Below are 107,533 nucleotides of genomic sequence, written 5' to 3'. Positions count from 1 at the left end.
GTTCAGGATGATTCTATTACCAAAATAATCCCATTACGCCTCAAATCCGTGCGTGAATCAATAGATGTTGCAACAAAGGATATGGCAAAAAACCCTCCAACTGCAGAATTGATTGAGGAGCGCTCAAGTTTTAAGATAAATCAAAACATTCTAGTGGTCTCTTTGATTGCTCTTGCAATTGTTGGTACCAGCTATTATTGGTTAGATGACCGGGTAGATGTCTTTAATCCAATGTGGCTATTAGGTTCTGCCATCTGGTACGTAACAATTATTGCAGCAATAATTTTTGTTAGAAACAAAACCCGGCTAGGCTATTTCATAGCAGGCGTTTTGTCTTGGGTTACGTTGGCGTTTTGGTTGTTTGATAACTATTATGTTGTCTTTCAAATGTCGTTAATAGCTCAACAGCCAAATGAGATGATGACCATTAGAAACTTTATTGGAATCGCAATTGCTTCACTGACAGTTGTTGCATCGCATAATCTATTCCATAAAGTAATTCGACATCAGTATCGTGGAAAACCAATCTGATGCCTATTTTTTCAATTTTATGTATGTAATCCAATTACACACATCTAGATATTATTTAAAAATTGTAATTTAATTCATTGACGAGCGTCATACTAATTGATGATGAACCTACCATCACTGAAACATGGGAACAATTATTTCGTGCAAAAGGTTTTGATGTTTTGGGTCATGCACGAAATGGGGATGAAGCTTTTTGTCTCTATAAAAAATCCATGCCTGATTTTGTAATTATGGATATCATGATGCCTAAGTTTGATGGCGGATACGGAATTGAAAAAATTAAAACTTATGATCCAAATGCAAAAATAATTGTAGTTACTGCCCATCATGAAATGCAACTCGCAGAAAAAATCCGTCGTTATGAACCCGTCGCTGTAATCTTCAAGCCAAACGAGATGGATTTTCTTTTTGAAATAATCAAAAAATCAAAATATGGTAAAGCAATGTTACAAGACAGAATTTATTATTAATTTTTAGCACTAGATTGTTTTCATATAATGCATAAATATGAAAATGGCAGCTGTTAGATAATGGCACAAAAAATAGACAAAATGATTGAAGATGACGTAAACATTGGACTTCAAGAAAACGACCGTGAAGCAGTGATATCAATGCTGACAAAACTTCTAGCTGATGAATATGTTTTAGTTACAAAGACTAGAAACTATCACTGGAATGTTATCAGTCCGCACTTTAATGACTATCACAAATTCTTTGAGGGTCAGTATGATCAGCTTGCAGTATTCATAGATGACGTGGCAGAACGAATCAGACAACTCGGTGGAAAAGCAATTGGAACATTAGAGGAGATGAAATCTCATTCCAGATTGCAAGAACAGCCAGGTGTTTATCCTTCTGATACTCAGATGGTAAAGAATCTGATTGCAGACCACGAGTCAATCATTCAATCTTTAAGAAAAGACCTTGCAAGGTGTGACGAAGAGTTCAACGACATGGGAACAAGTGACTTTCTGACGGGTCTTATGGAAAACCATGAAAAGATGGCTTGGATGCTTCGAGCAACCATTCCATAATCATTTTTTATTTTACGATAAGGTGTAGTCCGTATCCTACAATATATGCAACAAATGCCGCACTTCCACCTATTAACAAAGTAAATAGTCCTGAACTCCAGATTGATTTTTTGACTATCTTTCCTTTGATCATGCCAACTAGAAAAAATGCTGCCCCTGTGGATACTACTGAGCACAAAAATGCCAACCCATCAACTTGCCAATCTAAAATTAAAAAGAAGACAAATGGCAACAAGGGAATCAATCCTATAACATTAAAGCCAAAGAATGTACTCAGTGCTGAATCTAGGGGCTTTTTTTCATCATCAACAAGGCCCAGCTCTTCTCGCATCATGGTGTCAACCCAAACCTTTCTTCGAGATGTGATCATTCTAACGATTTCTTCTAAAAGCTCATCCTTGAATCCCTTTTTAGAGTAAATATCTCTGATTTCCTGCCTCTCTTGTTCCTCCAAGTTGTCAATTGACCACTCTTCTTTTTTTCTCATCATTGCAATGTACTCTTTGTGAGCCTTTGATGCTTGATAATTTGATACAGCCATCGAAAAGCCATCTCCAAACAAATTTGCAAATCCTAGAATTAGTATGATGTTTGGTGATAATGATGCTCCTACTACTCCTGCAACAATTGCAAATGTTGTTACTGCGCCATCAATTGAGCCATAAATAAAATCCTGAAAATGCCATCTCATGATTAACTCTCATTACAAGCCTGCACTATCTTTTGACCCATCTGATCAATATTGATGTCTTCTTCAAGTGATAGGAACAATACGTGTTTCTTAAAAGGAAGAGTCATTGTCACAACGTTTTTTCTTCGTGCAGCAGCATATGATACTGGGCCCAAGTTCTCATCAAAGTCTTGTCTAGTTCTGACCCTTAGAACTGCCTCGATAAACATCTTTTTGCGCTCAGCATCATCCTTTAGTGGTTCCACATCACTTCTGAATCCTCCTGCAACAAGATTTCCCATGTAATCTAGAAAGCCTGCAAATCTGATACTTCTACTCTTTAGCAGTTTGTCACAGACTATTTGTAAATTTTCTTTTGATTCTTCCATACTATTCAGATTTCCTTTTTAGATAAATATACACTTACAATTTCCAATAATGATAATATAATAATTTCAGAATGGTATTGAGATCTTCTAATATAGTTTGATTGAATTAGCTCGTTTATTGTGTAACCAATCCGCCATAAATAATCTAAAAAAATCAAAAGAGTGATTGTCCATTACTGATTCAAATGTTCTAATAATAGAGCACAGCATTCCTGTAAACTTACTACTCACACAGTATCTGAAAAGAATGGGTTTTTCTAAAATTCTTGTATGCGAAAACGCCGAATCGGGAATAAAGACATTTGAAGGATTGGCATTAGAAAAACGAGACCCTATTGTCTTTCTTGGGTATCATTTACCTGATAATACTGCTGCTGGATTAATCTCAAAACTATTTGCTATAGCACCTGACGTCAAAATTATAATCGAAACTTCGTTGGATAGAAAGGACCCAAAGATTAGACAATTATTCTCAATGGGCGTATTTCATTATCTGCAAAAGCCACTTCGCTTATCAAGTGTGAATCACGTTTTAGAAACCATCCAAAAAGAGGTTGACGAATTTAACAACATTGGAATTGATGGAAGACGAGTCTTAGAAATACTACGTTCGTTAAAAAAGACAAGCGTGGTTAGACTTGCAGAATACTGTAACTATGACCCAAAATCTTTACTACCATTTTTAAGAAGACAACAAGAAAAATCTGTCATTTACGAAGTAAGCAAGATTAGAGAAATTGGATGTCGTGATTGCAATTCTGTAAATAATATCTCAATTTTTTCATGTGATTCATGTGGTGGACAAAATTTCAGGAGGGATACATTGATTGAGCACTATGACTGCGGAAACATCAGCACTCATGATACATACGATAACGAACAATGCCCAAAGTGTAATAAAAGAATCAAAATTATTGGTGGCGATTATCGAGTAATGAATGACTTTTACATCTGCAATGAATGTGATCAACGATTCCAAACTCCACATCAGAATTTTATATGTAGTAAATGCGGCTCAAAATTTAGCCTTGATGAAGCAAATTGGATAGAATCCAAAGTATTTTGCTTTACTAACAATCAGAACGAAACAAAACCATTTGAAGAGCAATCAGAATTTAGCGAGATTGATACATCAGAAGATCTGACAATTATTCAAAAGTGATATCTTAATCAATAAACGCTAGTGCCTTGATAATGTCTGTTTTACTTAGCATTCCGATCAATGAACCGTTTTTTGACAGTACCCCGACACCATGAATTTTGTTTTCATTTAAAACAGAACACGCCTTTGCAAGGTCATCATCATAGTTTACAGTGGTGATTTCATCCTTCATTATCTCTCTTGCATTTGTAGTTCCACCAAATCCTGATTCAGATAGGAATCCCTTTCTTGCAAAGACTACAGATATTGCAGGATCTGCATTATCCAGTACATCTTTTTCTTGTCCTGCTAGCAACGCAGTTCTAAACAGGTCCCTAAATGACAGTATTCCAATAGGGATTTCATTATGATCCCGAAGAATTACTCTTGAAATCTTCTCATCGATCATCTTTTTTACAATTATGTATAGGGGAGTGTCATCATATGCCCACGCATAATACGGTGACATATACTCGCCAACAATTTTTCTCTGGGAATAAGTTTCTTGAAAGTATCTTGCAAGGTCTGTTTTTGTTATAATTCCAATGATTTTTGTTCCATCTGAAACTCCAATTGAGCCAAACTGATTTTCAAGCATAAATTGAGCACATTCATTAACGCTGGCAGATTTTTGAATTGATTTTAGTGGTTTTATTATCTCCTTGAGGGGTATTTGCTCAAGATTCCTATCGGTTGTATCTTTTAGAAGAAATAACCCAATGTCCTTTTGTGTAACAATCCCTATGATGTTATCTTCATTCTCAACTAGTAGCCTGCTGATTTTTTTATCAAGTAAAGCCCTGATTGCGTCATAGCAGTTTGCATTTTTTTTAATTGTGATGGGAGGTTTCATTAGATCATTAATTGTGGACAAGATGAACTGACATTTTTTTTACATTATAAAAAACACCAGCTGATTACCAGCAGTGAAATTTGCTGTCATCTTAATAATTAGGAATATTTGCATCATGGCATGGTAAACCAATTTAAAAAAATTTTAGTTCCTTTGGATGGCTCGCGTCAATCATTAAAGGCACTTGATAATGCACTAAACCTTGCAAGTCTAACTGATGGAGTAATTACTGGATTGCATGTAATACCACATGTGCCTGCAGGTGGACCCAGAACAAAGGCATATGATAAGCAGCTTTTACAGGAAGGAAAAACTATCACACAAAATGCAAAAAAGATTGCAGACAAGAAAAGAGTCAAATTTAATTCCAGAGTTGTAAGGGGTTGGCCTGGTCTAGAAACAGTAAAGATTGCAAAGAGTGGAAAATATGATCATATAGTTATGAGTACTACTGGAACAGGTTCTGCAAAAAGTAACATGCTGGGAAGTGTCTCAAATTATGTTTTGCACAAATCCCATATACCTGTGTACCTCATTAAATAACCTGCATTGAGTACTGATTCCAAGTCCAATACAGTTCCTGTTAAGGAATTCATGATAAAGGAGATCGTCACGGTTCAATCATATGACTCCATTAAAGACGTCTGCAAAAAAATGTACGCAAAAAATATCAGCTCTGCAATAATAATCAAAGATGACAAACCCTTTGGAATAGTAACATACACTGATATCGCGATTGCAGTAACAAATTTTGCAAAATCCCCAAACTTGCAAATCTCAGAGATAATGTCCTCAAAACTAGTCTCTGTTGGTCCTGAAGAATCAATTCTTATCGTCGCTGAAAAAATGACTAAAACTAATACACATCACATGCTTGTGCTGGAAAACGACAGTATCCTGGGAGTTATCTCCTCTGCAGACCTTGTAGTTATCCTATCAATGTTAGATGGGGACTATCTATTTGAGAAGCTAAAACCATATTTTCATTCTCAAGGTTAAATTCTGATTTAATCAAAGGTTATAATTTCACCCGATATCTGCCATTTGACCAAAAATATGTCACAAATACAAAGACGAAAAAAACCAGCCTTGATAGCAGCTAGCATTAGTGTCATAGCTGCACTTGCAATTGGCCTCTATGCGGTTCCTGCATTAAGCACAGAAACCTCAGAGCTAGTTGTAACGGCAAACAAAGACGAAGAAAAAGCAATTGAGATTGCCCAAAAATTTGTGCGCTCTAGTCCAACATACTCTTTTGACGGGATTGATGGAACACTGGATCTTATTTCAGTTGATGCAATGGAGTCACTTCCAGTTCAGTACAACATCAAAGTTGCATTTGAATCCTCACAGGGTGGGTTTGGAAACAGAGACGGACAGATGTTAACACAAGTGATTACACCACATGTGATGAGCATCATAGTGACTGAGGGACAAGTAATTTCTGCAGTTACGGATGAAACATGGGATGAGCTCAACCACCAATACATACTCAAAAAACTTCCATCAAGTAATGAACCTGTTCAATATTTTGATGGCACAGTTAATGACTATGTGACATTTCTTGAAGCAATTAACTCACGAGGTTTAGCTTTTGAGTTAATCGAGACAGCTAATGACTCTTCATTTTCTGTCCCAATGAAAACACTCTCAATTAGTGGTATTGAAACACATGTCTATGAGTTTGAAACAGATCAAGATGCACAAATGGCAAGCAAAACGGTTTCTTCTGATGGAACCCAAATAGGCAATAATGTAATTCGCTGGATGGATACTCCGCACTTTTACACACAAGGCAAGCTAATCGTCCTCTACGTAGGACAGAATCCAGAGATCACGAGTCTGCTTGATTCATTACTTGGCAATCAATTTGCCGGAATGTAAATCAGCAAAACTCTATTTTTTTATTTTATGAATTATTTTGAAGACTGTTTTTCCTATCTTGATCTGTTTTACAATCTTCAATGTTATCTTTAGAAACTTGAATCCAACAAATATTGGCATTAATACAAGCATGAGAATCTCCAACCAGTATTTTCTTAGAAATTCTTTAGAATTTCGCACTTTGAAATAACTGATGAACAACTCTGCACTAAACAGACCCACAATTGCCCAAAAAATCGCATCTAAAATGAGAACGTAATTGTCTGTAATTGCCAAAAAGGGATGCTCTAAACCAATTGCCTTGTGTTCTAGGTTTATCAGTCCTACAAGGTAAATTATTACAAGAACAAAGGCTGAATAACTAACAAAATTTTTCACAGAATTTGGAATTTTCCTTCTTTCTTTATCTTCCATTCTGAGTGTTTTCATGCAATGTCATATCTTTGTGTTGATCAAAAGGCTTGGTCAGCTAGAAAGCTTACTGATTTCTGAATTCGAAAATCAATATCCAATTTATTAATGCGTATTTCATATCTTCACCATGTACAAAACAATTCTAGTTCCACATGCCGGAACAGTAGCAGGAGATGAAGCATTAAAACACGCAATTCATGCTGCAAAAGGAACTTCTGCAAAAATCATTCTACTCCACGTGGTAGAGGAGATGCAGCACCCAATGACATTTGGTTTGGCTGAATCTGAAAGAAATCAACTTCTATCTGGCATACGTGATGCAAATGAATCTATCCGAAAAGAGATGGGAAAAGAGATGGAAAAAAGAATCGCAAAAATCAAAGAAAGTAAAGTCACTTGTGAAGTAAGAGTTCAGATTGGTGATGCAGCAGAAAAGATTCTTGATGCTGTGGCAAATGATAATGTCGATCTAATTGTTATGGCAAAGAGAAGAAAACTCAAAGGAATGAAAAAACTCTTTTCATTAGGTAGTGTTTCAAGAAAAATCGTTGAAAATGTAAAATGCCCTGTCACTTTGATTGATATAGAAAATTTATAATCACAATCCTAGTTTTGTTTTAATTCTGAATGAAGATCTTTTACCATTGATACTAGGAGCTCAACTTCATGCTTTTCTAATTTCTCGATATTGTTAATTTTTTTTATGATGAGAGATTTAGCTGATCTCTCAAGGGTTTCATGTTTTTTCAGCCTGGAACCAATTAGAAGTGCCCCTAAGGCCGATATGAATACTCCAATTATTGATATGCCAACAAACATCAAAGCAATACCGATTACTCTTCCTACCTCTGTTACTGGAACCACATCTCCATATCCTACAGTTGTTACGGTAGCTGAAGCCCACCAAAACGCATCAATAAGATTTGTAATTTGTGCATCTTCATGAGGTGATTCTATTAGGTAAATCCCAATTCCACTGGTACCTACTATTGCTGAAGAAATTACAAACAGGTAAACAAGAATCTTCAACAATTTGCCTTGTTTCTCAAGTACTAAAAAACAAAAGCTGATTTTCAGCATCGATAATGATATCCATTTTATTTATGCTGTGATAATTCATCACCTTTGTGAGTCTAAAATCATTTGAATACCCCCATCCATACATTATAACATTAATCAAAACAAAACTTTGGGCACAAGTTCTCTTTGCCTTGTTTTTAGGACTTGTATTTGGAGTCTTTATAGGCCCTGAATTTGGATATGTCGAAGAAGATACAGCCAACACAATTACAGAGTGGCTTTCAATTCCTGCACATCTTTTCTTAAAAATTATTCAGATGATCATAGTTCCTTTAATTTTTGCATCCATTATTCGTGGACTAACATCAAGTGGAAGCATGAAGCAACTGCAATCCCTTGGTCTTGGGGTTGCAATCTATTTTGTAATAACTACTGCAATTGCATTATCGATTGGCATTATTGTTGTAACAACAATAGTTCCTGGAAATTTTATTGATAGTGAACTTATACGAGAAAGCTTTGGACTCGAAGATGCCACCCCTGAACAAAAGCCAGAATTAGGTTTACAGGATATTCCTCAAAGTATTGTAAGCATTGTCCCAAGTAATCCTCTCTCATCGTTTATGGCAGGCGAGATGCTAAGCATTATTGTATTTGCACTAATCGTTGGTGTTTCGATGATAACACTTCCAGAAAAAAGCTCAAAGCCAATCTTAGATCTTTTAGAATCAATTCAAAAGATTACTCTCAAGGTTGTCTCTTGGGCAATGCGTCTTGCACCATTTGCAGCATTTGGCCTTATGGCAAGCATTACATCAAAACTTGGGTTAACTGCATTATCTGGACTTGGGGCTTACATGATGACTGTCGTAATTGGTTTATTTATCATGTTGATTGTTTATATTATAATAATCAAATTTTTTGCTAAAAGACCTCTGTTACCTACTCTTAGGATGATAAGGGATCCCCAACTTCTTGCATTCTCTACCTCAAGCTCAGCTGCAGTAATGCCTCTGTCAATAAAGACAGCAGAGGAAAAACTCAAGGTTGAGCCAAAAGTTTCACAGTTTGTAATTCCATTGGGTGCCACAATCAACATGGATGGAACTGCAATGTATCAAATAATTGCAACATTCTTCTTGGCTCAACTGTTCAGTATTGAGCTTGGTTTTACAACGATAATTCTTATTTCATTGACTGCACTTGCCGCATCCATTGGTGCACCCTCTGCCCCTGGTACTGGGATAGTAATTTTGTCCACAATTCTAATTGCTGCAGGAATTCCACCTGTTGGAATCATACTACTTTTGGGTGTTGATAGAATACTGGATATGACAAGAACTATGGTAAATGTTACTGGGGATCTCACAGCATGCATGTTCTTTGATAGGAGAGCAAGAAAGAAGAATCTTGAAGAAAAATCAATCGCTTCTGAGGGTTAATGGATTAATTCTTGATTATTACCGCTCTGAGACTCGGGTCCTTCCTTTAATTGAAAAATAAACCAAATGATTCTGAATCTATTTTTATTACTATGTGATAAAAAATCGATCTTCTGGATTTAAGAGTAATATGCTTTGAATCCCTTCTCTGTTGCATACAATTCTATCTTTGGCCTAAACATTCCTTGTTTTTGCTCGACTCTAAGCATCCCATCATTTTCCAAATCTTGCAGAATAGAATCTAACTCTTTATTTCCAAGGCCAGTGTTTTTTTGAATTTTTTCAAATGTTTTTGAGCCTCGATTAATCTCTCCTAGAACTAGTCTGTTCTTTGTGTCTTCCTTTGTAAATTGCTCTTGAGTATTTCTAACGTACTTGCTACTAGTTGGAGGTTGTATTGGAAATTCTTGACTGCTATCTACTCTTGATTTCCTTTTTGACAAAACACGCGGAATTATTCTTGCCAAAGGAATTGCAAGAAATATCAACAAGTAGATCCACGTAAAATTTGGCTCCAATTACTTTGTATCACAATTGATCTCATAAATTTGTTAATCTTGAAAAAATCTGGTGCCTAATTTGAAATTTGGATTAGCTTGGTATAATAGTGTTGAATGCCTAAGATGTGTAATTGTCAAAATATCAATCCCCTAACGTTAATGTAAACATGGGTACTGTAAAATTAGTTCTAATTGGAATAATCGTTTTAATCCTAGTCGGCGTTGTAATCTCTGCATCAGTCAAGATAGTTGATGCAGGACATAGAGGCGTTCTTTTACACTGGAATGCAGTTGATCTTACAAATCCTCCGCTTGATGAAGGACTGCATTTTGTAGTACCATTCCAAGACGAGGTAGTAGATGTTGAGGTTCGTACACTGAAATATTCAAATGATGCCAGAAGTGCATCAAAGGATCTTCAAACAGTAGAAACAACTGTCACTGTCAACTATCATCCTGACAAAGAAGCAGTGCACAGACTCTACAAGAATCTGGGTCTTGATTACGAAAATAGGGTAATACAACCAGCAATTGAGGAGACTGTAAAACAAGTTACTGCAAACTATAATGCTGAAGAACTGATCACTAAAAGGCCTCTTGTAAAAGCAGACATAGAATCATCTATAGCTGCAAGATTAGCCCAATTTGAAGTTGTAACTGAAGTCATTTCTATTACTGATTTTGAATTCTCTCCATTATTTGCCCAAGCTATTGAATCAAAAGTAGAAGCAGAGCAAAAGGCACTAAAAGCAGAAAATGACTTGCGCAGAATCGAAGTAGAAGCCAGACAAAATGAGGCTCAGGCAATTGGAAAGGCAAATGCAAACATTGCCGAAGCAAAAGGTGAGGCAGAAGCAATTGCTATTATCAACAAGGCTTTAGCTGAGAATCCAAATTATCTAGAGTGGTTAAAGACACAAGCATGGGATGGAAAACTACCGCTAGTAGTGGGTGAAGGCGGAACACCATTCATACAAATCCCTGTTGCACCATAATCAAATTAGCTCTTCGTGTTTTCTCTTATCGAATCATACATTGCAAGAAACTGTTCAGGTTCATTTTGTCGATATCTTTTTTCCATATCTTGAATTTCTTGGTGTGAAATTTGTTCACCCTTGTTGTGGTAGTACTCTTTGATTATCTCTGAAGGTGTTTTTTTAATATTGTATTTTCGCAGTGTTTGATTTACTGATCTTTTGCAAATCAAATCGTATAGGGCAAGTCTGTATATCAGATATCCTGACAATCCTATGATTGCCACCACGATGATGGGAATAACCAGTACTGAGGCCATAACTAACCTATGTAGTTCTTCTTTAATTTACTTTGCAAGAACTTCTTATGATGTAAAACATTTCTTCTATATAGTATATAGAAAATACATAATCTATGCCTAGCATTTGTAAATAACTCATAAAGAGACTTGAATTAATGAAAACAAAGACATCATTGCTTATCCTAACGACTATCTTAGCTTCAGTTTTGTTGCCACAAGCATATGCAGCAACACAGCCTGATGCTCCTGACCCATCAAAGCAATTTCAAATCAATGCTGCAGGTGCAACATTTCCGTTTCCACTAATTGATCTATGGAGGGTAGAAATTAACAAAGAATTTCCAAATGTAAACCTCAATTATCAGTCAATTGGTAGTGGTGGAGGTGTTAAACAGCACATCGAAAAAACTGTAAATTTTGCAGCCTCTGATGCGCCACTAAAAAAATCAGAGAGTGAACTGGCTCCTGGAACCTTGCATATTCCAGAAGCAATTGGAGGTGTTGTTGTAGCATACAATATCCCAGAAGTTCCTAACAAAGGACTAAAGCTTACTGGTGATGAAATCGCAGACATTTACCTTGGCAAGATTACAAAATGGAATGATCCAAGAATTGCAGCACATAATTCTGGCCTAAACCTTCCTAATGCTGAAATAATTGTAGCAAAGCGTTCTGATGGCTCTGGTACAACATTTGTGTTTACTGACTATCTGACAAAAGTTAGCTCAGAATTTGATGAAAAGGTTGGTAGCGGTAAAAGCGTTCCGTGGCCTGTAGGTGTTGGCGCTGCTGGAAACGAAGGAGTTGCAGGAATTGTTAGAAGTACTCCATATTCAATTGGCTACATAGAGCTCGCATACGCATTTCAAACTGGAATGTCATATGCATTTGTTCAAAACGGAGACAAGAATGCATTCATAGAGCCAACATTGGATACCATATCTGCTGCATCCTCTGGTGTTGCAAAGAATTTACCGTCTCCTGCTGGAGATTGGAGTAAAGTAACTCTAGTTAACGCACCTGGTAAAGACTCGTATCCAATTGCAAGCTTTACGTATCTGCTAGTCTATGATGATATTTCAAAGACTACAAAATCTCTTGAAGAGGCAAAAGCTGTAATTCATATGATATACTGGATGATTACAGATGGGCAAAACTTCTCACCCTCATTACTGTATGTTCCATTGTCTGACTCTGTTGTAGAATTAGGAAAGCAAGGACTAGCTATGGTAAAATACAAAGATACTAAACTCTTTGATTATCAATCTGCAAAAGCAAAAAGCTCACTTGAAATTCCTGAATGGATTAAGAACGTAGCAAAGCTATGGGCTGATGGCCAAATATCTAATGAAGAATATGTTGCAAGTATTCAGTATTTGGTCTCACAAGGAATTATCAAAATTTAACTTTCATTTTATTTTTTTATTTTTTAATTAATTTTTCCAGCTTCTTGTTTTCAGTATATAGAACTATGAAATAATGTAACACTTTGTTCTTTACAAAAAAAATGATCACACAAGTTATTATGAAAAATCTTTTAGCAAACTCAATGACTTCAATAAAAACAAAAGCAATGACTCTTAGTGTTGCAGCAATTTTTTCTGTAACTATGATTGCAGGATTTCAATTAAATGAAATTGTAGCAGAAAAAGGAGAAGACAAAGGATACACATTTGCTGAAGAAACCCAACTTTTAGCTGTTTTTACATACAAAAATGGTATTGAAGAACAGGTTCCTTTTGAGGCAATAAATCAAATACAATCTTTTGATAACACAAAACCTCCAATCTTTAAGCTAGAAAAAATTGTGAGTGATAACTCTCCTTATCTATACAAACACGCCGATGAATTTCACAATCTTGTAGGCCAAAGTAATACTAGATCAGAAGAATCAAACAAGATGGATATTGACGTATTATTCATAAAACATGATGATGTTGTACGTTCATTTTCTTATCAAACCTGTAAAATTACTGACTACAAGATAGAGACTCTATATGATAAAGAGGAAGGTTGGAATTCTGACAAAGGGTTTGCCCACCTGGAACAATTTGAGTTTTCATGCTATGACTATTCTCCAGTAAATCCTGTCTATGAGATAATCACAAATGGTCATCCTGTAGCCAAGACAAAGAGTAGTGTAGAGTATCAAAAGGAACAAACCCTTAGAGAACAACTATACAATCAATAATTTTTTTTCTTTTTTTATTTTGATATTACACTATTGATATTCTCATCAATAACAACTTCGACAATATCTCTTGTGTATTCTGCAATTCTTCTAATGTCTTCTAAAATCAATTTTGTAATGGCATTATTTGGGTCAGAATCACTTAGATTTTTCATAATCTTTTTTTCTTTTTCAATGATATTTTGAATGTTTGATGCAATGTTTTCTGCCTTTTCATAATCTCTTTTAATTAGAGTTTGAATGGATTCTTCAAAAACTTTAACTGACTCTTCACTTGCTTCTGAAATCTCTTTTAATGTTTTAGTATTTAATGGGCCATCAAGAAATTTTATCTTTTTTGCAATCAATGCAGCATGATCTGCGATTCTTTCTACACACTTTACTACAGTTCTATGTCCCAAGCATTCTGCAGGATTTTCTAATCCAGAATCATATAACACTTGAACATCTTGTAAAGCTAAATTCAGATTTCGTCTCATGTACAAGCTAAATCTATCTACCTCATCATCCATTTTAATAATCTCTTGAGCATATTCTAAATCCTGATTTTTTAATGCCTCCATTACTTCACGATGCATATTTGATGTAGTATCATACATTCTGTTTAACGCTATGCCAAACGATAACTGTGATAGCCTAGTTAATACTTGGAGTGTAATCTTTTCAGAACTTGATTCAATTATCTCAGTACCGATTAGTGTATTTCTTACTAATTCTGTAATTACTTTTGAATGCTTGATTGGAATTTTTATTCCTCTTGTCTTTATTTGAATAATATTATATCCTGAAAGATACATCGCAATTATCTTTCTTCTGATTGATTCTACAGAGTCGTCTTTACCAATAAAAACTACTGGATTACTATCTTCCTTGTTTATTGAATCTTCTTGGTAAATTGTAATGGAATTATTTGGATTCTTTACAAGAGAGACTACGCTGTTTGGTTTTAACTTCATTTCTGTAATCCAATTTTTTGGAAGTGATACGACGTATGTTGAACCTCCAACAATCTGCAAACGACGTGTCTGTTTTCCATCATTTGTTTTTTGCAATTAATTTATGATGATTTATTTAGATTATACTGTTTTAGAACATATTCTATATAGAACTATATTCTACACATATTCTATGTAATTTATGGACGTTTTTTAGATAACTCATGTATTGGCGCCCTAAGTTGTGGTTAAGGCAGTAAGTACTACCCAAAAAAGGAGACTAAATACAGACAAAATATTCAAAATTGGGGCAACCATAGCAGGCGTCTATGTTTTAGTAATTATTGCATTGATGATCTTCCAACTTACTGCTGAATCATATCCTATTTGGGAGGAAGAAGGATTTTCATTTGTTACTGGCACTGATTGGAATGCCGTAGAGGGAAGAGAATCATTTGGAGCGTTGCCATATATTTTAGGAACGCTAGTTACCGCAGCACTTGCAATGGCAATAGGTGTTCCACTTAGTATTGGCATTGCAATGTTTATTTCAGATGCTCCTGCAAAAATTGGAAATCCTTTGGGTTTTGTTGTAGAATTACTTGCAGCAGTGCCCAGTGTAATTTACGGATTGTGGGGACTTTTTGTATTTAGAGAATATTTTCGTGATTTTATTGAAAAACCATTACATGCTGCATTTGGCGACACTGTTTGGTTTTTTTCAGGCGCTCCATTTGGTTTGGACATCTTTACCGCAAGTATAATTTTAGCAATAATGATCATCCCTACTGTATCTGCAGTATCTAGGGAAATAATGAAGGCAGTACCTCAACAACAAAAGGAAGCTGCATACATGCTTGGTGCAACAAAATGGGAGATGTTCAAACTTGCTGTATTCCCATATGCAAAAACAGGATTAATTGGTGCATCCATTTTGGGTCTTGGAAGAGCAGTCGGTGAGACAATGGCAGTAACAATGTTGATTGGTAATGCTACTGGATTGAGCGCAATTCCATCATCATTATTCAAACCAAGTCAGACCATGTCAAGTATAATTGCCAATGAATTTGTAGAAGCCTCACCTGCATCATTACACCTTCCCGCATTAATTGGAGTTGCGCTTGTTCTTTTGGGAATTGCAATTTGTATCAATGTTGTGGCACATGTTCTTGTATCACGAATGTTAAAAATCAAAGAAGGAGCTATCAACAATTGACTAGTATACAACGAAGACAAGAGTATAGAACTCTCTTTAAACAAAATGTTGAACGCAGATTAATTGTTGATAAAATTGTAAGGTTGATAGTTATTGCATGTGTTATCACTGCTATAGTCCCACTTGGTAGCATACTGCTTGAGGTTTTCAAAAATGGTGCAGCAGCTATCAGCATAGAATTTCTCACTCAGGTTCCAGGTTCGATAGGTACTGGGGATGGAGGAATTGGACCTGCAATTCAGGGTACTTTGATAATTATTGGCATGGCAAGCCTTATTGGTGTACCAATAGGTGTTCTTTCAGGCGTATTTCTCTCTGAATTTGGAGATAATCGCTTGGCAAAATCTGTTCGATTTTTTAATGATGTGTTTATGGAATTTCCGTCCATTGTTCTAGGAATTTTTGCTTTTCTGGTTATAGTGTTGGTCCTAGGCCACTTTTCAGTATGGGCCGGTGCATTTGCATTATCACTTATCATGTTTCCAATAGTGGCTAGAACTACTGAGGAATCACTCAAAATGGTTCCAGTCACATATCGTGAAGCTGGAATGGCATTAGGACTGAAAAGGTGGGTTGTCATCATGAGAATTGTCTTATCAGCTGCAAAAAGTGGATTGGTAACAGGTGTGTTGTTATCAGTTTCACGAATCGGAGGAGAAACGGCTCCATTAATAATGACAATTCTTGGAAGCAGTCAATTCTTCAGTGACTTTGATACTCCTATGGATGCACTACCTCTAAGAATATGGCGTCTTTCTTTACTCCCGTATGATAGTGCACAACTACAGGGTTGGGGAGCGGCACTGGTTTTGATATTGATTATTCTTGCAGTAAATGTGGGTGTTCGTTACTTTGTTCTAAATAAACAAGGTGTAGGTCTAGTTGGACGATTAATCAAACAGAATAGGAGTGTAAAACAATGAGCACCTTGACTACGAAACAAACTAATTCAGAAGCAAAAGAATTCACTTCAAAACGTATTGATGAATCAAATGAAAAATTCAAAATGATTGCTGAAAATGTTACGATCAGTTATGGTGGAATCGCTGCAGTAAAAAACATTACAATGAAGTTTAAAGAAAAGTCTGTAACTGCGTTGATTGGACCCTCTGGATGTGGAAAGACTACATTTCTGAGATGCTTAAACAGAATGCATGACATGACAAAAAATGCCAAAGTTGCAGGCAAAGTAATGATTGATGGAATAGATCTATATTCAAAGAGTATTGACCCAATTTATCATAGGCGAAAAGTTGGCATGGTTTTTCAAAAACCTAATCCATTTCCTACAATGTCGATTTATGATAATGTCACAGCAGGCCTTCGATTAAATGGCGTAAAAGACAAAAAAATTCTAGAAGAAATTGTAGAGGATTCTCTAAAAATGGCATATCTTTGGGATGAGGTCAAAGATAATCTCAAAAAGCCCGCGATAGAGCTCTCCGGAGGACAGCAACAAAGATTATGCATTGCTAGAGCACTAGCCATACAGCCCGAAGTACTTTTGATGGATGAGCCTGCATCTGCCCTTGACCCAATCGCAACTCAGAAAATTGAAGAAACTATTACTGAATTAAAGAAGGAATTTACGATAATTATCGTTACCCATAACATGCAACAAGCTGTCCGCGTTTCTGATTATACTGGTTTCATGTATCTTGGTGATTTGATAGAATTTAGAGAAACAAAGAAGCTTTTCACTGATCCAAAAAATGAATTAACAGCAAAATATGTTCAGGGGCAGTTTGGTTAATGCCGCGTCTGATTGATCCTTCGCTTGAAAAATTATCTCTGATAATGTCTGAGATGGGAGATATGGCAATTGAATGCATATCTCTTGCAGTAGATTCGTATCTTGAGGGAAAAAATACTACAGATAAGGTTAGAGCCTTGTCAGATTCAATTCGCAACAAATACTTTGAAGTTGAAGACTTGATCTTTGATATGTTACTCAAATATCAGCCCGTAGCTGATGATTTTAGGTTGATTCGTTCCTCTACTGAGATCTCTTATGCGTTTTCAAGATTTGGAAGATACGCATATGATATTACACAAGTTCGGGATTTGTTTGGTGATATCTCTGAATGCACAAACGCATCACTATTTGAGATTACAAAAAAGGTAAAACACATGATAAAAGAAGCCGTCTTGTCATTTGCAGAACTTGATGTAAGAAAAGCAGTAAAGATTCAGGAAGACGAAGCTTTCATAGATAAAATCTACAAAGAGAGACTACCAAAATTAATTGAATCAGAAAATACAAAATGTGCTTTAGCTGAAGCTCTTCTATTGCGATACCTAGAGCGAATAGGTGATCATGCTGTGTTTATGAGTGATGCAATAAATTATATCGTTACTGGTAAGCACAAGCCTAGCGAGCAGCGAATTGCTGATCACACAAAAGATTTCCAATCTACACCGTGATGAAATTTCTTGAACATCAATAATCTATAGGATTATTGATAATATTATCACTGCAAGTACTGAAATTCCGTAAATTCCATAGTATGCCTTTCTGTGACGTGGTAGTGTTTGTTTTAGTTTTTGTTTAATCTGATACATCATTACCCCTCCTAAGAAAGTCATGCGAGAACATTGTGAATGCCAATTCGTCATTCCTGTCTGGTCTGGGAAAAAGCTGTTCTCGCATTTTATTATCTATGTGATTCTAGATCATATACTGTGGTCAGCTATCCAGCTTACCAAAATCTATCTAACTCCTTTGTGTAGTGTTTGTATGAACACACAAAACACATGGAACAAAATGGTACATGCCCCATTCAAAAAGGTAGTAAAGTTTGACCTCATCTGCATGGCATTAGGTGCAGTTATGGGGATGGGTGCAGGAGCATATTTTGTTGCTAGCGGTTTATTTGGCTAGCAACAATATTTTTTTAAAATAGTCAGTGCCCTTTTACACAACTGCAATCACAATCAAACATTCCTGCCTTGCCCATGCATTGATCATGGTGTTCGTGATAGCATTTATCGCAAGTTACCAACTAATTCTCAAAATCCTTATTTTGCATATTACCCTGAAATCTCAGATGAACACTTTGATGAACATACGGGGGAATCAAACATACTTTGATATTCTCTTCCACAATGAACACATTTCCTAAAATTCACTATTCTATTACGCCCTCATACTACTTAAGTCCAAGAAAATTAGTGGGTATGATTTTTCTCAAAATCACTTCTAGAATCATTAATACATGAAGTCAGGTCTTTAATTGCATGATTCACAAAATTCGCTACTTTGAATCAAAGGAGTTATCTCAAGGAGTATATCTGCAGGATGTCGTAAATGATTTTCTGGCTGAAAAGGGAGATAATGTCATTGCCGTATTGCCTGTGATGGACAACACTCTACTTGTTCATTATAAGGAGTAATCCCTCTTTTTTATTGAGATGGTGCAAAACCCCTCCAACTTATATTACAATAAAAACTATCCTCATTGTGGTACAACTACAAATTTCAAACGAAACGATGAAGCGTATGGAAAAGATTGCTGGTATCAGCCATGCTAGAGATGGCGACTTTCTTGTCAACGAACTTATCGATGTTTTAGAAAAAAAGATTCGAGAAAAATACTAGACAATTCTACCAAAAGGCATGAATGATCAGGAGTTTTTAGAATACATAAAGTATGATCTAAAAAGAATTGATAGTGATCTTAAAGGATTCTTGGAAGTTTATTATCCTATGTTGAGAACTTCATGGAATCCAGAAAACGAGTCATCATTTATCACCGGATGGATTCTTGGAAGCAAAGAAAGTGAATACTCTGAAGGATATCGTAAAAAATACGGACAAAATTGGGGTCAGGAGTTTCTTTTTCTAGTGCATCAAGAGATTAGAAGCAAAAAAGGGATATTAGAAAAAGAGATTGCTAGATACCTGGAAGAAAAATCATCAAAGTAGTTTTTTCTTTTTAAAATAAACAACCATGGAAATCCCGATTCCAATCATTACTCCTAGAACAATTGGATATCCTAAAGGCGATGAAAGCTCTGGCATAAACTCAAAATTCATTCCATAAACTCCAGCCAAAAATGTCACCGGAATGAATATTGTTGCAATTAATGCTAGTATCTTCATTGCCTCATTTGTTTTATGATTCAGAACTGACAGGTAAAGATTGTTCATTGTTGATAGCTTGTTGTTTGTAGCATCTATGGTATCTGTAATCTGTACAATGTGGTCACTAAGATCTCTAAAGAATATTGCACTGGATGTTGAAATAAGTGGAGTTTTAAGATGCTCAAGTGTTGGAATAAATTTCCGTAGTGGTAAAACAGACTTTTGGATTACTAGCATCTCATCTTGAAGCTTATGCAGTCTATTGAGGAGAGATGGTTTGGGACTTTGAACTATCTTTTTTTCCAAGTCTTCTATTTTTTCTCCAATATTTTCAAGCACAATGAAATAATTGTCAACAATTGCATCAAGAAGAGCATACATCAAATAGTCTGACTTGCTTTCCCTCATTGTTTTTCTTCCTTCCCTTATCCTGACACATACTGGTTCAAAGACATCGTCTATTGATTCCATAAATGAAAGAATGTAATTTTTACCACAAACTATGCTAAGGTGTTCCATTTCAAGCTCGTTATTGATATTTTCAAATCTAAACATCTTTAGTGCTACAAAAATAAACTCATCATAATCTTCCACCTTTGGGTGCTGATCAGTATTTGCAATATCTTCTAAGACAAGTGGGTGTACCCCAAGACGCATTCCTATTTTTTCAATAGACTTGACATCATGTAATCCGACAATATTTACCCATGTGATGGTTGGATTATCAAAAAACGGGAAGCAATCTTCAATATTTTTAACTTCTTTTTCAAGTAATTCCCTTTTGTCAAAATCTACTATCTGAATTTTTGAAACATTTGTTTTTTTTCCGATGTGCGTAATTGTTCCTGGTGCACTTCCTGGTTTTCTACCTGATTTTTTGAAAAGCTTTACCATGATTTGACTGATTATCTTGATTGATAATTAAGGTAACTTTCAATGCATGCTTTATCAATTACTTGCAAAGTTGAAAAAAACCTACTAAAATTAGGCATGCCACAATTTCTGAGTTATCCACTAATAATTTATCTACAATAACTTGTTCATGTATGAAAATAAAATAAAGGCAGAACATTCTGTACGAAAATCATGGGGCAAGCTAGAAGGAATCCCAATAGAAGAGATTGAGAATTTTGATAATTTCATGACTGACTATCGAAATATACGAAAAAACAAGTAACAAGACAAAGTGATACCCTAAATGAAAAAAATTATCTTGACCTCAACAGCAATGATTCTGGCACTGTCTTTGGTTTTTCCCACGCTTAATGCTTGGGCCTATCTAATTACGCCGGATGGTTTTCTTGTAATGAAAAAAAGCAAAGGAGTAACCACTCATGATTTTGGCAAGAAAACTTACCATAAGGTTTGTGGTAATGATATCTGCAAAGAGGATGCTGTTAGTCAAACTGACAAGGAAATAAAAAACGAAAAAATAAAAAATATAAAAAAGATTATTGCAAATGACAAGGCAGCTGAATTCATGAAGGTGTATTACAGATTAAAGTAAAACTTTGTACATCTACTTTTTTATCTTTTATATGCCACAACTGAATCAAGTGGATGGAAATGGAAACAGATGAGATATGTGAGTTTTGTACAAAACCAAGAGTAGATCATAATTCAGAAGAAAAACAAAACTGTTCACGAAATCTTATTGAAATGGGAATAATGAGATACTGTGGTCTTTGCGGTGTAACAAAACCAGCAAAAGGTTCACATGACAGATGCGGAAAATGTGGTGAAAAATACTCTTTCATTAATCATTAATTTTTCAAAAAACTACAACTATCCAAAATCAATTATTCTTTTTTTGGTTGTTTTACTATCATTACTAGGCAATTCGCTTTTGTTATGATTCCAGATGCTATGCTTCCTAGAACCAGTTTTTTAAAGCCTGATCTTCCATGTGAGCCCATTACAATCAAATCTACATTGTTTGATTCAGCAAAGGAGAGTATTCCTTCTATTGATGATGAATGATGTATGATCTTTACTGAAATATCGATGTCTTCAATTTTCTTTGAATCCTTCATCTTGTTTAGATCCTCTTTTGCCTTTGATTCTGCCTCATCATGGGCTTCTTGTGCTCTGGAAAATGACATTCCAGATGTGTCCGTATCGCTTCCAAGAACAGTAAGCAGCGTTAATTTTGAATCAAATTTTTTTGCAATCTCTATTGCTTTCTCAAATGCCAAATCTGCAAAATTTGTAAAATCATAGGGAACCAAAATGTGTGATATCATACATTAACCAATTTAAATTCAAATATTAAGATTGATTAAAAAATCACGAGTGATAATCTGAGTTTTTGTCATTTCGTAGAAACTTCAGGCAAAATATGAAAATATTATTTGTGTATTTTAAACACCTATTTTTTTATCTGCCAAAAATTCAAAAATTTACTTAAATGAAGTTTAAGGAGGGATTTTTTAGAATTTTGATAGTAGATGATAGTCTTTCAATGCGGCAACTACTTCACAAATTAATAGATATGAACGATATTACTCCCTATGTTTTTGATGCAAAAAATGGTAAGGAAGCATTAGCCAAATTCCAGAAAATTCAACCTGATCTAGTTCTACTTGATTTACAAATGCCTGAGATGGATGGAATCACCACATTAAGACTAATGAAAAAAATGGATCCATCCGTTAAAGTAATGATGATGAGTCTGTCTGGTTCAAAAAATGATACACAGGATGCGATAAAATACGGCGCATGTGATTTTCTTCTAAAGCCATTTGATAGAAACGAATTTGCATTCAAAGTAATAAAAAATCTAAGAGAAAAGGCAAACGAGGACAAAATAACTGAATTACAAAATACCACCGAAATGTTAAATGAAAAATTTTCCAAAATGTCTAAAAGTATAAAAAAATAAAAAAATGATTTTTTAATTCAAACCATTGTTTACCTTGTTTTCAGCCGTGCCTGTCTTTTGGGATAAAACTAGATAGACTGTTTAAACGAGTGATACTGCTACCATTCTTCTCAATATGTCTAAATACATGGTATCAATCTTGGACATCGATTAGACATACATGGAAGCAAGTACCGCTCCAACGAGTTTATGGATTATCTTCATTGCCATAGTCAGCGTAACTCTTTCGATAGATCTTTTTTCAGACCACTTTCACAGATTCTTTAAAAGAAAAAAACAGCAAGACGGTAAAACATCACAGCCATTTTTAACTGACTCCATATGGACAATCATCTGGATTGGACTTGGCGGCATATTTGCAGTTTTGATTTATTTTGTAATGGGTTCTCAAAAAGCAATAGAGTATGCAACAGGCTATGCCCTGGAAAAATCACTCAGTGTTGATAATATGCTTGTCTTTGTTTTGATATTTACATCCCTGGGAATTTCCCACATTCATCAACATCGTGTTTTGATGTGGGGTATAATTGGGGCAATTGTGATGAGAATTGGTTTTATTCTTGCCGGTGTATCTTTACTAGAATCTTTTCATTGGATGGTGTATGTGCTTGGAGCAGTTCTAATTTTTACTAGCATTAGAATGATTACTAAAAAAGAAAAGGAAAAGTTAGAGATTGAAAAAAGCATTGTAGTAAGAATTTTAAATAAATTTACATCCGTTGATTCCACATCAAATGATCACAGATTCTTCAAGAGAGTTAATGGAAAGTTTGTCGTCACTCCTCTGTTAGTTGCTTTATTGTCAGTAGAGATGACCGACCTTGTATTTGCACTGGATTCGATTCCTGCAGTTCTTTCAATTACACGGGACTCTTTTATCATAATTTCCTCTAATGTCTTTGCTATACTCGGTCTTCGAAGTCTGTACTTTGTTGTTGGCTCTGGCATAGAAAAACTGTATTATCTAAAGTATGGCTTGACAATCATACTTGGATTTATTGGAGTAAAAATGCTCCTTTCTGAATTTATTCATATTGAGGTCATACATTCATTGATTGTGGTATTTTCACTTTTGGGCGTTACCTTTGCTGCATCAATTATCCGAGCAAGAAAACAAAAAAATGAGAAACAAGAAAAATTAACTTAACCTATTATTCAGAAATTCTGGAATGGTTTTTTGATGTTTTCCTAACTAAAGATACTGGGCGTTAAATCTCCAGATAAATCAGGTTTAGGTACAACTATCCAATATTCTAAAATCTGAATCAATTAAGTATAATAGACGAATTTTGATAGATTCCAATAACGTTAATCATTTATGAATAATTTCAAGTCCATACATTTGGATAAATCCAAAGCATTTGAAGAGGCACGAAAAATTGCCTGGGGCTCAATATGGGTTCTGGCAGGCATAGGCGTTGCAGAAATTCTTATCTCTACATTTACTGGCAGTTTGACACTTTTTGCAGATGGACTTGATTCTATTGCAGATGGAATAGTCTCCTTTATCGTCTGGTTTGGAATTAGAATGATTCACAGACCTCGTTCTGATAGTTTTCATTTTGGATATGCAAAAATCGAGAGTCTTGCTGCACTCATTGCTGCAATAGCTATTCTGATTTTAGGTGCTTTCATTGTGTACCATGCATATGAGAGAATCATTCATCCATCTGAAACCATCAATCCCGAAATTACAATGGTTACTCTTTTGGCTGCAGGAAGCATTTCCCTATATCGCGCATTTCAAGTTAGAAGAGTGGCAAAAAAATTCAATCTTGTCTCATTAACCCTTGATGCAAAAAACTCAATAAAAGATGGCAGTGCTTCATTTATCGGCTTTGGAAGTGTTTTGCTTGGATACTTTGGAATTCAATACATGGATGCAATTGGAGGAATCATCATAGCCGGATACATCTTTTTCATGGCATATACTGCCATCAGAGAATCATCTCTAGTGCTCCTTGATGCTGTCAAAGACCCTGACTTGCATGATGAAATCAAAGAACACATTACAACAAGTTTCAATGTTGATGTACAAGATGTCCAAATTCGACCACTGGGTCATGGTTCATATGCTCAAATACATGTGATTTTAGATCAAAAAATGACTTTGGATAATGTCTATGAAATTGTAGAGAAGATAAAATTATCAGTTGCTGAAAAATTCAACATTGATGAAATTGTTATAGAACCCACTCCAAATAACGGCTCTTAAAATCAAAATTTTTCTTGACACATTTCTAAATTGTACAAATAATCATTTGTCTAACTTGTCTGTGTTGCTTGAGTTTTCTACTAGCTAAACCACTGCTCTAGCGTCTGACTCTTCTTCTCTATTGCTTTTTTGAGTCTATTTAGTGAAGAGTTTACTCTGTCTACTGAAAAGTCTCGTTCTTCTGAAAGATACTTTACAATTCCCTCGTAATCTATCTCTCCAAAATCCACCTTTGATATCTCAGATACCTTTGGCTCCAAAAAGATTTTCCTAATCTGTTCATAGGGGACACTTTCTAATTCCTCCTGAATCTTTGGAATGTCTTCCAACCTTGAATGATCCTTTATCATCTTTAGTGCAGTCTTTGGACCAATTCTTTCAAAACCATCCGGATTAAAGTCCGTTCCAATCAGTATTCCTACATCTACAATCTGTTCCTTTGTTAGTCCTAATGCTTCTAGTGTCTTTTGAGTTTCAATGATTTCCGGCTCTATCTCCATGTATGAATTTCTATTTGGAATCTTTCTTCTTCCGCTGTTTGTAAAGTTTCTAATCAGTCGTTTTGCTCCAAACAGAATTGAATCAAAGTCTTGACTAGCTGATGCATATGCTACTCCAGTTTGCGTCATATGGGCTGCAGTTGCTTCCCCCTCTGATGGCGCATCAATGTATGGTACCCCAAATAATGAGAGAATTTTTTTAGAGTCTTCTACCATTCCATCCCTCATTGCAGTTGTCTGTTGTGCAAACTTTCTTGCATCTTCCAAGTTTCCATCTGCAATTGCCCTTTCATATTTTACAGTGGCATCTTTTTTGATCTGACGCCTTCTTTCAATCTCTGCTGATTTTAATGACGGAGGTTTACCATCAAAGACATAGACTGGCTTTATTCCAAGTGAAAGAAAATTGATGTTTCTATAGAACAGACCTGATATGTGACTTGTAACTCTTCCTTGGGAATCTGATAACTGCATTCCATCTGGACCGCGAATTATTGCAAGAAACTGGTAAATTGCATTGTATGCATCAATTGCTACTACTTTGGTCTGAAATGACTCCAGCTTTGTCTTTTCTCTAACTACTAATTGCTTTAGATCTAATCCCATTTGTTATTCTGTATTGGTACCTGTTTTTTGTCTTTTCTAAATTACAGTTATCATATTAAGGAGAAATTTCAATCAAATTTTGTCAGGTTAGCCAAGTGGTAAGGCGGCCGTCTCGAAAACGGCTACGCGCAAGCGTGCAGGGGTTCGAATCCCTTACCTGGCGCTAAACTTTATGGTTAAACCCCTTCAGGTTGAATAATATCTAATATTTCCAAGTAACTGTGTTTTAGAATCTAAATTGATACAAACTTTGAATCTACAAAAAACTAAGGGAAATCTTAGTCTGAAATAAAAAAAGAAATGTGATTATTCACATTTACAATCACAATCTTCGCTGTTACAAGAACAGTTACAACTACATGTACAACTGCATTTTTCTGTCATCTTATCACCTCCAATTATCTTTTCATAGTTGCTATAGAAAGTTAAGTTAATAACTTGGTAAGTGTTGAAAACTATAGTAGGTTAGGTTTTGTTAAGTTGCCAAGAATGATAGATTTTCTACCAGAAGAATGTAGGGGAGATCCCATTGATAACACGTTTAGAATAATTGGAAAAAAATTCACCATTCATATTTTACGAAACATGATTGTGCTAAATCAGCATAGGTTCAATGAATTTTTGAATTCAATTGAAGGAATTAATCCAAACACACTATCATCTAGGCTACGAGAAATGGAAAAAAGCAATCTTATTGAGAAAAAAATCTATAATGAAACACCAATTCGCATTGAATACGAACTAACCAAAAAAGGAAAAGCACTGCGCACAATATTAGAGGAGATGGCAAAATTTTCTATGAAATTTTGTTGTGATGATGTATTCTGCGATAACAAACCAAGAACTTTTCGACAGGTCTATGGAAAAAATCTTCCAATTATTCAATGAGCTTCATTTTCATCACCAATAGTAAAAGAGCTGATTCTAAAACTATGGCCTTGCTATGTAATAGTAATTGATTGGATCATGTGGAAGCTCTTTAATCTCGACTATAGAAAACCCTGCCTCTTTTAGCATCTGACTAGCAAGTTCTTTTCCCCACATAGCCCCGAGACCTTTTCCGTTCTGTGCTAATGACACTGTCATGCAATGAAGACATGATACTGCAAAAAGATATGGTGCTAACGAATGATGCATATTGTTTTCAAGCTTTGAAGATGCTTTAATATCCTGCATCAAAAACACTCCTTCCGGTTTTAGAGATTTTCTAATATTTTCCAACACTTTTTCCGGATCCGCCTGATCATGTATTGCATCAAATGCCGTTATAAGATCATAGTGTTGCTCTTTTGAAATTTTTGATACGTCTTGTTTTTCAAATACTGTGTTTGTCAATCCAAGTCTTTTTGATTCGCGTTTTGCAATACGTATTGTCTCATCGGAAATATCAAAACCATGACATTGTGATTTTGAAAATGTCTTTGCCAACAGATTGATTGCCTTTCCACTTCCACATCCAACATCCAAAACGATAATTCCTGAACTGAGTTTCTCACGCAATCCTGGTATGATTGGAATTATCTTATCTACAAGTGCAGAGAGAACTGTTTGCTGACTTTCTTCTGCCATCACATCGTGAAACCTGTTAAACGATTCGTATGGGACTCCGCCTCCGTTTTCAAAACATTCGACAATTTGATCCTCAACGTATGCCAGAACTGGAATAAACTGCATTGATGATGCAAAATTGTACGTACCATTCCTTGTCAAAAACTTGGCTTTTTGCTTTGAAAGGGAGTATTTTGTTGTTGCCACATTATAATCGATTATTCTTGCTGTGACCATTGAACCAAGCCACTCGCGTACATATCTCTCATTTAGCCCAGACGCTGATGCTATTTCTGTACTTGTAGATGGAGGAAGCTCAGATATTTTGTCAAGCAACTTTGTTCTATGCCCCACAGACAGCATTAATGCCAAAGAGGCATCATTCATGACCTCTAGCATTCTATTCTCAAAATTTTCCTCACTCATTTTCTCACCGGTTTTTCAAGTGAAGTAATCAGAACTATTGGATTTGGTGTTGTTTGTGCTATTGGCAATACATTTTTCGCAAGATCGATTAATTCTGCAAGAATTTTTGCATCTTTACTTTGAGAATATTTAATTGAATAAAATGCCAATTTCCATTCTGCTATTTTTCTTTCCAGTCTGGTATTCATGTAAATGGTACCATGGTACCATAATATAAGCATTAGTAAAATGGTACCGTGGTACCATAAATTATTATATCAGAATTTTTGAATAATCATGTGGGAAAAGATCTTCATATCCGAGAGATTGATGAAAAGGAACACGCCTCACTAACAAAAATTGCAGATTCTATGGGCGTATCTATTAATTCTATTGTGAAAGACGCGATCGACAAATGGCTTTTACAAAAATCACAAATTCCAAAAAAGCATATTATGCTAATATATGATGACGAGAAGGCCGTAGTCAATCTGCTAAAATCAATTGACAAGATTGCGCAGGAACAGGGATGGTTTAGAGCGTTTTGTGCTTCTCCAAAGCATATTTCCAAAAAAGACTTGTCTAAATTAGGTTGGTTTGATGGTTCTGTTTTACCCTACAAACCTGAAAACGTAAAATATTTTTCCAAAATTGAAAAAAAAATTCTCGAGGCATCGAAGCAAAAACCCCTTTTTGTAATGGACTTTGCATTATCAGATCTTGCGTCATCATCAATTGCTAACGCTATAAAAATAGAAAGAGATTACGACAAAGATCCCCATCCTGGGATATTTTTTTGTCCATACAAAATAGAGGATGTAACCTCTTCATCAGTGAATGAATGCATGGAGCTGTTTTTAATGCATGACCCGTTTTACATTCTAAAGGATAATGAGCTATACAAATTTCACATTACAAAGGAGAGTCCTCACAAACTCTTCCTAGACTAAAATCTTGACTTGTGCCATTTGATCTGAAAACAAAAACACCATGTGATTCAAATCGATAGTCGAAGTTTAATTTAACTCCGTAAAAAACCTGTGATTTTATAATTATATCATTTTCAAAGGTAAATTGTTCCATAACAGAAACTGTTGAGGTTCCATCTAGGTTTGCCAAATATTGTAAGATACAGGTTTTGTCATCTGGTTGAAAATGTGTCAAATATGTAAAATGCAAATTTGGGTATTTTTCCAAACCTTTTTTCCAATATTTTTCCAGAGTTTTCTTGTCTGTAATTTTTTGAACAGATAATTCTGGAATTATGTCTCTTATCTTAGGACTTTCAAAATCAATATTCTCTGAATACATTTTGAGTATGGTCTGTAAATCATGCTTATTCCATGCGTTAATCCAGTTTTGTACGTGATCTTTAGAATCCAAAACCCTTCTCACTTGGCATATGTGGGCAAAATACCTGTAATCAACATTATTTTTTTAATCAGCATCGTTGCCCTATTGGCTTAAGTTATCTGGCGTAGAGTACTATACCTAATCTCTTACAAACTTTAAGAAATATCTTTCAAATTTTATTTATAAAAATTGTTTATGACAAACTAGTAATTTTTTATAAATTACTTTGAGACAATTTTTGAAATATTTTGTAGACAAATTTTTTGAGAATGACACTTACCTGGCGCATTTTACACATATCTAATTAATGAATCAACAAAAACTGTTTGCAAAAACTGATCACTCAACAATTGAAATCAAGAAATTCATACAATCATACATGGCAAAATTCATTGCAAGAGAGCAAAAAATGGATGATGATCCATTCTCGGCAACTGAACGAACTCTCAAATTTAGCAGAGAGCCAAATAATGTGTATTCAACTGAGTTTGACGGACTAGATGAGGAAAATGCAAAATTAGATTCCAAAGACCCTTCATCTGATGATTCAGATACAAAACCTGAGATTCCAGATAAACAGGATTTTACCAAAACAAAAGATTATTCTCTTAACACCTTTACAAATCCAATAAAGCATAGGAAAAAAATCAATTCTATTAAAAGAAATATTGAAAAAGAAAAGTCTGAATGCAGAGACATACATTCTAAAATCAATATCCAAACAAAAAGAGTAGAAGAAGCAAGACGAAGCTTACACGAATCACAAAAAGAATTACAGAGTATAATTGAAGAGCAATCCCAAGACTATGAAATAGTTGAGAGGTTTTCACACTTGGGGGAGATCTCAGCTAAGATGGCACATGACATTAGAAATCCACTAACTGTTCTCAAGGCACATGTTGACTTGATGCGACTTCGATATTCAAAAAATGAAGATTTGATCATGCTAAAATCTCTTGAGAGTATGGAAAAAGCTGTTCAAAGCATTGTTGGCCAAGTAAATGATGTATTGGGATTTCTAAAGGATAACCCTCCAGAAATTTCAAAGCATGATGTACTTGAATTAATTAAAAAGGCAATTGCAGATTTGGTAATTCAACCAACTATAACGATTGAATTGTCAAAGAATACATGCACGGTACAATGTGATGAAACAAAAACCATCTCAATCTTTTCAAATATTATCCTAAATGCTATCCAAGCTATTGGAGAAGAAGGTGAAATTAAAATTTTTGTTACAGAAGTTGATAAACAATGCTTCGTTGATATTCAGGACTCTGGCCCTGGCATACCTGAATCTGATCTGGAGAATATCTTTGAGGCCTTATACACTACAAAAGAAAACGGGACTGGTCTTGGACTCTCAAGATGTAAACAGGTTCTCAATAATCAAGGCGGTTCTATATCTGTAAAAAATAACCCTACTACCTTTTCAATTGGTTTTAAAATAGCGGATTTTAATAAAAATAAAATTTCTTTAAATTCATAGAACTAAACTGTGTCTTGATTAATGACCACAATCTGCCTTGGTTAATTCTAATGATTTAATTCAGATTCTTTCCGTGCAAACTTTTTTGTGCTTTCTTAGATTGTCTTCAGAATGAAATTCCTCGCCACACGCTCTGCATTTTTCCTTTTTCTTATTATGGGCAATTTCATCGTGTTTTTGCAATCTTTTCTCATACTTGAAGCGTGAACCGCATTTTTTACATTTGAATTTCCTTATACTATCTTCTGATGACATGCTTAGTTTAGTGGGATCTAGTACTAAAACTAGATACTCTCTCAAAAATCCTCATGAATTCAAAAACCTATGTAATATCTGCATCGTCCCAAGACAGATAAATTGTATCTCCTTGGCGCCCAAGATTGAGCACTCCGCCTTTCTTGAACGTAATCTTTTGAAGATTATTTTCCTTATCTACCACTTCGATTACTGCATTATCTACTCCTGATTCATACATTCTTGGATCTTTTGAAATCATTCCCCATTCATTATCTGCCATTGTGATGTCTTCATTGGTAGCTATCTCTCCCATGTTTTTCAAGTAGAGTAATCACATAAAACAATTTTTTTTTCAAGAATTTCTTTTCTAGTGGTCTAGTGCTCAAAATTGTTGGCACTAGCAAAAAAAACCCCTGCTGGTTATATTGAATGAATACGTAAGTATAGTGAGGAGAAAAAAAATGCAAGAATCAATACAAAAAGAAAAGAAAGCACCAGCAATTCCAGTAATTGCATTGATTGCAGCTGGATTAACAGTGGTACTTGTTCTTACACTAACGCCTTGGAACATAATTCCAACACAAGTTACAGAAGACGTGACAGTTCTGGCAGTAACAGAATATGGCTGTGTTGGCGAATCTGCTTTGGGCATTAGTGTAGTTGTTTCAGAATGTAGCGCCCAAGTTGGTGACGTAGTATCAGCCACGTTTAATGTTCCTGCAATGGAGATTAACGGATACTATGACAGCGTAAAAGCTAAATTAGCAATGGTTGAGCCTTAAACTCAGCCATCTATTTTTATTTTGCAAAAAATTGTAAAAGAGATTTTATAGATTCAAGATTAACACTATGTAATGTCAGAAAAAAAGAAAAAATTCAGCAACACTCAAGATGACTATGATAAGGCTATAACATCTGAAGATCCAACAAAAGATTCAGGCGCTGATCTTGAAAAATTAGCAAAAGAAGCAATGAAGAAATTCAAATCACTTTAGAATCCTTTAATCACATTAAGAGTAAGACTGCAGTGTATATCAGATAGCCTGCAAGCAATGCAATTCCTTCTAATTTACTAATCTTAAAGCCAGTCCTCATTATAGGTAAAAGAACCAGCGCAAAAATTATCATAATGTAATAATCACTCCACATTGAATCGTTGACTGTAATTCCTGCAATTGATGCAGAGATTCCAATTATTGCCAATATGTTAAAGATGTTACTTCCAACAATGTTGCCTACACTCAAGTCTGCATGGCCTTTTCTTGCAGCAACAACTGATGTGATTAATTCTGGTAGTGAGGTGCCAACTGCAACTAGAGTGAGGCCAATAACTCTTTCAGAGATACCAATATTTTGAGCAATTAATACTGCATTATCTACTGTCACAAAGGAGCCAATTGTAAGAAGAACTAGGCCAATTCCAATTAAGAGTATAGAGCGATATGTGGTTGTCTTTACACTAACTGTTCCGTCTGTTGATTCTACAACTTGTTCCTCTTTTTTTGCACTCTTGTAACTAAAAACAGTAAATGCTACAACTCCAATTGCCAATAAAATTCCTTCAATCATTGAGATCTGTGCATCAAGTGATACAGCTAACAAAAGAACTGAAACCCCAATCATTATGGGAACTTCTTTGCGAATGGTTTGCCTTGCAACTGCAATTGGTGTGATAATTGCTGAGATTCCAAGTATTAGTCCAATGTTTGCGATATTACTGCCAACAACGTTTCCAAGTGCAACGTCTGAAACTCCGTTTATTGCAGATGAGACACTAACTGATAACTCTGGGGTGGATGTTCCAAAGGCAACAATGGTTAAACCAATTACTAGCTGACTAATCTTGAATTTTTGTGCAATGGATACTGAGCCTTTGACCAACCATTCTGCACCAAAGTACAGCATTGCAAGTCCAACTGCAACAAGCAAGCCATTGATAAGCAATTCCATGACTTTGTCCAATCTTAGCTCGTCTATATAGGGATTGCATTTGAAAAACAAATTTTCTTAAAAACTGGTGTAGCAATTACTGCACAACATCGTTTTGATTACCTAATGCAATGAGACTCTTTTTCATGGATAGCAAAAAAAGAACATTACTCAAGACTGCAATTTATCGTGGTTCTACAACTGGAATGCTCTTTATTCTAAGTTGGCTATTCACAAACGACATCTATGAGACATCAATAATTACAATAGTCTTCAATATTCTTGCAACGGGAATATACTATTTTCATGAACGGTTTTGGTCAAGAACGAATTGGGGCACTATACACCAGTCTACAAACAAGGCAAATGTTGTCGCATAAAGTTCGATATGGAGAAATCGATGATCTAATTTATTTACCTATATTTCCATCGATTCTACAGACAATGAAGAGCGAATCTAGATATGCGTTGCTTTCAGTTTTGATTGCACTTTCATTATTAATTGGATATTCAGAGTTTGCATATGCTCAACAAATTGAGCGAATTGAAGTGGTAGAAAACAAGATGGTTACCCTACTTGGAGAGGGATTCGATGAGGATGCAGAAGACCTGACATTCAAATGGGAACAGATTGGTGGAGAGACTGTAAATCTTTCATCATATACCACTGCCAATCCAATGTTTATGGCCCCTGATGTAAAAAACGGACAAATCAAAGTTTTAACATTTCAACTAACTGTCACTGATACTCAAAACGCCAAAAGTACTGCAACCGTCGAAGTAGTTGTTAATCCAGTTAATCATGCTCCTGTAGTTGATGCTGGACGTGATCAACTAATCTCTGATACAGTAACTGTTGTAACATTTGTAAGCAGTGTGATTGACCCTGATGGTGATGATTTAAAATACAAATGGGAACAAATTTCTGGTGATCCAATTACTTTACACACTACTAATGAAAGATTTCTTACTTTAACTCCAAATGATCTTAAAACAAAAATCACAGCACCTGTAACATTTCGATTAACAGTTACAGATGGTTATGGGGGAGAAGGAAGTGATATCGTTTATCTTCGTCCATATGAAGGCATACTACGAAATGACAAAATTCAGATTGATGCAGGACCATTACAAACTGTAACTTCTGGTGAAACAGTTACTTTGCAAGGTTCTGGAACTACTGCAAACAATGCTCCTATCAGCTACACTTGGGTACAATTAACCGGTCCTGGCGTTAGACTTAGCTCAATTGGAGAAGCAAATGTTGATTTTGTTGCTCCTCACCTTTCTGATAACAGAGAAAGATTGTTGGTTTTCCAACTTACTGGATATTCCCCATCAAATGGATGGGCATCTGATTTAGCAATGGTAAAAGTCCTTCCAAAGAATGCATCACCAATTGCTGATGCAGGTGATGATATCTCTGTTAGACAACGAAGTCTAGTTGAATTATCTGGAACTGGAATGGATCCTGATAATGATAGAATAAAGTTCTCATGGACACAAAAGTCAGGAATGAAGATGGAGTATTATGAGCGCTCTCCTCAAATTATTTACTTTTTCACACCGCTGATTGATACAAAATCAATTGATGCTGTATTTGAATTCAAAGTCACTGATCAGTTTGGAAACACTGGAACAGATGATGTTGTGGTAACAATTACTCGTGCAAACAATCCTCCATACGTTGATGCAGGCTCTGACCGTAAAGTCACTGGTGAGACAAGTGTATCAATTAATGGATATGCATTTGATACCGATAATGATCCAATAACCGTAACTTGGACCCAAGTTGGAGGTGAAGCAGTAAAAATTACCTCTGATGGAACCGAGCTAAGCTTTATGGCGCCTAAAGTTGCATCAAATGAATCAAAAAGATTGGTATTCCAACTTTCTGCAGTTGACTCTGAGGGTGCAAGAACCGCTGATCAAATGATTGTATATGTATCCCCTGAAAACAGCGCACCTGTAGTCAGAGTTGGGGCAGATGTATCTACTGATGAAAATTCCCCTGTTACCCTAACATGTACTGCAACTGACATTGATGGAGATGATTTGCAAATAAACTGGTCTTCTAATGGTAACATAGCATTGGGTGATCCTAGCAAACGTGTAATTTCATTTAATGCTCCAAATGTTGTAGTGGATACAAAAATTACTTTGACATGCAGCGCATCTGATGGAAGACTATCTGGTTCTGATTCTCTAGTGCTTTCTGTCGTTAATCTAATGAATAACAACATTGTTGCAGATGCAGGTCCTGATAGAATAGTCAATGAAAAAGTAAAGGTTGTCCTTGATGGTAGTAATAGCCATGATCCAGAGGGTGAGACCTTGACATATGCATGGAAACAAATCTCTGGTGAGGAAGTAAAACTGACTTCTCCATCTTCTGCAAAGGCATCATTTACCAGCCCAACTGTAGCAAATGGTCAAACAAAGACATTGGTCTTTGAGCTTCGAGTCTTTGATGAATTTGGAAGAAAAGCAAGTGATACTGTCACTATAACAGTTGATCCAATAAACTCTCCACCAGAAGCAAAAGCAAGTGCTATACAATAATTTTATCTTAGATTTTTTCTTTGATTACTAATTAGGATCTATTGTATCTAGTATATCGTTTTTCCAAATAATGTGTGACTTGTAGAGTTTTGGATTATAATTTGGGTTATCTGCTATGCAATTCATGCTTTTCAGATTCTCCTTAATTCCAGATTTGTCTATGTTTACTTCTTCACCTATCAAGAACATGTATGCTTGCCACTCGTGACATTCCTTGACACTTTTTTTCATAGTTGCATATGCTAGGTGTAATGTTGAAAGATACAGTTTTTCATCTTCAGATAAATCACTTCCTGCATCATATTCTTTTTTTAAGCGTTCAAAATAGATCATGCCGTTTTGTGTTAAAACAAAGTCAAATAGCTCTGAGTACTGGTCAATAGGAACAGGATAATACGGATTGCTTTGAATCTTCATCATAAAATCAATGTGATTTTTCATGGTAATGTGTGAGCAAAACTATTGAAATTCTTCCTAGTCTAAAATTATCCACAACATGGGGCTAAAATTCCTATGATTGGCTAGCATTAGCCTGATATACTTTCATTTTTCACTCATGAAATGTAATTGAGGGAAAAATACAGTCGTCTCTTAAAGACACTTGGACCTGGAATTCTATTTGCAAGCACTGCAATTGGGGTGTCCCATCTAATTCAATCTACGAGGGCTGGGGCAGAATATGGTTTTTTATTGTTGGGTATTGTACTGATAGTAAATCTACTAAAGTATCCTTTCTTTGAGTATGGGTCTCGTTATGCAAATGTCACTGGCACTAGCATAATTGATGGCTACAAAAGATTAGGACAAAAAGCATTGATGCTTTATTTTTTTATTACAATCGGTTCGATGTTTTTTGTAACTGCTGCAGTAGGGTTTGTCACTGCAGGGTTTTTGGAAAATTTATTTCAAATAGAGTTTCTTGGGGCATATCCGATAATAATTTTATTTGCAGTGTGTGTGACAATTCTAAGCGTTGGTAAATATCGAACATTAGATGGTTTGATCAAGATAATTGGCTCTGTATTGGTGGTATCAACTGTTATTGCATTTATACTAGTTTTGATAAACGGACCGATAAAACCTGAGGAGGGATTTATCGCAAAGGAGATCTGGTCACAGTCTGGAATATTTTTCTTGATTGCATTGATGGGTTGGATGCCTACTGCAATTGATCTTTCCAGTTGGAATAGCTTGTGGACTTTGGAGAGAATTAAACAGACTAATTTTAAACCAACACTAAAAGAGACATTATTTGAATTTCGAATAGGTTACATCATTACAGCAGTACTAGCTGTATTTTTTGTAACTTTGGGCTCTTTCATATTTTATGGGACAACTGAAGATTTGCCAAATGATAACTCCATGTTTGCTCATAAAGTCGTGACTTTATACACTACAACAATTGGGGAATGGAGCTATATCATTATCGCAGCTTCTGCATTTAGCGTAATGTTTGGTACCATAATTGCGGTTTTAGATGGTTACTCTCGCTCCCTTCACAGAACAGTCACACTACTTTGGAATCCTTCAGGCACTAGTTTCCAAAGATACTATGTTTTTTTCATTCTAATCTTGACTGTGGGCTCTCTAGTTGTGGTATTTCAATTCCAAGATAATTTGAAACTACTAGTTGATTTTGCAACTACATTATCATTTTTGATAGCACCTGTAATTGCAATCTTTAACTTTAAGCTAGTTACTGGAAAGTACCTCTCAAAGGATTCTCAGCCGCCATTGTGGTTAAAAATTCTCAGTTATGCAGGAATAGTTTTTCTTATTGGATTTGCAGCCGTTTTTGTCATGACTCGCTTTTAGTTGGGTTTTTCAGAATCATCTTTTCCAGTTTGCTTGTCATGACCTGGACCTACCATGTCTTCTGGTTTTACATCTTGGTCCCATCTTCCTTTGACCCCCTTTATCAAAAACACAACTCCAGTAACTAAAACTCCAATCACTCCTGCTAGAAACAATCCTTTGTCCTGAGTCTTTATTCCACAATCAACTTGTACAGGTGGTTTATCTTCAAAATATTCAAAACATTCTCCAAACTCTTCTGCCTCAATTGATACAAAGAAGAATTGGTTTCCAAAGATGCTTAGTATCATAAATCCTGCAAAGATGAATCCGACTCCAATTAAAGTAAATCTGGTATCGCTCACAGGTTGATTTCTTCATAATCATATTTACAGTTTGAGTGTGTAATTGTGTTGTTCACACTAGACATACTGATACTAATAGACTCAAAATTTGGCCAAAAATTGAGTAATATGGGATTAAGAATTCTAGTTGCAGAAGATAACAAATTTACTGCAATGCAGTATCAAAAGATATTAGAAAACAATGGGCATACTGTAATAATTACTAGTGATGGTAATGAATGTGTAAAAAAATATGCTGATGCATTGACAAATTCTGAATTTGACTCTATAGACTCACACCCATTTGACCTTGTATTGTTAGATCATAACATGCCAAAAAAAAGTGGCACAAAGGCAGCCAAAGAAATTCTTTCAAAGAAACCAAATCAAAAAATATTATTTGCATCAGGATACCTTCGAAGCCTAATTGAGGATCAAACTGGTGAAAAATTACTAGGAAAACTAGACGTTATTGAAAAGCCATTTTCATTAAACATGCTATTGCGAAAGATAGACAGTATGTCTAGAAAAAAATAGCTATTCTAAAGAACTCTTTAAATTTTTTAATGAATTTTGGTAAAAACCACTTAGGAATTTTATAAAATCTGAAAATTCTTTTCTTGTCATCTTTTCACTATTAAAATACGATTGCCACGTTATTTTTTGGGAATTTTTTCCACTTTGCTCCATGGATATTGTTGCATGATAAGCACGAAGTGGCAATCCGCTTACTGCAATATATGAAAAATACTCGTTGCTTTTCCAGCCAACTATGTGCTCCTCTACGATATCTCCATTATCGAAGAAAATTTTCCTAATGGAACCGACGTCTCGTTTTTTCGTTGACAAGTAAATAGTACGTTTTTGTCCTTCAAGCCAGTCCAGTCCAACGATATTTGAAATTTTTTTCCAAACTTTGTGTTTTGATACTTTGATTGTAACTGTTTTTTTGACTGTCCCGGTGTAGTATTCCTTCATACTTTTCCTGATTCACTAGATGACCATTTAAATTTTCAATCACTCTAACACATTTATCGGACATGTGAATAATAACAAAAATGGTCTTTGGTTGGGGAAAAAAGAAGAGTGAGAATCAAGTAAAAGTTGAACCAAAACAACAACAAATTACCGTAGAACAGATTCCAAGTATCGTTGATGATATCAAAGAAATTCGAAGAAAGACTCTGATTGCTGAAATAAACAACTTTGGTGCAAAGATTAATCCTAATTTGGAGGAATTAATCAAAATTGCCAAAGAATTGGAAAAAGATGACTTGAATGTGGATGATATTGATAAGCATCTCAAGGTTCTAGTAGTTAGAGGAAAAAAACTAGTAATATCTACGATTAAAAACGAAGCCAATAAGAAATTCTCAAAAATTGACTCTTATGATGATGCAGTGACTCTTGGCAATGATGTATCTCATGCATTAAAAAAAATGGGTGATGTTTTAGGTAGGCAATCTCGTGTCATACACATATTTGCAAAAAAATATGCTGACAAACTGAAAAACATTCTATCCGTTCTAAATTCTGACAACTCTGAGATACAAACAATACTACAAAATTTTACCCAAATAGATTCCAGCAGAAACGACATCTTAGATTACATCAAAAAATTAGAAGAAGAAAAGTCTTTAATCGAAGAAAAGAAGCATCGTATTTCTGAACTCTCTGAAACTCTACTTCAAACCAAAAAATCCCATGAAGAAGTGAACAATAACATAAAACAACTCAGATCCAGTCCAGAATACAAAAAATATCTAGATATTAATGCAAAAATTGACGAATTTAAAACCACTAAGCATGATATCAAAAATGAAATCGACTTGCAATTCACAAAGATTTCTAGGCCTTTGGGAAAGTATCAGTATGTATCTTCATTGGATAAGGATAAGCGTAACCTCTTGGATAAGTTACTTCATGACCCCTTTGATGTACTTACATCTGAGAACAAGTCTGCTTTAATTGAGATTATTCAGTCTGTAAGAAAGGCAGTTATTTCTGAATCTATATCGGTTAAGGATGTACAAAAATCACTTACCTATCTTGATGAGACCACCGAGATGCTTGATGGATACATCAAGCAGATTTTTGAATACAATACAAAATTAACCGATTTGGAATCTATGCTTGATGTTTTTGATTCAAAAAAACTAAAGGAGCAAGAACATGCCTTACAAAAACATGTTGAGAATATAGAAGATCTAGAATCAAGAATTAGATCCTTGGAATCTGAAGTTAAGGAACTAAATGACTCTAGACCTAGAATTATTTCTCAAATACAGCAGAGATTAGATGGAATCTCTGCCATACGTTATTCTATTGCCTCAGAGTAGTATCAGAATATGATTTTTAAAAAATCAAATTTTGAGCGACGCGTTTCACTAAAAACCGATGTACGCGATGGAATTCTTTCTTATTGTAAAATGAAGCATCCAAATGAAGGAATTTTAATTCTTAAAGGAAAATCTAAAAATGGAAACATAATGATTGATGGCTTGGTTATTCCTCCTTTTTCACACGGGGGCCCAACATTTGCTGGATTTCCACATTCATTCTTGCCTTTTGATACTAGCTATGTTGGAACTGTACATTCGCACCCAACTGGTCCTGCAAAGCCATCAGTAACTGATTTGCATAATTTCTTTGGATTAGTATCTATGATTGTAAAATCCCCCTATGAGGATGATGATATTTTGGCATGGGATAGTAAAGGAAACTCAATTCCAATATCCATAGTCTAAGTAGACAAAAAACTGACAAAACCTTATATGGTATTTTAAAGAAATTACAATGATTTGTTCAATTATAAGACATATTTGATTTTCCTGTTTGCATCTCTAGCAGTAAGCATAGGCTTACAATTACTTCTTCCTCCTCCATATGGCTTGGTCGCTGCAATTGCAATCTTTATTGCATTTCCATTAATGCTTAGACGTCGATACATGAGCCGATTTAGAGGCTATGGTGGCTCTGGAACTGGCGCTGGAGGATTCTTTGGCATGAATTCTAATGCTGGTTCTGCTGTAAAGTATGTCTGTCTTGTTTGCAACAATCGTTACAAGGGTGGAGAATGTCCACGCTGTGGCTCCAAGATGAAGCGTGCAGATTTCTAAATTACAAAGATGACCTTAGAAGAACTACGCAAGAAAGCAATTTATCAAAATTCAATTGATACCTGGATTGTTGCATGTGAAGAAAAAGACATAGACTGGTATGAGACTGAAAATTATAAAAAATTCATTGACTATCTTACAAAGAACAAACTAAACATGAAAAAATTTCCTTTATGTATTAAAGAATCTGGTGGAATGCATGAGCGAGGAAAAGACAAGACAAAATTTGCAGAGGTTTTATCTGAATCAGAAGATCCTAATGCTGCAGCATACACTCTCAAATTAAATGATGCAACACTAGACATCATAAGAAAATTCTCTCTCTAGTTTTACTGCTTTTTTAATTTTGGATTAACTATTGCATCTAATGCATTTCCTATGAATACAAATGCAAGACCTGTAATTGCAATCATTATCCCTGGTGGCATTATCCACCACCAAAGTCCCCTTGCAGCAGCACCAAATGTGTTTGCATCATGAAGAATCTGGCCCCATGTTGGAAAACTGGGGTCTCCCAACCCCAAAAAACTCAGACCTGCTTCAGTAGTTATTGCGGCTGGAACCGAAATTGCAATACTTGCAAAGGCGTATGGTAGCAACTGAGGTAAGATGTGTTTTAGAATGATCTTTGAGTTTTTTTGCCCCATCATCTTTGCTGCCTCAACATATCCTTTTGTCTTGATTTGTAGTGCCATACTTCTAGAAACTTTGGCGACTCCTACCCATCCAAAGATCATCAAAAAACCAATCATCAAAAATATGCTGTTGCTAATCGTTACTGCCAGTATGATTAGGAATGGAAGAGCAGGAAGTGCATATATGATATCATTAAATCTCATCATTGATTCATCGACAAACTTTCCTTTGTATCCTGCATAGATTCCATATAGTAATCCCATGATGACAGAGCCTATTGCAACTACAATTCCAATGAACAATGCAAGGGGTGTTCCCCAAAGCAGGCCTATTGCCAGGTCACGTCTTAGCTCATCAGTGCCCATAATTCCAAATGCTTTTCCTCCTATGATCAAACTAGAGCTTTGAATTTTACTCTCGGAATTGGCAGAAAACATCTTTACTACAAATACGTAATCTCCCTTTAGAATTTCATGATTCATTTGGTTTGAAAATACAATATCTTCTGCAGACAATTTTGCAGATTCAAAATTGAATTTATGAGATTGCAATAGCAAATTCTTCTTTACTGCTTCATCCGTTGAAAAAATTCTTTCATTATGTATGACAGATGATTCTGAATTTGGAAGTGATGTTGAAATCAAATCTAAACTAAGGCCGTCTGGTCTCACTACTATAATATCAATTAATGGAGAACCAACATAATCTGCTGTAAACTCATAGATGAAATCATTTGGGAAATCATCAAATGAATAATTAAATTTGAACTGTTCTGTGTAAACGTACAGGTCTCCAGCAATTTGATTCTCAGATGCGGTCTCTTGTAAAATTCTATGTTCTGGAATCTTTTCAGATTGAAAATTATTCACCCATGCTGGAACTGAGGTTTTAGGATAAGTGAGCCAACTGCTAGGATTATTCCATTCTTTAAAAGTATCAAGTGGAATTGTAATTATTGCCATTACTGAAATCAAAACAAGAATTGCTAGTATTCCAATTCCAGCTATGCCCAACTTACTATGTAGTAATTCATGTCGTATCTCATTGGTAGTTACATTGCTCATGATGTTCTCACCCTTGGATCAAAGTAACCATACAGTACATCTGCAACAAATATGCTAATCAAAAAAAAGACAGTCAGAACATACGTTGCACCGATAATCACTGGTAGGTCCATAACTGTAATTGCCTCAAAGTACAGTCTTCCCATTCCCGGCCAATCAAACACAGCTTCTGTGATGATTGCTCCGCCTAGAGAGCCTGAAAGGCTTAGTGCAAGAATGGTAACTATTGGAGGTGCTGCGTTTTTTAATGCATGTCGATATATGATCTTTTTTTGATTAATCCCCATAGTTTTTTTTGCTGCAATGAAATCCTCTTGCATAATTCCTACCATAAAGTTTCTAACAAGATATGCCCAAGAACCAAACCCAATTAGTACAATTGTAATTAATGGCAAAGCCATATGGTATAGCAAAGCTGCAAAATAACCTGGGTCTGTAGGTGATATTGATGGTGTTGCCCTAGCTGGGAAGATCTGATACACAAATGCAAACAAAAAGATCATCAACATTCCTATCCACCAAACAGGAAAACTTGAACTAATAATGGCAAAACTTGATGTTAACCTGTCTATCTTTGAGCCAACTTTACTACTTGATACTGCCCCAAGAAAAATCCCTATTACTGAAATAATTATTGTTGCTGTGGTAAACAGCAGAATTGTCCGTGGAAGTTTCTCCAATATGATGTCCTTGACATCTGATGAGCCTGAATCACTTGTCAGAAAAGTGGCATGACCAAAATCTAATGTTAAGATCTTAAACATTGTCAGACCAATTCTTTGTGGAGCATACCACGGTTCATCTAATCCCAAAGTTTTGACTCTCTGTTTGATTTGGTCCTGAACAAAACTCTCAAACTCTTCTGCATTAGAAAAACTCTTTACGATTTCGGGATTTTCTGTAATTTCTGCTCTTACTTGAAACACTACTCCTTGAGTCAAAATGGTGTCCATGTTAGAGCCTACTAGTGCCACTGTTAGCAGCAGCGTTGCCATTAGGACCCCAAACATGGTGACTAGTCGTGTTGAGACGTATCGCTTTATTCCCACAAAAATCGGATAGAAACTTGACTTATATTATTACAGGTAAATTTTGTTAATTATACAAATGATTTTTCTAATTTGTAACTAGAATTTTTTTAGATTTTTGAAATTGGATCTGACTAAGAAGCCTAACCATGGCAAATGGCTTTTCTATGATCTCTTGCGTTACTCTGGATATGCCAGGGGCATCCATATTCATGTATGGTGATAAAAATAAAATTTTTTGTTCTGGATTTTTTTCCAGAATTTGATCCTCCAACCTTTTATTCTCTACAAAGATTGACTTTTCTAGTATGACACAGTCAAAATCCTCTACTTCAAATGTCTTCATGCATTCTGTTTCATCTTGTACGATAGAGGCCTGATACTGTTTTTGCTCAAAGAACTTTTGGTACATTTTTGCCACTCTTTCATTTGGTTCTAGAACAAGAAACTTCATCATCCTTCTCCTTATTACCACCATCTGATGAAATTTCTTGGCAAAAATGCTTGAATTCCTTCCTGTTTTGCAGTATCCAACAAACCTTTGTCTAAACTTACTAGAGCAGAGCCTGTGACTTTGGCAGTTGCCAAAATCAGATTATCTGGATATGCACATGTTGTATATTTTCCAGAAATTTTTTCTGATTCTGTTTTTATCTCCTCTGTTTGATCCATTGTGATTGGATGTCTGTGATACTCGTAAACCTTGTCTAAAACTTGAATTGGAGTTGTCCCGGTGATTTTATTTATCTCTCCTAATACTGATTCTGGAATCACCATTCGTGATTTGTGTTTCTTGATTCTTTTTGCAATTGGTTTTAGTGAACGTCCTTCTTGAAATTCTTTAAGAATTACATCTGAATCAATCACTACTGGTTGTCCAAAATTTGCTTGTGACATGAGAATGAGACAATTTTATCTATAAAAGCGGTTTTGAAGACTTTGTATCATGTTACAATTTGTCACAATTCGTTAAATACGCTAAGTTAAGGGGGTTTATGTGGCAAGTGGAGAGGCCAACTTAACGTTATCTGAAAGATTAGAATCTGCAATCACTAAACTAGGTTTTTGGTATAGAATTACAATTATCTTTGTAATTGTTGGACTAGTATCGCTTTCTGGAATCATCTCTGCATCTCAAATTTACTTTCATCAGGAGATAGGTCAGCATGGCCACATTGAAGAAATCTACCTTTCCGATGAGGATGTGACCCTTCTTGCATTTATCCCATATTCTGAAGAGATCTTTCCAGCCGATGGTATAGTTACACTGTATATGACCCAAATTTGGCTTATGGTTGGCAACGGTATTGTTATTGGTCTTTTGTCATTTCTTTTTCTCTGGGTTACATACAGAGGCCATTCTCACAGAAAAGAATTTGAATCAATAGAGAGGCAATTTATCCGGCAATCATATCTTGTAAATTTTGAGACATCAATTCCTGAAGGAGAAACAAGAGTTGAAAAAATTCTGAATCAATCCTCGCTAGTATTTCCTGCACTAAAAGAGCTTCAAAGAGGAGAATATGCAAATTCAATGCGTGTTCGTAAAGATGTATCTGTTGGTTCTGAACAAGTTGATGCAGTTGTTTCTACAAAGAAAGGCGATTTTATCGTAAAGTTTTACGATAAACGAGTCACTTTTGATGATTTGAATTCATTATGCTCTGCATTGGCAAAGGGACGCTCTAGAGTTTTTCGTGTACTGTGCATTGCAAAAGATTTTGATGATGATTTACAATCAAACAAATTAGTTGACCTGATGGATTCTATTCCAAAATACTTTAAGCTTGATCTTATCTTTGAAGAAGAACAAGGCTATTCTATGCTTTGGATTGACTAGGCTCTAAACTCCCTTTGGATCCTGTAATCCTAAAACAAATCTGATGTCTGGATCAAAATCTATGCATTTTCTAAATGATGATTTTCCTTTGTCAGTAATTCTGTATTCAAATTTTGCTTTTGGATTTTCACTATCTCTGACTTCGACAAATCCTTTGGCGATAAATGAATCAATGATTTTTTTTAATCTGTCTCTGTTTAGGTCTGAACCCGGCGTTCCTGTTGTAATCTGTCTTAGATTCAACCACGTTCCTATTTTATTCATGTATCCTAAGATACTCAAATTTGTATCCCCCGGTGTTTGGTTAAACCTACGTTCTACTGCCAGTGTTCTCCCCTCTCCGATTATCTTGGATTTTAAATAACTATTTTAGAATGTCTCTGATCTTGGATCAGTTTTTTTCATTTAGAAAAACTAGAAAAAATAATTCTTTCCATAATTACCATAACAATAATTACTAAATGCGTTATTAGTATCTCAAAATGAGTGCAAATACTATACGAAAAGCAAAGAAATTGGTAGAAAGTGGAGGCGTTGTAAAAATAGATGATGATCTCTATCAGATAAAGTCCTCAAGCGATCCAGAAAAATCATACGTTGTTACATCTGATTCTTGTGAATGTCCTGGCTTCAAAAATTTTTACAAATTTCACCATGGAAAAGGAATCAAGGCAAATTGCTCTCATCTTGAAGCTGTACGAATATTTCTAAAAGAAAACAGCGAGTAATTCTAGATTTTTTTGGGATCAACCTTGCCAATGTGGGCCTTGTTTTTAGTAATGATTATGGGTCTTTGAATCAATCCTGGGTATTTTATCATAAATTTGATGATTTGAGATTCAGAGTAGTTTTTCTGCTCAAAATTCAGCTCTTTGAACATCTTGTCTCTCTTTCTAATTATTTCTGAGGGTTTCTTTCCAGCTAGTTTTAGGATTTTTTTTAGTTCTGATTCTGAAAGTGGCTCTTTGAAAAAGTCTCGCTTTTGTAGGTCAACTTTCATTCTATCTAATTGTGATATGGTCTTTTTGCAAGTAATGCAGGAATCTTTGTGAAGAATCTTCATTATTGATTTGTTTTAAGACCGATAAAAAAACATTTGAACTATGCTTTGATTGCACCAGTGTTAATCAAGTATTCTATTCCAGAGATAAATTCAATATCTGAGATTTTATCATCAGACCAAAGGCATGTGTTGTTTTTTACCCAGTTTGGAATGTCTCTTTTTTCAGAATAGATTTTTACTTTGGAGTCAACATTGATGATTTCATTTTTGATCATGTACTGTAATGCGTCTAAGAATTCTGCATCTTTGATATCACTTGAACACCATAGATTGCTTACATTTTTTATCCATGAAGGAACATCTGATTGACCTAACAGGGATTTATTTGAGAACTCAAAATTAGCTTTAGCAATTTTACTTGGCAATGCATAGACTAGATTTACTTTGTAATTTCCAGGTGTAACAAGTATGCTAGTATCAATAGTTTCTGAATAGCTTGAGTTATCATCGAACTTGCCATAAATGATGTCTATGAGTTTATTTTGTTCATCATAAATTTGCATTTGATACTCTGAGCCCCAAAAATCAGCATGCACAGTACCTGATACTGTCACTGGTTCTCCTTTGCTGACTAGATTCTTGTTTAATGTAATTGGATTTTGTGTTTCAGGCTGTGCAACTATAGTATCACTTACAAACAATTTGCCTGTCATCCAGGGATGAATTTCACACAGATAGTAGTATGCCTCATTTTTTACTTCTTTTAATGGAATGATTGATTCCATCTTTGGTTTGATTACCCCTGCATCAAAAAAATATCCATAATAATCTGGAAAGTCTGGCAATCCACTGGTTATGTGATGACTAACTGAGTCATTATTTCTAATTTTGATGGTGTCTCCTTTTGCAAATGCAACTTTGTCTGGCAGAAACGCCATATCTAATACACCTTCTGATGCTCCATCTTGAATCTCAATTGTCCATTCTTCTGCAAAAATTTCCGGAAAAACAAACAATGAAAGGGCCATGATACTAACTAGAAAAAATCCTAGCAATCCATGAAATATTGGTGGAAATAGTAACATTGCCCCACTTTACGTTCCAATATGAGTTCATTTTGATTTGTCTGTGCGATTTGAACAGACATGGAAAAGAAAAAAAAGAATCTGCTGTTACGCACAACAGATGGCTTTTTTGAAGTCCTCTACATTTCTTTCAAAATTACACTCTTTACAAACATGCCAGCTTCTGTTTTTGAGAATTTTTAATGCTGGATTATATGCAACTGAGTACATCTTTCCACCACAAGAGGGACATGGAATTGGTATGTCTACTTTCATGATTCCATTTTGTAAATTTTGAATATAAGACGCGCGTAGGACTGATAAATTATACTTGAAGTGCAGCTGTAATCTTAGTTGTTGTTTAACATTGTATAATCAAGATAACAAGATTCACAGAGAGTCATGTTTGGTGCTTCAAAGAAATGATCATTTGGTGGGTCTGGCGATGGATTTCCACATGAATTACAAACTGAGATCGTTTTGAAATGAATTAGTGACTTTGATGGTTTTACGTAATCAATTAGATCTGTATTATGACTAGACCAGTTTGATTCTGATTCAAACATGTATTACAATATTCTAATCTAAAATTTAACGAATCTGTATAATTGGTGAGAAATCTATAAGTAGCTTAGATCTGCCTGAACACAACACTTACTGAATCATTTGATTCTGTTGAATGATACGTAACATCAGCAAAGTTTGCATTTAGGGAGGAAGTTATTAGATCCTTAAAGAACTGAGTCCCAATGTTTCCTAAACTGTGCTCAATTTTGAAGACATTCTTTCCTGCTCTGTCATAGAACTCAAATGTTCCTGCATTTTGGCCCTTGACAAAATTTTGAATCTTAATGCCTAATGCTTCTATGGAATAGTTTTTTTCATCTTTTATAGAAAGAATGCCCATTACGTTTTCTACAATTCTGTGAATACTATCTTTGACTGCGATGGATAGTAAAACTTCAAGGCTTTCACATTCTAGACTTTCTTCTAATTTTGCAGTAATTTTTGGTAATTCATCTATGGTTAGCTTGTCTGTCTCAAGTGATTTCAGTGACTCAAAATCAACGTCTTGATTATTTTGAGATGAATGCTTTAAACTCATTAGGCACAACTTTGAAAAATTTAGAGCCTATTATCCTGTGTATGTGTCTTGAGCACAAACAATTTTTATGAATTTACAGGCAAAGGGGCTGTTTTTTTAAACGTCTTTCTGTAGAACCATACGAGGCCTATTCCTTCTAACTGCTCTACAAATACTACAAAGATAAAATGACCTAGCCATCCATCTGTGGATTCATCCATTATTGCAAATGCAATACTCATGGCATAGTCAATGTTGTATATCCAGGAAAATTCCTGCGCAGTATTTCTTATTGGGCCATTTAGTTGCTCAATTGGAATATCTGAGATAGTTAGATTGGTTCCTTTTTCTAAAATTGCAATATAGAATATCTCCTTGTCTGATTCATAAAATGTATTTCCTCTGTCAATCAAATATAGGCTAGTTCCAAAGTAGGTTGCAAAGATTATCAAAAATACAAAGAGATACTTGCCAGTCTTTCCTGAAAGGGTCTTTCTCATCTGTTTTTCAAAAATTCTGCCAAACCATCCTAGCTGTTTTTTCTTAATCATTATAACAAAGAATAATCCAAATGCGGTTCCTAGTCCTAGACTTCCAAGCCAGTGTTCTGATACATATGATGCAAAGAGTACCCTAACTGGAAGAAAGATTCCTGTAGTGATAGCTAGTATCACTAACTTTTCTTTAAGATCACACTTGTCCATTTTATGCCCATGCCCATTTTTTGTTGTCTTAGGTGAGGTTTAACATTTTACAAATTCAGCCCTATGCGGGATTGAATTTGTTTTTCAGCTCCTTTAGGTACCTTACACTAACTCTGTATGCCCTAATTGCTGAATAGATCTCAAAGAGTTCTTTGTAAGTCGGGTCTATCTTCTTTAGTTCGTCCCGCTTTATACCAAAGTCCTCTATGGTCTCCCAAATGTTTTCAATAGGTACTCCCTGCTCATCGATTAGTATCGATGATAGGTTTTTGAGTATCCCTCTGCCCAAGCTAACCCTCGTTTCAAACATTAATTGGGCATGAACGGGCTTTTGATATATCGAGGTCGGAAATTGATCGTATCATATAGTTCCATTTTGGAAGAAAATATCTAATTTTGAGAGGAATTTGTGACTGGAATTATCTGCGTTCCATTAATTATGAACTCTATTAGTGTTCCATTGATGTTTAGGTATATTGTGGTCTGGCTAGACCCCACTTTAATTGAGGTACCATTTACAATCAAATCTACACTTGATTTTTGAGCATTTGAAAGTGTAGAGTTTGTCATAATTTCCACCGGAATGATAATCTCTTCTGTTTGCGGTGCAGTTGCATTCACTTGTTTCTTCTCTATGGTTAATCCTTCCATGACATCACGTGGCACTGTAGCTTTTACCAAGTATGCTTCACGTGCCTCCTTCATAGTTCCTCCATTTTGCAGTACTTCATTCATTGCCTTTTGGGCCTCACTGAAAACATTTAGGGTATAGTTTAACTGATTTTTGATAATTCCTTTTACTGACGGGTCTAGATTATCCACAAAGACATCTTTTTTCCATCCCGAGTATGTGCCTGCACCTGGATTCTTTTCATCAATTATTTTTTGACTAATCTCAGTTGATACCTTGCGATGCTGCTCTAGGATGTAATCTTGTTCTACGATCTTCTTTTGTATTGATTCCTGTAATACTAGCTTTCTTTGTAGCTCTTGATAATAGTTGAATAGTGTGATGCCAATAGAATCATTTTCAAAGTCACTTGCCTTTGCATTCAAGTATTTGGTGGCTTCTGGAGTTTGAAGCAATTTTGATGTCTGTGATGAAACCTGCAGCTCTCCCTTTACTTGAAACTGTGTGCTTGTTAATCCAATTTTTTCATCCTGTGATGTTCCCATAATGTTAATGATGTGTGTTCCTGGCAAGAGGTCTAATCCAGTAAACTCGTGAGAAAAGAATCCTTTTTCATCTGTTGTTGCCACTGCTGATTGTACATCTAATCTTATTTTTACATCGACATTAGACACTGGCTTTCCCGCATGATTAATCACTTGACCTGTGACCATTGGATTCTCTCCCTTGAATAATGGCTCATTTTCTACACTTGCAGAAATTAGCAAATCCCATAATGTTGATTCAGAGGATGCAATTCCTGGTATGACAAATAATGATACAATTCCAAAAAATACCACAAGTGATTTCATGAGACTCACTCAGAAATTTTCCTGTTAAGATCCGATATCTACTATTTTTTACGTGATGTGTAACATTTTGATGTAGTCTGAGGCTAGGTTCAGTGTGTGTTCAATAGCAACATACACAGTGTAATAGGATTTTGAGCCAAAAAACTATAGAAAGTCATTGCAAGCATCAGAAGAGTCCAACTTTAAACTATTGGATGAAATCTCCAAAATGACCGTTAGGGCACAAAAAGATTTGGAGCTGGCAAAACAAGAGCTAGATGAAAAGCAGATTTTACTAGAGGACTTGGCACACACATCTAGTCAAAAGATTATGGAGGCTGCAAAGACAAACCGCGACCTAAAATCAAAAGTTGACTTTCTCCAAGAGTTATCTCATAATTTAGATGATGAAAATAAACGTCTTCAACAAACAAATGCAGAATTACAATCAGAAAAAGCAAGATACAACAAACTAAATGAAAAACTAAAGCGTGATCTTGAGAGTCTCATAGTTCGAGAAAAAGAGCTCGAAATTCAGCAAAAGAGACTTTCATTTACAGTTGAACAAAAATCAAAAGAGCTTGCAAAGGCATCAAAGATGGCAACTGTTGGCACACTCGCATCAAGATTGGCCCATGATCTTAGAAATCCATTATCTGTCATAAAGGGTACAGTCGAAATACTAAAAATTCAACACACGGATCTTGACAAGTCTATACAAGAAAAACTTCGAAGAATAGAATCTGCAACTAAAAAAATATCATATCAAATCGAAGATGTACTTGATTTTGTCAGACAATCAGAATTACATCTAAAACGTGTTCCTCTATCTGAAATAATGGATTCATCAATATCTAACATCATGGTCCCACAGTCTGTCAAGATTGTTCGTGATTATAGAAATGTCGTAGTAAACTGTGACTCCAAAAAGTTAGAGGCAGTATTTACCAACTTGATTACAAATGGTATACAGGCAATGAATGAATCCGGTGAGATCTTGATTAAAATTTTAGATGATGGGGAATATGCAATGATAAAATTCACTGACTCTGGAAATGGATTGACAAAAGCAACAATGGAGAAGATGTTTGAGCCATTATACACAACAAAAGAGACAGGAACAGGTCTTGGATTATCAATTTGTAAAAACATTGTAGAGCAACACGGTGGAACAATTGATGTTACCTTATCGCCAACCACATTTACACTGCGAATTCCAAAAAGCATTCGTGGTTTTTATAAAGCAAATTAAATGAGATCAATACAGTAGAAATCTCTTTAGTTTGGTCAATTATTCTGATGATTGATGGATTTAGAAAAGTTTCGTGATGATGTTTATGAGATTACAGAAAAGTTATCCTCACAACTCAATGATGAGCAGAAACCCCGACTAAATTTTGTTCGGCAAAGATTAATTGAAATGTACCAAAAAAACTTGGTAAAGATTAATCATTCTGTTTTGGAGTTAATCTGCGCTTCAAATTTAATCTCTCATGACTATTCAGTTGATGTAGAAAAGCAAGTTTCTGATGTGCTAGTATGTGATATCTTTGCAAAAAAAGGAGATGGCACGACAATTATTGAAATCGAGACTGGGTTTACGCCACCTGAGCATGCACTAGATACTGTGGATTACTATGCTGCAAGAATAATGAGTAAAATTGCAAGATACAGCAAGTACTGCTCTAAATTTTCACTTGCAACACCTGTGATTGGAATCTTGCCTTTGGCAAAACTGTTCCTAGTCGCTCCTCAATTTCGAACTCAGGATGAAATCAACAAAGTCAAATCAATATGCGATCAATTTTACAAAAACCCACCAATAGAGTACTCTGATATTCAAAATGCTAGGCTACACTCTATCTACTTGATTCACATTGACAAGGGGTTTGCAAAGGAATTGGATCCAGCTAGATACATGGAGATGACACAAGAATTGCTTGGAAAAAGCGAGACTACCTACTAACTCTTAAATTCATTATCGGAAAAGCTTTACAAATAATCTCTAGTAATACTAGGTATGATCTGTGGAGCATGTGAAAATAGAAAACACTATGACTGCATAGACTGTATGAATGACCATAAAACATACCTATGTCACTGTGACTGTCATGATGAAAAGACCCCTCCCCACAGCGAGCAAGCTCACAATGAGTGAGAACCGATGTTCGTCCAAATGAACATCAAAAGCTAATTCTTCTAAAATTACCATATTTTGATATGTTTGCCAATCCATTGGAGATTATAGTACTAACTTCAATTATGCATGATATGGCACCGTATTTTTTTCGTTGTGATGCAGAATGTGACATGACAAATGTTTTTGCAGCAAGTATAGTGCTGCTCTTTACTTTTACCATTTTTGCAATACAAATACACCTTGCCAAAGAACATGAGACCTTGCGTACATTTACGGTTAGAAATAAACTACGAAATGATACCTACTATCTTTTGTATCAGATGAGAATGTTACAGCCAATTGCATATGAGAAACGAATCATTACTGAGCAGGAGAAGAACCAAATCACAAGCATAGTCAAAACCATCAAACAAATTGAAGACAATCTACATGAACTAAAAGACAAACTAGGACCAGAAGAAAAAAAGAAGATTACTCAAACTATTGATTCAGTAAAGCAAAGACTTCGGTATGGAATTAATGATCTAAAGCGTCACCCTCAACGATTTGATTACATGGATTTCTCTGAATCAATCAAAGACATTTCAAACACTTTGCCAATAATCTCCTAATCTGTAGTGTGAGTGTTCTCTTTTCGTAAAAGCATTATTCCAAAAACCATTATTCCCATAGCAATTATCTGATGATATTGAATCTGCTCTTGTAAGAAAATAAATGCATACACTACACCAAAGATTGATGATGTTGAAAAGATTAGAATTGTTTTGACTGCTCCGATATTTTTTATTGCATAATAAAATAGAAACATTGGTGCAGCAATTCCAATTATCCCTAACAGAATTATATTGATCCAACTTTCTTCGCTCACTGAAATTGGAATTCCAAGGAGCAATACAATTCCTACTAGTACTACCCCACCAAGTAAAGATTTTAGATGAACTATACGGGATACATCTATTGTCTTAGTTAGAATTTTACTCAAGTTATTATCTAATGCCCAGCAAAACATTGTCAAAATTATAAAGAGATTTCCAACATTTGCAAAATCTAAAACATTTGATGAAAAATCTGTATTTATTGTAACTAGAACCACCCCTGTAAAAACAAGACCTATTGAAAAGTATCCTGTCCGTCGAATCTTTTCTTTAAAGAACAGTATTGCTAAAATCACTGTAAATACAATTTCAGAATTTGATAATATTGTGGCATCTGATGCGCTAGTTGACTGTAATCCAAAAAAGTAGAAACTTGGGGCCAGTACTGCGCCCAATAAGGCAACTAATCCTAAAATTCCAAACTCTCGACGATCTAGCTTGATCCTCTTTCTTCCAGCTATGGGAGTAAATGCAGCAGCTGCTACCAATGAGACAATTCCTGCTAAAAGTAATGGCTCTACATTTGACACTGTTGGTTTTGCTAAAGTTGAGATCGAGCCAAATAATGCTGCAGAGAAAAATGCAGAGATGTACCCTAAATTGTTGGTATTCTTCCCTGATAGCAGATCTCTGGTCTTCATAAGGCCTGTGATCTGAATTGTATTATAAAACAAGCATGTTTGGGCACAAAACGAAAATCAAGATTCATAAGTAAAGAAAACTATCCTTCCAAAAATTACGGAGATACTGATGAAAAATTTTGGAACATTAGAGTACGTTTTAGATCGATACTCGCAAGCTTGGAGCTGGAAAGTTACTGGCTCTAGAGCAGTAAACATGATCTCTCGGTTGATTCCAGAATCGTGGTATGGTGATGGACCAAATGAGGCAATCATTCCAGACAGCACTGAAAATATACAGCAGATAAAATGGATTTTAGATCGTTATCCGCTAGAGGTATTATCAAAATCTGCATGGAACAGAAAGATTGTAAAATCATATCCTACGCGAGAAAAAATTGAGAAAACTGAAAAGCTAAACCGTGTAAAACCTGGCGACCTCTTCAAAGGCTCATTGCTGAATTTCCAAAAAGAGGGATTAGATTTTCTCATAAAATCTAGCGGAAACGCACTACTTGCTGATGAGATGGGACTTGGCAAAACAGTTCAGACATTGGCATATCTTGCATCTGAGACACAAGCATTTCCGGCATTAATTGTTGCGCCACTTGTAACTTTAAACAACTGGCAACGAGAGATTGGGAAATTCCTTAAACGAAAAAGCAGAAACGGAAGAATACTTGATGATCAAATTCCAACTTCAACAATTATTAGAAAAGGAAAGAGGGAGGAACTTGGGGAATTTGACTTTTACATCATTAATTACGAATTACTAGACAAACGATTTCATGATTTAGCAAAGACAAAAATTAAATCAATTGTTTGTGATGAGGTACAAAACCTTCGCTCAAAAACTACAAAAAAGTACTCTGCTGTAAAAAAACTTGCCGCACTTCCTACAATTCAGCATAGAATTGGATTATCAGGTACCCCAATTTACAATCGTGGTTCTGAAATATGGCCTATCGTTGATATTTTACGACCTGGAATGCTTGGAAGCTTTAAAGAATTCTGCGGATACTTTTGCTTCATTAATGAGAAGGGAAAAGCAATCGTTTTAGAAAACAAGCGTGAATCACTTCGCAAAGAACTGCAAAAGCATGTAATGCTTCGACGAAAAAAGACTGATGTCTTAAAGGAGCTAAAAGACAAGGTACGATACAAGGAAGTTATTGATGCTGATACTGATTACTATTTCAATGAATTAAATAAAATCTGGAAGAAGCTTGAAGAAGAGCAAAAGGATGCATCCTCTGAATTTGATAAATCTGCATCATATCAGCGTGCTATACAAAGTGAAAGACAGGTAGCAGGTGCTGCAAAACTACCTCATGTGATAAACTTTGTAAAAAATATCATGGAAATTGAGGAAAGCGTAGTTGTCTTTTGCCATCACAAGGCCATTCATCAACTATTGCACAAGAGTCTTGGTGAATTTTCTCCCGTATCTGTTATTGGTGGGCAGACAGACAAGACAAGACAGGAGCAAATTGATCTCTTCCAGGAAGGAAAATCAAAACTAATGATTGCTGGTCTGCGTGCTGGTAATGTTGGAATTAATCTTACAAGAGCAAGATACGTTATCTTTGCTGAACTCGATTGGAGTCCTGCAATTCACAGGCAAGCAGAAGACCGTCTACATAGAATTGGTCAGAAAAATACAGTATTTGCATACTATTTGATTGGAAATGGCACCCTTGATGATCATGTGGCAAACGTCCTAGTTGATAAGAGCTATGAGATTGATGCTATCATGGATGAAAAGGCAGAATCATATGAGAACAAAGAAAAGGCCCAACTAATCTTGGCACAAATTCAAGACAGACTACGTGCTAAATAATTTATTTTGATTGTTCTTTAATCTGTGTGATTTTATCTAGGATGGTATTTTTTTGCTCATCACTAATTGATAATTCCTTTATCTGTAAAATCAATTCGTCAATTAACTCATTCTTGTTTTTGTGTTGTATGTTTTTGTGAGGATTTTCTAGCTCTGCAATTCCTGCATCTAAAATTTCATACATCTTTTCTAAACCTGCATCGGTTCGTAAAGGAGACATCATGATTAGCTGTTCTTTTCGTAACCTTTCAATCTCTTCAAAAACCATCTTCTCATCCTCATTTAGATATGTGGATATCTTTTCTAATGGAAATGCTCTGATGTCTAGAATTCTTAGAATCTTTATGCGCAATGGTACTTGATGATCCCAAAAAATATTCTTTGCCGTATCTGTAATTGTAAACGTTCCATCATTATTCATTAGAATTAGATTTCTTTCCTTAAGGGATGCCAATTCATCCAATGTTCTTCCCACTCCTAGTCTTTTTAGCTCTGATTCTTCAATGTCTTTTTCATTAAACGTTCCATTCTTCTTAATTCCTAAATACAAAAATTCTAAATCCAAAGTTCCGAGATTTGACATATGGAAAATTCCTCAGAGCCGCATAAATGTGATGTCCCAAAAATATAATTAAAAACTCCGTTTGGGCTAGTCATGGTACAATACGAACTTCCTCCACTGGGATATGGGTATGATGAGCTAGAACCATACATTGATGCAAAAACAATGGAGATTCATCATACAAAGCATCACAAGGCATATGCTGACGGACTAAACTCTGTACTTGATAGCATTGGTGGGAAATTTCATCCAACATACATCTCTGCGATTTTAGCTGATTTGAATTTGGTACCTGAATCTGCTCGAAGTAAAGTGAATTTCTTTGGAGGGGGATATGAGAATCATAGATTATTTTGGGAGATGATGAGCCCAAATGGCGGAGGTTCTCCTGGTGGAAAAATTGGTGATGCCATTGATGTTTACTTTGGAAGCTTTGAGAAATTCAAAGAGGAATTTTCTGCAAAGACTGCATCCATTCAGGGAAGTGGATGGGGATGGCTTGTCTATGATGATAACTTTAAGCGATTAGAGTATCTTAGCACTCAAGACCAGACTAGTCCTTGGACAAGGAATAGAAGGCCGATTTTAGGTCTAGATGTTTGGGAGCATGCATACTATCTGAAATATCAAAACAAAAGAGCTGATTATATTGATGCATGGTGGAATGTTGTAAATTGGGACTCGATTGATTACCAATTCTCTGAAATTTCCGCATAATTTGGATAAAGTCTTTTAACTAATTTCCCAATCGTTTGCATAATGAACAAGACTATCAAGTACCTTGGATTGTTACTAATCCTTCCACTATTTACTGTGGCACTGACGACAAACTTTGCAATTGATGCAGAAGCTGCAAAAGGGCAAGGCGTTCCAACAAAATCATACGGTTCTAAAACTCAGGTATGTGGTGACAGACTTTGTTCTCAGATTCCTGGCGGAAAAGAAGCCTATGAATCTGGAAACACAAGTACACAAACTGCTGTTCCTCCAAAAGAGAAACCAGCAATGAAAGATGATCACATGAAAAGCGAGCACATGAAAGATGATCACATGAAAAGCGAGCACATGAAAGATGATCACATGAAAAGCGAGCACATGAAAGATGATCACATGAAAAGCGAGCACATGAAAGATGATCACATGAAATCCATGGACGCACACAAAGAAAGCTCTGGCTTGAAACTATCTCGAGCAAATGTTCCAGCAACGATTCCATTACATCATGGATTCTATGATGGCGGAGATGTTTACTATATCATTACTGATGCCAGTGATCCTAAGCACGCTGATGTTATTACCGAACAGCAAGGTTGGAAAGTTGAGTTAGCTCCACTTTTAGCTAATGCTCCCGAAGAGGCATTGTCTACAACATACTTCTTTACTAACGGAGTCAAAGGCGACGGTATTCATGGATATCAAGGTCAAGTCTTTACATCTACACCTGCACAACCAGAAATGTACAGCGGATTGACTTCTCACATCCATGTCACATGGATTGATGCATCAAAAGCACGTCTTTTGATGTCTGAAGAAGATATCCTAAGTGCTGAAAAAGCAGGTGAAATTGCACTATCGCCTTTACCTGTGGTAATTAACATGCCACAGATTGTTTGGCCTGATGGGCAAATGATGGTAAAAGAGGACAAGACTCTTACTGATACAACACCATACGGTGGAGGACAAGTACTAGATATTGATACTGAAGAAATGACTGTGACCTTTATTGCACATAGAGGTTGGGGACCCGACGGTAGAACCATTTACTATATTGTAACTGATGCTACTCCAAGTGGTCCTGCAGAAATGATGGGAGTAGTTTATTCACCAACATCTGCAAGTCTCTTGGGAAACTCTGCAGCAGTAGACCTATTCCAATTTATGAATGGAATTAAGGGCACTGGACCATTAGGATTCCAACCTGGAATTGCAGCAGGTGCACCTGGTGATGAAAACTATTCACCAATGTGGAGAATCTTTATGGTTGGATGGGAAGACCCTCATTCTGCAAAATTGCTAGAGACAACTGGTGATATCAATTACTACAAGCAAGCAGGAAAACTCCAAGTCAATATCGCAAAACCGATGGATTCAGATCACATAGTGAACTGTCCATTCATTGATCCCTTCCAATAGGGGCCAATCTTTTCTTTTTATTTTGAGTAGCATCCTGATTTTTATCGTAAATTGCTTTTAGGGTACGCTCCAAAACTCCGAATCGTATTTTAATATCTAACAGATATCGATATCGATGATTTACGGACTGGGAGTTCTAGTTGCCGTTTCTCTGTTATTCATTACAATTACCCCCGCTTTTGCTCAGCACCATGGTGGCTCATTAGCCCCTCCAATTGACTTTGGTGGCATGCAGGTGGCATTAAGCTCAGTCTTATCTCCAGAGGATTTTTCATTTGGAGATAGTAAAAGTGCTAACCTGTCAATACGATTTTTTGACAGTGCAAGTGATACCAATATCAAAAGCGTAACATACCGTGTGCAAATTTTCCAAGGTGATAGTCTTGTTGCTAATGAGTATTTTTACGATGAAGATGGAACTCTTGATTTAGAAATCAGACCCACTACAGGATGTACTCAAGAAGATTTATGGAAATGCACAAAATATCTCGGTGAAAAACATGCAATTGCTGGTGCATATTATGCAAGAGGAAACTCTATTCCAATAATTCAAGGTCCTGTATTTGATAAAAGTGGTGACTATAATGTCAAAGTCTCAATTGTTGGTGCAACAAATCCTAGAACAATGACTACTACTGATTTACACTTTGAAACATTTCTCTCACTTCCTTCTACACAAAACTTTTTCATTAAAACTGCAAATGCTCAAGAGTATCCAATCTCTGTAAAGTCTTTTTCCGGTGATGTATTGAACTTTAAATTTGATGATTCATCAAATAAATTTTCATATGAAATTCCATTTGATTGGAATCATTTAGAACACCATGAGGGTGCAATAAAACAAACAATATCTCTTCCAAAAAGTTTTTCAATTTTTAAACAGGGTCATGATGTAGATGTCTTTGTTGAAGGCGAAAAGATCAAACAAAGCAATATTCTATTTGATTCATCATCTGCTGATGAGAACCAAATTCGTTTAAGTATATCGCATGAAAAATTGGTCCAAATTCAAAACAAAAATTCTAATAAAAACTCCATGTTAGTGGAGATCTCTTCTGGTGAAAAGTCAGAACTGAACCACTTGGACTTTGAATTTGAAAATGGATACACAGCAAAAGTCTCATGGAACTCAAAATCAAAATCTGGTGAAAAAATACCATTTAGTTTTTCATTCTTTGACTCCAATGGCACTCCTGCAAAAAACATCTTGTTTGCATACAGCCTGCTTGATTCATCCGGAAAAGAATTCTGGTCAAACATTGGCTCTAATCAAAAGTATCTTGGAATCTTGTCATCAAGTGGAACCTTCAATGAATCAGTACTACTTGCAAAGGATGGGAAATACCAGATGAAGGTAATCTTGACTGGTCAAGGAGAACAAAACTTTGCAAAATTCTTTACATCCCAGACTGAATTTGAGATCTCATCTAAAGGAGGCTCTGCAGAAACCAGTTCTCCTGAGATTCCTTCGTGGATAAAGAACAATGCTGGTTGGTGGTCACAAGGCAGTATTGGTGATTCTGACTTTGTCTCAGGAATTCAATATCTGGTAAAAGAAAAGATAATCAAAGTATCTGCATCATCTACAGGTGAGTCCTCTGCTGAAATCCCATCATGGATTAAGAGTAATGCCGGCTGGTGGTCTGAAGGAAAAATCTCAGATAATGATTTCCTAAAAGGTGTTGAATTTCTAATCCAAAAGGGAATAATCAAAGTCAACTAATCAGATAATTTTACGAATCTTTATTTCTGATAAAAAATCTGCATTTTATCATGGACTTTATGCTAGAAGAAGAACTAATCGATCTTATGACTCACTGTCTTCAAAATCCTGAATCATCTGATGTAGAAGAAAAAAAACAAAGGATCTCTCAAATTGGTAAAGAACTGTATGATGATGGTGGTGTAGATGCAATGGAGAACTTTTTCTTTGCAATTAGAAATAGAATCCAAGAAGAGATCAAAAAAGATCCTCAACCATTTAGATCACTGTGGAATGGAATCAGTGATGAATGGAAGTACTAGTTTTACAATCTTTTGAATTCCTCAGTTTTTCCTTTTTTGATGGAAAATTCTGCTTGAATGTGAATTTCATTTGGCATGACATCTGATGCATTCTATGTCATTAAAACCATGTCCAATGAAAATTACACGTATATCATATTGGACATCCTCAAGATGACTAATGTAAAATATTAATTCGATACATTCTCCGGTAAAATCACTTGAAGATTGGAAGGCGTTGCAAAAGGTGTGATCATCACAAGTATGAGCATGAATGGAATCTTGATCCCGGTTCTTGGAGTAGGGGATTTCTGCAAATGTTCAGGGAATCATGGGGTGAATGCACCCAGTGTACATGTGGCGGATTCAAATAACTGCTTTCATACAAAGTGAACAAACTTTGTTATTTTAAAAAAGAAGAACGATGTTCTAGGCTTTGCCTATTCTGAACATCTTTGTGTTGCATGTTGGGCAAGTGCCCTTTACTGCGGGTTTTCCGTTTTTTAGGGTTGTTGGGCTTGCGCCTTTGATCTCCCTTTTACTACGGCACTTGACACAATATCCTGTAGTCATACTATTACTCAAAAAAGGTCGTATTAGCAGAATCCTGTGAAAATTATTTAACTACATGGCAAATTGGATACTGAAAAATTTCCAAAAAAAGCAATTTTTTATGCTATTTTGGACAATTTTAGGTATAAATCGTACGTCAGGTTTAAAAAATAAGGTTGGCAGCAGCTAAAATTTTCAAAATGATTCAAATGTATTGGAAATTGCAAATCTGGAATGGATAAAAAATACATTGCTAGTTTAACGGGGATTTTAATTTTGATTGCAATATTTTTTTCTATAACGTTTTACATTTATCCAAATCAAATCTATCAACAGAACAATCTAGTTCCGATTCCAATTCTTGATGTTACATTAAGCTCAAATGAAATCCAAAAGGGTGAATCATTTGTTTTAGATATTGTTTCAAAAAATACTGGTGATATTGCAGATATCCAAATTGTTTCAATTGCATTTCCTGGATTAGAGGATACTTTGGATAATGTGAAAATAAAAAATTATGATTTTACTCAATCTCCTCATTATGTAAAGATTGGAGATGAGATCGGTGCAAAATACTCTGGTGGCAAAGAAACAATCCTTGCAAAGTATCCTTCCATTGAGGCATATAGTAGACCTGTTCCAAGTGGTACAATCAATCTCATCTCAGTAGAAATTACTCCACAAGAGTCTGGCATCTTTGATATCTATGTAAAATCGATAGGAATTCCTCACTTTACTGATGAATCTCACTACCCACAAGCAGGAATTTTGGATCACCAATCAGAGTTAGTTGAGGTATACAGCGTAACTGTAAACCCATAATTATAGAAAATGACTATTCATGGTGGTAAATTGACTCTAAAACCTGCCCTCTCATTTAGACGAATCAAACTTGTTTTGTTTTTTGGTCTTGTTATGACTAGCTTTGGAATTTTGCTTGTTACGGTAGGTGGAAGCTGGGACATCACAAATCATCTTCTAAACAAACCTGAGACGTTTTTTTCTCCACCTCATGCCTTGCTATACATTGGAGTTGCAATAGCTCTGATAGGAACAATTGTTTCATTTTTTACTTGGCGGATTATATCTGATAAACAAAATTTCAAATCATCAATTTTGATCTCATTATTGGGGATGGCACTTTTAATTGGTGCAGGACCATTTGATTTTGTTTGGCATTCAAATTTTGGATTGGATGGTTTGCTGAGTCCTCCCCATCTGACACTAATATCTGGAATGCTTTTGACTGCAATCGGTTCGCTAGTTGGAATTTTTAAATTCATAAAAGAAAAAAATGATTCACGATTCAACTATCTGTCTGTACTAGCTGTTTTACCAATTTGGTTATCTGCATCAGGATTGTTTCATTCTGGTTCATTACCATTTTCAAATACTGAATTTTTTAATTTCAACCCCGATCCAACTTTTGCAGTACTCTTTGCTAGTGTTGCATTTCCATTTCTTGTATCTTTTTGTTTATTGTTGGGTTCTACCGTTTCAAAATATCAGTTTGGGGTCCTCTCAGTGACTGGTTTTTTGTTTTTACTAGTTAGCTCATTTACTGCAATTCTTCCAAACTCTGCCATACTTTTTACAATTCCCTTTTATTTTCTAAGCTTGATTCCAATTATTTCTGCAGATCTATTGTTACGATTTGCTAAGACTCACAAGCAATCTGTATTGTTTGTTGGTGGAATTTTGGGTGCTTCTTTTCTAGTGATTTATTTCCCATTAACTACTTTTACCTATAATGAAATTCTAACACAACAAACAGTTTGGCCAAGCTTAATTCCTCAAGTATACTTTCAAATGATTACGGATATTTTTTTGATTACTCTAATACCTGCAGTTGTAATGGGAATTGTTGGGATGACACTTGCAAAAAGAATCTGCAATAAAATTTTAGCTAGCTGACTGTAATCTTGATAGTCTTTCCTTCAGATAGTGCTTCTGGCTCAATAAAGCTCTTCCAGACAAAAATGTCTGCTGTATAGGTTCCAGGTAAATCTGGAGTCCAGGATCTTGCCTGGCTAAATGTTTGAGATGGCTGCAGCGTTCCTGTTGACCATCCTAGTGATACTATGATGTTATCCTCATTTCGAATCTGAACAATATACACAAAATCTTGTATCGTACCTTGCTTGTTTGTTACCTCTGAGGCAATCTGAACCTGTTGATTTACATTCACATTCTCAGAAACAGGAGAATTAAACGCATTAACCAGCCTTGGAAACTCAATTGGAACCCGCTCTAAGGGGTCTAATGCGTAGACTTGGGGAATTAGCATTATCCCAATAACACATATCATCATGGCCAGCGATCTTAGCACGTCCATTTCAAATGTTTTAGATACTAAAGCCTTTGCGTACAAATTTTTATTTAGTTATAGTCGAACTTTTCAATCCTGAATTGATTACTAGATATTCAGTCATTGGCTTTGATGTGATCTTTTTGCCTGGATTCAAAATATTATGTGGGTCAAACTCTTTTTTTAGAATTTTAAAGATGGTATAGTTTTGATTCCCATATTGTTCCCTTACAAATTCTGATCTTGCCAAGCCATCTCCATGCTCTCCTGTGATGCTTCCACTTGCATTGATGATTCTTTTGAAATAATGTTGCGCAATACTTCGAATTGTTTGCGCACTTTGATTTTTCATAATTAGTCTAACATGTAAATTTCCGTTTCCTGCATGGCCATAGATTATAGATCTGCATTTGTATTTTTTTTCTATCTGGTGTATCGTCTCTAAGATTACTCGTAGCTCCTTTACTGGAACAATTCCATCCTCGATTATGTGAAATGACTTTTCATTTTTTGATATCTTTTTGAGGCTATATGCCAAAGAAGAGTCCCTGTACTTCCACCATGTGTTGATTTCTTTGTCTTTTGTTATCTTTTTGAATACTTTACCGTGGATGTGCTGTGTTTTGAATTGATACCTGTTGTTTGAATCATACTCTAAAAATAGCATTGCACCAATATTCTTTGAAAACTTTTCTGGAATGCTTTCTATGGTGTTTTTATCTACGTATTCAAGGGCAACTGGATTGCTTTTTACAATGTAATGACAGTCATTTAATGCATCAAGTGCAGATTTGTATTCTAGCAAATACAAGATGCGTTTTTTTGGTTTATCGTAGATCTTTAATTTTGCAGAAAGAATTACCCCTAGTGTTCCTTCAGAGCCTGCAATAATCTTTGGGGTATCACCAAGATTCGTTATTCTATCTAATCTGTATCCACAGGAGTTTTTTGTAACTTTTGGAAATTTCTCTTTGTTTATCCTTTTGGCAAGGCTGAGAATTTTTTGTGTGGTTTGGCTTTTTCTTGGAAATTTGATAACTTTTCCTTCTCCATTTACTATGGTAATCTCTAAAAGATTATCAATTATTGCACCATACCTCAATGATTTGCTTCCACTGGAGTTATTTCCAATCATTCCTCCAATGGCACAGTAAGAACCAACCGAAGGATTTGGTCCAAAAATTTTTCCTTTACTTGATAGTGCTTTGTCTAAAATCCCCTTTTGTACGCCTGGCTCTAGAGTTACATAATTCTTTGAGAGTGAAAACTTGTGAAAATTTCTCATATCTAAGATGATGCCGCTTCCTAGTGCACTACCGACTAGACCTGTTCCCGCTCCTCTAGGTACTATTGGAATTTTATTTTTTACAGCAAACTTTACGACGTTAATGACATCCTTTCTGTCTTTAGGAATCACTACTACACGTGGGAAGACCTGATATGAACTAGAATCTACTGAATAAAATGCCAGTACTTCTTTTTGGGTAAAGATTTCCCCTTTGATAGTTTTTGAGAGTTTTAGCTTTAGTAATTTTGAATTCATTAATTTAGAGTTGAATCCTGTAATAGTCCCATCTTTCAGGATCAAATAATGCAACAAACTCTGCATTCTCGTGACTCTCGACACGTTTTCTAATTACATCTCGCAGTGCAAAGCTTGTTAGATACTTGAATTTTTTTGCATGAGCTTGCATTGTAAACAAGTGTCGTATCTCGCTCCCTCCTCGCAGTCCCCAATACCCCATCTTTAGTGCAATTGGCTCTAAGAATGCAGTATTGTTTAATCCGTAATTTTCATCTCTTATCTCGGGTCTGAGAGTATATCCTTCAAGTGGGCCTCCCTTTGCAAATCCGATTATTTCACCAGAACAATCTCCTTTTCGCAATGTGTTTAAAATTATTTCAGGATTTTTAATTGACTGTTCAAAGTTTTCTCGATCAAACTGCAGTGGCTTTGGAAGCTCAATGTAGATATCATAAAGGGTTTTGATAAATTCCTCATCATTTCTTGTGCTCATCTTTTCAATTACTGGCACAAGCTTTAGGTTATCATATATGTAATCGCCTTGAATTTGTATCTCTCTTTCTCTTAACTTAAAAAATGACAAAACATTATCCATAAAGTTTTTTCTCATGTGTTGAGGTAATGACTTTAGGACTCTTTGGGTAAGAATTGCTTCACCATTTAGCAGAGTTTCAAAGTATGAAACTGAACGTTGTGTGATAAGTGATGGATGCCAGCCAAGTGCATGTGCATTCTTTTTTGCCATATCCATTCCTTTTGCAAAGCCGCCAAGGGTGTATCCGCTGACTCTGTCTACAATTGATAAAAATTCTCCAAGCTGCATAAAGTGCTGTCTTGCCTGTTGATTGTTTCGTGTAATGTCCGAATTTTGAAAACATTCTTGGATTTTTTCTTCTGCATTTTTCTTAAGCTTACCCACCCAAGGAAATGTTGTTCTATGAATCAAAACTTTGATTATTTCAATATCTAATCCTGCAGAATTTAGTAACTCTCGTAATTTTCTATCAAGGCTGATAAATTTAATGACACTTTCTTCGTGTGGTTTGTCTACACTCTTTTGAGGATCAAAATCATGAAACAAAGCTGCAGCATAAAGATACTTCATATCTTCATCTTTTATCTCATTTAGTATGCTGTCCCATTTGGCAGCTAATAGTGTGACATATGTCACTTCTAATTCATGATCAATGTTATGATAACCGAAATAATCTGACCCGAGTCCTTGGGAATTAAACAAATCAATCGTATAGTCTAACATCTCAGTATAGCAATCAGAATCTAGACCGCATTCTGATGCCAAAGTTCTAATTTCATTTCTTAAAGCGTGGGGGACCGCGACCCTTTGCATCATAATCAAAACATGATTCTAGTTTTTAAAGTTGTATTAGGAGATGATTCTCTTGAGATGAATTGAAACAATGTTTCCATCAATGCTGAGAATTTTGAAAGGACACACCTGGCTTTGTTTTAAACGCAAAACGATATCCTATCAAGATTGCAATCAATTCTAGGTACTCTACAAATGCCACTGTGTAAAAGTGAAGAATCCAACCATCAAATGTGTCATTTAACACAGCAAACACTGCTGCAACCTGCGGGAATGCAAGAAATATTGCCATAAACAGGCCAATTATGCCATAAATCCATTCATGCGGCTGAATCTGCTCAGTCTGCTCAAGTAGTTCCTGTGGGTTTGAAAACTCTGCATGCTCTGTTTCTATAGAATTTTTGATATCAAGATATGTAGAATTTCCTTGTTCAATTGCAAAGATTGTCCCGCCCAATATTAGAAGAAAGAACACTGACTGTGCATAGACTAGCTTTCCCTTTTTACCATGCTGAATTTTGTCAATCTGTCTTTGAAATATCACTCCAAACTTTCCAAGTTTGTTCTTTCTGATGAGAACTATCATTATAACTGAAATAGCTGAAATGATCCCAAACGAGCCAAACCAATCATCTGAAACATATTCTACAAAAAGTAATCTAACTGGCAGTAAGACTCCCGTCATAACAGAAAATACAATTAATCCCTCTAGGAAATTCTGTTTGTCCAATAAGAAATTCTTTTTAAAAATGTGATTTGAGGTGTAGCTTTACCAGTATGAACAACAATTGTTTGTCTATTCATGACACACGAACGAACTAATTCTCTTTTGTTGATTCCTTCTTTATGAAAACAAAACAGGCTTTATCAATGAAGAAAAATACTCAAAATCTTTACAACGAGATACTATCTCTGCTTGACAAAGATGGTGTAACAAAAAAAGAGATCTTTGAGCAATTACAAGAAAAGCACAAAGTCGCCCCCTCTGAAATTCGAAATTCTATGAGACAAGTCAGAGCCGATTTTTTAAAGAAATTAAATGTCCTTCAATCAGGTGTGGTTAGAATCTAACCCTTTTTTCTTATTTTTGAGTAAGATTCAATACAATAGTTATTTTTTTTAAAAAACATGCAAGGTGAGAATATCTTGGAGTTAATCTCTGATAATGTCCCATCATTAGATTTTTCACTAAATATTGATGAGCAAAAATTCAATCTAAGGGATGTCTCTATAAAAAAATCAACAACTCCTGTCAATTCTCCTACTCTGCGAGGAGGAGTTTACTTTTCTGATAAAATAGCATACAAGATGAAAGCAACAGTTGATGATACCAGTATAGTCTCAAAATTATCAAAATTCATGCTAGGGCCTAATACTGATTATCATCCACTTGAAATCCTGACTAGCATATCTGAAGATGGTTCAAAAAAAGCAGTTTCAATCAAGGCGTATCTGACAAACTCCATGCAGAGCTCATCTCATGTTGAGCTAAATCTTATCGTTGTAAATTCCGAGTATTCCTAGCTTAGATACTTGTCGTACTGCTCTTTTTTGTCAGGATCTGATAATACCTCATAGGCCCTGTTTATCTCTGACATTTTATCTTCTGATGATTTGTCTTTTGTTTTATCAGGGTGCAATTCCTTTGCAAGCTGTCTAAACTTTGTCTTGATTTCAATTTGCGTTGCAGTCTTTGGTACCCCAAGGACCTCGTAAAAATTTGGAAGATTTGATTCTTCCAAATCCTTTCTAAAGTTGTCATCAAATTTCTTCTTTTTTGAAGTAAAGTCTTCATAGTCATCTGTCCAATCAGAATGATACTTTTCATAATCTCTATCTTTTTTAGAGTCTAGATTTTTCTTATCATACTCTAGCTTTTTTCTAAAGATAATCTCCCTTGTGATGTAGAGTATAATTCCAGTCACCACAATAATTGAAACTGAAAATAATATGATTAGCTCTGTCATGGTAAGGTCTGGCACATCATCTGTAGCGTTTGATTCCTGTGCATATGCTCCTTGAATAAACATCAAGTATGCAAATCCAACCAGTAGAAATTTCTTCATGATGGTTTACCTATGTTAATCTAAAGTCTTCTTTTACTGTATTGAGAACTACATGTGTAATTGTGTTTTCTACATTTGGAATTGATGATAAACTCTTCACAAATGAACTCAAATCACTTCTTCCCTTGAATTTTGCAATGATTAGCGTATCGGTGCTACCTGTAATATCATACACGGCACAAACATTCTCAATTCCGGATAGTTTTTCTTCTACTTGGACCAGTTTGTCTTTTTTTGCTACAACTTCAATAATTGCAGTCAGATGATATCCAAGCTGCTCATCATCTAGCCTTGCTGAATAACCTTTGATAATCTTCTGCTTTTCTAACTTCTTTATTCGAGATAATACTGTAACAGTTGACATTCCAAGCTTTAGTGATAGTTGCCTGGCTGATAATCGTGCATCTACTAACAGATTTCTGAGGATCTTCTCATCAATCTCATCCATGATGTATGTTGAGTACTCAAGTAAAAATACATTTAGTTTTTTTTAATTTTTTTGAATGAATGTAAATCAATACTGAGATTTATTCAGTAATTGTCTTTACCAGTTTTGTCAATGAGAATGGTTTTTGCAGAAATTGAACTCTGTCTTTAAAGGAATCAGAATTTTTTTCTGCTGTTAATCCATATGCTGATGCAAATACAATCTTTTGACTTGGTTTTGTCTTTAGAATCTCTTCAGCTGCCTGGGAACCCGTGACCTTTGGCATTGATTGATCTAAAATTACAACATCAAATGGATTTTTGTCTAATTGCTCAAACTCTTTTTTTCCAGCAGAACTCTTGTATGTGTCAATGCATTCCTGTCCATCTTTTGTGAGGACTACCCTATGACCATACTTTGATAGTATTCGCTCATATTGTAATGCAGTATACTGATTGTCTTCTGCAATGAGAATGTTCAGACTCATTATCATATCTCTATATCATTGGGAGTTTAACACACGTATGTTTAAAATAAACAGACAGGGATTCTCTGTATGGTTACTATTGGTGAGCTGGTCCAAAAAGGAAAATCTCACCTCCAAGATGGTGATTTTGAGAAGTCACTGGCTTTTTTTGATCAAGCTCTACTGCAAGACCAAACTAATCCTGATCTTTGGAATCTTAAAGGTGTCACTTTACGCAGTATGGGAAGATACGATGAGGCAGTCGAATGCTTTAACAAATCCCTCGAATTAGATCCTCGAGACAAACAAGCATCATAATTTTGCTTACTCTTAACCAAGGGTTAATGTATGTGATTTATCAAATGTTAATTGATTCTGTTGGGCAAAAGGGTTATGCAGCTATTAATGGAAGCATATGATTTGTGTGAGGATGGTAACTTTGATGAGGCCTTGAAAATTTATGACAAGGCACTAAATGAAGAGCCAGAGAACATTCAAGCATTAATCGATAAAGCAGTTACACTACAAACAATGCAAAGATACAAGAGTGCACTAAAGGTTTACCAATCTGCACTCAAAATAGATTCCAAAAATACTGATCTTCTAGTTAACCTTGGTTCTCTTTTACATACTATGAAAAAATATGATGAGGCAATCTCATACTATGATAAGGCAATTCGAATCGATAAAAAATCTGCAATGGCACTGGCATACAAAGGACTCTCACTAGGTGAGATGGGAAAACTCCAAGATGCAATATTGTACTTTAAGAAAGCACTGGCAATTGACAAAGACTATGATCTGCCAAATATCAGTGCAGAAATAGCAAAAGACTTGCTAAAATCAATAAAGAAAGAATCTAAAAAACAGTAACATCGCCTGGTGCTGGCTCACGTTTTTGAGTCTTTTCATGAAACTCAAAGAATTCCTTATGTGCTGATTTTTGGTGTTTTTGCATCTCTTCGATGTTTTTGAATTTTTCATGACACAGGTAACATTTTGGATCTGCTTCATCAACTAGAGGAAGTACCATGATACTGTGTATCCTCTCTCAAGTTATATGTATTAGTCAAATTCTGTCTGTATTTCGCCTTTGAATTCAATCTATTTGGTCTACTTGGCCTATTCGTGGTCTACTAGGAAAAACCAAAGTCTTTTTGATCTACTAAGTATACTGGAATCTATGAGAACAGTTTCAACTAAACTGGATAGTCAACTGCATAATAGATTCATTGAGATTTGTAATGAGGATGGAGAATGTCAATCTGAAATGCTTAGAGATGTGATAGACACGATGTGTGATGATTTAGAAGGACACAAATCTAATAATTCATGAAGCAGAATCATCAAAATTAAGAGAACCTAAAGTTGAGATAATTTATGATTAAACTGGAAGTTTGCCAATCTATTCACAGTCAAGTTTTAGAAAGAGGATTTGTTACTCTAAAACAGCATATGATACCTTAGTATCAAATGGAAATCTTTGTAATCGTAAATTCTGAATTCCAACAGTGTTGAGAAGAGCTGTTGTTTCTCCTGGCCAGACTTTGTCATTAATCTCATCAAATACAATGACAGAACCTTTTGGCATACGAGGTACAAAATTTTCTAGACAAACTTTTGTTGGTTCATAAAGATCTGCATCAAGATATAACAAACTAACTACTGTTTGAGGATTTTCTTTTAAATATTTTGGAACCGTTTCAAGAATATCTCCTTTAATAAGATCTATTTTTGGAACGTGGTTTAGAAACCTATTTTCGTCATAAAGTTTAGCACATTCTATTAAATCTTCATAAGAATTAATCGCCAATTCTCCTTTTTTTGCATATTCTTTGTTATCATGTATAGATGCTTCATCAGGGAATCCTTCAAATGTATCAAATCCTATGATTTTTCTTTCATGATTCAGATGTTCAAATATTGAACTCAAATGCGCAAAAGACATCAAGCCAGCACCATGAAGAACACCACATTCTACAATTGAACCCGAAACGTTTAGAATTTTTTTAAAAATCTCATATTTTACTAAGAATCGGGTCAAGTCTTGACGTGGAACATATTTGGTAAAATTTTTGAATTTTTCAACAATGTTGCTAGGACTTGAATTTATATATTTTTCAAGTTTTTGATAATAATCTAATTCTACAGGATTTGGGTTTTTTGAATTTGCCATAGTAGAATAAGATTCTATTTTTTCCAACTTGCTAGTCCTCCACACTTTAATATATTAAATTTCTTCTTAATGAGTGATGTTTACTTTCAAAAATTATTCTAATGCATTTAGTACTATTAAGACAGACAAATTTCTTTTTGTTTTAGATCCATGGACTTCAAAGGGAATTTTTGACGGGGGCTGGGCGCCTTATCCTCCGTTAAAAACTTCATTAGATTTTCTTGAAAACGTTACCCATTGTTTTCCAAGTCATATTCACACCGATCATTTTGATATGGGAACTATTTCTCGTTTTCCCAAATCCACTAAAATGATCGTCCCTGAAGTTTATCCAAATCACATTATGATTTCAAAAATTGAAAAAGCAGGATTTACAAATATTACAATTTTAAAAAGAAATCAGCGTATTGAAATTGAGAAAGGAATTTTTGCAGAAGTTGTGCCTCCTTTGAACACTTCTGGATTAGAATTCAGTCATATTAAACCTCGAGATATTTCACGATTAGCTATAGATACAGGAATTATTTTGGAAATTGAAGATATAAAATTAGTACTTCTTGCAGACAATACTCCGTATAATCCACACCATATAAAGCCATTATTGGAAAAAATGAAAGGGTGTGATTTGCTAGGATTCAATTATAATGGAGCAGCTTCCGATTATCCTCTTTGCTACAATATGACAACAGAAGAAAAAAATAAATTCAGAGATTCTAGTGAGATGAAACGAGAGGAATCTATTCTTAAATTCATCAAGATTGTTTCTCCAAAAAATCTAATGCCATATTCTTCTGAATTTGTAGTTATGGGTCCTAAATCTTTAGAGTTTGCAAAACATCATTTAAACGGTCATTGGATAGACAAAAAAGAAGTTGCTGAACGATATCAAAAAAATACAGGTATTCCTACCTGGTATCTTTATGAAGATGATGCAATTAAATTTGAAAATGGTAAGATGATGGTGAATATAAATACAAAAGAGATTCCATCGCTTCTTGAAATTGCTAAAAAATATTACTCTCCAGAATCTGAAATTAGTAAACTGTCAAAAGGGAATTTAGAGTATGTTAAAAAAATATTTCCAAAAGCAGTAAAAAATATGTTTGAAAAATGTGATCTTTATAATCTCAAACCTTTCTCTAGGTTTGTTATTGAATTTTCTGATAATCCTCCCAACAATTTTGTCATCGATTTCAAAAGCAGAGAAATTAGTTATAATGAAAACATACAAGATAACTATCTCAAATGTGTGACTCCGATGAAATATTTTGAAAAAATGCTCACTAGAGAAACTAGCTGGAATAGTGGTTACTTATCATTTCAATTAAATTGGGAACGAAAACCAGATGTATTTGACAATGATTTCTTTATGGCATTAAATTTTTTAACTTTATCACGTGATGATTTATCAAATAAAGAAATTCTAACTTAAGCCTAAACAATATCAAATCATGTCAAACACAGGTTTATGCTTTCTATATATTGTAAGATCATTACTTACTGGCTGAGAATGATCTTGATTAATCTCAATAATACGTCATGCATCCTTGAATAGTACAAAGCATTAATTGTCTTCTAGGGTTTTCTGATTAAAACTAGTAGGTCATCATACAATCCAATCTGATTTTCAATTAACCCAGACTCAATGATTCATCGATTGATCAAGATTTAGGATTATTTGCAATATCATAAGACACCTTGAGGAAAATTACTCTAAAAATAAAGACTAGAGACTATCTTGACTTTCTTAGGGCAAGTAACGAGTCTGGAAAACTCACCGCAGAGGACCTACCGATTTACAACCCTGATAGAATAATTCGATAGGTGATGAGGCCTGTTCTATCGAGTCAAGATTGATTTTCACGATACATCATAGGTTCAAAGGTAAAAAAAGTACACGATTGTTCAATTAGTTATATATTTGCAGATTCGGTGAGGTGATTATGTTAGAGCAACTAATCGGTCAATCAAAGGCACTTGAGAAGGCAATCGCTGGAGAGGAATTATCCTTTGATGATGGAATGGAGCTGCTAAATTATGATAATCTGCATATGCTTGGCGCAGTAGCAGACATCACAAGAAAGAAACTAGTTGGCGATACTGTGACCTTTGCAGCATCATACTACATGAATTACACAAACGTTTGTGCTGCAAGCTGTCAGATGTGTGCCTTTTATCGTAAAGGTGACGAAGAAGATGCATACACTCTGACTCCTGAGCAAATTGAGCAAAGAGTTGGAATTGCCAAAAACATGGGTGCTACTGAAGTTCACATTGTTGGAGGATTTCATCCAAAATTACCACTTGACTATTACGAAGACATGATGAGAATTATCAAAAAGAATCACCCTGATTTGAACATCAAGGCATTTACTGCTGCAGAAATTTTCTATCTCTCAAAACTAACAAAAATTTCTACTAAAGAAATACTATCTAGACTAAAAGATGCAGGTCTTGACTCTATGCCTGGTGGAGGAGCAGAACTATTTCATCCTGATATCAGACAAAAGATTGTTCGTGGAAAATGCAGTGGACAAGAATGGCTAAACACCATCGAAGAAGCACATAATCTTGGGATTCAGAGCAACGTTACAATGCTGTATGGTCACATTGAAAAACCAGAACACATCGTTGATCATCTAATAAAAATTCGTGAACTGCAAAAAAAGACAAATGGATTTCTGACATTAATTCCGTTAAAGTTTAGTCTTGATAATACTGAGCTAGAACAAGAGAACCTTGTTACTCATGAATCATCATCAATCTATGATCTCAAAGTTATTGCATTGTCTAGACTGATGCTTGCAGGTGTGTTAAACAACATATCTGTATACTGGGTTGCCTTTGGCAAAAAGCTAGCTCAAGTTGCACTATCAAATGGTGGAAGTGACTTGGTTGGCACTGCATTCTCTGAGGAGATTTACCGTGCAGCAGGAAAACCTACTGATTCCTCAGTGCTAGAGCTTGCAAACATGGTAAAAGAGATTGGACGCGTTCCAGCTCAGAGAAACACTCACTTTAAAGTTCTAAAAAAATTCTAGTGGCCTAACTGCTTTTTTATTGATTCCATCTTTTCTTCTAGCTTTTGGTTCTTATCCATCCTTGAGTCTACCTTGATGATTACTTCTACTCGATGCACTCCTAGATTGTGAATTACTTCCATCATCATCTTTGCAGCATCATAAATTTTATCAATACTGGTTGATTCAAGAATTGTCCCCATGGGGTTTACCTCGTATCGTACTCCCTCGTAGTCTTTAATCACCTCGATTGCCTTTGCGATGTAAAAGCTTGCACTAGTTGTGTTGGTGCCAATCGGATACAGACTAATTTCTGCATGAATCAATGAGTCTAATTACTCTGTGTACGATTAAAATCTTTGATTACTGTGCTGGCTTTTTTTCTGTCTTTTTAGCACTGCCTGGTCTCTTTCTTCTTGCACCAAAGCTAATCAGTACCAATAGAAAGCCTACGCCAATTAAAATTCCTGCCAGAGTAGTAAAGTCTTGATTCTCTCTTTGTTTTAGTATTAGATCAATTGCCTCCTCGTCTGTCATTCCAGAAACTCCAACTGGCATTGATTCATTTAGATAAAGAATGAGAATGGTTCCAACAATAATCATTGCAATTCCTCCAAGCAGAATTTTTCTATCGATTAGAACCATTTGTAATAATACTTGGCATTTTACCGTATTTAGAGTATTTTCCTAGAATCCTTCTGGTGGTCTTTGAACAAATATGTTACAAACCAATCTGTCTGTCTTTTTGTCTCTGTACATTACATTACATGTGACAAACTTTCCTTTCAGTGCCCGCTCTAGATCTTCTTTTGTCTTTTCTTGGTACTGTGGCTCATCTGGATTATCGATCTTTGATATCTGGATTCTTTCTAACACGTCATACTGTTCCTTGTTGTCCTTGCGAAAGTGTGTCACTGACATTTCAAATACATCACCTGAGAGACAATTTATCACAGGACCGCCGATTCCATCACCCATGATTAATCTTGTAAATTGTAGTATAATTATGGAGCTATTTTTAGCTCAAAGTCTGGCACAAGATTATTTTCTTTTGCCATCTCAAAAAACATTCTAATTGATTTTTCCCCTGAATCCCCCATGTTTACAGTTACATCATTTACGTACATCTTTACAAATTTCTCAATCAAATCCTTTGATTTTCCTCTGCTATACTGCATGGCATACTCCATTGCATCATCAAGATTCTTCAATCCATATTCTATGGAATCCTGGAGATATCTATCAAACTTTGAGATCAAATCAGTACCTAGCGATGTCTTCATTACGTTGATTCCCAATGGAACTGGCAATCCATTTGTGGTATCATTCCACCACTCCCCTACATCAAAGAGCTTTTTGTTTCCCTCTTGCTCATAGGACAGCTGAGTCTCATGAATGACTAGCCCTGCATCTACCTTTCCATCACTGACTGCCTTTGGAATGTCACTAAAATTCATCTCGACATACTCAAACTTGCCAATCATTAGCTGTAGAAGCAAAAATGCCGAAGTCATCTTTCCAGGAATGGCAATCTTTGAATCTTTTAGCTCATCGAGTGTCATTGATTTTTTTGCAGTAACAATTGGCCCATATCCTATTCCAAAACTTCCTCCACTTCGTAGGATAGTATACCCTGGAATGTAGGCGCATGCATGAACCGAGACTGCAGTTACATCTAGAACTGGATTGACCGCCTTTCTGTTTAGCTTTTCAATATCTTCAATGACGTGCTTTACAGTAAAGTCTGATGATTGAACCTTTCCTGTAAACATTCCATAAAACATGAATGCATCATCAGAATCAGGAGTATGTCCTACTGAAATTTCCACAGTCTAGCTCAAAAACTTGGATATAAAAATCAAAGTCACAAAGAATCTGTGTTCTTTTTTGAACATACTAGTTTACTTATGATTTTACTTGTTTGATTTCTCCATGGTAATTACAACCCATATGGCTGACAAAATCAGAGAAGCATCAAAGAGACTACCTCATCTAAACACAAAAGAACTCAACAAAATATCCGATCATCTAGAAAAATCTCATCTAGAATTAATAGAAAACTAGAGAACACTCAAAATAATAATTGGGGTACAATACAACATTTTAGTGCAAACTATAGAGGCATTTGAAAAAGACGTCAATCTTCAGGTAGAATGTTTGGGAAAATTCAAGCCAAGTGGTATCATTCCAAGAAACAAGCAATCAAAAACTATCTTTTGTGGCAGTGGTGATTCACTTGCTGCATCTATGCTTGCAGAGGCATTCTCTGAGTTTCGTGTGCGTGCAATGGACCCACTAGACCTGCTAAAGAATCCCAGCATACCAAAACAAAACGATGTTTGTGTAGTGTCGATATCTGGCAGAACAATATCTAATATCAAGGCAGCAAAGCTTGCAAAACATTCCATTGGGATTACTGCAAATCCTCAGAATAAGCTTGGAAAGACAGTTTCAAGAGTCATTTCATTAAAATTTCCAAACAATGATGTCTTTACTGCAGGAAGTATCAGCTATTTAGAATCTGCACTAACATGCATCTCTTTGGTGAATAATTTTAAGATAAAAAACCCTGCAAAAATATTTCAGAACGCAAAAAGACAGGCACAAAGGATTAGTCTTGGAAAGAGAGTTTTCTTTTTAGGAAATCTGATTACATATCCGTCTGCAATGTATGCTGCTGCAAAACTCTATGAAATATTGGGAAAAGAGGCATACTATGAAAGAATTGAACAGTTCTCACATATGGAGTTATTTTCCTGCAAGCCCGGCGATACCGTTGTAATCTTTGAGAAAAAAAATCCCCACAATTCTAATCTTGCAAGACAACTCAAAAAAGTTGGGCTAGATGTCATCCATCCTGATCCGTTGTATGGTGATAAAATTTCACAATTTCTTTTTTACACCTTTTTTTCACAACTTGTTCCATTAAACTTGGCAAAGAGAAATGGCCAAAAAGATTGTCATTTCGTTACATCAAAAAAACTACGAAATGCAAGTGATAAGATGATCTACTGATATTTCTTCATAAGATTTAATACCTCAAGACCAAGGATTTGCGAATATGGCAAAGTACAAGTCAACTGAGCAGGTCTTAAAGATCATCAAAAACAAGGAGCAGATCCGAAACTTTGGTGTCATTGCTCACGTAGACCATGGAAAGACAACAATGAGTGATAGCCTTTTAGCTCACTCTGGAATTATTGCCCCCTCTGCAGCCGGAACTGCACTTGCAATGGACTTTGATAAAGAAGAACAAGAGAGAGGAATTACAATTTACCAAGCAAATGTAACATTACACTATACCCACAAAGGAACAGAATACGTCATTAACATGATTGATACTCCAGGCCACGTAGACTTTAGCGGTAGAGTGGTTAGAAGCCTTCGAGCAATTGATGGTGCAGTAGTAGTATGTGATGCAGTAGAGGGAATCATGACTCAAACTGAGACAGTAACTAGAATGGCACTTGAGGAGCGAGTAAAGCCAGTTTTGTTTATCAACAAAGTAGATAGACTCATCAAAGAACTCAGATTAACTCCTGAAAAGATGCAAGAGACTCTTGCAAATGTAGTATCTAACTTTAATGACCTAATTGACACCTATGCAGAACCTGACTACAAAGACAAGTGGAAGGTAAAGATTCAGGAGGCTAGTGTAACATTTGGATCTGCAAAAGACAAGTGGGCAATCAACGTTGATGTAATGAAAGAAAAAGGAATCACATTCAAAGATGTAATTGATGCTTATCAGAATGGCAAAGTAGATGAATTAGTAGCAAAGGCACCACTAGCTGAAGCAGTACTTGGAATGGTTGTAAAACATCATCCCCCACCACATGAAGCACAAAGATACAGAATTCCAAAAATTTGGAAGGGTGATCTAGATTCTGATATTGGAAAGGCCTTGCTTGCATGCAAAGATGATGGTCCAACCATCATGATGGTAGTAAACATGGTACTTGACAAGGCAGCAGGACCTGTGGCAGTCGGTAGACTGTTTTCTGGAACAATAAAGGATGGTCAAACAATTAACATTATTGATGCAAAACGTGAAGGAAGAATTCAATCAGTAAACTTTTTCATGGGAAACCAAAGGGAACAAGTAGGTGAGCTAGGCGCAGGAAACATTCCCGCATTAATGGGGCTAATTGAAGCTCGTTCTGGTAATACAATATCATCTGTTAGCGGAATCAAAATGTTTGAAGGTGTAAGCTATGTTTCTGAACCAGTAGTTCAGGTTGCAGTTGAGCCAAAGCATCCAAAGGACTTGCCAAAACTTGTTGAGGTGTTACGTCAACTAACCATTGAGGATCCAAACCTTGTAGTAAAAATTGATGAAGAAAGCGGTGAGACTATCATTGCTGGAATGGGTGTGCTACACCTTGATGTTGCAACTCACCGTATTCAAGATACTAAGATTGAAATTATTACATCAGAACCCTTGATCAACTATAGAGAGACAGTCAAGGGCGCATGTGAGCCTATCATGTCAAAATCACCAAACAGACACAACAAGATTTTCATGAAGGTTGAACCACTCGAGCCAAAAATTGGCGACATGTTGCGTTCTGGCCAAATCGGTGAGATGAAAGACAAAAAGGAGATGGCAGACTTGCTCAAAGCCCAAGGATGGGATACTGATACTATCAAGAGAATTATGAAATTAGATTCACGTGGAAATGTTATGATTAATGGAACAAAAGGTGTCCAGTTTGTTGGAGAGTCAACTGACTCTATAAACTCTGGATTTGAAGAAGTAATGAAAGAAGGCCCACTCTGTAAAGAGCAGATGAGGGACTGTAAATTCACATTTACTCACTTTGTTCCACACGAGGATACTGCACACAGAGGTCTATCACAATTAGGACCTGCTTCACGTCGTGCATGCATGGGTGCACTACTCACTGCTGGTACCTCACTATTGGAGCCAATTTTAGCTATAGAAGTTAGAGTGCCAACTGACATGGTTGGAAACGTAGCAACTGTCCTTTCTGGAAAGAGGGGTAAAGTACTTGACATGTCACAAAAAGGTGCACTAAGTATCGTAGTAGGTGAGATTCCAGCATCAGAGACCTTTACACTATCTGAAGAGATGAGGGGACAGACTGCTGGGAAAGCAATGTGGAACTCTCACTTTAAGATGTGGGCAGAAGTTCCAAAGTCTAGATTATCTGAAGCAATAGTTGAGATTCGAAAGAGAAAGGGATTGGCACCAGATGCTCCAACTGTTGATGAGTTTATCGATAAAGAGTAAAAATAGAACGCCCCCTTACACACGGAAAATTCCTATAACTTGCGTTATGATGCGGGTTTGTTTGTTGGGGATGTTTATAACGAAAATTTTTAGAAAATCAGATATTTCCTAAAGATGATTAAAATAAACTTAATCTAGTAACATACTTGTGAAAAAAACTCCTGAGCACTCCATTATTGAGCCCTCTGAGTGGCTGTCACTAAACCAGTTTATTCATGACTTAAAGCACGTTGATTCTCAGTGTATCTCAGTTTACTATCCATACGGAAAGGGCAAAGAGACAATTTCACTATTACAAAAGACACACAGAAACAAACAGCTTGAAAAAGTAGAGTTAGAGATTGAAAAGAGAATCACTCATCTCAAAAGAAACCCAACCTCTGTAGGTAAATTCACAAAGACTTTGTGCATATTTGGATGGATAAAAAACGGCAAAGTAATCACAAAAGAGATTGGCATCTCAAAGAAACTTCCATTCATCTACATGGCAAGTAAAAAGCCATACATCAAGCCATTTCGAGATATTCTAAAGGCAAACTATAACGTAATTCTTGTAACTCTTGATCAAAAGTCAGCTAAAATACAAAAGATTCATGGGGATAAGATAGTCCAAGAGGCCAGTCTTGGAATTGATTTGCGAGGAAGACACAGAAAGGGAGGCCAGAGTCAGGGGAGATTCCAAAGGGCAAGAAAAATGAAAATTCATGTATTTTTCAAAAAGGTTGCTGACAAGCTAAGAACGATGGATTCAGATTCTGAATTAATACTTGTAGGCGGCACAGGCTCTGCAAAAGACAACTTTCTTGGCATGATTGATTCAAGACTACAAGAAAAATGTAGGATGGTAGATGAACTGTCATTTTCGACATCACAAAAAGATGTTCATAGAAAAATAATTTCCAATCTATACCAGCACAGAAGAAAACATGTAGCAAGAATTATTTCCAAGTATGATGAGCTAGTCAAAGAAGGATTAACTGCAAAGAAAAATGATGTGATCTACAAGGCACTCCAAAATGCCAGCGTGGATACTCTAATTGTTTCTGCAGAGTATCATACAGATTCCCAATTCAATAAAATAATGAAAATGCTAGAGATGGCAAAAACGACATCGGCCAAAATAGAGTTTGTATCGTCTCCAAAAATACTAGAGAGGCTAAAAATCAATGATTCGGTTTTGGCAATACTTCGTTACCGTACAAGATGATGCCTTAACTAGAGATTTTCCTTTGAAAATATTCAAAATGAATGATTTTTTTAAAAATTTGTTTGCTATTTGAAGAATAGGCCTTTTATTTCATTTTTACCTAAGGTATCCTGATAACTTCTAGCTTAGTGGTCTCGGCATGAAGGTAAAGACTTCGACCACTAAACTATGACGGTTATCATTTTTTAAAAATTAAAATTTAAATTATCCAGATCGACGATGTTGATTTCGTTATGAAGAATGCAAAGATTGCAAAATTACTCAAAGGGGCTTACTCGATAAAACTAAAGGAGACCTCTGATTCTTCCGCAACGTTAAATGTAGCGTGGCTTGATGTGCACGGCAAGATGAACGAAACTCAAGTCAAAATTAAAGCAGGAAAAACTATTGAATTTTAATCTTTTACCTTCTTTTTTTGTTTTTGAAACCTTTTTTAATGTAAATTCATGAATAAACTCAATTGGTTTGCACGCCAACAAACCTAGAAGGGGTTGTCACTTGGCAATCCCTCTAGAAAGTTTTTTGCAAATTATTATAATGTAATCAAATACACATTTGAGAATGTCACAAATTAAGTGTGTGCTTTTTGATCTAGGTGGAGTAGTACTAAACTGGAATAACTCTTGGCTAATTGATGAAATCAGCAAGCAATTCAATCTCTCAAAGAAGAAATTTGAGCAAGAATTTGATAATCACTTGGGGATTTTATCCTCAGGAAAGATGACTGAAAAAGAGTTTTGGCAGAGCATTAGCAAAAAGCTTGATGCCTCAAATCTGATACGACAGGATTCTATCTTGGAGCCTGTATTTAGAAAACTAGTATCAATTAATCAATCAGTTTATTCACTTTCATCAAAGATAAAAGAAAATGGATTGTCAATTGGAATCTTATCAAACACCGAGCCTGTAACGTACTCTGTTATAGAAAGCTTGGAATCCTTTGCTCACTTTGATTACAAGTTTTTGTCATACGAGATTGGTCTTGTAAAGCCAGATCCAAAAATATACGAACATGTAGTGAATAATCTACCATACAAAAAAGAAGAATTGTTCTTCATAGACGATACAATACAAAATGTCGACTCTGCAAATGATTTTGGATTAAGAACTATTCAATTCCATAGTTATGATTCTCTAGTAAATGATTTAGAAGAACTAGATATTCTTTAAATCAAATCTTTATCTTTAGCAGCAATCGAGAGTTAATCTTTTTTCTAATTGGATTAAAATGAATTTTTCCATTCTTAATCAGGTAACTTTCTTTGAGGTTTTCATCTTCGGGCAAAAACTCGTATTGAAAATTTCCAAGCTTGAGATCCTGCAGAATAATTCCCTTGATTGGATGGTTTGATTCGTCAAGATCAATCTTTTCTCTGTTTTGCATGATTACTCTAGGATAGTAATCTCGTTGAAACTTTTCAAGAACATATTTTTTCAAAAAGGTTTCATCATCGCGTGCCTTGAGCCACCAGTTTGGAGATACATCCATGAAGAACTCTAATTCCTGCATGCTCTAGTATACTTGATATTTGCATTTAACACTGTTCAAAAATTTATGATTCACCGAGTCTTGCAAATCTGGCATCATACTCTTTTTGCTTTACTGCATTGCTCCCAAATTCAGTCTCAGAGTCATACAGATTTCGTAATGTGGCAAAAAAACCCCCTTTGATTCTCTCGACTTGCTCATTTGCTAAAGACAGGGCATCCTCTCTGGCATATTCTAGAATTTCATGCTCGTTTTTTCCTCGTATGGGAAATCTCTTACCATCAAATGCTTTGGTTGCTAATTTCCCAATCTCATCTGAATATTCCTGAGCAAGATCAAAATGTCCTTGCTCATGGTTTAGCAATTTTTTACTCATAATGGAATCTCCAAGGACAAATTCCCTGACCCAAGAAAGTTTCTTTTGAAATTCTGGAATCACGGTAATTTTTGACACTGAAAAGAATCTTGGTTTATCTGGATTATCTGCCGTAATGATGGGATTTACAAAAAATCTTATCGATGATAATGCATCATGTTCATGGGATGGATTTGGTTCTGCCATAAAGTCTGACCATCGTAGTTTTTGATCCTTTGACCAATGAATTATAGAATCATCACTCATGTTTTGCTCATCTCTTGAACAATTATGAATTTAATGGCGTGATTTACCCAAAATAGCTCAAACTTTGTTCCTGATTTTAAAATAAAATTAGAAAGATAGTTAAGATGTCATTTACGCTTCTATCCCATGGGTAAGCGTAAGGTCCTAAACGAATCTGAACTAAAAGAGATGCAATTGCCTGCCGAAGGTGAACTATTTGGCAGAGTAATCAAGATGATGGGTGGAGAAAACTTACTTGTCAAGTGCTCTGATGGTGTTACCAGAAGAGGAAGAATTCGAGGAAAGCTAAAGCGAAGGGTTTGGATTCGAGATAATGATATTGTAATAATTGCTCCATGGGAGTTTGGTGACAAAGACAGAGGAGATATCCTATGGCGTTATACCTTACCACAAGTTGACTGGCTTAAGGCAAACAAGCACATCGAAATCGACTTTTAACCAACACCTGATTATTATCAGTAATGAAATCATCCAATGATTTTTCATGCATTTCAGAGTGCTCTCAGTGCTGTATTGAGAGAGAGTATTATCCTTCAAAAAAATTTGGTAAAATTGGTGTATTGATTCTACCAAGAGAAAAAAACAAAATAGAATCTCTAGCAAAAGAGCATGGTATAAAAATTACAGTTTTGCCAAGAATTGGAATCTCTGATTCTAAATCAAATGAACCAACTGGAATTCTAGCTTTTCAGTTAATGGGAAAGGATGCCAATGGAAACACATGTCCCTTTCTTGATACAGAGTCTGATTCGCGTTCCCCTCATGGGGGATTCACATGTAAAATTTATGAGAACAGACCTTTGGCATGCAGGACGTATCCCTTAATCGAATCTACTCCATTAACCATTGATTCAAAGTGCAAGTTTTGCCAAGAGTGTGGGCAACCTGATGGAAATCTCCAATCAGAATTAGAATCTCTTATTCAGATAAAGTCATCAATGAATACAGAATCAGAAAAAATCTGGCGTTATGCTACGGGTATAGGAGAAGTAGATGATTCTGATTATATTACAAATGGCTGGTTTGCAGAAGCAATCGACTAAAACCTCATAATAGAGGATACATTGGTTGCATTATCATGGAGTATGACAAGCATTCTGAACGAGAGCATGCAACTGAGAAGGTCCTATCTATACTAGAAGAGTGGGCAAAGATTCCAAGATTCATCTGGTTTAGAAAATTACAAAGAGTTTCAGAGATTGAAAAAGGACTACTCCGTAATGTCATAAATGATCTAAAAAAATCGCGAGAAATAGTTGAGATTCATGGTGATAACAAACGAAAATTATTTTGTTTGAAAAAACACCTAAAAAAATGTCAGGAAGAAGAGAATAGATTCAGAGGAAAGGAGACAATAGCGAAGGATGGTTCCAAGACTAGAATCATTCTAGGTAAAACAAAGGCATCTGAGAGAACTAGAAAACGTCTTGAAAAGCAATCAAGAAAAAGACAGGTAAAGGCACGCGCAAAAAAGAAAAATAAATCAGGTCGTGTTGCTTAATCTTATACATTGGTTGAAATCTCTGATGCAGAAAAAGAAAAGCTAACTCCAGAAAAAGGATTCAATCTTGTTGGCATTGACTACTTTGAAGTGCCAGGAAACCAATTGTATCTGGTACAACATTTTGATGTGTATCAGGATGCACTAGCTGCAAAAAAAGACCGTACTCAAAGCGATGACTATTTTATACTATACAAGGGACCAGGAAACCAATTTTTCTGTAGATAAAATTTTTTAAAAAAATGATAATTTAGTGGCTATGTCCACAGCCACATGAATCGTGTCCATGGGATTCTTGATTTTCATTTCCTGCACATTTGGCACACTTGTTAGAACCAGTGGGTGAGAAAAATCCAACTCCACAAGAAATGCATTTCATACTTGACATGTGAGTACTTTTTTGCGCCCGTATATAACCACTTGTCAAAAGTATGCCAAAATAAGACTACATGCCTTCACTAAAGCAAACAATTCGTGTGTTCATTTATCACACACATCTGTATTATTCATATTGTGCCGGATGGGAATCATGGGAGATAGATTACCAAAATTAGATTCTCATATCATAGATTATTTTCTGTATGTGGCAGAGAAGATGGAGAATCAATTAGATGATGAATCATACGCATCTGTAAAGCGATTATTTGATAAGGATGTATTCATGTATGAGAAATTTTTAAAAAATTCTCCCAATACAGAATCTTAATTCTCAAAAACCCGATCCTTACTATTTATTATTTAGTTGTAATTATCTGAATTAAATCGGGAGGGATAAAAATAGAAACTTTGAGTCAGTATGAAAAATTGTATTTTATTGAAAAACTCATCGAGTCAGGTGATGGAGATACTGGCAGGTTAAATTTTATCAAAGAATCTCTTGAAAAAAATCAACCCCTCTTCAAATCCGACCAAAAGTACCTTGATCATAAATTATCAAAATTTGATGTACAAGAAGAAATTCATGTAAAAAAAGACACATCATTACTTGATGATATCTCAAATTTAATTTCATTAGGATATGGAGATCCTGGGAGATTACATCACATTTATGCCACACTAGAATCTGGCAAGGAACTATTCAATTCTGATAAGGCATACTTGAAAAACAAACTAGAATCACTAAAAAATGAAACAAGCGAATCTTCTGAAGAAACCTCGGATAGCAGTACACGGCAAGAAAGTGATGTGACACTAGAGCTAAAACAAAAGCTTGTTGATGCTAATACAAAAATTTTACAGTTAGAAAAGATAATCAAAGAAAAAAAATCAGAGATGCAAAAGCCTGCGCCAGAAATTCAGGAAAATAAGCCTACAAAATTACGCGGCTCCATGCCAAAAGGATGGACTCCAAATCAAGAAGTACTAGAAAAGCCAGATGATGGAGGAATTTATGAAAAGATCAAAACTGAAGAAGATAAACTATCTGAACAAAAGCGAATCAAGGAATTAATCGAATCTCAGCAATCCAAACTAACACAAATTATTTTGAATCGTGAGGAATATGAAAAACAAGTTCAAATTGAGCGTGAAAGATTAGAGAAAAAAATTAAACTTGAACGTGAAATGGTTGAAAACCAAACTAGACTGGCAGAACAAATCAAATCAAAGCAAAATGATCTAAAAATAGCGAAAGAAGAGAGAAATCTTCTTGAGGAAGAACTCAAAAAGGAAGAAGCCGCATTAGAATCACAAGTAAGGCAACAACAATCAGAGTTGGAAAATATTCGCAAGAAATTCCACCAAATATCAAAGCAGACAGAAGAAAAGAGAAAAATGATTGAAATTGAACTACAAAAAGAAAAAGAAAAATTATCTGAGCAAAACGAAATAATCAAAGCAGTAAATGACAAAAACGCAGTACTAGAGCAGCTAAAAACTCAGAGAAAAAGCATTGAAAAACAAATTGAAGAGGAAAAAAGAAGTCTTTTAGCACAGCATCCTACCTCTGAAAAATTTGCAAAAGAAAAGATTACTCTAAAAGACATACAATCAGAAAAAACAAAGATTCAAAATCAACTAAAAAAAGAAGAAAAAGAGCTTATTCGTATACGCAAACAAAAATCAAAATTAGAAGAACAGATTAAGGCAAGATTAGAAAAGCTAGAAAAAGACAAAATAAAAGAAAATGAAAAATTATCGCAGGTATTACTTGATCAAAAAAAAATTATCAAAGAGATAGAGTCTGAACAAGAAAAACTAACCCATCAAGCAATTACTGCAAGAGAACTTGCAGCAAAGCAAGCCGAGATAGAAAAGACTCGTCTTGAGCGAAACAAGATTGAAAAAGAGATCAGAAAAACAAAGTCCGAGTTAGCAACAATTAGGCGTCAAAGCAAAAAGTTAGACAAAGATATCAACAAGAAAACGAAGACAACTGCAAAATCAACCCCTAAAACTAGGATCCCAAGAAAACAAAAAAGCACCTAATCTGCTAGTTTAAGGATTATCTCTTCACCGTTTCCTATTTTGACTGTGCTTGATTGCACATTTGGAATCTGTTGTATTCTATCGGATATTGCACTCATCTCTGATCTATATTTTTCAGGATACGTCATGTTGTCTATTGCAATAATTCCACCAATTCTAGTCATCTTTAGCGCAATCTCAAAGTAGTTCATAGTGTTTTCTTTGTCTGCATCTAAAAAAACAAAGTCAAATTGTTTATTCTCTGATAAAAGCCCATTTAGAATGTCTAGTGCAATTCCGTGTCTGATGTCAATGAAATTCTCAACACCTGCTTCTTGAAAATTCTTTTTTGCTCGTAGAATCTTGTTTTGATTCTTTTCTATAGTGATTATCTTTCCAGAGTTTTCTTTTATTGCATCACAAAACCAGAGAGTAGAGTATCCTGTGGATAGTCCGATCTCAAGTATGTTTTTTGCTTTTATTGCCTTTAAGATGATATTGAAAAATTCTCCTGTATCTTGAGTGATTGCAAGCATTCTGTCTTCTGGTGGAACATCCACTTCTCGCATCCTTTCTTTTTGAGCTTCTTGTGTTAATCTCGAGATGACATTTTTAATCAAAGAATCCATGAATTATTTTTAATTACTGAATTGTTGTGTTTAGATGTTTTGTTAACTTTACAATATTTTTAATGAGTTATATTGACCTGCCTGATTTTTGTGATTTGTGACATATTACACTCAAACTAATATGATGGACATGGTTGAGGATATAATAGACCTTGACTCTAAAATGAGATTTGCAGCAGTAATTGATTCCAAAGGTAAAATTCTTGAGGCAATTATGAAAAGTGGAAAACTATCCTTAAAATCTCAAAAGGAAGAAGAGAATTTTTGTGCTCAAGTTGCAGCACGAAAAAAGATGAGGGAAAAATTTGATAAAAGTTTAGGAAAGGTTCGCTATGTCCATGTGGAAAGAGAAAAGGTAACTCAAATGGTAGTTTATACAAAAAAATATTCTGTATACTTTACCATGGAGCCTGAGATGTCTATTTCAGATAAAATCCGAATTGTTACAAAAATAAAAAAAATGACATCTGCATTATAATTGAATTTAGACTGTTTGTTGTGCACATACTAGACTATCAATACTCAAGACACCATCTATGTTTGTGGACGAATCAGTAATTGTAATATTCTTAGGAACCATTGTAGGAATTGCTGCCATTTTGCCACTAGTGATTAATTTTATTTGAGATACATCACAATCATATAGTCTGAATAAATTGTGATTTTATGGGCTCAAAATCTGTCAAAATTTTGATTGACGAGATGGATGATGGTTGGGATGAGAAGCTAAAGCAACTTGGTTATGATGCATATAGTGTCAAAAAACTTCGTGCAGAAGGCATGAAATTAAGAACCGATTATTCTGTGATTAACTATGCAAAAGAAAACAACATGCTACTAATTACACGTGATACAGAAAGTGGACAGGCATGTGAAGAAAATGATCTCCCCTATATTCTGCTTGATAATGAAGAGATCTTCAGAATTGTAGTCGAAAAATTAACAAAATTATGAGGATTTTTATCTTATTGTTACGTTGATGAATTATGTCAAGCTGTGATAGACGTACTCGAGCATATAAGAACGGAAAAACATTTGACCAATGCAAGGAGATTGCTGAGAAAAAAAATACAGAGTTTCAGCAAGTAATCTCTGCAAACGGCAAAATATTATGGACTGAAATTCTCGAAAGCGTAGATCATGATGAGCTTGTTTACAAACTCACTTTGAAGTATCTAAGACGAGACGGCTTTGATATTGGAAATCACAAAATTCCTGAAGTAAAACCATTTACTTAAAATCCACCATACAACTTCCATCCGAATTCATCATTCTTCTTGCTAGTATGAATGGAGTTATCAGCAATATGGGAATTGAAATTGCAATGAATACTGTTTGAAGCTGTGTCAGTGCAATGGTTAGTGCGATTCCACTTGCAGTTCCAACAAAAATCGATAGTAAAGAACCAACACATGTAGGACACGCAATGAATAATCCCGTTGCAGCTCCTACTGTACTCATTCCTCTCTTCTTCTTTGATAGTTTGATTGCATTAACTGCAATTGCCATGTTTAGTCCTACTAAATACGAGACAATTATCTGCAAAAGTAGGTTGATTGGTATTATCTGCAACCCTACATGATCTGTTATGTACACCACAATCTTTGGCATGTATCCAGGCGCATCACAACACGGAATGATGTTTGCCGATGGTATCTTTGCCCCATAGTGATACGAGAAGCTTATCTGCTCATCATACACCAAAGTACCTGATGTTAATGAGAAGAAAATTCCATATGAGATGAATGTAGCAATGAATATTTTTTGAGATTTTTTTGTAAATGAAATGGCAGCTAGAGTATGAAATATACCTGATCTTCCAATGACTGCTTTTTGCTTTTGATAATTATACAGACCATAGGCTATCGATCCTAATGCAAGAGCAAATATGACATAAAACCCATATGATAATCTAATGTATGATTCAATAGCATCAGGAGTTACCATTTCGGGGTCTTGAAATCTACCATAAACCACAAACGAGGCTATGACTGCGATTATTCCAACAATCAAAAACGGTCTACTATTTTTTGTCGTTGCCTGCTCTGACATGATTTGGAATTTTTATGATTAGATTAAATTGTATCCTTACTTATTTTGCCATTTGCGGTCTGAATATGTAGATAATTGCAATTATTTCCAGTCTCCCAAAGATCATTAGAAATGCCATTGCCATCTTTGTTGATGGCTCTAACTCCATTGTAATTACATTGGCCGATAATCCTCCTGTAGTAATAATTCCGGTTGCCTCAAAAAATGAATTCTCTAAACTTGCCCCTGTCTCCCCCGAAAGGTAAATTCCTGTAATTCCTGCAAGTAGTGGAAACATAATCAGCATAATGATGATGGTTTTAGTTTCATTTTTTTCGCTTTGAGTTAATTCATGTTCTTTTGATTTTCTTTTGGATAGAAACTGTTTCATGTGTATGAATCTGAAAATTTTGATTCCTCCTGCAGTTGAAAATCCACAACCTCCGATGAACATTAGTAAGATGAGTATGGTATGTGAAACGCTGTTGAGTGACTCTAGACTTGTAATCTGTAATCCTGCAGTGGTGCTTGCTGATACAGTATAGAATACTGAATCCAGTGGGTCTATTCCGCTAGTTGATACAAACAAGACTATTGCCCCACCTAAGACGGCAAAATACGTTATGACCTCTTTTCCAAGTTTTGGTGCCAAGAATCGTTTTCTGACAAATGCATAGTGGAAGGTAAATGGTAATGCTCCAAGTATCATCGCTGCAATTAATACGATATATTCTTGCCAAAGCAAGTCCACCAAGATTGTAGAGTTTGGTAAAAATCCACCTGTGGCTAGGGTACTCATAGCTAGTGAAAAGTTATCGATGAGATTCCTTTCACCAAAAAAGTAGAGTAGCAATGCCACAATTACAATATACAGAGTAAAGATGACTGTAATTGTGCCAAACAACTCCCTCATGTGTAGTGTTCTTCCTGAGATGAATCCCCTCATTGCTTGCAATTTACTTTCTGGGTAGAATGCAGTAATTACTAGGTAAATGAAACTCATTCCTCCAACAAGCTGTGTAAAGCTTCTGTAAAAGGTAAAACTCTGAGGCAACTCTTCTGGTTTATCAAATAACGAAATTCCACCAGTGCTGAATCCTGCAGCACTTGAGAAAAATCCATTTGCAAAAGTCTCTACCGGACTCAGATTTTCATATTGCAGGACGTAAAAGTATGGAATCGTTCCAAACAATGTTAGGATAAACAGGCTTGAGAACACCAGAATTGATGCCTGCTGAAGGTTCAAAGATGCCTTTTCCCCATACGAGTTTAGGAAAAAACCTGTCACCAATAACAAAACTGTCGTAATGAAAATTCCTGTTGCAGTAACTGTATCATTTAGAATAGTAGCTAAAATTGCAGGTACCAGTAATAATACTCCTGAAAATTGTAATACAAAACCTAGATTTCCTAGTATTGCCTTAACAGGTGGGCTAAGAAGTCTTGGCTGAGTTGCTGTTGCATCTCTTATGACATTTGCAATTGTGACTTGAAAGATCATGCCTACTACGAAATTATTTTTATCCAACGCAGGAAGCTTTCTGATCTTATGATCCCTCATTATATGCAATGCTTCTTGTAGTGTTGCAGACTCTTGAATAGTAATTAACGGAGTTGTCATAATGTCCTTTAATCTCGTAGTCTCTGCATTGATCTTTGCATCCGATACTTTACTTATGATGTCTTCATCAGTTACAATTCCAATTGGCTCATTTGCTTCATTTGTAACTATGATGTCATCTGTTTCTTTATGTTGAAGCATTCTTGCTGCTTCACGTGTAGGGGTGTTTTGATCTAGCATCAGCACATCTAGAGTCATATAGTCTGAGACTGGTTTTGTTAGAACGTAAGATACTGAACGTTCTGGTGCAGTTGACATTATTAGAGCTCCTTTATGCCCTAATATTTTAAGTAAGAACTGTCAAGTTTTATTGTTTATAAAAGAAATTTGTTCAAGTTGAAGCAAGTTCGATGACCCATCTTTATATGCATTAAATAATAATTAATTTTGTAGGCATGGAAATAAACCAACAACAAGAACCTGATTATGAATCAGTAACGATCGATTATGTTGGATTTGTAGATCCTTATGCCGTTGAAGGAATGCTTGTTCTAAAATCTGATGATGGAAAAGAGTTTCACATGAGGGCTTTTTCTGGCGAGGTTGCAAGACACATTGCAAGCTTTACCGAAGAGTCTCGTGATTCTGTTCCAACCATTTACAAAATGCTTGAAGAGATATGCGAAGAAAATGAATTGGTGCTTGTCAAGGTAAAGATCTATGATAGTGGGGAAGTCTTACGTGCGAATCTGTATTTTACTGGAAAGAAAGATCTAGTGTTGAGAAATTATCGTGCGTCTGATGCTATGGCTTTGGCAGTATTTTACAACATACCAATCTTAGTTAGAAAAAATCTTTTAAAAGAAAAATTAGAAGCCTAGGTTACAATTTCTTCTAATCTGTCTTCTTCTTGAGCCCTCTTAATCTCCATAGCTATACGTCTTCCGATACCAAATGTCGTCCCATACTGATATTTTGTATAGGGGCTGGTCGTTGCAACTATGGGATTTCCTGGAACTCTTAATGAAACATCATAGACTATGATCTCCAAATCCTTTGTAATTACACTCTGAAGTGAGAATGGACCAATTATTCCGGGTGGATACTCTTTTGCAACCGCCTTGACAAACTTGTCACCCATAGAGATTACCTTTTCAAGTAATGATTCTCTAATGCTTGCAGGAGTATGTCCAACTTCGATGTTTTGAATGTCTACGTTCATGTCTAGCTGTTGTTTTGCTGGCAATGCGTTATAATCATGAATGTTAGTCTGCAGTCTTCTCTCTATTCCAATAAAGTCTACATGTTCCGAGATTGGTGTATGAAAATAATTAAAGTTAAGATATGTTCCAATTGCTAATTCTTCAATACTAGAGTTTTCCAAGTCTTTACGTGAAATAATTCCTTGTTTAATTCGTTCTTCTGATTTTTTCTTGTAATCTGAATATGATGAGACAGTAAAGAATGCTCTTTCAAGTTTTCTTGATTTTTCTTGAACTTTGACAATGCTGGGCTTGTTAATGTCCTTTGGATTTTTGAATAATTTAGGAAATTTTATCTTGGCTTTTTGAAGTAAATAGTATTGATTGCGTTTGTGTGAGCGTTCTTCTGCTTGAAATAATGATCTATTTCCAAAGATTGGCACTTTGAATGAATTCTCAATTGTCTTGTATCCAAGATATGCCGTAAGGGATCTGTGTGGAACAATTATTGTATTGGTATCTCGTAACATTTTTTGAGTCTTGGCAGATGCCATATCCTTGAATTTATTTAGTACTACAATTTCATCAGCAATTCTTCCAAATCTTTGATATGGTACTTCTCTTCCTTTTTGACATAACACAACTGTGTTGAACTCTTCATCTTTTGCTCCATCCATTACTTCTAGTGCTGAATGGCTTCCAAGTACTCCAATTCTTACATCTCCATAATTATCAATAATTTTTCTAATGTCTGACTTTTTTATCACAAAATAATTATTTTAAAGGAGGTAATATAGCTATTTTCAAAATGTCAGGGAAACTCTTCCCAAAATTTTTCTTTTCTAGGACCAAATAATGAATGATCAATCTCATCTAGTATGGATTCCAATTCATCTAACTCTTCATATGATTCAATGCCATTTTTTGATAAAGGAAGATCGTTTTCCTGTTTTGATAGTTCCACTCCATACATCTTTGCAGTAATCCAATCGACTTCCAATACTGCATAGTCTAACTCCATATTCTAGATTCTTGTTTTCTTTATTGTGATCGAGTATGTATGTAAAGATCAAACATAGTTTAGAGCAATCAAGATTTATTCATTGGATGATTTTAGCACATTCATGCTTTACAGTTTTGAATTATTCTTGGCAGGGATAATATTATTCTCTGCAATGTTCGCTGGTGGTATCAGTCTTTGGATTAAACGAAGGAGAGAACAAGAAAAGAATGCTTTTTCTGAAAGTGATGATAAAATTCGTCCTGAATAGTGCCAAGTTTGAATTCATCCCCAATAGATAAAATACTCTAACATTGATGATACTTTCATGAAACTAATAATTGGCATGACTGGAAGTACAGGAGTCATTTATGGTATCAGAATGCTTGAAGTGCTGAAAAAATTATCCGTCGAAACTCATCTTGTCATGAGTGAATGGGCTTCAAAATGCATTCCAATGGAAACTGAACATACTCCAGATTATGTAAAGTCACTTGCGACAACAGTGTCAGATGAAAAAAACATGGCAGCAAGCGTATCTAGTGGAACACACAAAGTTAATGGAATGATTGTTGCTCCATGTAGCATGAAGACATTATCCAGCATTGCAAATGGTTACGATGAAACATTGGTTGCACGAGCTGCTGGTGTCACAATAAAGGAATCTAGAAAACTAGTATTAATGGTGCGAGAAACCCCTCTGTCTGCCATTCATTTAGAGAACATGCTAAAATTATCTAGATTGGGAGTTGTAATATTACCTCCGGTTACAGAATTTTATACAAAACCAAAATCCATAGATGATATTGTAAATCATGGCGTTGGAAAATGCCTTGATCAATTTGATATCGAACATGATTTGTACAAACGTTGGGGAAGTTAATTTAATTATATTATTCTAGGAAGTACATTGCCAAAAATTACTTTTGAAAAAATTATCAAAGCTGAAAGAAACAAAGTATTTGATATTGTCTCAAATTATGAAGAATTTCAAAAGACTTTGCCCCAGTATTTTCCTTCAATACGCGTCAGGTCTGTAAGAGATAATGTGGCTGTAGTTGAGGAACACCTATCGATTGCAGGTAGAGAACTTGTGATGATGACAAAGCACGTGATAAAATATCCAGAGTTACATGAAGTCTTTGTTATTGGCGGTGATGCCAAAGGAAGTCACATAGTTGAACGGTTTGATTCTGTTCCTGAAGGAACAAAAATTACAGTAACTGCAAACATTAAACTGAGCGGTGCACTGAAAATTGCTGGCTTATTTGCTAAAGGAAAAATCAAAAACGGTTTTGTTACTATAATGGATGAATTTGCAAAAATTGCTGAGAATTAATTTTTAGAATCTTGCTTGTCTTTGAAATCTTTTAATTCCTTCTCGCCTTCGATTTTACCTTTTTCATATTCTCCTTTTGCTTTACCAAAGGTCTTTGCAAGTTCAGGAATCTTCTTTGCACCAAATATGAAGACTACTGCAATGATAATAATGAATATCCATTCTTGACCTGCGATAAAATTGGCTAAACTGAGTCCTAGCATGCTCTATTCAAAATAGCCGTAGTTGAGATTTAAATGTTCATTATTGCACATGAGTGAATTCTTTTTAGATGTGACTATTTTGTGATCTGAGTCTTCTTCTTTTCTCGTCTTTCAATAAGTACCATGCCTGCAAGATAGAGCCCTATCATAGGTCCTGCAATAAACCACATTGTAACTCCACTACCATCTGGAGTTATCACTGCACCAAAAATAACTATGGCAACTATGGCATATCGTATGTTATTTCGCCAAAATTTTGCATCTGTAATTCCTGATGCAGAAACTGCATACATGATTAATGGAAGTTGAAAAGATATGCCAAATGCTAATAGAAACTGTAAAACAAATGTAACAAAATCCATTACATTTAGGAATGTTACTAACCCTGCAGAATCACCATACTTGTACAAAAAATCAAGAATATAGGGAATTACAAAAAGATATGAGAACAAACATCCTGCGATGAATAATGCTAGAGCCGGAACAAAAATTGAGCGGCTAATGTGAATTTCGTTTTCCTTTAGTGCAGGTTTTAGAAAACCAATTGCTTCTTTGATTATGACGGGCATGCCAACAACAATTCCAACTAGAGCTGCAATGTATACTTGAGCAAAAAAGGCTTGACCAGGTGCTGTTTGAATTAATTGAACGCCTTCGGGAACTAAATTAATTTTCATATAGTTTGTTAGCTGTGCTGCAATGTTGTTTAACGGCTCAGGTGTAGGATAAAAAAACTCAATTCCTTCAAAACTAAATGGTTCTGCATGAAATGTTATCATAAAAGCACTAATTGCAACAATAACAATGACAATTCGTAAAATGCGTTTTCTTAATTCTTCTAGATGTTTACTAAGCTCTTGAAATTCTGACATCTGAGATCTATCATTACACAGACTATAATTTATCTACTTGCCAGGAATTGGCAGTAATTTTGCATCAGGCAGTCCGCCCTCTTTTTGTTCTTCAGGAGTGATGTCTTGAAACTCCAGCGTAATGGTGGCTTTGGTCTTGAATTTACTCTCCATCTCTTTTGCTAAAGAAGCAATATCCTTTGGAGAATAGATTTCCTTTGATTCTTTTAGGATTATTCTTTCACCCTTTTCCACCTCTTTTCCTCCAAACTTTCCTTTTAGAAAACTGGTAATTGATGGAAGCTCCTTTCTGTCAATATTGTTGTGATAATAGCAAATACCCTTGATTGGTGTGTAGTCATATGGAGTTCCGTTTCTATACATGTATACTCCGATAAAATTTGCATTCTCTTCTGGTTCACGAACACATTTCATATCCCAATTTAGCAGCTTATTTTGGTTATAGCTAAATTTCTCTACTTCATCGGGAGTTAATTTCCAATATCTTGCTCTGCCCATTTAATTTTTTTAAATCTGACCGAATATAAATTCCAACCCTAGTGCTAATCACAAAATTGGGGTGTTAATCCCTTTTATTTGATTAAGAAGATCATAAATTATGGGAATTCGAGCTACAATAGTTATAGACGAATCAAACATGGAAAAATTGCGTAATTTGCAATCAAAGATGATTAGAACATCTACTAAATCAATCAGTTTTTCAAATGTTGTAAATCAAGTGATAGAAGAAGGCTTGAAGCGTTTCAAACCCTAAGTTTTCATATTTAGTACAATAATCGGGGAACAGTTTATCTTTGAGCTTGTATTTTGTAAGATATGGCACAAACTGGAAACCAACCAACTGATTGGGAAAAACTTTGGAAACAATACACTCAATCATTAGATAACTGGAAGCAAATGTTTGATTCATTTCAAAAAGCCAATTCTGAGATGCAAAAAAACTTTAACCATGTTATGGAAAAGGCATTTACTGAATCCTCCCCAGATACTGTTAAACAATTTGGTGAAAATTGGCAAAAAGCACTAAATCAAGCTGGAGTTGATGCATTCAAACAATTTGGAGAAAGTTTTCAAAAATCCATGACAGAATCTAATGTTGAAGCCTGGAAACAATTTGCAGAAAACTGGCAAAAAACCTATAGTGAGTCTGGAATGGATCAGATGAAAGCATATGGCGAAATGATGAAAAAATTTGCCGAAACTTGGGATTTTATGTGGCCACAAAAAACCAAAAAATAACCAAGGCTACCATCTCAATTTTATTAATTTAAGATAAACATATTATCTTTTGATAATCATGAAATTTTATGGCAGAATATGTCGTTCACGTGATAATTGAAAACAAACCTGGAATCAGTGATCCTGAGGGGGATACTATCCTAAATGACCTGATATTAAAAGGGAGTTTTTCAAATGTAACGAAGGTACGTTCTGCACAGATGCTAAAGTTTACCGTAAAGGCAAAGGACAAGAATACTGCAAAGTCTCAGGTTCAAAAAATTTGTGATGACCTTAGAATTTACAATCCGATGGTAAGCAAAATCTCTTTGAATATAGAATCATAAGGTAATTTCATTTTCGGGATGCGATCATAACAATCATTCTAAATCAAATTTTTCTGGATTGAGATTAAATAACCAAAGAATCTACTCCAATATGTGAAGGTCGGAGTCATAGTCTTCCCTGGAAGTAATTGTGATCGAGACATGTTTCATGTCTTAACTGATGTCTTCAATCTAAAGGCACAGTATTTCTGGCATGAAAAAGGATTACCAAAAGATCTTGATGCTATAGTTCTACCTGGTGGATTCTCATATGGCGATAGATTACGTGCGGGAGTAATTGCAGCCCATAGTCCAGTCATCAAAGATGTAAAAAAGATGGCTGAAAAGGGAACTCCTGTTTTGGGTGTTTGTAATGGATTTCAAGTTCTAGTTGAATCTGGATTACTACCTGGTGTTCTCTTGAAAAATACTTCACTAAATTTTATGTGTCAATGGACAAATCTTATTGTTGAGAATAACTCTACGCCATTTACAAACAAGCTAAAACTACATCAAAAGATTCCAATTCCCATTGCAAATGGGGAGGGCCGATATTATGTTGATGAATCGACATTAAAACAATTAAAGAAAAAAAATCAAATTGTATTTAGATATGAGGAGACCGTTAATGGCTCCCTTGATAAGATTGCCGGAGTTTGCAATGAAGATGGAAATGTTGTTGGAATGATGCCTCATCCTGAGCGGGCAACAGAGCCTGAAATTAATCCAATTGATCACAAGCCCTCCTCATTGATCTTTGAATCTCTAATCCAGAAAATTGGTGTTAAAAATTGAGCCTAGAAGAGCAAGAATTAGCTCATTTGAAATCCAAAATCAAAAGAAATCCAACTCCCACTGAAATTCAAATAGTTGCAGCTGAATGGTCTGAGCATTGTTCGTACAAATCCTCAAAGAAACATCTCAAAATGCTTCCGATGACAGGACCTCTTGTAATCTCTGAGAAAGGATATGATTCTGGGGTTTTAGATGTGGGTGATGGATATGTGGTGACAGTTCACATTGAGAGTCATAATCATCCTTCTGCAGTTGAACCATATGGTGGTGCAGCAACTGGCGTTGGTGGAGTAATACGTGATATTCTCTCTGCAGGAACAAGACCGATAGCAATTTTTGATGGATTACGATTTGGAAACATCCAAAAAGATCAGCAGGCTAGATGGCTTTTCAAAAACGCAGTATCTGGAATAGCAGATTATGGAAATTGCTTGGGAATTCCAACTATTGGAGGGGAAGTTGAATTTGATGACTGTTATGAAAATTACGCCCTTGTCGATGTTGCAGCAATTGGATTTGGAAAAAAAGAACGATTAATCAAAAATCATGCAAACGTTGGTGATGTAGTTGTACTGCTTGGTGGTTCTACTGGTCGTGATGGAATAGGTGGTTCTCAATTTGCATCTGATTCATTAGAAACTGAAGATCGTTCTGCAGTTCAAATTCCTGATCCTTTTATTGAAAAATTAATCATTGAAGCAATCTTAGAAGCACGTGATGCAAAACTAATTCATGCCATGAAAGATCTTGGTGGCGGTGGATTATCGTGTGCAATTTCTGAAACAGCCGATACACTTTCAATTGGAATTGAATTAGATGTAAATACCATACACACACGAGAGCCTGGAATGCATCCAAATGAAATAATGACTTCGGAATCTCAAGAAAGAATGCTAATAATAACATCCAAATCAAAATTAAAAAAACTACAAGACATTTGCAAAAAGTTTTCCATCAAGTGCTCAATGATTGGTGTTGTAAAATCAAATAAAATGATGCATGTAAAAAAAGGAAAAAAGACATTTGCAAATTTACCTACTGAAATTGTGGCAAATGCACCCTTATTAGATAGACCTTCAAAAAAGCCACGTTATCTTGAAAAAATAAAAAGCGATGAGAAGATCAAAACTCCTTCTAACCTTTCTTCAGTATTGCTAAAGTTAATTGGATGCCCAAACATTGCGTCAAGACATTGGGTTTATGGTCAGTATGATCATGAAGTAGGAATACGAACTGTGACTAAACCTGGTCGTGACGCATCTGTTCTCAGACTAGATAATGAAAAGTTTCTTTCCGCAAAAATTGATGGTAATCCAAAACATTGTTACCTTGACCCAAGAGAGGGTGCCATTGGATGCTTTGAGGAAGCATGCAGAAACGTTGTCTGCACTGGGGCAACTCCGATAGGGATGGTTGATCACTTGCAATTTGGCAATCCTGAAGATCCAGAAATCTTTTGGACATTTTTAGAATCACTTAAAGGCTTGACAGACTATGCCAAAGAATTCAAAATACCTTGCGTTGGCGGAAAGGTTAGCTTTTACAATGAGACTCCAAAAGGACCAATCAAACCAACTCCATTAATTGGTGTTCTTGGGTTAATTGAGAAAAAAAATCCTCAACAAGAAAAGATTTCTGAAAATGACGTTTTGATAATTATCGGAAATACAAAAAACGAGTTGGGTGGTTCTGAGTATTATGAATACATTCACAACTTTATTGGAGGAAAATGTCCGGCAGTTGATTTCCATTCCTCAAAACAAAATATGCAGTTTGTCCTAGATGCAATTAAGAAAAATCTAGTCAAGCAGGCTCATGACTGTTCTAAGGGTGGATTGGCAATTGCGATCTCTGAACTATGTATCTGGAATGACATCGGATGTAATGTGTCAATAAACGAAGTGCCCTCTGAAAAAATGACTGATGATAGAATTCTTTTCTCAGAGTCACACTCTAGGTATCTACTTGTCTTAGACCAAAAAAATCTAAAAGAGATTGAAAATCTACTCCGAACATCAAAGATTCCATTTGGAATTATCGGTAAATTCAAGGGCGATCAGATGGTCTTTGAAAAAAATAAGAGCGTTATCGACCTAAGAGTTGATAAGGCACAAAAAACTTGGATGAATTCATTGAGGGAGATGATTTTGCATGCCTAAAGTAAAGGAAAACTGTGGAGTAATTGGAATCTTCAGTTTAGAAGGCGTAAATGTAATCCCGATGGCAATTGATGCACTACGGGCATTACAACATAGAGGACAAGAAGCATGGGGTATTGCAATTCCAAACAAAACACCCCTCAAAAAATTAGGATTGGTATCAAACTCCTCATCTGACTTTAAAAAAATTGCAGAAGAATATTCATCCCCATGTGTGATTGGTCATGTACGCTACTCTACAATTGGAAGAAGCAACCTGGATAATGCCCAACCTCTTAAGGTAAAGGATCTCTGTGTTGCCCATAATGGAACCATCGCAAATGTTCAAGAATTATCAAACATGGTTGGAGGTTGTTCTTTTACTCCTCAAAATGCAAGTGACACACTTGTTGCTGCACAGCGTCTGGTCTCTTTAATCTCAGAAAAAGGAAAGATTGGACCTGCCTTATCGATATTAAAAAATGAAATGATTGGCTCGTATTGTTTTACTTTTCTTTCAGATGATCATTCAGTTTATGCAGCAAGAGATCCAAAGGGATTCCGGCCAATGGTATTAGGCCATAAAGAAGACAGCAATACATACATCGTTGCATCTGAATCTTCAGCACTATCTGCAATTGGTGCAAGACTTGAGCGTGATGTTAAGCCTGGTGAATTAATCAAGCTTAGCAAAGATGGTATTGAAAATGAAATGTTTTCTAATGATAACAAAAGAGCACACTGTTCTTTTGAATTTACATATTTTGCACATCCATCAAGTAACATGGAAGGTGCAAACATCTATGTTGCAAGAAAAAGAATTGGTAAATTCCTTGCAAAAAAATTCCCTATAAAAGATGCAGACCTGGTCATCCCAGTTCCAGATTCTGCAAGACCTGCTGCATTGGGCTTTGCACAAGAATTGGGAGTGCCTTTTGATGAAGGACTCTTAAAAGATCGTTACAGCAAAAAAGGTCCACTACGAAGTTTCATTGAACCTCACCAAAGCGACAGAATAGAAATTAATCGTTGGATTATTCCAATTCGTGAAATTATTGAGGGAAAACACGTTGTTGTAGTTGATGATAGTTTAGTTCGTGGCACTAGCTCAAAAGCCATTATCAAAGCACTAAGACGTGCAGGAGCTAAAAAAATAAGCATGGTAATTACGTATCCTCCAATTCGCTTCCCATGTTATGCAGGAATTGATTTTCCCTCCAGAGATGAGCTTGCAACATTTGTTGAAGGAGAAAATGTTTCTGAAGAAAAAATCATTGAAAAAGTTCGTTCTGATATTGGTGCCGACTTTCTTGGATACAATGACGCAGAAAACCTTGCAGAAGCAGTAGGTATTGAAAAGGATTCAATGTGTTTTACTTGTTCAACTGGTAATTATGACTCACTAGGTATACAACCAGAATTTAAAACTAGAATTGAGATGAAAGGCGAATAAAATGGAGACAGCATATGTTCTAGTAAAAAGTTCAATGGCTCATGAGATGGAGGTCATGAATGCAATTTTACGTATTGATGCTGTAAAAGAAGCCCAAGGAACATTTGGAGTTTATGATATCTTTGTAAAGATTCAGGCCAACTCTTCAAAAGAGATTGAAGATGTTATAACAAAACAAATTCGCAGAATCGAAAATGTATTGTCTACTACAACTCTTTCTGTCATTCCTGAACAAGGCGGAAAATAATCCTCTAGTTTGAATCCATTATTCCAACTAAGTACAAGAAACTATGATAAAGAGTTAGAACTTGTTAGAAAAGCAATGCAAGAGCTAGAAACAACTTGTAATGTAAAAAACGGTTTTGAAATCTTTCCTCCTTCAAACATGGCTGGTTGGACATTTTTTAATTTGCAATTATCTTCTGAATTACTATCTGTCATAGAAACATCTGGGATGATGGAAGGTGCTTTAGGATTTCGAATTGGTGAACAAGTTAAAAATTTTGTAGGGCATTATCTTGAATCAAAAGGCAGTCAAGTTAGGATTAAACAAATCAATTATTGATAAAAAAATTTTTTAAATATGGATATTTTTTATCTGTATCATGAAAGCAATCTGGAATGATACTGTCATAGCAGAAAGCGATGATACTGTAGTAGTTGAAGGAAATCACTACTTTCCTGCAGAATCCATCAAGCAGGAGTATTTCATTCCAAGTGACATGACTACAAGATGTGGCTGGAAAGGAATGGCAAATTACTATTCTGTAACAATTAATGGAAAAACCAACAAAGACTGTGCATGGTACTATGCAGACCCAAATGATGCTGCTAAAAAAATTAAAGGCAGAATTGCATTTTGGAATGGCGTTGAAGTAATTTCTTGATGAATTTTTAATTATTAGATAGGCATTTTGTAAATGTGGATCGATACAAGCTATTGTTAGCTATCGGCATTGGTTCAATTGGTATAATTGCCATTGTAATTGCCATGGATATTTCAAAAATAGCTATTGCCACTCAAGATTATGATATCTATGTAGATCCATTGCTTGATGAACAAAATCTGTTTGTCATGGGGCGAGTTACAATACAAAACACTGGGCACAAAACACTCACTAACATCAAAGTAAATTTTGGCGGCGGTGATGTGTTAGAGTTGGGAACTCTAAGTGCCGGAAAGAAGGTTATCGTTTCTCCTCCACCCGATAATGAAATGAAGTATGTGATCGTAACTGCTGACAATGATATTTTTGTAAATAAGGCGTATCGAACACCACCAAAAATGGTGGGAATGATGGGTTCTTAGTTTGGGAGCAGTTAAATCTCCTTATTTTCAATTTTATTTGCTTGAAATTTCTTACTTCAGGAAAAGTAAAAGACATCTACGAGTTTTCTGAGACCGAAATTTTATTCAAATTTAGTAATAGGGTTTCTGCATATGATGTAAAATTCAAAGAAGAGATTCCAAAGAAAGGAGAAGTACTTTGCAAGTTTGCAGAATTTTGGTTTGAAAAACTACCTGTAAAGAATCATTTTGTTAAACGTAGTTCTGATACTGAAATAATTGTAAAAAAAATGAAAATGTTGCCAATTGAATGTGTCGTGCGTGGTTATTTTTATGGAAGTTTAGTGAATCGCTGGAAATCTGACACTGTGATTTTACCTAAAAACACTCAAACAGAACTTGCAGCTAAACTTACTGAACCAATTTTTGATCCTACTACAAAGTCTGAACATGACATTCCAATAACAAAACAATCTGCCATTGAGATGAATCTTGTAAGTAATGACGAATATGATTGGCTTTCTTCCAATTCAATTAAAATCTACAAAAAGATGTCTGAAATTGCTGATGATGCCGGTTTTATTTTAGCTGATCTTAAACTGGAGTTTGGAAAATTAGATGGGGAAATAACTTTGGGTGATTCTATTGGTCCTGATGAATACCGATTATGGTTAAAGGATGATTATCAGGTTGGAAAAATCCAAGAGGCATATGACAAACAATTACTACGTGATTGGCTGACTGCAAATGGATATCAAAAACAATTTGACACTCAACGGGAACAAGGAATTGAACCAACTCCTCCATCCATTCCTTCTGATATCATTCAAAGAATGACCCAAAGATATGTGACTGCATATCAACGACTTACTGGCCACGCTCTATAACTCGAATTTCATATTTTCTGGATTTGCCCATATTGCCCTATTTGGCATATTGGCCCAGATATTGTTGGCATTGCATCAAATTTTTTAATTTTTTTAACTTTTTTGTTTTGTTACAATAATTATTGTTATACTATCAAATTATTAGTAGTGCTAGAATAAACTTCGTTTTAATTACGAAATTATTCATTATGCTCTTAGAATAATAGTAACGAAAAAAAATTGATGCTATTAGACAAAAAAATATGATATGATTAACTTTTAGCTAACTTGTAAACAAGTCAGTAGGATGTCAACTCTGCTAGAGAAACAAATCGAAATCAATAGAATTGTCACAACAAGTGTTGATCAGGCACGTGCAATAGAAGACCCTGCACGAGCAAAAGTCCTGGAAATCTTGTACCGAAAATCATATTCGGCAGAACAGATTACAAACGAGCTAAAAAAATCTGGGTACAAAAAGGCCTTGACAACAATTCGACACCATTTGGATATTCTAAAAGAAGCTGGATTGATTGAGATTGTTAAAATTCAAGAAAGTAGAGGAGCAATAACCAAATACTATGGAACATCAACGAAACTGCTTGGGTATAATGCCCCCGAAGATTTTGACGCCAAATATTCTTCAGTGATCAAGAACACCTCCAAAAAATTAGAAGACATATTCAAGACCCTAGCCCCAAAGGCCGCTCCGAAAACTAAGAAGCAAAAATTAGATCCTGCATACTCTCAGTATGTGTTACTGGAGATAATGAATCGTGCTATGACTAAGGTAATGGAAAATACCTTTGGTCAAACAAAGAAAACTAAGAAAAACTAGCAGGTTGGAAAGACCTAAAAAAAGCGGGAAGAATATCCTACTGTGGTCAGGGTATTCTATACGCAAAAAACAGAGAATCTTCTCCAAAAGATGGAGCTCTCAGAGTGGAGAATACGCATACAAAAACAACTAGAACAGACGCATCAAGAGATGTCAGATGACTGGAAGATGTGTGCAATAGGTGAGCGAATAAAACTTGAAGGAAAAGAACTAGAGTCGATCAAGGATCTGTCCCCAGAAGCCATCAAATTGGGTTATGATTTCTCTGTGGCTTTACAAGAACGCGATAATCAAAAGGCATTAGAAATTATTGAAAAAATTGAATTATTAGATACGATTTGGCGTGTAAACTAAAATGAATTCCAAAGCAATTTCATTACTCAATGACAAAAATTTAGTCTACATTGCAACTTTGATGAAAGATGGCGCTCCTCAACTTTCTCCTGTGTGGGCAAATTATGAAAATGAACACATTCTAGTTAACACTGCAGAGGGAAGAATAAAGCACAAAAATGTACTTCGTGATCCTCGAGTTGCAATTTCTGCTGTGTCAAATGCTAATCCTCTTGATATGACTACAATTCGTGGTACTGTTGTAAAAATAATTCCTGACTATGATTACAACCATGCAGATAAACTTACAAAAAAATATCTTAACATGGAACATTATCCTTTCAAACGTCCAGATGAGAAAAGAATTATTCTTAAAATTAAACCTGAGCGTATTTTTGTTTTGCCTGAATTAAAAATGAATCCAGAGTAAAATTAGTAATGTTTCTAAACTCGAATTTAGAAACATTCAATATCAATAACTGTAAATCTTAACAATACGTAATAGAATCATACGTCCATCAAATGATTCTGGTGTGTATCTTCCTCAGGAAAACAAAAATAGATTCCTTGGTTTTTTTACTTGATACTTGGTGGAATAATAACTGTCATTGTGATTTAGAAATTCTTTTTCTAAAAAAGGGAATAAAGGGTGTAAGCTTTTATCGTCGTCTCTTTGCTGTACGACGTTTAGCTCCGCCCTTTCTTGCTGCGGTGCGTCTCTTTGGAGCTGCTCTTCTAGCTGTTCGTCTCTTTGGAGCTGCTCTTCGAGTAGTACGTTTTCTTGATGCTGCTGCTTTCTTTGCAGCTGCACTACGTTTTCTTTTTGCTGCTGCTTTCTTTGCAGCTTCTGCTTTTAGTTTTGCATTGCGCTTTCTGGTGCGAGCTGCTTTCTTTGCAGCTGCACTTCTTTTGGCTTTTGATGTTGCCATTAATAATTTCGGAATTTCTTACGCCTTATGTAGTACAAGTCACTTTAATTTGCTCAACTAATGTATTTTTTTGACATTTTTTTTATTACCGATCAGAAATTATTGTAAATTTTTAACAATTTAACATACAAATAATTCCAATATCCATCGAGTTTTGGTCTTTTGTTGCTCTAATTCCTATTTTGTATTGTTTTGTATCATCAAAAGGAATATCAAATTGCGTAGTCCAGGTCTGTGTTTCTTGAGGTTGTAATTCATACGTTAGCAAATCTTCTTTTGAAAATTTACCATAAACTGGTTGTGTTTTTTGGTTATTTTCATCGATGATGTAGAACTGTCCTCCTGTAATCTTACTTGGTTCGTTCCCAAGATTTTGTGCATTTATTCGAATTTTAAAGAAACTGTGCTCAGGTTTGGTTTCTTTATCTCCTTCAAACTGCCCTTCATACTGTACAACATAAACAATTGGCCCAATCTGGACCTTTTCCCCCTCATTTGCGTAGACAAAGTTGGTGTTAAACATGGTAAAAACATAGATTGCAATGCCTACTGATGCCAAAATTGCAACAAAAAATACCACCAAGCCAACTCTTACCATAAAAGATTCGTTGAATTTCTTGTATATAGATGGTAATTTAGCATCAAAATAGGGGGTTTAGCTTTTGTTCCTAGGATAAAATAGTTGGACATCTTTTACTGGGTAATCTAGGTGGTTTTGGGGTTGCTTGCTGTATTTGGGAAGGATGGTTAAACCCCCCACAAAAATGGCATATTTTGAAAAAATGACCTCAGTCACAAATTGATGGAAATACCACGGGGGTTTAACATCTAGGCATAAAATGAAAAAATTTGAAAATTACAAAATTTTGGTTGATTTTTAGAATATGGAATTCTAGAAATCTACTCTTTTTCTAATTTTATGGTAATTTTTGAGCGTTTTACATTATCTGCAGTTTTTAGGACTTTGCTTACTAGCCCCATACTTGCCTTTGTGATCTGCCCAACAGAAATCACCATGGTTTTTTCTTTTGAATTGATTCTTTTTGATTTCATGAATTTCTGTATGGATTTTTGAATATAAGGTCCACGAAGAACTGATAAGTTATCCATTTTCTAAAAAGTCTTCACCAAAAATTGTGTCATTTTTTCACTCATCTCAACTACTCTTTGTAGTGCCTCAAAGAATGAGTTCTGATTAAACTGCTCTTCTTTGTCCAATACTACATAGACTCCTACTTTCTTCTTTCCGTCTTCATCAATGAATCTATGTACTGCCTGCAAAGAATAGCAGTAATCCTCTACTTTTTTCTCAAAATTTTTCTTTTCATCATCATTTAGTTTTAAAAATCTGGCATTTTGGTTGTTTTTTAGTGCAACTTTTGCGCCAATAACTAGTACATTTGGTTGTGACTTTGGCTCAAAAATTTCAACTGGATTACCAAAACCCCCGACATGTTTTATTGTCATTTTGAAAATATCATCATCACTCTTTGTATCATTAAAGGAATAACTCTCATGAATCAACCATCTTTCAACATTATTTCTT

The 107,533-nt window shown here is 35.4% G+C and carries 154 protein-coding genes and 1 tRNA gene (2 of these 155 cut by a window edge); 91 read left to right on the top strand and 64 right to left on the bottom strand.

What is annotated here, in order from left to right; all coding sequences use genetic code 11:
- The 3 genes from C6988_RS07130 to C6988_RS07120 all read left to right on the top strand — a co-directional run.
- Window positions 1-531, top strand: partial view of an NAD(P)H-binding protein gene (locus C6988_RS07130; RefSeq protein ID WP_182134363.1) — the final stretch only. It extends 846 nt beyond the left edge of the window; the window shows 531 of its 1,377 coding nt (coding positions 847-1,377); its start codon lies off the left edge, out of view; it ends in the stop codon at window positions 529-531.
- 77 nt (window positions 532-608) lie between these two features.
- Complete coding sequence (locus C6988_RS07125; RefSeq protein WP_182134362.1) at window positions 609-1,001, top strand: response regulator transcription factor; 393 nt, start codon at window positions 609-611, stop codon at window positions 999-1,001.
- A gap of 60 nt (window positions 1,002-1,061) precedes the next feature.
- Complete coding sequence (locus C6988_RS07120; RefSeq protein WP_182134361.1) at window positions 1,062-1,565, top strand: Dps family protein; 504 nt, start codon at window positions 1,062-1,064, stop codon at window positions 1,563-1,565.
- A gap of 7 nt (window positions 1,566-1,572) precedes the next feature.
- On the opposite strand, the gene C6988_RS07115 is transcribed toward C6988_RS07120, so the two are convergent.
- Both C6988_RS07115 and C6988_RS07110 read right to left on the bottom strand, forming a co-directional pair.
- Window positions 1,573-2,256, bottom strand: coding sequence for a VIT1/CCC1 transporter family protein (locus C6988_RS07115; protein ID WP_182134360.1), 684 nt, complete (start codon window positions 2,254-2,256; stop codon window positions 1,573-1,575).
- A 2-nt stretch (window positions 2,257-2,258) separates the two neighbouring features.
- Window positions 2,259-2,624 (bottom strand): DUF6659 family protein, encoded by a 366-nt coding sequence (locus tag C6988_RS07110; protein WP_182134359.1) that lies wholly within the window; start codon window positions 2,622-2,624, stop codon window positions 2,259-2,261.
- A gap of 166 nt (window positions 2,625-2,790) precedes the next feature.
- On the opposite strand from C6988_RS07110, the gene C6988_RS07105 reads away from it, so the two are divergent.
- Entirely contained in the window at window positions 2,791-3,786 is a 996-nt protein-coding gene (locus tag C6988_RS07105; RefSeq protein ID WP_182134358.1) for a TackOD1 domain-containing metal-binding protein, read from the top strand.
- Between the two features lie 4 nt (window positions 3,787-3,790).
- Here the strand turns inward: C6988_RS07105 and C6988_RS07100 are convergent, their stop codons facing one another.
- Window positions 3,791-4,639: a CBS domain-containing protein gene (locus C6988_RS07100; RefSeq protein ID WP_255464363.1), complete on the bottom strand. Its 849-nt coding sequence runs from the start codon at window positions 4,637-4,639 to the stop codon at window positions 3,791-3,793.
- A gap of 99 nt (window positions 4,640-4,738) precedes the next feature.
- On the opposite strand from C6988_RS07100, the gene C6988_RS07095 reads away from it, so the two are divergent.
- The 3 genes from C6988_RS07095 to C6988_RS07085 are packed head-to-tail and all read left to right on the top strand — an operon-like array spanning window position 4,739 to window position 6,502.
- Window positions 4,739-5,161, top strand: coding sequence for a universal stress protein (locus C6988_RS07095; protein WP_182134357.1), 423 nt, complete (start codon window positions 4,739-4,741; stop codon window positions 5,159-5,161).
- Window positions 5,162-5,167: 6 nt separating this feature from the next.
- Window positions 5,168-5,617: a CBS domain-containing protein gene (locus tag C6988_RS07090; RefSeq protein ID WP_182134356.1), complete on the top strand. Its 450-nt coding sequence runs from the start codon at window positions 5,168-5,170 to the stop codon at window positions 5,615-5,617.
- A 57-nt stretch (window positions 5,618-5,674) separates the two neighbouring features.
- On the top strand, window positions 5,675-6,502 hold the full coding sequence (locus C6988_RS07085) for a hypothetical protein (protein WP_182134355.1): 828 nt from the start codon (window positions 5,675-5,677) through the stop codon (window positions 6,500-6,502).
- Between the two features lie 12 nt (window positions 6,503-6,514).
- On the opposite strand, the gene C6988_RS07080 is transcribed toward C6988_RS07085, so the two are convergent.
- The gene (locus C6988_RS07080) at window positions 6,515-6,931 is read right to left on the bottom strand and encodes a hypothetical protein (RefSeq protein ID WP_255464357.1); all 417 of its coding nucleotides are present in this window, start codon (window positions 6,929-6,931) and stop codon (window positions 6,515-6,517) included.
- A 112-nt stretch (window positions 6,932-7,043) separates the two neighbouring features.
- Between C6988_RS07080 and C6988_RS07075 the strand changes: the two genes are divergently transcribed.
- The gene (locus tag C6988_RS07075) at window positions 7,044-7,514 is read left to right on the top strand and encodes a universal stress protein (protein ID WP_182134354.1); all 471 of its coding nucleotides are present in this window, start codon (window positions 7,044-7,046) and stop codon (window positions 7,512-7,514) included.
- An 8-nt stretch (window positions 7,515-7,522) separates the two neighbouring features.
- On the opposite strand, the gene C6988_RS07070 is transcribed toward C6988_RS07075, so the two are convergent.
- A complete protein-coding gene (locus C6988_RS07070) occupies window positions 7,523-7,945 on the bottom strand; it encodes a potassium channel family protein (RefSeq protein WP_182134353.1) in 423 nt (140 codons plus the stop codon).
- A 98-nt stretch (window positions 7,946-8,043) separates the two neighbouring features.
- Between C6988_RS07070 and C6988_RS07065 the strand changes: the two genes are divergently transcribed.
- Complete coding sequence (locus C6988_RS07065; RefSeq protein ID WP_182134352.1) at window positions 8,044-9,378, top strand: dicarboxylate/amino acid:cation symporter; 1,335 nt, start codon at window positions 8,044-8,046, stop codon at window positions 9,376-9,378.
- Window positions 9,379-9,497: 119 nt separating this feature from the next.
- On the opposite strand, the gene C6988_RS07060 is transcribed toward C6988_RS07065, so the two are convergent.
- The gene (locus C6988_RS07060) at window positions 9,498-9,866 is read right to left on the bottom strand and encodes a hypothetical protein (RefSeq protein ID WP_255464356.1); all 369 of its coding nucleotides are present in this window, start codon (window positions 9,864-9,866) and stop codon (window positions 9,498-9,500) included.
- A 143-nt stretch (window positions 9,867-10,009) separates the two neighbouring features.
- On the opposite strand from C6988_RS07060, the gene C6988_RS07055 reads away from it, so the two are divergent.
- Entirely contained in the window at window positions 10,010-10,873 is an 864-nt protein-coding gene (locus tag C6988_RS07055; RefSeq protein WP_182134350.1) for a prohibitin family protein, read from the top strand.
- A 5-nt stretch (window positions 10,874-10,878) separates the two neighbouring features.
- Here C6988_RS07055 and C6988_RS07050 read toward each other — a convergent pair whose 3' ends face one another.
- The gene (locus C6988_RS07050; RefSeq protein WP_182134349.1) at window positions 10,879-11,172 is read right to left on the bottom strand and encodes a hypothetical protein; all 294 of its coding nucleotides are present in this window, start codon (window positions 11,170-11,172) and stop codon (window positions 10,879-10,881) included.
- Between the two features lie 137 nt (window positions 11,173-11,309).
- Between C6988_RS07050 and pstS the strand changes: the two genes are divergently transcribed.
- Together pstS and C6988_RS07040 are read left to right on the top strand one after the other, a co-directional pair.
- Window positions 11,310-12,560 carry a phosphate ABC transporter substrate-binding protein PstS gene (pstS, locus tag C6988_RS07045; protein WP_182134348.1) on the top strand — a complete coding sequence of 417 codons (1,251 nt, stop codon included), beginning with the start codon at window positions 11,310-11,312 and terminating at the stop codon, window positions 12,558-12,560.
- A gap of 143 nt (window positions 12,561-12,703) precedes the next feature.
- Window positions 12,704-13,345 carry a hypothetical protein gene (locus tag C6988_RS07040; protein ID WP_182134347.1) on the top strand — a complete coding sequence of 214 codons (642 nt, stop codon included), beginning with the start codon at window positions 12,704-12,706 and terminating at the stop codon, window positions 13,343-13,345.
- Window positions 13,346-13,359: 14 nt separating this feature from the next.
- Here C6988_RS07040 and C6988_RS07035 read toward each other — a convergent pair whose 3' ends face one another.
- Entirely contained in the window at window positions 13,360-14,397 is a 1,038-nt protein-coding gene (locus C6988_RS07035) for a PhoU domain-containing protein (RefSeq protein ID WP_182134346.1), read from the bottom strand.
- 127 nt (window positions 14,398-14,524) lie between these two features.
- Here C6988_RS07035 and pstC point away from each other — a divergent pair, with 127 nt between their 5' ends.
- The 8 genes from pstC to C6988_RS06995 all read left to right on the top strand — a co-directional run bounded on the left by pstC (window position 14,525) and on the right by C6988_RS06995 (window position 19,421).
- The gene (pstC, locus tag C6988_RS07030; RefSeq protein WP_182134345.1) at window positions 14,525-15,496 is read left to right on the top strand and encodes a phosphate ABC transporter permease subunit PstC; all 972 of its coding nucleotides are present in this window, start codon (window positions 14,525-14,527) and stop codon (window positions 15,494-15,496) included.
- On the top strand, window positions 15,493-16,419 hold the full coding sequence (gene pstA, locus C6988_RS07025) for a phosphate ABC transporter permease PstA (RefSeq protein ID WP_182134344.1): 927 nt from the start codon (window positions 15,493-15,495) through the stop codon (window positions 16,417-16,419). The genes pstC and pstA overlap by 4 nt, the downstream gene beginning before the upstream one ends.
- A gap of 83 nt (window positions 16,420-16,502) precedes the next feature.
- The gene (gene pstB / locus C6988_RS07020; RefSeq protein WP_182134640.1) at window positions 16,503-17,249 is read left to right on the top strand and encodes a phosphate ABC transporter ATP-binding protein PstB; all 747 of its coding nucleotides are present in this window, start codon (window positions 16,503-16,505) and stop codon (window positions 17,247-17,249) included.
- Window positions 17,249-17,920 carry a phosphate signaling complex PhoU family protein gene (locus C6988_RS07015; RefSeq protein ID WP_182134343.1) on the top strand — a complete coding sequence of 224 codons (672 nt, stop codon included), beginning with the start codon at window positions 17,249-17,251 and terminating at the stop codon, window positions 17,918-17,920. The genes pstB and C6988_RS07015 overlap by 1 nt, the downstream gene beginning before the upstream one ends.
- 313 nt (window positions 17,921-18,233) lie before the next feature.
- Window positions 18,234-18,377 carry a hypothetical protein gene (locus C6988_RS07010; protein WP_182134342.1) on the top strand — a complete coding sequence of 48 codons (144 nt, stop codon included), beginning with the start codon at window positions 18,234-18,236 and terminating at the stop codon, window positions 18,375-18,377.
- Between the two features lie 356 nt (window positions 18,378-18,733).
- Window positions 18,734-18,889, top strand: coding sequence for a hypothetical protein (locus tag C6988_RS07005; RefSeq protein ID WP_182134341.1), 156 nt, complete (start codon window positions 18,734-18,736; stop codon window positions 18,887-18,889).
- A 67-nt stretch (window positions 18,890-18,956) separates the two neighbouring features.
- The gene (locus C6988_RS07000) at window positions 18,957-19,094 is read left to right on the top strand and encodes a hypothetical protein (RefSeq protein ID WP_182134340.1); all 138 of its coding nucleotides are present in this window, start codon (window positions 18,957-18,959) and stop codon (window positions 19,092-19,094) included.
- 18 nt (window positions 19,095-19,112) lie between these two features.
- A complete protein-coding gene (locus C6988_RS06995) occupies window positions 19,113-19,421 on the top strand; it encodes a hypothetical protein (RefSeq protein WP_182134339.1) in 309 nt (102 codons plus the stop codon).
- Here C6988_RS06995 and corA read toward each other — a convergent pair.
- Window positions 19,413-20,474 carry a magnesium/cobalt transporter CorA gene (gene corA / locus C6988_RS06990; RefSeq protein WP_182134338.1) on the bottom strand — a complete coding sequence of 354 codons (1,062 nt, stop codon included), beginning with the start codon at window positions 20,472-20,474 and terminating at the stop codon, window positions 19,413-19,415. The two genes, C6988_RS06995 and corA, sit on opposite strands and share 9 nt — an antisense overlap.
- Window positions 20,475-20,622: 148 nt before the next feature.
- On the opposite strand from corA, the gene C6988_RS11195 reads away from it, so the two are divergent.
- Genes C6988_RS11195 through C6988_RS06980 form a run of 3 tightly spaced genes read left to right on the top strand, consistent with a single transcriptional unit; the run spans window position 20,623 to window position 21,347 of the window.
- Complete coding sequence (locus tag C6988_RS11195) at window positions 20,623-20,757, top strand: hypothetical protein (protein ID WP_255464355.1); 135 nt, start codon at window positions 20,623-20,625, stop codon at window positions 20,755-20,757.
- Window positions 20,758-20,778: 21 nt separating this feature from the next.
- A complete protein-coding gene (locus C6988_RS06985) occupies window positions 20,779-21,087 on the top strand; it encodes a hypothetical protein (protein WP_182134337.1) in 309 nt (102 codons plus the stop codon).
- A 59-nt stretch (window positions 21,088-21,146) separates the two neighbouring features.
- Window positions 21,147-21,347: a hypothetical protein gene (locus C6988_RS06980; RefSeq protein WP_182134336.1), complete on the top strand. Its 201-nt coding sequence runs from the start codon at window positions 21,147-21,149 to the stop codon at window positions 21,345-21,347.
- 32 nt (window positions 21,348-21,379) lie between these two features.
- Here the strand turns inward: C6988_RS06980 and C6988_RS06975 are convergent, their stop codons facing one another.
- Window positions 21,380-21,823: a universal stress protein gene (locus C6988_RS06975; protein WP_182134335.1), complete on the bottom strand. Its 444-nt coding sequence runs from the start codon at window positions 21,821-21,823 to the stop codon at window positions 21,380-21,382.
- 164 nt (window positions 21,824-21,987) lie between these two features.
- On the opposite strand from C6988_RS06975, the gene C6988_RS06970 reads away from it, so the two are divergent.
- The 3 genes from C6988_RS06970 to C6988_RS06960 all read left to right on the top strand — a co-directional run bounded on the left by C6988_RS06970 (window position 21,988) and on the right by C6988_RS06960 (window position 24,676).
- On the top strand, window positions 21,988-22,461 hold the full coding sequence (locus C6988_RS06970; protein ID WP_182134334.1) for a response regulator: 474 nt from the start codon (window positions 21,988-21,990) through the stop codon (window positions 22,459-22,461).
- 160 nt (window positions 22,462-22,621) lie between these two features.
- Window positions 22,622-23,608, top strand: a complete 987-nt coding sequence (locus tag C6988_RS06965) for a TerC/Alx family metal homeostasis membrane protein (RefSeq protein WP_182134333.1) — start codon at window positions 22,622-22,624, stop codon at window positions 23,606-23,608.
- Window positions 23,609-23,803: 195 nt separating this feature from the next.
- Window positions 23,804-24,676 (top strand): cation diffusion facilitator family transporter, encoded by an 873-nt coding sequence (locus C6988_RS06960; RefSeq protein ID WP_182134332.1) that lies wholly within the window; start codon window positions 23,804-23,806, stop codon window positions 24,674-24,676.
- An 80-nt stretch (window positions 24,677-24,756) separates the two neighbouring features.
- On the opposite strand, the gene fen is transcribed toward C6988_RS06960, so the two are convergent.
- Window positions 24,757-25,782, bottom strand: coding sequence for a flap endonuclease-1 (fen, locus tag C6988_RS06955; RefSeq protein ID WP_182134331.1), 1,026 nt, complete (start codon window positions 25,780-25,782; stop codon window positions 24,757-24,759).
- Between the two features lie 81 nt (window positions 25,783-25,863).
- Between fen and C6988_RS06950 the strand changes: the two genes are divergently transcribed.
- Window positions 25,864-25,945, top strand: a tRNA-Ser gene (locus C6988_RS06950).
- Between the two features lie 326 nt (window positions 25,946-26,271).
- Window positions 26,272-26,670, top strand: coding sequence for a winged helix-turn-helix transcriptional regulator (locus C6988_RS06945; RefSeq protein ID WP_182134330.1), 399 nt, complete (start codon window positions 26,272-26,274; stop codon window positions 26,668-26,670).
- 42 nt (window positions 26,671-26,712) lie between these two features.
- Here the strand turns inward: C6988_RS06945 and C6988_RS06940 are convergent, their stop codons facing one another.
- Complete coding sequence (locus tag C6988_RS06940) at window positions 26,713-27,756, bottom strand: class I SAM-dependent methyltransferase (RefSeq protein ID WP_182134329.1); 1,044 nt, start codon at window positions 27,754-27,756, stop codon at window positions 26,713-26,715.
- On the bottom strand, window positions 27,753-27,944 hold the full coding sequence (locus tag C6988_RS06935) for a hypothetical protein (RefSeq protein ID WP_182134328.1): 192 nt from the start codon (window positions 27,942-27,944) through the stop codon (window positions 27,753-27,755). Before C6988_RS06935 ends, C6988_RS06940 begins: the two co-directional genes overlap by 4 nt.
- Before the next feature lie 90 nt (window positions 27,945-28,034).
- On the opposite strand from C6988_RS06935, the gene C6988_RS06930 reads away from it, so the two are divergent.
- Window positions 28,035-28,685, top strand: coding sequence for a hypothetical protein (locus C6988_RS06930; protein WP_182134327.1), 651 nt, complete (start codon window positions 28,035-28,037; stop codon window positions 28,683-28,685).
- Here the strand turns inward: C6988_RS06930 and C6988_RS06925 are convergent.
- Window positions 28,648-29,118, bottom strand: a complete 471-nt coding sequence (locus C6988_RS06925; protein ID WP_182134326.1) for a nuclear transport factor 2 family protein — start codon at window positions 29,116-29,118, stop codon at window positions 28,648-28,650. The genes C6988_RS06930 and C6988_RS06925 overlap by 38 nt on opposite strands.
- Before the next feature lie 349 nt (window positions 29,119-29,467).
- Between C6988_RS06925 and C6988_RS06920 the strand changes: the two genes are divergently transcribed.
- A complete protein-coding gene (locus C6988_RS06920) occupies window positions 29,468-30,577 on the top strand; it encodes a sensor histidine kinase (protein ID WP_182134325.1) in 1,110 nt (369 codons plus the stop codon).
- 60 nt (window positions 30,578-30,637) lie between these two features.
- Here C6988_RS06920 and C6988_RS06915 read toward each other — a convergent pair whose 3' ends face one another.
- Both C6988_RS06915 and C6988_RS06910 read right to left on the bottom strand, forming a co-directional pair.
- Window positions 30,638-30,877, bottom strand: a complete 240-nt coding sequence (locus C6988_RS06915; protein ID WP_255464353.1) for a C2H2-type zinc finger protein — start codon at window positions 30,875-30,877, stop codon at window positions 30,638-30,640.
- A gap of 22 nt (window positions 30,878-30,899) precedes the next feature.
- Complete coding sequence (locus C6988_RS06910) at window positions 30,900-31,127, bottom strand: hypothetical protein (protein WP_182134324.1); 228 nt, start codon at window positions 31,125-31,127, stop codon at window positions 30,900-30,902.
- A 148-nt stretch (window positions 31,128-31,275) separates the two neighbouring features.
- Here C6988_RS06910 and C6988_RS06905 point away from each other — a divergent pair, with 148 nt between their 5' ends.
- Together C6988_RS06905 and C6988_RS06900 are read left to right on the top strand one after the other, a co-directional pair.
- The gene (locus C6988_RS06905) at window positions 31,276-31,596 is read left to right on the top strand and encodes a hypothetical protein (protein WP_182134323.1); all 321 of its coding nucleotides are present in this window, start codon (window positions 31,276-31,278) and stop codon (window positions 31,594-31,596) included.
- A 72-nt stretch (window positions 31,597-31,668) separates the two neighbouring features.
- Window positions 31,669-31,809, top strand: a complete 141-nt coding sequence (locus C6988_RS06900) for a hypothetical protein (protein ID WP_182134322.1) — start codon at window positions 31,669-31,671, stop codon at window positions 31,807-31,809.
- A gap of 10 nt (window positions 31,810-31,819) precedes the next feature.
- Here the strand turns inward: C6988_RS06900 and C6988_RS06895 are convergent, their stop codons facing one another.
- Window positions 31,820-32,764 carry a calcium/sodium antiporter gene (locus C6988_RS06895; RefSeq protein ID WP_182134321.1) on the bottom strand — a complete coding sequence of 315 codons (945 nt, stop codon included), beginning with the start codon at window positions 32,762-32,764 and terminating at the stop codon, window positions 31,820-31,822.
- Window positions 32,765-32,889: 125 nt separating this feature from the next.
- Here C6988_RS06895 and C6988_RS06890 point away from each other — a divergent pair, with 125 nt between their 5' ends.
- Window positions 32,890-33,123: a DUF2061 domain-containing protein gene (locus C6988_RS06890; RefSeq protein WP_182134320.1), complete on the top strand. Its 234-nt coding sequence runs from the start codon at window positions 32,890-32,892 to the stop codon at window positions 33,121-33,123.
- 64 nt (window positions 33,124-33,187) lie between these two features.
- Window positions 33,188-35,305, top strand: a complete 2,118-nt coding sequence (locus C6988_RS06885; protein WP_182134319.1) for a PKD domain-containing protein — start codon at window positions 33,188-33,190, stop codon at window positions 35,303-35,305.
- Window positions 35,306-35,332: 27 nt separating this feature from the next.
- On the opposite strand, the gene C6988_RS06880 is transcribed toward C6988_RS06885, so the two are convergent.
- Window positions 35,333-35,746: a hypothetical protein gene (locus tag C6988_RS06880; RefSeq protein ID WP_182134318.1), complete on the bottom strand. Its 414-nt coding sequence runs from the start codon at window positions 35,744-35,746 to the stop codon at window positions 35,333-35,335.
- A gap of 126 nt (window positions 35,747-35,872) precedes the next feature.
- On the opposite strand from C6988_RS06880, the gene C6988_RS06875 reads away from it, so the two are divergent.
- Window positions 35,873-37,120 (top strand): NRAMP family divalent metal transporter, encoded by a 1,248-nt coding sequence (locus C6988_RS06875; protein WP_182134317.1) that lies wholly within the window; start codon window positions 35,873-35,875, stop codon window positions 37,118-37,120.
- On the opposite strand, the gene C6988_RS06870 is transcribed toward C6988_RS06875, so the two are convergent.
- A complete protein-coding gene (locus tag C6988_RS06870) occupies window positions 37,117-37,464 on the bottom strand; it encodes a hypothetical protein (RefSeq protein ID WP_182134316.1) in 348 nt (115 codons plus the stop codon). The two genes, C6988_RS06875 and C6988_RS06870, sit on opposite strands and share 4 nt — an antisense overlap.
- Before the next feature lie 108 nt (window positions 37,465-37,572).
- On the opposite strand from C6988_RS06870, the gene C6988_RS06865 reads away from it, so the two are divergent.
- Window positions 37,573-37,980, top strand: coding sequence for a response regulator (locus tag C6988_RS06865; protein WP_182134638.1), 408 nt, complete (start codon window positions 37,573-37,575; stop codon window positions 37,978-37,980).
- Here C6988_RS06865 and C6988_RS06860 read toward each other — a convergent pair whose 3' ends face one another.
- Window positions 37,981-38,421 (bottom strand): SRPBCC family protein, encoded by a 441-nt coding sequence (locus tag C6988_RS06860; protein WP_182134315.1) that lies wholly within the window; start codon window positions 38,419-38,421, stop codon window positions 37,981-37,983.
- Window positions 38,422-38,501: 80 nt separating this feature from the next.
- Here C6988_RS06860 and C6988_RS06855 point away from each other — a divergent pair, with 80 nt between their 5' ends.
- Genes C6988_RS06855 through C6988_RS06840 form a run of 4 tightly spaced genes read left to right on the top strand, consistent with a single transcriptional unit; the run spans window position 38,502 to window position 40,889 of the window.
- Window positions 38,502-39,782, top strand: coding sequence for an exonuclease SbcC (locus C6988_RS06855; RefSeq protein ID WP_182134314.1), 1,281 nt, complete (start codon window positions 38,502-38,504; stop codon window positions 39,780-39,782).
- A gap of 9 nt (window positions 39,783-39,791) precedes the next feature.
- A complete protein-coding gene (locus C6988_RS06850; protein ID WP_182134313.1) occupies window positions 39,792-40,190 on the top strand; it encodes a Mov34/MPN/PAD-1 family protein in 399 nt (132 codons plus the stop codon).
- A gap of 54 nt (window positions 40,191-40,244) precedes the next feature.
- Complete coding sequence (locus C6988_RS06845) at window positions 40,245-40,562, top strand: hypothetical protein (protein WP_255464347.1); 318 nt, start codon at window positions 40,245-40,247, stop codon at window positions 40,560-40,562.
- A gap of 9 nt (window positions 40,563-40,571) precedes the next feature.
- Window positions 40,572-40,889, top strand: a complete 318-nt coding sequence (locus tag C6988_RS06840) for a hypothetical protein (protein ID WP_182134312.1) — start codon at window positions 40,572-40,574, stop codon at window positions 40,887-40,889.
- Between the two features lie 2 nt (window positions 40,890-40,891).
- Here the strand turns inward: C6988_RS06840 and C6988_RS06835 are convergent, their stop codons facing one another.
- The 4 genes from C6988_RS06835 to C6988_RS06820 form a co-directional block, all read right to left on the bottom strand.
- On the bottom strand, window positions 40,892-42,262 hold the full coding sequence (locus C6988_RS06835; RefSeq protein ID WP_182134311.1) for an ABC transporter permease: 1,371 nt from the start codon (window positions 42,260-42,262) through the stop codon (window positions 40,892-40,894).
- Window positions 42,259-43,305 carry an ABC transporter permease gene (locus tag C6988_RS06830; RefSeq protein WP_255464447.1) on the bottom strand — a complete coding sequence of 349 codons (1,047 nt, stop codon included), beginning with the start codon at window positions 43,303-43,305 and terminating at the stop codon, window positions 42,259-42,261. The genes C6988_RS06835 and C6988_RS06830 overlap by 4 nt, the downstream gene beginning before the upstream one ends.
- Before the next feature lie 73 nt (window positions 43,306-43,378).
- A complete protein-coding gene (locus C6988_RS06825) occupies window positions 43,379-43,744 on the bottom strand; it encodes a response regulator transcription factor (protein WP_182134310.1) in 366 nt (121 codons plus the stop codon).
- Window positions 43,745-43,758: 14 nt separating this feature from the next.
- Window positions 43,759-44,187, bottom strand: a complete 429-nt coding sequence (locus tag C6988_RS06820; protein ID WP_182134309.1) for a PIN domain-containing protein — start codon at window positions 44,185-44,187, stop codon at window positions 43,759-43,761.
- Between the two features lie 100 nt (window positions 44,188-44,287).
- Between C6988_RS06820 and C6988_RS06815 the strand changes: the two genes are divergently transcribed.
- A complete protein-coding gene (locus C6988_RS06815) occupies window positions 44,288-45,130 on the top strand; it encodes a hypothetical protein (protein ID WP_182134308.1) in 843 nt (280 codons plus the stop codon).
- A gap of 3 nt (window positions 45,131-45,133) precedes the next feature.
- Here the strand turns inward: C6988_RS06815 and C6988_RS06810 are convergent, their stop codons facing one another.
- Window positions 45,134-45,412: a hypothetical protein gene (locus C6988_RS06810; protein ID WP_182134307.1), complete on the bottom strand. Its 279-nt coding sequence runs from the start codon at window positions 45,410-45,412 to the stop codon at window positions 45,134-45,136.
- 200 nt (window positions 45,413-45,612) lie between these two features.
- Between C6988_RS06810 and C6988_RS06805 the strand changes: the two genes are divergently transcribed.
- Window positions 45,613-45,858 (top strand): hypothetical protein, encoded by a 246-nt coding sequence (locus tag C6988_RS06805; RefSeq protein WP_182134306.1) that lies wholly within the window; start codon window positions 45,613-45,615, stop codon window positions 45,856-45,858.
- Window positions 45,859-45,860: 2 nt separating this feature from the next.
- Here C6988_RS06805 and C6988_RS06800 read toward each other — a convergent pair whose 3' ends face one another.
- The 8 genes from C6988_RS06800 to C6988_RS06765 all read right to left on the bottom strand — a co-directional run bounded on the left by C6988_RS06800 (window position 45,861) and on the right by C6988_RS06765 (window position 50,476).
- Window positions 45,861-46,193, bottom strand: coding sequence for an arsenate reductase family protein (locus C6988_RS06800; RefSeq protein ID WP_182134305.1), 333 nt, complete (start codon window positions 46,191-46,193; stop codon window positions 45,861-45,863).
- A gap of 38 nt (window positions 46,194-46,231) precedes the next feature.
- Window positions 46,232-47,218 carry a cupredoxin domain-containing protein gene (locus C6988_RS06795; RefSeq protein ID WP_182134304.1) on the bottom strand — a complete coding sequence of 329 codons (987 nt, stop codon included), beginning with the start codon at window positions 47,216-47,218 and terminating at the stop codon, window positions 46,232-46,234.
- A gap of 87 nt (window positions 47,219-47,305) precedes the next feature.
- On the bottom strand, window positions 47,306-47,473 hold the full coding sequence (locus C6988_RS06790) for a hypothetical protein (RefSeq protein ID WP_182134303.1): 168 nt from the start codon (window positions 47,471-47,473) through the stop codon (window positions 47,306-47,308).
- Window positions 47,474-47,547: 74 nt separating this feature from the next.
- The gene (locus tag C6988_RS06785; protein ID WP_182134302.1) at window positions 47,548-47,763 is read right to left on the bottom strand and encodes a hypothetical protein; all 216 of its coding nucleotides are present in this window, start codon (window positions 47,761-47,763) and stop codon (window positions 47,548-47,550) included.
- 65 nt (window positions 47,764-47,828) lie between these two features.
- On the bottom strand, window positions 47,829-48,302 hold the full coding sequence (locus tag C6988_RS06780) for a hypothetical protein (protein ID WP_182134301.1): 474 nt from the start codon (window positions 48,300-48,302) through the stop codon (window positions 47,829-47,831).
- 65 nt (window positions 48,303-48,367) lie between these two features.
- Window positions 48,368-48,985, bottom strand: coding sequence for a hypothetical protein (locus C6988_RS06775; RefSeq protein ID WP_182134300.1), 618 nt, complete (start codon window positions 48,983-48,985; stop codon window positions 48,368-48,370).
- Window positions 48,986-49,046: 61 nt separating this feature from the next.
- Complete coding sequence (locus C6988_RS06770) at window positions 49,047-49,274, bottom strand: hypothetical protein (protein ID WP_182134299.1); 228 nt, start codon at window positions 49,272-49,274, stop codon at window positions 49,047-49,049.
- 101 nt (window positions 49,275-49,375) lie between these two features.
- Window positions 49,376-50,476 carry a carboxypeptidase-like regulatory domain-containing protein gene (locus C6988_RS06765; protein ID WP_220463415.1) on the bottom strand — a complete coding sequence of 367 codons (1,101 nt, stop codon included), beginning with the start codon at window positions 50,474-50,476 and terminating at the stop codon, window positions 49,376-49,378.
- Window positions 50,477-50,624: 148 nt separating this feature from the next.
- On the opposite strand from C6988_RS06765, the gene C6988_RS06760 reads away from it, so the two are divergent.
- From C6988_RS06760 to C6988_RS06750, 3 genes are all read left to right on the top strand, one after another.
- The gene (locus tag C6988_RS06760; RefSeq protein WP_220463414.1) at window positions 50,625-51,698 is read left to right on the top strand and encodes a sensor histidine kinase; all 1,074 of its coding nucleotides are present in this window, start codon (window positions 50,625-50,627) and stop codon (window positions 51,696-51,698) included.
- Between the two features lie 54 nt (window positions 51,699-51,752).
- Window positions 51,753-52,412, top strand: a complete 660-nt coding sequence (locus C6988_RS06755; protein ID WP_182134296.1) for a hypothetical protein — start codon at window positions 51,753-51,755, stop codon at window positions 52,410-52,412.
- Window positions 52,413-52,600: 188 nt separating this feature from the next.
- On the top strand, window positions 52,601-53,197 hold the full coding sequence (locus tag C6988_RS06750) for a hypothetical protein (RefSeq protein ID WP_182134295.1): 597 nt from the start codon (window positions 52,601-52,603) through the stop codon (window positions 53,195-53,197).
- On the opposite strand, the gene C6988_RS06745 is transcribed toward C6988_RS06750, so the two are convergent.
- Window positions 53,194-54,102, bottom strand: a complete 909-nt coding sequence (locus tag C6988_RS06745; protein WP_182134294.1) for a DMT family transporter — start codon at window positions 54,100-54,102, stop codon at window positions 53,194-53,196. The two genes, C6988_RS06750 and C6988_RS06745, sit on opposite strands and share 4 nt — an antisense overlap.
- Before the next feature lie 109 nt (window positions 54,103-54,211).
- Here C6988_RS06745 and C6988_RS06740 point away from each other — a divergent pair, with 109 nt between their 5' ends.
- Entirely contained in the window at window positions 54,212-55,921 is a 1,710-nt protein-coding gene (locus C6988_RS06740) for a DEAD/DEAH box helicase (RefSeq protein WP_182134293.1), read from the top strand.
- 1 nt (window position 55,922) lies between these two features.
- On the opposite strand, the gene C6988_RS06735 is transcribed toward C6988_RS06740, so the two are convergent.
- A complete protein-coding gene (locus C6988_RS06735; RefSeq protein WP_182134292.1) occupies window positions 55,923-56,504 on the bottom strand; it encodes a hypothetical protein in 582 nt (193 codons plus the stop codon).
- A gap of 72 nt (window positions 56,505-56,576) precedes the next feature.
- Between C6988_RS06735 and C6988_RS06730 the strand changes: the two genes are divergently transcribed.
- The 4 genes from C6988_RS06730 to C6988_RS06715 all read left to right on the top strand — a co-directional run bounded on the left by C6988_RS06730 (window position 56,577) and on the right by C6988_RS06715 (window position 60,641).
- Window positions 56,577-57,200 (top strand): superoxide dismutase, encoded by a 624-nt coding sequence (locus C6988_RS06730; RefSeq protein ID WP_182134291.1) that lies wholly within the window; start codon window positions 56,577-56,579, stop codon window positions 57,198-57,200.
- A 42-nt stretch (window positions 57,201-57,242) separates the two neighbouring features.
- On the top strand, window positions 57,243-58,616 hold the full coding sequence (locus tag C6988_RS06725) for a pentapeptide MXKDX repeat protein (RefSeq protein ID WP_182134290.1): 1,374 nt from the start codon (window positions 57,243-57,245) through the stop codon (window positions 58,614-58,616).
- Between the two features lie 115 nt (window positions 58,617-58,731).
- Window positions 58,732-60,339 carry a peptidase gene (locus C6988_RS06720; RefSeq protein ID WP_182134289.1) on the top strand — a complete coding sequence of 536 codons (1,608 nt, stop codon included), beginning with the start codon at window positions 58,732-58,734 and terminating at the stop codon, window positions 60,337-60,339.
- 50 nt (window positions 60,340-60,389) lie between these two features.
- Window positions 60,390-60,641 carry a hypothetical protein gene (locus tag C6988_RS06715; RefSeq protein ID WP_182134288.1) on the top strand — a complete coding sequence of 84 codons (252 nt, stop codon included), beginning with the start codon at window positions 60,390-60,392 and terminating at the stop codon, window positions 60,639-60,641.
- A gap of 408 nt (window positions 60,642-61,049) precedes the next feature.
- Here the strand turns inward: C6988_RS06715 and C6988_RS06710 are convergent, their stop codons facing one another.
- Window positions 61,050-61,193: a DUF5679 domain-containing protein gene (locus tag C6988_RS06710; RefSeq protein WP_182134287.1), complete on the bottom strand. Its 144-nt coding sequence runs from the start codon at window positions 61,191-61,193 to the stop codon at window positions 61,050-61,052.
- A gap of 213 nt (window positions 61,194-61,406) precedes the next feature.
- Between C6988_RS06710 and C6988_RS06705 the strand changes: the two genes are divergently transcribed.
- Window positions 61,407-61,994 carry a hypothetical protein gene (locus tag C6988_RS06705; protein WP_182134286.1) on the top strand — a complete coding sequence of 196 codons (588 nt, stop codon included), beginning with the start codon at window positions 61,407-61,409 and terminating at the stop codon, window positions 61,992-61,994.
- 30 nt (window positions 61,995-62,024) lie between these two features.
- A complete protein-coding gene (locus C6988_RS06700) occupies window positions 62,025-63,086 on the top strand; it encodes a hypothetical protein (RefSeq protein WP_255464341.1) in 1,062 nt (353 codons plus the stop codon).
- On the opposite strand, the gene C6988_RS06695 is transcribed toward C6988_RS06700, so the two are convergent.
- The 4 genes from C6988_RS06695 to C6988_RS06680 form a co-directional block, all read right to left on the bottom strand.
- Window positions 63,079-63,501, bottom strand: a complete 423-nt coding sequence (locus tag C6988_RS06695; protein WP_255464340.1) for a hypothetical protein — start codon at window positions 63,499-63,501, stop codon at window positions 63,079-63,081. The two genes, C6988_RS06700 and C6988_RS06695, sit on opposite strands and share 8 nt — an antisense overlap.
- 46 nt (window positions 63,502-63,547) lie before the next feature.
- A complete protein-coding gene (locus C6988_RS06690) occupies window positions 63,548-65,023 on the bottom strand; it encodes an FAD-binding oxidoreductase (RefSeq protein ID WP_182134285.1) in 1,476 nt (491 codons plus the stop codon).
- Between the two features lie 4 nt (window positions 65,024-65,027).
- Window positions 65,028-66,353, bottom strand: a complete 1,326-nt coding sequence (locus C6988_RS06685; RefSeq protein WP_182134284.1) for an HD domain-containing protein — start codon at window positions 66,351-66,353, stop codon at window positions 65,028-65,030.
- Window positions 66,354-66,432: 79 nt separating this feature from the next.
- Window positions 66,433-67,062, bottom strand: a complete 630-nt coding sequence (locus tag C6988_RS06680) for a hypothetical protein (RefSeq protein ID WP_255464339.1) — start codon at window positions 67,060-67,062, stop codon at window positions 66,433-66,435.
- Window positions 67,063-67,178: 116 nt separating this feature from the next.
- Between C6988_RS06680 and C6988_RS06675 the strand changes: the two genes are divergently transcribed.
- Window positions 67,179-67,403, top strand: a complete 225-nt coding sequence (locus C6988_RS06675; protein ID WP_182134283.1) for a hypothetical protein — start codon at window positions 67,179-67,181, stop codon at window positions 67,401-67,403.
- Window positions 67,404-67,460: 57 nt separating this feature from the next.
- A complete protein-coding gene (locus C6988_RS06670) occupies window positions 67,461-67,856 on the top strand; it encodes a hypothetical protein (RefSeq protein WP_182134282.1) in 396 nt (131 codons plus the stop codon).
- Here the strand turns inward: C6988_RS06670 and C6988_RS06665 are convergent.
- The 3 genes from C6988_RS06665 to C6988_RS06655 all read right to left on the bottom strand — a co-directional run bounded on the left by C6988_RS06665 (window position 67,853) and on the right by C6988_RS06655 (window position 69,312).
- Window positions 67,853-68,398, bottom strand: coding sequence for a DnaJ domain-containing protein (locus tag C6988_RS06665; RefSeq protein ID WP_255464329.1), 546 nt, complete (start codon window positions 68,396-68,398; stop codon window positions 67,853-67,855). The genes C6988_RS06670 and C6988_RS06665 overlap by 4 nt on opposite strands.
- A gap of 10 nt (window positions 68,399-68,408) precedes the next feature.
- On the bottom strand, window positions 68,409-68,846 hold the full coding sequence (locus C6988_RS06660; protein ID WP_182134281.1) for an Lrp/AsnC family transcriptional regulator: 438 nt from the start codon (window positions 68,844-68,846) through the stop codon (window positions 68,409-68,411).
- A 79-nt stretch (window positions 68,847-68,925) separates the two neighbouring features.
- Window positions 68,926-69,312, bottom strand: a complete 387-nt coding sequence (locus tag C6988_RS06655) for a response regulator (RefSeq protein WP_255464328.1) — start codon at window positions 69,310-69,312, stop codon at window positions 68,926-68,928.
- Window positions 69,313-69,381: 69 nt separating this feature from the next.
- Here C6988_RS06655 and C6988_RS06650 point away from each other — a divergent pair, with 69 nt between their 5' ends.
- A complete protein-coding gene (locus tag C6988_RS06650) occupies window positions 69,382-69,609 on the top strand; it encodes a tetratricopeptide repeat protein (protein WP_182134279.1) in 228 nt (75 codons plus the stop codon).
- A gap of 75 nt (window positions 69,610-69,684) precedes the next feature.
- Window positions 69,685-70,164, top strand: coding sequence for a tetratricopeptide repeat protein (locus tag C6988_RS06645; protein ID WP_182134278.1), 480 nt, complete (start codon window positions 69,685-69,687; stop codon window positions 70,162-70,164).
- On the opposite strand, the gene C6988_RS06640 is transcribed toward C6988_RS06645, so the two are convergent.
- Entirely contained in the window at window positions 70,151-70,324 is a 174-nt protein-coding gene (locus C6988_RS06640) for a hypothetical protein (protein ID WP_182134277.1), read from the bottom strand. The genes C6988_RS06645 and C6988_RS06640 overlap by 14 nt on opposite strands.
- 405 nt (window positions 70,325-70,729) lie before the next feature.
- Complete coding sequence (locus tag C6988_RS06635) at window positions 70,730-71,494, bottom strand: class I SAM-dependent methyltransferase (RefSeq protein ID WP_255464327.1); 765 nt, start codon at window positions 71,492-71,494, stop codon at window positions 70,730-70,732.
- Between the two features lie 49 nt (window positions 71,495-71,543).
- Here C6988_RS06635 and C6988_RS06630 point away from each other — a divergent pair, with 49 nt between their 5' ends.
- The 3 genes from C6988_RS06630 to C6988_RS06625 all read left to right on the top strand — a co-directional run bounded on the left by C6988_RS06630 (window position 71,544) and on the right by C6988_RS06625 (window position 74,508).
- Entirely contained in the window at window positions 71,544-72,899 is a 1,356-nt protein-coding gene (locus C6988_RS06630) for an MBL fold metallo-hydrolase (protein WP_220463413.1), read from the top strand.
- A gap of 266 nt (window positions 72,900-73,165) precedes the next feature.
- Window positions 73,166-73,291: a hypothetical protein gene (locus C6988_RS11190; protein ID WP_255464326.1), complete on the top strand. Its 126-nt coding sequence runs from the start codon at window positions 73,166-73,168 to the stop codon at window positions 73,289-73,291.
- 119 nt (window positions 73,292-73,410) lie between these two features.
- Window positions 73,411-74,508, top strand: a complete 1,098-nt coding sequence (locus tag C6988_RS06625) for a radical SAM protein (RefSeq protein ID WP_182134275.1) — start codon at window positions 73,411-73,413, stop codon at window positions 74,506-74,508.
- Here C6988_RS06625 and C6988_RS06620 read toward each other — a convergent pair.
- From C6988_RS06620 to C6988_RS06605, 4 genes are read right to left on the bottom strand one after another with little or no spacing between them, the layout of a single operon-like run.
- Entirely contained in the window at window positions 74,505-74,813 is a 309-nt protein-coding gene (locus C6988_RS06620) for an MTH1187 family thiamine-binding protein (RefSeq protein WP_182134274.1), read from the bottom strand. The two genes, C6988_RS06625 and C6988_RS06620, sit on opposite strands and share 4 nt — an antisense overlap.
- 37 nt (window positions 74,814-74,850) lie before the next feature.
- The gene (locus tag C6988_RS06615) at window positions 74,851-75,132 is read right to left on the bottom strand and encodes a hypothetical protein (RefSeq protein ID WP_182134273.1); all 282 of its coding nucleotides are present in this window, start codon (window positions 75,130-75,132) and stop codon (window positions 74,851-74,853) included.
- Between the two features lie 42 nt (window positions 75,133-75,174).
- The gene (locus C6988_RS06610; protein WP_182134272.1) at window positions 75,175-75,465 is read right to left on the bottom strand and encodes a hypothetical protein; all 291 of its coding nucleotides are present in this window, start codon (window positions 75,463-75,465) and stop codon (window positions 75,175-75,177) included.
- Window positions 75,466-75,491: 26 nt separating this feature from the next.
- On the bottom strand, window positions 75,492-76,316 hold the full coding sequence (locus tag C6988_RS06605; RefSeq protein ID WP_182134271.1) for an MqnA/MqnD/SBP family protein: 825 nt from the start codon (window positions 76,314-76,316) through the stop codon (window positions 75,492-75,494).
- 277 nt (window positions 76,317-76,593) lie between these two features.
- On the opposite strand from C6988_RS06605, the gene C6988_RS06600 reads away from it, so the two are divergent.
- From C6988_RS06600 to C6988_RS06580, 5 genes are all read left to right on the top strand, one after another.
- Window positions 76,594-77,502, top strand: a complete 909-nt coding sequence (locus C6988_RS06600; protein ID WP_182134270.1) for an SIS domain-containing protein — start codon at window positions 76,594-76,596, stop codon at window positions 77,500-77,502.
- A gap of 46 nt (window positions 77,503-77,548) precedes the next feature.
- A complete protein-coding gene (locus C6988_RS06595; protein ID WP_182134269.1) occupies window positions 77,549-79,741 on the top strand; it encodes an elongation factor EF-2 in 2,193 nt (730 codons plus the stop codon).
- A 148-nt stretch (window positions 79,742-79,889) separates the two neighbouring features.
- On the top strand, window positions 79,890-80,948 hold the full coding sequence (locus C6988_RS06590; RefSeq protein ID WP_182134268.1) for a baeRF10 domain-containing protein: 1,059 nt from the start codon (window positions 79,890-79,892) through the stop codon (window positions 80,946-80,948).
- 233 nt (window positions 80,949-81,181) lie between these two features.
- Window positions 81,182-81,346, top strand: a complete 165-nt coding sequence (locus C6988_RS06585; RefSeq protein WP_182134267.1) for a hypothetical protein — start codon at window positions 81,182-81,184, stop codon at window positions 81,344-81,346.
- Between the two features lie 163 nt (window positions 81,347-81,509).
- Window positions 81,510-82,118 carry an HAD family hydrolase gene (locus tag C6988_RS06580; protein WP_182134266.1) on the top strand — a complete coding sequence of 203 codons (609 nt, stop codon included), beginning with the start codon at window positions 81,510-81,512 and terminating at the stop codon, window positions 82,116-82,118.
- 1 nt (window position 82,119) lies between these two features.
- Here the strand turns inward: C6988_RS06580 and C6988_RS06575 are convergent, their stop codons facing one another.
- Complete coding sequence (locus tag C6988_RS06575) at window positions 82,120-82,458, bottom strand: hypothetical protein (RefSeq protein ID WP_182134265.1); 339 nt, start codon at window positions 82,456-82,458, stop codon at window positions 82,120-82,122.
- A gap of 43 nt (window positions 82,459-82,501) precedes the next feature.
- A complete protein-coding gene (locus tag C6988_RS06570) occupies window positions 82,502-83,059 on the bottom strand; it encodes a hypothetical protein (protein WP_182134264.1) in 558 nt (185 codons plus the stop codon).
- Between the two features lie 126 nt (window positions 83,060-83,185).
- Here C6988_RS06570 and C6988_RS06565 point away from each other — a divergent pair, with 126 nt between their 5' ends.
- The 4 genes from C6988_RS06565 to C6988_RS06550 are packed head-to-tail and all read left to right on the top strand — an operon-like array spanning window position 83,186 to window position 84,788.
- Complete coding sequence (locus C6988_RS06565) at window positions 83,186-83,497, top strand: translation initiation factor eIF-1A (protein WP_182134263.1); 312 nt, start codon at window positions 83,186-83,188, stop codon at window positions 83,495-83,497.
- Between the two features lie 23 nt (window positions 83,498-83,520).
- The gene (locus C6988_RS06560) at window positions 83,521-84,102 is read left to right on the top strand and encodes a YkgJ family cysteine cluster protein (protein WP_182134262.1); all 582 of its coding nucleotides are present in this window, start codon (window positions 83,521-83,523) and stop codon (window positions 84,100-84,102) included.
- Window positions 84,103-84,137: 35 nt separating this feature from the next.
- Window positions 84,138-84,560: a hypothetical protein gene (locus C6988_RS06555; protein ID WP_255464321.1), complete on the top strand. Its 423-nt coding sequence runs from the start codon at window positions 84,138-84,140 to the stop codon at window positions 84,558-84,560.
- A gap of 9 nt (window positions 84,561-84,569) precedes the next feature.
- Window positions 84,570-84,788, top strand: a complete 219-nt coding sequence (locus C6988_RS06550) for a hypothetical protein (RefSeq protein ID WP_182134261.1) — start codon at window positions 84,570-84,572, stop codon at window positions 84,786-84,788.
- 22 nt (window positions 84,789-84,810) lie between these two features.
- Here C6988_RS06550 and C6988_RS06545 read toward each other — a convergent pair whose 3' ends face one another.
- A complete protein-coding gene (locus C6988_RS06545) occupies window positions 84,811-84,948 on the bottom strand; it encodes a hypothetical protein (protein ID WP_182134260.1) in 138 nt (45 codons plus the stop codon).
- A gap of 141 nt (window positions 84,949-85,089) precedes the next feature.
- On the opposite strand from C6988_RS06545, the gene C6988_RS06540 reads away from it, so the two are divergent.
- Both C6988_RS06540 and C6988_RS06535 read left to right on the top strand, forming a co-directional pair.
- Window positions 85,090-85,266, top strand: a complete 177-nt coding sequence (locus C6988_RS06540) for a hypothetical protein (protein ID WP_182134259.1) — start codon at window positions 85,090-85,092, stop codon at window positions 85,264-85,266.
- An 80-nt stretch (window positions 85,267-85,346) separates the two neighbouring features.
- Window positions 85,347-86,987, top strand: a complete 1,641-nt coding sequence (locus C6988_RS06535) for a coiled-coil domain-containing protein (RefSeq protein WP_182134258.1) — start codon at window positions 85,347-85,349, stop codon at window positions 86,985-86,987.
- Here the strand turns inward: C6988_RS06535 and C6988_RS06530 are convergent.
- Window positions 86,984-87,595 (bottom strand): O-methyltransferase, encoded by a 612-nt coding sequence (locus C6988_RS06530; RefSeq protein ID WP_182134257.1) that lies wholly within the window; start codon window positions 87,593-87,595, stop codon window positions 86,984-86,986. The genes C6988_RS06535 and C6988_RS06530 overlap by 4 nt on opposite strands.
- 121 nt (window positions 87,596-87,716) lie before the next feature.
- Between C6988_RS06530 and C6988_RS06525 the strand changes: the two genes are divergently transcribed.
- From C6988_RS06525 to C6988_RS06515, 3 genes are all read left to right on the top strand, one after another.
- On the top strand, window positions 87,717-88,073 hold the full coding sequence (locus tag C6988_RS06525) for a DUF6659 family protein (RefSeq protein WP_182134629.1): 357 nt from the start codon (window positions 87,717-87,719) through the stop codon (window positions 88,071-88,073).
- A 188-nt stretch (window positions 88,074-88,261) separates the two neighbouring features.
- Complete coding sequence (locus C6988_RS06520) at window positions 88,262-88,549, top strand: DUF5615 family PIN-like protein (RefSeq protein ID WP_182134256.1); 288 nt, start codon at window positions 88,262-88,264, stop codon at window positions 88,547-88,549.
- A gap of 32 nt (window positions 88,550-88,581) precedes the next feature.
- Window positions 88,582-88,833: a hypothetical protein gene (locus C6988_RS06515; RefSeq protein WP_182134255.1), complete on the top strand. Its 252-nt coding sequence runs from the start codon at window positions 88,582-88,584 to the stop codon at window positions 88,831-88,833.
- Here C6988_RS06515 and C6988_RS06510 read toward each other — a convergent pair.
- Both C6988_RS06510 and C6988_RS06505 read right to left on the bottom strand, forming a co-directional pair.
- Entirely contained in the window at window positions 88,826-89,647 is an 822-nt protein-coding gene (locus C6988_RS06510) for a hypothetical protein (RefSeq protein ID WP_182134254.1), read from the bottom strand. The genes C6988_RS06515 and C6988_RS06510 overlap by 8 nt on opposite strands.
- Before the next feature lie 40 nt (window positions 89,648-89,687).
- Window positions 89,688-91,505, bottom strand: a complete 1,818-nt coding sequence (locus C6988_RS06505; protein ID WP_182134253.1) for a CBS domain-containing protein — start codon at window positions 91,503-91,505, stop codon at window positions 89,688-89,690.
- Between the two features lie 137 nt (window positions 91,506-91,642).
- Here C6988_RS06505 and C6988_RS06500 point away from each other — a divergent pair, with 137 nt between their 5' ends.
- Window positions 91,643-92,068, top strand: a complete 426-nt coding sequence (locus C6988_RS06500; protein ID WP_182134252.1) for a bifunctional nuclease family protein — start codon at window positions 91,643-91,645, stop codon at window positions 92,066-92,068.
- Here C6988_RS06500 and C6988_RS06495 read toward each other — a convergent pair.
- Both C6988_RS06495 and C6988_RS06490 read right to left on the bottom strand, forming a co-directional pair.
- Complete coding sequence (locus C6988_RS06495; protein ID WP_182134251.1) at window positions 92,065-93,156, bottom strand: formate--phosphoribosylaminoimidazolecarboxamide ligase family protein; 1,092 nt, start codon at window positions 93,154-93,156, stop codon at window positions 92,065-92,067. The two genes, C6988_RS06500 and C6988_RS06495, sit on opposite strands and share 4 nt — an antisense overlap.
- Window positions 93,157-93,200: 44 nt before the next feature.
- Window positions 93,201-93,410, bottom strand: a complete 210-nt coding sequence (locus C6988_RS06490) for a hypothetical protein (protein WP_182134250.1) — start codon at window positions 93,408-93,410, stop codon at window positions 93,201-93,203.
- A 103-nt stretch (window positions 93,411-93,513) separates the two neighbouring features.
- Between C6988_RS06490 and C6988_RS06485 the strand changes: the two genes are divergently transcribed.
- The 3 genes from C6988_RS06485 to C6988_RS06475 are packed head-to-tail and all read left to right on the top strand — an operon-like array spanning window position 93,514 to window position 94,728.
- Entirely contained in the window at window positions 93,514-93,660 is a 147-nt protein-coding gene (locus C6988_RS06485; protein WP_182134249.1) for a hypothetical protein, read from the top strand.
- Between the two features lie 57 nt (window positions 93,661-93,717).
- Window positions 93,718-94,272, top strand: coding sequence for a UbiX family flavin prenyltransferase (locus C6988_RS06480; RefSeq protein WP_182134248.1), 555 nt, complete (start codon window positions 93,718-93,720; stop codon window positions 94,270-94,272).
- A gap of 27 nt (window positions 94,273-94,299) precedes the next feature.
- Window positions 94,300-94,728 (top strand): type II toxin-antitoxin system RatA family toxin, encoded by a 429-nt coding sequence (locus C6988_RS06475; protein WP_182134247.1) that lies wholly within the window; start codon window positions 94,300-94,302, stop codon window positions 94,726-94,728.
- On the opposite strand, the gene C6988_RS06470 is transcribed toward C6988_RS06475, so the two are convergent.
- The 3 genes from C6988_RS06470 to C6988_RS06460 form a co-directional block, all read right to left on the bottom strand.
- On the bottom strand, window positions 94,725-94,931 hold the full coding sequence (locus C6988_RS06470; RefSeq protein ID WP_182134246.1) for a Sec-independent protein translocase subunit TatA/TatB: 207 nt from the start codon (window positions 94,929-94,931) through the stop codon (window positions 94,725-94,727). The genes C6988_RS06475 and C6988_RS06470 overlap by 4 nt on opposite strands.
- 74 nt (window positions 94,932-95,005) lie before the next feature.
- Entirely contained in the window at window positions 95,006-95,803 is a 798-nt protein-coding gene (gene tatC / locus C6988_RS06465; protein ID WP_182134245.1) for a twin-arginine translocase subunit TatC, read from the bottom strand.
- Between the two features lie 33 nt (window positions 95,804-95,836).
- Complete coding sequence (locus tag C6988_RS06460) at window positions 95,837-96,301, bottom strand: hypothetical protein (RefSeq protein ID WP_182134244.1); 465 nt, start codon at window positions 96,299-96,301, stop codon at window positions 95,837-95,839.
- Between the two features lie 100 nt (window positions 96,302-96,401).
- On the opposite strand from C6988_RS06460, the gene C6988_RS06455 reads away from it, so the two are divergent.
- The 14 genes from C6988_RS06455 to C6988_RS06390 all read left to right on the top strand — a co-directional run bounded on the left by C6988_RS06455 (window position 96,402) and on the right by C6988_RS06390 (window position 105,488).
- Window positions 96,402-96,557 (top strand): hypothetical protein, encoded by a 156-nt coding sequence (locus tag C6988_RS06455; RefSeq protein WP_182134243.1) that lies wholly within the window; start codon window positions 96,402-96,404, stop codon window positions 96,555-96,557.
- 62 nt (window positions 96,558-96,619) lie between these two features.
- Window positions 96,620-97,042, top strand: a complete 423-nt coding sequence (locus tag C6988_RS06450) for a hypothetical protein (RefSeq protein WP_182134242.1) — start codon at window positions 96,620-96,622, stop codon at window positions 97,040-97,042.
- A gap of 68 nt (window positions 97,043-97,110) precedes the next feature.
- Window positions 97,111-97,368 carry a phosphoribosylformylglycinamidine synthase subunit PurS gene (gene purS / locus C6988_RS06445; protein WP_182134241.1) on the top strand — a complete coding sequence of 86 codons (258 nt, stop codon included), beginning with the start codon at window positions 97,111-97,113 and terminating at the stop codon, window positions 97,366-97,368.
- 93 nt (window positions 97,369-97,461) lie between these two features.
- Window positions 97,462-98,142 (top strand): phosphoribosylformylglycinamidine synthase subunit PurQ, encoded by a 681-nt coding sequence (gene purQ / locus C6988_RS06440; RefSeq protein ID WP_182134240.1) that lies wholly within the window; start codon window positions 97,462-97,464, stop codon window positions 98,140-98,142.
- Complete coding sequence (gene purL / locus C6988_RS06435) at window positions 98,139-100,301, top strand: phosphoribosylformylglycinamidine synthase subunit PurL (protein ID WP_182134239.1); 2,163 nt, start codon at window positions 98,139-98,141, stop codon at window positions 100,299-100,301. Before purQ ends, purL begins: the two co-directional genes overlap by 4 nt.
- Window positions 100,294-101,733, top strand: a complete 1,440-nt coding sequence (purF, locus tag C6988_RS06430) for an amidophosphoribosyltransferase (protein ID WP_182134238.1) — start codon at window positions 100,294-100,296, stop codon at window positions 101,731-101,733. Before purL ends, purF begins: the two co-directional genes overlap by 8 nt.
- 1 nt (window position 101,734) lies before the next feature.
- Window positions 101,735-101,980, top strand: coding sequence for an Lrp/AsnC ligand binding domain-containing protein (locus C6988_RS06425; RefSeq protein WP_182134237.1), 246 nt, complete (start codon window positions 101,735-101,737; stop codon window positions 101,978-101,980).
- 9 nt (window positions 101,981-101,989) lie between these two features.
- Window positions 101,990-102,298, top strand: coding sequence for a hypothetical protein (locus C6988_RS06420; RefSeq protein WP_182134236.1), 309 nt, complete (start codon window positions 101,990-101,992; stop codon window positions 102,296-102,298).
- A 40-nt stretch (window positions 102,299-102,338) separates the two neighbouring features.
- Entirely contained in the window at window positions 102,339-102,620 is a 282-nt protein-coding gene (locus C6988_RS06415) for a DUF427 domain-containing protein (protein WP_182134235.1), read from the top strand.
- Window positions 102,621-102,655: 35 nt separating this feature from the next.
- Window positions 102,656-103,042: a hypothetical protein gene (locus tag C6988_RS06410; RefSeq protein WP_182134234.1), complete on the top strand. Its 387-nt coding sequence runs from the start codon at window positions 102,656-102,658 to the stop codon at window positions 103,040-103,042.
- Window positions 103,043-103,083: 41 nt separating this feature from the next.
- Window positions 103,084-103,908 carry a phosphoribosylaminoimidazolesuccinocarboxamide synthase gene (gene purC, locus C6988_RS06405; protein ID WP_182134233.1) on the top strand — a complete coding sequence of 275 codons (825 nt, stop codon included), beginning with the start codon at window positions 103,084-103,086 and terminating at the stop codon, window positions 103,906-103,908.
- A gap of 286 nt (window positions 103,909-104,194) precedes the next feature.
- Entirely contained in the window at window positions 104,195-104,725 is a 531-nt protein-coding gene (locus tag C6988_RS06400) for an ArsR/SmtB family transcription factor (protein WP_182134232.1), read from the top strand.
- Between the two features lie 42 nt (window positions 104,726-104,767).
- Window positions 104,768-105,079, top strand: coding sequence for a hypothetical protein (locus C6988_RS06395; RefSeq protein ID WP_182134231.1), 312 nt, complete (start codon window positions 104,768-104,770; stop codon window positions 105,077-105,079).
- 1 nt (window position 105,080) lies between these two features.
- Entirely contained in the window at window positions 105,081-105,488 is a 408-nt protein-coding gene (locus C6988_RS06390) for a PPOX class F420-dependent oxidoreductase (protein ID WP_182134230.1), read from the top strand.
- Between the two features lie 229 nt (window positions 105,489-105,717).
- On the opposite strand, the gene C6988_RS06385 is transcribed toward C6988_RS06390, so the two are convergent.
- From C6988_RS06385 to C6988_RS06370, 4 genes are all read right to left on the bottom strand, one after another.
- Entirely contained in the window at window positions 105,718-105,987 is a 270-nt protein-coding gene (locus C6988_RS06385; protein ID WP_182134229.1) for a hypothetical protein, read from the bottom strand.
- A 112-nt stretch (window positions 105,988-106,099) separates the two neighbouring features.
- Complete coding sequence (locus C6988_RS06380; protein ID WP_182134228.1) at window positions 106,100-106,585, bottom strand: DUF4352 domain-containing protein; 486 nt, start codon at window positions 106,583-106,585, stop codon at window positions 106,100-106,102.
- A gap of 302 nt (window positions 106,586-106,887) precedes the next feature.
- Window positions 106,888-107,040: a hypothetical protein gene (locus C6988_RS06375; RefSeq protein WP_182134227.1), complete on the bottom strand. Its 153-nt coding sequence runs from the start codon at window positions 107,038-107,040 to the stop codon at window positions 106,888-106,890.
- Between the two features lie 60 nt (window positions 107,041-107,100).
- Window positions 107,101-107,533, bottom strand: the 3' portion of a protein-coding gene (locus C6988_RS06370; protein ID WP_342752374.1) for a DUF2299 family protein. It continues 8 nt past the right edge of the window; only the last 433 of its 441 coding nucleotides appear in the window; its start codon lies beyond the right edge, outside the window — the gene reads right to left on this strand; its stop codon occupies window positions 107,101-107,103.

The sequence above is a fragment of the Nitrosopumilus sp. b1 genome, from assembly GCF_014078545.1.
Lineage (GTDB): Archaea > Thermoproteota > Nitrososphaeria > Nitrososphaerales > Nitrosopumilaceae > PXYB01.
This window is presented reverse-complemented; position numbering and strand designations above follow the sequence as displayed.

What these genes read in the sequence shown, in the direction of transcription:
- C6988_RS06795 (WP_182134304.1), bottom strand. Translation starts at nt 47,218, where the DNA reads ATGTTACTATTTCCACCAATATTTCATGGATTGCTAGGATTTTTTCTA.
- C6988_RS06470 (WP_182134246.1), bottom strand. Translation starts at nt 94,931, where the DNA reads ATGCTAGGACTCAGTTTAGCCAATTTTATCGCAGGTCAAGAATGGATA.
- C6988_RS06715 (WP_182134288.1), top strand. Translation starts at nt 60,390, where the DNA reads ATGGACTTTATGCTAGAAGAAGAACTAATCGATCTTATGACTCACTGT.
- C6988_RS06670 (WP_182134282.1), top strand. Translation starts at nt 67,461, where the DNA reads ATGCAAGGTGAGAATATCTTGGAGTTAATCTCTGATAATGTCCCATCA.
- C6988_RS06775 (WP_182134300.1), bottom strand. Translation starts at nt 48,985, where the DNA reads ATGGACAAGTGTGATCTTAAAGAAAAGTTAGTGATACTAGCTATCACT.
- C6988_RS06575 (WP_182134265.1), bottom strand. Translation starts at nt 82,458, where the DNA reads ATGCAGGAATTAGAGTTCTTCATGGATGTATCTCCAAACTGGTGGCTC.
- C6988_RS06730 (WP_182134291.1), top strand. Translation starts at nt 56,577, where the DNA reads ATGGTACAATACGAACTTCCTCCACTGGGATATGGGTATGATGAGCTA.
- C6988_RS06780 (WP_182134301.1), bottom strand. Translation starts at nt 48,302, where the DNA reads ATGAGTTTAAAGCATTCATCTCAAAATAATCAAGACGTTGATTTTGAG.
- C6988_RS07005 (WP_182134341.1), top strand. Translation starts at nt 18,734, where the DNA reads ATGATTCACAAAATTCGCTACTTTGAATCAAAGGAGTTATCTCAAGGA.
- C6988_RS06555 (WP_255464321.1), top strand. Translation starts at nt 84,138, where the DNA reads ATGGAGTATGACAAGCATTCTGAACGAGAGCATGCAACTGAGAAGGTC.
- C6988_RS07085 (WP_182134355.1), top strand. Translation starts at nt 5,675, where the DNA reads ATGTCACAAATACAAAGACGAAAAAAACCAGCCTTGATAGCAGCTAGC.
- pstS (WP_182134348.1), top strand. Translation starts at nt 11,310, where the DNA reads ATGAAAACAAAGACATCATTGCTTATCCTAACGACTATCTTAGCTTCA.
- C6988_RS06580 (WP_182134266.1), top strand. Translation starts at nt 81,510, where the DNA reads ATGTCACAAATTAAGTGTGTGCTTTTTGATCTAGGTGGAGTAGTACTA.
- C6988_RS06570 (WP_182134264.1), bottom strand. Translation starts at nt 83,059, where the DNA reads ATGAGTGATGATTCTATAATTCATTGGTCAAAGGATCAAAAACTACGA.
- C6988_RS06840 (WP_182134312.1), top strand. Translation starts at nt 40,572, where the DNA reads ATGACCTTAGAAGAACTACGCAAGAAAGCAATTTATCAAAATTCAATT.
- C6988_RS06710 (WP_182134287.1), bottom strand. Translation starts at nt 61,193, where the DNA reads ATGACTACAGGATATTGTGTCAAGTGCCGTAGTAAAAGGGAGATCAAA.
- C6988_RS06525 (WP_182134629.1), top strand. Translation starts at nt 87,717, where the DNA reads ATGATGGACATGGTTGAGGATATAATAGACCTTGACTCTAAAATGAGA.
- C6988_RS06675 (WP_182134283.1), top strand. Translation starts at nt 67,179, where the DNA reads ATGAAAACAAAACAGGCTTTATCAATGAAGAAAAATACTCAAAATCTT.
- C6988_RS06855 (WP_182134314.1), top strand. Translation starts at nt 38,502, where the DNA reads ATGGTCTTTGGTTGGGGAAAAAAGAAGAGTGAGAATCAAGTAAAAGTT.
- C6988_RS06505 (WP_182134253.1), bottom strand. Translation starts at nt 91,505, where the DNA reads ATGTCAACTGCACCAGAACGTTCAGTATCTTACGTTCTAACAAAACCA.
- C6988_RS06485 (WP_182134249.1), top strand. Translation starts at nt 93,514, where the DNA reads ATGCTTTACAGTTTTGAATTATTCTTGGCAGGGATAATATTATTCTCT.
- C6988_RS06985 (WP_182134337.1), top strand. Translation starts at nt 20,779, where the DNA reads ATGAAAAAAATTATCTTGACCTCAACAGCAATGATTCTGGCACTGTCT.
- purS (WP_182134241.1), top strand. Translation starts at nt 97,111, where the DNA reads ATGGCAGAATATGTCGTTCACGTGATAATTGAAAACAAACCTGGAATC.
- C6988_RS06560 (WP_182134262.1), top strand. Translation starts at nt 83,521, where the DNA reads ATGAAATCATCCAATGATTTTTCATGCATTTCAGAGTGCTCTCAGTGC.
- C6988_RS06515 (WP_182134255.1), top strand. Translation starts at nt 88,582, where the DNA reads ATGTCAAGCTGTGATAGACGTACTCGAGCATATAAGAACGGAAAAACA.
- C6988_RS06885 (WP_182134319.1), top strand. Translation starts at nt 33,188, where the DNA reads ATGAAGAGCGAATCTAGATATGCGTTGCTTTCAGTTTTGATTGCACTT.
- C6988_RS06740 (WP_182134293.1), top strand. Translation starts at nt 54,212, where the DNA reads ATGAAAAATTTTGGAACATTAGAGTACGTTTTAGATCGATACTCGCAA.
- C6988_RS06375 (WP_182134227.1), bottom strand. Translation starts at nt 107,040, where the DNA reads ATGAAATCAAAAAGAATCAATTCAAAAGAAAAAACCATGGTGATTTCT.
- C6988_RS06980 (WP_182134336.1), top strand. Translation starts at nt 21,147, where the DNA reads ATGGAAACAGATGAGATATGTGAGTTTTGTACAAAACCAAGAGTAGAT.
- C6988_RS06380 (WP_182134228.1), bottom strand. Translation starts at nt 106,585, where the DNA reads ATGGTAAGAGTTGGCTTGGTGGTATTTTTTGTTGCAATTTTGGCATCA.
- C6988_RS06500 (WP_182134252.1), top strand. Translation starts at nt 91,643, where the DNA reads ATGGAAATAAACCAACAACAAGAACCTGATTATGAATCAGTAACGATC.
- C6988_RS06425 (WP_182134237.1), top strand. Translation starts at nt 101,735, where the DNA reads ATGGAGACAGCATATGTTCTAGTAAAAAGTTCAATGGCTCATGAGATG.
- C6988_RS07115 (WP_182134360.1), bottom strand. Translation starts at nt 2,256, where the DNA reads ATGAGATGGCATTTTCAGGATTTTATTTATGGCTCAATTGATGGCGCA.
- C6988_RS06800 (WP_182134305.1), bottom strand. Translation starts at nt 46,193, where the DNA reads ATGAAGATTCTTCACAAAGATTCCTGCATTACTTGCAAAAAGACCATA.
- corA (WP_182134338.1), bottom strand. Translation starts at nt 20,474, where the DNA reads ATGGTAAAGCTTTTCAAAAAATCAGGTAGAAAACCAGGAAGTGCACCA.
- C6988_RS06480 (WP_182134248.1), top strand. Translation starts at nt 93,718, where the DNA reads ATGAAACTAATAATTGGCATGACTGGAAGTACAGGAGTCATTTATGGT.
- C6988_RS07080 (WP_255464357.1), bottom strand. Translation starts at nt 6,931, where the DNA reads ATGAAAACACTCAGAATGGAAGATAAAGAAAGAAGGAAAATTCCAAAT.
- C6988_RS06640 (WP_182134277.1), bottom strand. Translation starts at nt 70,324, where the DNA reads ATGGTACTTCCTCTAGTTGATGAAGCAGATCCAAAATGTTACCTGTGT.
- C6988_RS06755 (WP_182134296.1), top strand. Translation starts at nt 51,753, where the DNA reads ATGGATTTAGAAAAGTTTCGTGATGATGTTTATGAGATTACAGAAAAG.
- tatC (WP_182134245.1), bottom strand. Translation starts at nt 95,803, where the DNA reads ATGTCAGAATTTCAAGAGCTTAGTAAACATCTAGAAGAATTAAGAAAA.
- C6988_RS06735 (WP_182134292.1), bottom strand. Translation starts at nt 56,504, where the DNA reads ATGTCAAATCTCGGAACTTTGGATTTAGAATTTTTGTATTTAGGAATT.
- purF (WP_182134238.1), top strand. Translation starts at nt 100,294, where the DNA reads ATGCCTAAAGTAAAGGAAAACTGTGGAGTAATTGGAATCTTCAGTTTA.
- C6988_RS06400 (WP_182134232.1), top strand. Translation starts at nt 104,195, where the DNA reads ATGTCAACTCTGCTAGAGAAACAAATCGAAATCAATAGAATTGTCACA.
- C6988_RS06450 (WP_182134242.1), top strand. Translation starts at nt 96,620, where the DNA reads ATGGCACAAACTGGAAACCAACCAACTGATTGGGAAAAACTTTGGAAA.
- C6988_RS06995 (WP_182134339.1), top strand. Translation starts at nt 19,113, where the DNA reads ATGAATGATCAGGAGTTTTTAGAATACATAAAGTATGATCTAAAAAGA.
- C6988_RS06585 (WP_182134267.1), top strand. Translation starts at nt 81,182, where the DNA reads ATGAAGAATGCAAAGATTGCAAAATTACTCAAAGGGGCTTACTCGATA.
- C6988_RS07050 (WP_182134349.1), bottom strand. Translation starts at nt 11,172, where the DNA reads ATGGCCTCAGTACTGGTTATTCCCATCATCGTGGTGGCAATCATAGGA.
- C6988_RS06965 (WP_182134333.1), top strand. Translation starts at nt 22,622, where the DNA reads ATGGAAGCAAGTACCGCTCCAACGAGTTTATGGATTATCTTCATTGCC.
- C6988_RS06660 (WP_182134281.1), bottom strand. Translation starts at nt 68,846, where the DNA reads ATGGATGAGATTGATGAGAAGATCCTCAGAAATCTGTTAGTAGATGCA.
- C6988_RS06415 (WP_182134235.1), top strand. Translation starts at nt 102,339, where the DNA reads ATGAAAGCAATCTGGAATGATACTGTCATAGCAGAAAGCGATGATACT.
- C6988_RS07120 (WP_182134361.1), top strand. Translation starts at nt 1,062, where the DNA reads ATGGCACAAAAAATAGACAAAATGATTGAAGATGACGTAAACATTGGA.
- C6988_RS07095 (WP_182134357.1), top strand. Translation starts at nt 4,739, where the DNA reads ATGGTAAACCAATTTAAAAAAATTTTAGTTCCTTTGGATGGCTCGCGT.
- C6988_RS06970 (WP_182134334.1), top strand. Translation starts at nt 21,988, where the DNA reads ATGAAGTTTAAGGAGGGATTTTTTAGAATTTTGATAGTAGATGATAGT.
- C6988_RS06935 (WP_182134328.1), bottom strand. Translation starts at nt 27,944, where the DNA reads ATGAATACCAGACTGGAAAGAAAAATAGCAGAATGGAAATTGGCATTT.
- C6988_RS06510 (WP_182134254.1), bottom strand. Translation starts at nt 89,647, where the DNA reads ATGTCAGAGCAGGCAACGACAAAAAATAGTAGACCGTTTTTGATTGTT.
- C6988_RS06545 (WP_182134260.1), bottom strand. Translation starts at nt 84,948, where the DNA reads ATGTCAAGTATGAAATGCATTTCTTGTGGAGTTGGATTTTTCTCACCC.
- C6988_RS06655 (WP_255464328.1), bottom strand. Translation starts at nt 69,312, where the DNA reads ATGAGTCTGAACATTCTCATTGCAGAAGACAATCAGTATACTGCATTA.
- C6988_RS06940 (WP_182134329.1), bottom strand. Translation starts at nt 27,756, where the DNA reads ATGAGTGAGGAAAATTTTGAGAATAGAATGCTAGAGGTCATGAATGAT.
- fen (WP_182134331.1), bottom strand. Translation starts at nt 25,782, where the DNA reads ATGGGATTAGATCTAAAGCAATTAGTAGTTAGAGAAAAGACAAAGCTG.
- C6988_RS06920 (WP_182134325.1), top strand. Translation starts at nt 29,468, where the DNA reads ATGGCAAAATTCATTGCAAGAGAGCAAAAAATGGATGATGATCCATTC.
- C6988_RS07110 (WP_182134359.1), bottom strand. Translation starts at nt 2,624, where the DNA reads ATGGAAGAATCAAAAGAAAATTTACAAATAGTCTGTGACAAACTGCTA.
- C6988_RS06455 (WP_182134243.1), top strand. Translation starts at nt 96,402, where the DNA reads ATGGGAATTCGAGCTACAATAGTTATAGACGAATCAAACATGGAAAAA.
- C6988_RS06880 (WP_182134318.1), bottom strand. Translation starts at nt 35,746, where the DNA reads ATGAAAAATCACATTGATTTTATGATGAAGATTCAAAGCAATCCGTAT.
- C6988_RS06905 (WP_182134323.1), top strand. Translation starts at nt 31,276, where the DNA reads ATGCAAGAATCAATACAAAAAGAAAAGAAAGCACCAGCAATTCCAGTA.
- C6988_RS06910 (WP_182134324.1), bottom strand. Translation starts at nt 31,127, where the DNA reads ATGGGAGAGATAGCTACCAATGAAGACATCACAATGGCAGATAATGAA.
- C6988_RS06650 (WP_182134279.1), top strand. Translation starts at nt 69,382, where the DNA reads ATGGTTACTATTGGTGAGCTGGTCCAAAAAGGAAAATCTCACCTCCAA.
- C6988_RS06900 (WP_182134322.1), top strand. Translation starts at nt 31,669, where the DNA reads ATGTCAGAAAAAAAGAAAAAATTCAGCAACACTCAAGATGACTATGAT.
- C6988_RS11195 (WP_255464355.1), top strand. Translation starts at nt 20,623, where the DNA reads ATGTATGAAAATAAAATAAAGGCAGAACATTCTGTACGAAAATCATGG.
- C6988_RS06850 (WP_182134313.1), top strand. Translation starts at nt 39,792, where the DNA reads ATGATTTTTAAAAAATCAAATTTTGAGCGACGCGTTTCACTAAAAACC.
- C6988_RS07010 (WP_182134342.1), top strand. Translation starts at nt 18,234, where the DNA reads ATGAACACACAAAACACATGGAACAAAATGGTACATGCCCCATTCAAA.
- C6988_RS06520 (WP_182134256.1), top strand. Translation starts at nt 88,262, where the DNA reads ATGGGCTCAAAATCTGTCAAAATTTTGATTGACGAGATGGATGATGGT.
- C6988_RS06565 (WP_182134263.1), top strand. Translation starts at nt 83,186, where the DNA reads ATGGGTAAGCGTAAGGTCCTAAACGAATCTGAACTAAAAGAGATGCAA.
- C6988_RS06835 (WP_182134311.1), bottom strand. Translation starts at nt 42,262, where the DNA reads ATGAGCAATGTAACTACCAATGAGATACGACATGAATTACTACATAGT.
- C6988_RS06690 (WP_182134285.1), bottom strand. Translation starts at nt 65,023, where the DNA reads ATGAATTCAAAATTACTAAAGCTAAAACTCTCAAAAACTATCAAAGGG.
- C6988_RS06610 (WP_182134272.1), bottom strand. Translation starts at nt 75,465, where the DNA reads ATGGGTGATGGAATCGGCGGTCCTGTGATAAATTGTCTCTCAGGTGAT.
- C6988_RS06895 (WP_182134321.1), bottom strand. Translation starts at nt 32,764, where the DNA reads ATGGAATTGCTTATCAATGGCTTGCTTGTTGCAGTTGGACTTGCAATG.
- C6988_RS07015 (WP_182134343.1), top strand. Translation starts at nt 17,249, where the DNA reads ATGCCGCGTCTGATTGATCCTTCGCTTGAAAAATTATCTCTGATAATG.
- C6988_RS06390 (WP_182134230.1), top strand. Translation starts at nt 105,081, where the DNA reads ATGAATTCCAAAGCAATTTCATTACTCAATGACAAAAATTTAGTCTAC.
- C6988_RS06645 (WP_182134278.1), top strand. Translation starts at nt 69,685, where the DNA reads ATGCAGCTATTAATGGAAGCATATGATTTGTGTGAGGATGGTAACTTT.
- C6988_RS07040 (WP_182134347.1), top strand. Translation starts at nt 12,704, where the DNA reads ATGACTTCAATAAAAACAAAAGCAATGACTCTTAGTGTTGCAGCAATT.
- C6988_RS06460 (WP_182134244.1), bottom strand. Translation starts at nt 96,301, where the DNA reads ATGGGCAGAGCAAGATATTGGAAATTAACTCCCGATGAAGTAGAGAAA.
- C6988_RS06385 (WP_182134229.1), bottom strand. Translation starts at nt 105,987, where the DNA reads ATGGCAACATCAAAAGCCAAAAGAAGTGCAGCTGCAAAGAAAGCAGCT.
- C6988_RS06860 (WP_182134315.1), bottom strand. Translation starts at nt 38,421, where the DNA reads ATGAAGGAATACTACACCGGGACAGTCAAAAAAACAGTTACAATCAAA.
- C6988_RS06820 (WP_182134309.1), bottom strand. Translation starts at nt 44,187, where the DNA reads ATGTCACAAGCAAATTTTGGACAACCAGTAGTGATTGATTCAGATGTA.
- C6988_RS07075 (WP_182134354.1), top strand. Translation starts at nt 7,044, where the DNA reads ATGTACAAAACAATTCTAGTTCCACATGCCGGAACAGTAGCAGGAGAT.
- C6988_RS06825 (WP_182134310.1), bottom strand. Translation starts at nt 43,744, where the DNA reads ATGAAGTTTCTTGTTCTAGAACCAAATGAAAGAGTGGCAAAAATGTAC.
- C6988_RS06720 (WP_182134289.1), top strand. Translation starts at nt 58,732, where the DNA reads ATGATTTACGGACTGGGAGTTCTAGTTGCCGTTTCTCTGTTATTCATT.
- C6988_RS06595 (WP_182134269.1), top strand. Translation starts at nt 77,549, where the DNA reads ATGGCAAAGTACAAGTCAACTGAGCAGGTCTTAAAGATCATCAAAAAC.
- C6988_RS06530 (WP_182134257.1), bottom strand. Translation starts at nt 87,595, where the DNA reads ATGGATTCTTTGATTAAAAATGTCATCTCGAGATTAACACAAGAAGCT.
- C6988_RS06490 (WP_182134250.1), bottom strand. Translation starts at nt 93,410, where the DNA reads ATGGAGTTAGACTATGCAGTATTGGAAGTCGATTGGATTACTGCAAAG.
- C6988_RS06705 (WP_182134286.1), top strand. Translation starts at nt 61,407, where the DNA reads ATGGATAAAAAATACATTGCTAGTTTAACGGGGATTTTAATTTTGATT.
- C6988_RS06615 (WP_182134273.1), bottom strand. Translation starts at nt 75,132, where the DNA reads ATGGTTCTAATCGATAGAAAAATTCTGCTTGGAGGAATTGCAATGATT.
- C6988_RS06725 (WP_182134290.1), top strand. Translation starts at nt 57,243, where the DNA reads ATGAACAAGACTATCAAGTACCTTGGATTGTTACTAATCCTTCCACTA.
- C6988_RS06785 (WP_182134302.1), bottom strand. Translation starts at nt 47,763, where the DNA reads ATGTTTGAATCAGAATCAAACTGGTCTAGTCATAATACAGATCTAATT.
- C6988_RS06805 (WP_182134306.1), top strand. Translation starts at nt 45,613, where the DNA reads ATGAGTGCAAATACTATACGAAAAGCAAAGAAATTGGTAGAAAGTGGA.
- C6988_RS06790 (WP_182134303.1), bottom strand. Translation starts at nt 47,473, where the DNA reads ATGAAAGTAGACATACCAATTCCATGTCCCTCTTGTGGTGGAAAGATG.
- pstB (WP_182134640.1), top strand. Translation starts at nt 16,503, where the DNA reads ATGATTGCTGAAAATGTTACGATCAGTTATGGTGGAATCGCTGCAGTA.
- C6988_RS06665 (WP_255464329.1), bottom strand. Translation starts at nt 68,398, where the DNA reads ATGAAGAAATTTCTACTGGTTGGATTTGCATACTTGATGTTTATTCAA.
- C6988_RS06630 (WP_220463413.1), top strand. Translation starts at nt 71,544, where the DNA reads ATGTTTACTTTCAAAAATTATTCTAATGCATTTAGTACTATTAAGACA.
- C6988_RS06945 (WP_182134330.1), top strand. Translation starts at nt 26,272, where the DNA reads ATGATAGATTTTCTACCAGAAGAATGTAGGGGAGATCCCATTGATAAC.
- C6988_RS06745 (WP_182134294.1), bottom strand. Translation starts at nt 54,102, where the DNA reads ATGAAGACCAGAGATCTGCTATCAGGGAAGAATACCAACAATTTAGGG.
- C6988_RS06890 (WP_182134320.1), top strand. Translation starts at nt 32,890, where the DNA reads ATGGATAGCAAAAAAAGAACATTACTCAAGACTGCAATTTATCGTGGT.
- C6988_RS06540 (WP_182134259.1), top strand. Translation starts at nt 85,090, where the DNA reads ATGGGAGATAGATTACCAAAATTAGATTCTCATATCATAGATTATTTT.
- C6988_RS06685 (WP_182134284.1), bottom strand. Translation starts at nt 66,353, where the DNA reads ATGCAAAGGGTCGCGGTCCCCCACGCTTTAAGAAATGAAATTAGAACT.
- C6988_RS06975 (WP_182134335.1), bottom strand. Translation starts at nt 21,823, where the DNA reads ATGATATCACACATTTTGGTTCCCTATGATTTTACAAATTTTGCAGAT.
- C6988_RS06625 (WP_182134275.1), top strand. Translation starts at nt 73,411, where the DNA reads ATGTTAGAGCAACTAATCGGTCAATCAAAGGCACTTGAGAAGGCAATC.
- C6988_RS06865 (WP_182134638.1), top strand. Translation starts at nt 37,573, where the DNA reads ATGGGATTAAGAATTCTAGTTGCAGAAGATAACAAATTTACTGCAATG.